A 110,328-nucleotide genomic window follows, 5' to 3' on the forward strand; every position below is an offset into this window, starting at 1 on the left:
TCGAGTTTTTCTCCGGCGCCGCTGTCGAGCAGCGCGTAGTCCTGATTGGGGCCGACCTCGAGGATCAGCGGCAGATGTTCGGCAGGCAGCGCGCCATCGCGGCGCGAGAGCAGGCGTGGCGCGGCTTTCGGCTCGGACCGGTCCTGCAGTTTAGGCTCCGAACCGGCGGTCAGGCCGGCGTCGCGCCGCCGCGGCTGCTCCGCCCCGCCCTTCGCGGACGGGCGGCTGTCGCGGCGTTTGTCGCGAAAAGGTTTCAAGAAGGCGCATCTCCGGAAGGCGGCTTGGCCGCTTCTGCCACAGCACATTGACCGGCGCAACAAAAGGGCTGCCGACGTGTGCAACCGCATCAGCCGCGCCTGATCGACAGCAGGCCGATTGCGAGCGCTATGAAACCAACGGCCTTGAAGCCGGTGACGACCATATGGCCGGTTTCCCAGCGGCTCCGGATAGTTTCGAAATTGTCCGGGATCGGTCCAGGCACCCAGGTGGCCAGGACATCGTTTGCCGGTTTGACCAGGGTAAACCACGCCACGAGGGCCATCAGATAAAGCACGGTGGCCGCCAAGACCCACCAGAATACCGGGCGATCGCTGCGCAGCATCCAGGCGAGGAGGCCCGGACAGACGATCGCCGCCACGTCCAGCGGCGCGCCGACAATCGCGAAGAATTGGAACTGAGCATTGAAGACAGTGGTTTCACGCCAGAGCGAAGGCGACCATCTGGTCAGCCGCGGCACCGATTCCAGCACGTGGGCGAAGGACGGCCCAAGGCTGAGCGCAGCGACGATGGCGCTCAAAACCGACCAGAACAACAGAAAACCGCGTACATCCATAATGGCCAGACAACGGCGTCAGACCGCAGACGTTCCGGTAGGCGATCATCTCGCTTGCCGCCGAAACCGCAGGCGCACTATCGTCCATTCAAATTGGGCATCCATCCAAACCGGGTTGCGATCCATGTCCCGCGCCGAACGCCTGCTCGACCTGATCCAGATCCTGCGCCGGCATCGCCGGCCGGTGAGCGGCCGCAGCCTTGCGGGCGAAATGGGTGTGTCGATCCGCACGCTCTATCGCGATATCGCCACGCTGCAGGGGCAGGGCGCGCCGATCGAGGGCGAGGCGGGGCTGGGCTACGTGCTCAGGCCAGGCTTCATGCTGCCGCCCTTGATGTTCACCGATGAGGAGATCGAGGCGATCGTGCTCGGTTCGCGCTGGGTGGCCAAGCAGCCGGACTGGCGGCTTGCGAACGCCGCCACCGACGCGCTGGCCAAGATCGCCTTGGTGCTGCCGGACGATTTGCGCGAAGAGCTCGATGCCTCGACGCTGCTGGTCGGGTCGCGCACCGAGGTCACAGAAGGCATCGATCTCGGCGTGGTGCGGCAGGCTATCCGGGAGGAGCGCAAGCTGAGCTTTGTCTATCGCGACGCCGGCGGCGCTGCCTCCGAGCGCACCGTCTGGCCGTTCGCACTCGGCTTCTTCGACAAGGTGCGGGTCGTCGCGGCCTGGTGCGAGATGCGCCAGGATTTCAGGCACTTTCGCGCCGATCGGATATCCGGCCTCAACGCCACCGAGATGCGCTATCCGCGCCGCCGTCAGGTGCTACTCAAAGAATGGCGGGCGACGCTCGACACGCCAAGCTAAGGCTGCTGCTCAGTTAAGACTGCTGCCAGAATCTGGCAGTGGCGTACGCTATGCTCCTCCAGTCGAAACCATCTGGAGAGCAATTCATGACACCGCCCAATTTCGTCATCCTCTATGTCGACAAGCCTGAGCAAAGCGGCGCCTTCTACAGCGCGCTGCTTGGGCGGCAGCCGGTCGAGACCTCGCCGACCTTCGTGCTGTTCGTGCTCGACAACGGCTTCAAGCTCGGCCTCTGGTCGCGTCACACCGTGGAGCCGGCCGCCGCGGCAGCAGGCGGCGGCGCCGAGATCGTCTTTGCGCTGGACACGCCGGATGCCGTCGACGCCACCCATGCCGAGTGGGCCGGCCGCGGGCTGAAAATTCTGCAGACGCCGACCGACGTGGATTTCGGGCGCACGTTTGTCGCGCTCGATCCGGACAACCACCGGCTGCGGGTCTATTGGCAAAGGGAGTAAGGGAGGAGGGCAGTAGGGGAGTAGGGAGTAGGGGAGTAGGGCAGTAAGGGAGTACGTGACAGGAAATATAGCTGGCGCGGCGCCGCACGATCAGTACGGTTTCCTACTCCCCTACTCCCCTACTCCCCTACTCCCCTACTCCCCTACTCCCCTACTCCCCTACTCCCCTACGCTTGCCCGATACACGGCAATGCCGGCGGCGAGGTCCTCGAGGGCTGCGCCGACCGACTTGAACAGCGTGATCTCGTCGTCGTTCTGCCGGCCTTTTTTCTGACCGCGTGCCAGTTCGTAGAGGTCGGCGACGATGGCTTCCGGCTTCAACACGCCGGAGGCCAGCGGCTGGACGATATCGCCTGCTTCCTTGGTGGCGCCGGCGCGGGTGTCGACATAGACGCCGGCGCGTGCAATCGCGTCGTCGTCGCTTTCGCGCATCGCCGGCGTGAAGCCGCCGACCAGATCGACATGGGTTCCGGGCTTCAAGAGTGCGCCCTTGATCAGTGGCGTGGTGGTGATGGTCGCCGACGATACGATGTCGGCCTGGCCGAGTTCGGCGTCGAGATCGCCTGCTGCTTCGGCAGCAAAACCCTCGGCACGCAATTTTGCCGCGACCTTTTCGGCATTGGCCGGCGTGCGGTTCCAGATGCGGATGTTCTTGATTGGCCGCACCGCCGAATGCGCCTTTGCAAGGAATGGCGACAGCGCGCCGGCGCCCACTACCAGCAGTCGCGATGCGTCCTCGCGGGCGAGATAGGAGGCGGCCAGCGCCGAGGCACAGGCCGTGCGCCACTGCGTCAGCCTCTGGCCATCGATCAAGGCCTGAGGCTCGCCGGTGGCGCCGTCGAGCAAGAGGTAAAGCCCCATCACCGCGGGCTTGCCGACGGCATTGTTGTCGGGCGACACGGTGACGATCTTGACGCCGATATGGCCGTCGGCCGAGGTGCCGGCTGCGTTGAAGTCGGTCCAGGCCGGCATCAAAAGCAGCGTCGAGGCGGCGCCATCGGGCCGCTCGACCGTGTGATGGTGCCTGACCGGCTGCACGGCGCCGTCGCGAAAAGCGGCGCGCAACGTCTCGACCAGCCCGGAAAAGGTCAGCGCGCGGTCGACCTCGGCGGCGGAAATGGTCAGCATGAAAGGCTCCGTGGAGAAATAGGCCAGCTGCGCTTCAGGCCCGAGCCGTGGCTCAGTTCGTCGGCTTCGGCAAGGCCTGGCCCTGCGACGCGGTGGGCGCGCGGCTGACCGCCTGGCGCAGGTTCTCGGCCTCGGCGCCGCGCTGGCGCGCCAGCTTGCGGTAGCGGCCCTGCTTGATCCAGGTCGCCAGGCTGCCGACGATCATGCCGATGGCCAGCGCCAGGAACAGGAAAATGAAGAGCGGCACGGTCAGTGTCAGCGCCGGATTGCCGGGATTGAACGGATCGAGCGTGAAGGCGACCGGTTCGCGGTTGGCGACGGCCAACGCAATCAGGATGACGGCCAGCGGCACGAAAACCACGATGAGGAGAAAGCGATTGAACATGTTTTTCCGTTCGGAAGAAAAGGCAGGAGCGGTGGCGGGTGCCGCGCCTATTTGCCTCCGTTCAGCCTTTCACGCAATTCCTTGCCGGTCTTGAAGAACGGTACCCATTTCTCCTCGACCTCTACGGATTCGCCGGTGCGCGGGTTGCGGCCGGTGCGGGCAGGGCGGTTTTTCACCGAAAACGCGCCGAAGCCGCGCAACTCGACCCGGTTGCCCTCGGCAAGCGCGTCGGTGATTTCATCGAAGATGGCGCTGACAATGTTTTCGACGTCGCGCAGGAAAAGATGCGGATTGCGCGTGGCGATGATCTGCACAAGTTCGGATTTGATCATGAAAAGGCTCCCCGTGAAAGCAGTGCCGCCGAAATTATCAGAATGATTTTATTTGCTTTTTCACTCGTCCCAAGCGGTTCCTCAAGGGTGCCAGACGGAAACGAGACCGTCAAGAAACAAGCGGTCCACTCCGATTTCGTGAAGGACGTCGCCGCCATGGCCGGGCAGGCCAAGCGCAGCGCCGACGGTCTGCGCCATCGCCTTGGAGAACAGAAAACCACCACGTTTTTCCGTGTCCTTCCATTCCACCACCTTGAGCTTGGCATCGACACCCTTGCCTGCAAGCCAGTCGATCGCTTCGGCCTCGCCGCCGACCGCGTCGATCAATTTGTTGGTGACCGCCTGCCGGCCGGTGAAGATCGACCCGTCTGCGAGCGCCAGCGCCTCCGGCTTGGTCATGTTGCGGCGCTCGGCGACGATGCCGACGAACCAGTCGTAGCTGTCGAGGATGAGCTTGCGGACCATGGCGCGCTCATCGTCATTGGTCGGCTTGAAGGGAGAAGGCGAGGCCTTCAAGGGCGAGGATTTCACCTCCTCCAGCTTGACGCCGAGCTTGTCCATGAGGCCGCTGACGTCCGGGTACTGGATCAGCACGCCGATCGACCCGACGATCGAGGATTTGCGTGCGACAATATGGTCGGCCGCAGTGGCGATCATGTAGCCCGCCGAAGCCGCGAGCGTGCCGACCTCGGCCACCACCGGCTTGTCGGCGGCGAGCTTGCGCACTGCCTCGTAGATCGACTCGCCACCGACGGTGGTGCCCCCGGGTGAATCGATCGACAGGATCACAGCCTTGACGCGCGGTGACTGACGGATGGCCTCCAGCCGCTTGATCAGTTCTTCGTCTTCGGTGATGGTACCTTCGATCTTGACCTTGGCGATGTGGTCGACAGCCGCGCCGGTGAAGTCGTCACCATAGATCCACGCCGAAAAGGCGATCAGCCCGGCTGCGGCGACAATAATCGCCGCAACACGCCAGAATGTCAGCTTGCGGCGCAAGCGGCGGCGGTCGATCAGGTCGTCGGCTCTCAATGCCATGGTCAGCCTCGTAGTCGGTGGGAGCAGATGCTTTTAAAGCAACCATTCGCGCCCGGCTACCGTTTCCTGACGGCCTTGCGCCAAAGGCCGTCAGACATTCGTGGCAAGCCTCAACCTGTCACGTTCCACAGGCTCTAACACTGTGCGCCCATATCTGGTATGAGGTACAGGCTGCGCTGGGGCCATTTTCATTGTACAGGGGCGGCTGTCACATTTTTGCGGTTTTCCTCGGCTTGTGCTTGCTTGAGGGCGCCGGCACCCCACCTATAGGGCGGCCTGGCGGGCAGGGGTTTAGAAGAAGCAGTCATGTTAGCGGGACCAATCGAACCGACCAACACCGAGACGGAGTTGGCTCCCAAGGCCGCAGGCCGGGCGCGGGTCGACGCGTTTGACATTGCGCAGCGTCATTCGCGCCGGGTCCGGATCCTCAAGCTGGCCGTGCCGCTGGTCGCTGCTGTGATCGCGGTCGCGTTTCCGGTCTATTCCTATCTCATGGCTCCCGCTGCAATCGAGGTGCAGGCCGACGGCGGCGCCTTTGCCGATGGCAAGCTGGTGATGGCCAACCCCAAGCTCAACGGCTTCACCAAGCAGAACCTGCCCTATTCGATGACAGCCCTGCGCGCCATACAGGATGTCAGCAAACAGGGCATCATCGATCTGGAAGGCATCAAGGCCAAGCTGCCGATTGCGGCCGACAACACGGCCGCCATCGATGCCACGCACGGCACCTACGATCGCGACGGCAACACGCTCAGCCTGACCAGCGACGTGACCGTGTCGACCACGGATGGTGTGGTGGCAAAATTCAAATCAGTCTATCTCGACATGGGCGAAGGCACTATGAAGACAAGCGAGCCCGTCGATGTCAGCCGCGGCGGGTCGCGGATCAGGGCGGATTCGATGTCGGTCCAGGACAATGGCAAGGTCCTGGTTTTCGAGAACAAGGTGCGCGTCGACATCGATCCCGCCAGTTTGAAGGCGGCAGAGGCAAAGAGCGGAGAGACCAATGCGGTTCAGTAGTTCGGCACGGCGCCTCGCCGCGATTTCGGCGTTGACGCTTGGGTTGCCCTTGGGGCTGACCTTCGGGACGGCGCCGTCGCTGGCGCAATCCAGTGCCACCAGCCAAATGTCCGGCCTCAGGCTGTCGGGCGACAAGCCTATCCAGATCGAAAGCGACAAGCTCGAGGTGCGCCAGGCAGAAAGCGTCGCCGTCTTCACCGGCAACGTCAACGTCGTCCAGGGTCCAACCGTGCTCAAGGCCGGCAAAATGACGGTCTATTACGTCAGGGATGCAGGCGCCGCCAAAGGCGCCCAGCCCGCAGGTGCCGCGGCAATGACCGGATCCGCCAACATCGACCATCTCGAGGTCGACGATAAGGTCTACATCAAATCGGACAATCAGGTTGCCACTGGCGACCGCGGCACCTTCGACATGAAGACCGAAGTGCTGGTGCTTTCGGGCAGCAAGGTCGTGCTCTCGCAAGGCGACAACGTGCTTGTCGGCTGCAAGCTTACCGTGCAGATGAAGAGCGGCCTTGCCCAGGTCGACGCTTGCGGCGGCCGCGTCATGATGTCGATCACGCCGCCGGCGAAGTCCGGAGCAGCGAAACCCTGATGACCGGCATATCGTCGCTGCTGGCGCGTCTTCCAGGGCGCGCCGCCAGCAAACTTGCGGCACCGGCCAGGGTCACCGTCGAAGCGGCAAAGTTCAAGGGAACCTTGATCGCCAAAGGGCTGACCAAAAGCTACAAGGGCCGCAAAGTCGTCAGCGGCGTGACGCTGGGCGTGCGCGCCGGCGAGGCGGTTGGGCTGCTCGGCCCCAACGGCGCCGGCAAGACGACCTGTTTCTACATGGTGACCGGCCTGGTGCCGGTCGATGAAGGCACGATCGAAATCGACGGTTTCGACGTCACGTCGATGCCGATGTATCGCCGCGCTCGTCTCGGCATCGGCTATCTGCCGCAGGAAGCGTCGATTTTTCGCGGCCTGAATGTCGAGCAAAACATCCGGGCCGTGCTCGAAGTGGTCGAAAAGAGCCGCAAGGAGCGTGAGCGCCTGCTCGACGAATTGCTCGAGGAATTCCATATCAGCCATCTGCGCAAGGCTCCGTCGTTGTCGCTCTCCGGCGGTGAGCGGCGACGCCTCGAAATTGCTCGTGCGTTGGCAACCCGCCCTGCCTACATGCTGCTCGACGAACCTTTCGCCGGCATCGATCCGATCGCCGTCGCCGACATCCAGCAGCTCGTGCGCCACTTGACGGCACGTGGCATCGGCGTGCTGATCACCGACCATAATGTGCGCGAGACACTTGGCCTGATCGACCGCGCCTACATCATCCATGCCGGCCAGGTGCTGACCCATGGCCGAGCCGACGAAGTGGTCGCAAATGCCGATGTGCGGCGGCTTTATCTCGGCGAGGGATTTACGCTCTAAGTGCGAAATTCCGGTTCGAGCGGGATTTCCGGCGTAGTCCAGCAGGTTTTTCTTCAATTTTCTGCCTGAAAAAGCGCCGGCAGGCGAGTTTTACCGCTCCTCGCCTTGACAAGCAAAAGCCGGGCCAGTTTGTATGCTGGCCTGGAAAATTCCTTCCAGCAGTGCGGGTGCGTAGACGGGGCGTTTGAAACCGAACCATGGCGTTGGCGGCAAAACTACAGCTACGACAGTCGCAGTCGCTGGTGATGACGCCGCAGCTGATGCAGTCGATCCGCCTGCTGCAGTTCACCCATCTCGAGCTGGAACGCTTCATCGACGACGAGATCGAACGCAATCCCCTGCTGGAACGCGCCGAACCGCAGGAGGACGCCGCCAGCGACCAGGCGCAGAAGGGCGACGCCGCATCGGAACCAGCCGCCGACGGCGACTGGTTCGAGGCGGAGACGGCGTGGAGCGCCGAGGCGATCTCGGAAAAGCTCGATACGTCGCTGGAAAACCTGTTTCCCGACGATCCTGGTACGAGCGAGCGGCTCGGGCCCGACCTGACGGCGCAATGGAAATCGGCGTCCGGCAACGGTTCCACCTCTTCCTCCGACGGCTTCGACGTCGCGGATATGGCGGCGGCTGCCATCACGCTGCGCGACCATGTCGGCGAGCAGGTGGCGCTCGCCTTTGCCGATCCGGCGGCGCGCCTGATCGCTAGCGAGCTTGCCGACGGCCTCGACGAGGCCGGCTACATGCGTGCCGACATGGCCGAGATCGCGGCCCGCCTCGGCGCGGACGCCACGGCGGTGGCAAAGGTCCTGGCGGTCTGCCAGACATTCGAGCCCGCCGGCATCTTCGCCCGCGACCTCGCCGAATGCCTGTTGCTGCAGCTTGCCGTGCGCGACCGGCTCGATCCGGCGATGAAGGCGCTGATCGCCAATCTCGAACTCCTGGCACGGCGCGATTTCCAGACGCTGAAGCGGATTTGCGGCGTCGACGAGGAGGATCTGCTCGATATGCTGGCCGAGATCCGGGCGCTCGACCCGCGGCCGGGAATGGCGTTTTCGCGCGGTGCCAGCGATGCGATCGTGGCCGACGTCGAGGTGCGCGCAGCCAATGACGGCAGCTGGACGGTCGAGCTCAATGCCGAGACGCTGCCGCGCGTGCTGGTCGATCACATCTATTTCGCCCAGGTCACGCCACATGCGAAAAACCAGGCGGAAAAGGATTTCCTCGCCGAATGCCTGCAGAACGCCAACTGGCTCACGCGCAGCCTCGACCAGCGGGCGAAGACCATTCTCAAGGTGGCCTCTGAGATCGTGCGCCAGCAGGACGCCTTTCTCGTCCACGGCGTGCGGCACCTGAAGCCGCTCAACCTGCGCACGGTGGCGGACGCCATCGGCATGCACGAATCAACGGTCAGCCGGGTCACGGCAAACAAATACATGCTGACGCCGCGCGGTGTGTTCGAGCTGCGCTATTTCTTCACCGCCTCGATCGCTTCGTCAGGTGGCGGCGATGCGCATTCGTCGGAAGCGGTGCGCGACCGCATAAAGCAGCTGATCGACGAGGAGAAAGCCGTCGATGTGCTTTCCGACGATGCCATCGTGGACATGCTGCGGGAAAGCGGCGTCGACATCGCCAGACGCACGGTGGCCAAATACCGGGAAGGCATGAACATACCCTCTTCGGTGCAGCGGCGGCGCGAAAAACGCGCTTTGGCCAGCGCCGGCCGTTGAGCTCCGGCGGAATTTCCACAGCTTTCGCTGTTCATTGACAAGCGGCGACGAAGTGGCTAGAAGCCCGCCCGCATGAGACGGGCTGGCGACTGGATTTGAGTTCGCCGATGCCCGCACGAGAGATGGTCCGTCACGACGTAGGCCACGGGACGGCCAAGAAGGCGGCTTGTGATCAACCGGAAAGTTCGGATTTAAAATCGGCGCAAGTGACGCCGCAAAAGCTTGTGCGCGCGGACCACGAGTATAAACTCGGGACAGTTTGAAGCCTGAGCAAGGAAGGTCAGTTTTCAGATGACACTGCGCATATCGGGAAAACACATGGATATCGGCGATGCGTTCCGTACGCGCATCAACGACCGTGTCGGGGAAGTGATCGGGAAATATTTCGATCGGGGCTTTTCAGGGCAAATCGTAGTCGTCAAATCGGGGTCGCGCTACACGGCCGATTGCATGATCCGGCTGGATTCCGGTGCTTCGCTGCAGGCGACCGGCGATGCCCAGGATCCAACGCTTGCCTTCGATACCGCGGCAGACCGTCTGGAAACACGCCTCAGGCGCTACAAGCGCCGGCTGAAGTCGCACAATTCAGGCAACAGCAACGGCGAGCTCACCGACGTCGCCTATACGGTGATGGCGCCGCTTGCCGACGACGAGGAGGACATACCGGAGAATTTCGCGCCGGCCATCGTCGCCGAATCGACCATGACGCTGCGGACCATGTCGGTGGCGTCAGCAGTGATCGAACTCGACACCAAGGACAGCCCGGTCCTGGTCTTCCGCAATGCCGGAAACGACCATCTCAACATCGTCTATCGCCGGCCGGACGGGAATATTGGCTGGATCGACCCGTCCACGGCCAAGGTCGCGCAGGGGTAAAAACCAGCCGCACGCGAGCGTGGGGACTGGCGACGGCAGGCGAACAAGGGATTTCAAGCATGGATCTGAGCGATCTCGTCAGCGTTCCGGCAATCATGCCGACGTTGAAGGCGAACTCCAAAAAGCAGCTGCTGCAACTGCTGTCCGAAAGGGCGGCGGCGATTTCCGGCATTCCGGAGCGAGAGGTGTTCGACACCATCCTGCAACGTGAGCGCCTCGGCTCGACCGGCGTCGGCAACGGCATCGCCATTCCGCATGGCAAGCTGGCCGGGGTGAAGCGGATCGCCGGCGTTTTTGCTCGGCTGGAGACACCGGTGGACTTCGAGGCCCTCGATGATCAGCCGGTCGACCTGGTGTTTCTGCTTTTGGCTCCCGAAGGTGCCGGCGCCGACCACCTCAAGGCGCTGTCGCGCATCGCGCGGGTGCTGCGCGATGCCGACACGGTTGCCAAGATCAGGGGCACGCGCGACGCCGTGGCCATCCATGCGCTGCTGTCGGACACGCAGGCCTCGCACGCCGCCTGAGGTTTTGATTAAATCCGTTGAAGGGCCGCCGTGAGCGGCCCTGTCCGTTCCAACCAGATCGCTGCGTTGTTAGTGGATAGCGACGGGGGTCAGATCGTTTTCCAGCGCGCCAGCCAGTGCCCGGTCGCGAGCGTCCGAAAGCAGGATCGGCTGGCCATTGGCGGCAAACAGGGCCCACAGTTCCAGACCCGGCGCGATTTCGCCGAGGCCCGGGAAACGGCCGCGCAGATCGTCGCTCGACACTTTCCTGAGATAGGCTACCGAACCTTCGCCGAGATGGGCGAATTCGCCGCTGGTCATAATGATATTTTCGTTAGTTCTGGTCATTTCAAGCCTCCTTGCCGCGAGACGCCGCTCAAGGCCATCCCGCATGAGAGCTATCGGCAAAAATCAGTCTTTCACCGATATGTTTATTTTTCGTACCAGCCGTTCGGATTCCGGCCGATCGAGATCGATCGACAGAAGGCCGTTCTTCAATTCCGCCGCAATCACCCGCATGCCGTCGGCCAGCACGAAACAGCGCTGGAACTGGCGCGCGGCGATACCGCGGTGGAGAAATTCGCGCTCGGTGTCGTCGTTCTGACGGCCGCGCACGACCAACTGGTTCTCCTCCGTTGTGACATCGAGATCGCTTTCCGCGAAACCGGCGACGGCGAGCGTGATACGCAGCCTTTCGGTTTTGCCGTCGGCACCGCTGAGGCGCTCGATGTTGTAGGGAGGATAGCTGTCACCGGACTTTGCCAACCGCTCCAGCGTCTTTTCCATGGAATCGAAACCGAGGAGAAGCGGGCTGGAAAAAGGCGTCATTCGGCTCATGTTACAGTGTCCTCTCAAGAGCGACATAAACTGGAAAAACCCGGATGGCATTTTTCCCGATGGTCTTGATATGGTCCGCCGCCCGGCAGACTTCAAGCCGTCACACGTCCCGCCCAAAAAGACTTGCCAAAACAAGGAATTGAAATGCCCCAATCCCGCAGGATCATCATCGACACTGACCCCGGCCAGGACGATGCCGTCGCCATATTGCTGGCGCTCGGCAGCGCCGAGCTGGAGATCGTCGGCATCACCGCGGTGGCCGGCAACGTGCCGTTGAAACTTACCGAAAAAAACGCCCGCAAGATCTGCGAGCTGGCCGGCCGGCCGGACGTCAAGGTCTATGCAGGCGCCATCCGGCCGCTGGCGCGCGAACTGGTCACCGCCGAGGAAGTGCATGGCAAGACCGGCCTCAACGGACCGCAACTGCCCGAACCAAAGATGAAGCTGCAGGACGAGTATGCGGTCGATTTCATCGTCGAGACGCTGATGAACGAGGAGAGCGGCACGATCACGCTGTGCGCGCTCGGGCCGCTCACCAATGTTGCGCTGGCGCTGATCCGCGAGCCGAAAATCGCGCCGCGCATCAAGGAGATCGTGCTGATGGGCGGCGGCTTCTTCGAGGGCGGCAATGTCACGCCGACCGCCGAATTCAACATCTATGTCGACCCGCATGCCGCCGATGTCGTGTTCAAATCGGGCATTCCAATCGTGATGATGCCGCTCGACGTCACCCACAAGGCGCTGACCACCGCCAAGCGCACGAAGGCCTTCCGCAAGCTCGGCACCAGGGTCGGCACGGCCACCGCGGACATGCTGGAATTCTTCGAACGTTTCGACGAGGAAAAATACGGCACCGATGGCGGCCCGCTGCACGATCCTTGCGTCATCGCCTATCTGTTGAAGCCGAAGCTGTTCAAGGGCCGCAACTGCAATGTCAGCGTGGAAACCGCCTCGGAGCTCACCATGGGCATGACGGTTATCGACTGGTGGGGAGTGACCAAGCGGCCGAAGAACGCGATGGTGATGCGTGACATCGACCATGATGCGTTTTTCGAGCTGTTGCTGGAAAGGCTGGGGCGGCTTTAGTCGTTGAGCAGGCGGTAGGTGGTGGTGCCGTCCTGGCGTTGCTGTTCTTCGACCGAGACTTCCGATCCGATCATGTGAGGTGTTTCCACCTCATCATCGACAAATATCCGAGCGTTGCCGTCATGGAGGCGGACTTCATATCTATAATAAAGTCCATGGCCGACGGAACCTTTCGGATTTAGAGGCATCGTCGCAACATCTTCGACGGTGCCTCCTACGAGTTGTGTGCCGGTGATCGGACTGTTCTGCCTTGTTACAATCGGCACAGCGATCGCGAGAGCGAGCGCGCACAAGATTGTGATGCCAACAACTCTGTCGCGAAACTCTTCCCGAAGCAGAAGAATGCGGGTTCTAAGAGAGAGATTTGTCGGCCCCATACCTTAGAGTTGAGTAGCGTAGGGGCTTTGTTCAAGAGCGATTGCCCGAAAAAGCCCTGTCACTCGCTTCACCTTCGAAAAGCAGCTTATTGGTTGGTCGCCGTTCAATTTGCAAACCGGTAGAAGACGAAGCCATAGTCGCGCGTGACGCGCTCGATGCCAACGCGCGAGCCGATCAGATGCGGGAGGTCGTCGTAAACCAGGACCGTCGAACCGTTCTCAAGGACCAGCAGATATTGGATATTCTGCCCTTTACCCTGTCCACTTTTGATCGTTGCATCGACCGGGTCGACCGACCGGATCGGACTTGCGTCATTCGCCCATTTGTTCAGAGCCGACGGAACCATCGCCGCGAACAAAGCAATGAACAGGATGACGCCAAACGTGTTCCTTTTCAAATCCGCGTAAGTCCACGGCATAGACATGAATCCCCCAACTCTTGACCCATGTGGTGGCCTGAAGGCCGACTTTCAATCGGCCTTCCTATTCCAGGATGTTGCTGTTGGCGTCGCCGGGCTCGCGGCTGTTACTTCGCCTTGGAAAACGCCAGCCACAGGCCGCCGCCCACGAGGAAGCTGCCGCTGATTCGGGACAGCAGCTTGACGCGGCCGGCCGACAGCAGGCGTCCGGCGCGGCCGGCGGCCAGCGCGTAGGTCGAATCCGAGACGGCGGCGAAGATCATGGCGGTGAGACCCATGACGCCGATCTGTAATGCGTAATTGCCTTCGGGGGCGATGAACTGCGGAAAGAAGGCGCCGAAGAACACCAGCGTCTTCGGATTGCTGATCGCCACCAGCAGCCCCTGCAAAAAGAAGCCGCCGCGCGGTCTTTTTGCCGATCCGTCGGCGTTCAGCTTACCTTTCGAGCGAAACATCTGCACGCCCATCCAGATCAGGTAGGCGGCGCCAATCAGCCGGACCCATTCGAACCAGTGGCCCATGCCGGCGATAAGCGATGTCAGCCCGATGCCGACGATGGCGATCATGATGGCCAGTCCGGCCTGGGTGCCGGCGACATTGGCGAGGCCGGCGCGCGAGCCGTGGCGGATGCTGTTGGCAATGATCAGCGTCACCGTCGGCCCCGGCACCAGGATGATGACGATGCAGGCGACGACATAGGTGGCGTAGAGTTCCAGCGACATTTTTTCCCTCCGCAGAATGCCGCTCGTGCGGCGCGCTGTCGCGATCAATGCATGGCGATGAGTTGCGTGCAAGTCGGCGAGGCGCCGACAATACGGAGCTGATGTCAGCAGGCGCCGGCCTGCCACGGCAGCGTTGCCTCATAGGCGGCAGCCGCCCTCAGCACGGAGAGGTCACCGCGCGGCCGCCCGATCAATTGCATGCCCATTGGCCTGCCCCTAGCGTCGAAGCCCGCCGGTACGTTGACCGCCGGGCAGCCGCCCAGCGTGGCGAGCGCTGAGACCTGCATCCAGCGATGATAGCTGTCCATGGCACGCCCGGCCACTTCCCTTGGCCAGTGGGTGACGACATCGAAAGGAAAGACCTGTGCGGCTGGCAGCGCAATCAGGTCGAAACGCTCGAAGAGCGATAGCAGCATTCGATGCCAGGACGAGCGCCTCACCGTTGCGGCATGGATCTGCGGCGCGGAGAGGCGCAGCGCATGTTCCACCTCCCACACGGCCTCCGGCTTCAGCAGACTGCGTTTCAAGGGATCGTCGTAATGCGCCTTGAGCGCACAACCGCTGCTCGCCTGCCGAAGCGTTACAAAGGCCTGCCACAGCGCTTCGAAGTCGAATTCCGGCATCAGCGGCTCGGCCTCGAAGGATACATCCGCGAACCGGCCGAGTGCTGCCTCGCAAAGCTGTAGAACGCCTGCTTCAACCGGCAGATGGCCGCCGAGATCGCCGAGCCAGGCGATGCGCCCGCCGGCCGCCGGTGCTTCCAGCCCTTCGAGAAACGAGCCTGGCTTATCATGCGACAGCGGCGCGCGAGGATGATAGCCGGCCTGCACGTCGAGCAGCAACGCCATGTCGCGCACGTTACGCCCCATCGGCCCTTCGACGCCCATCTGCGCATGAAACACATCAAGGTCGGGGCCGGCCGGCACCAATCCCTGCGACGGGCGGAAGCCGTAGACATTGTTGTAGGCAGCGGGATTGCGCAGCGAGCCGCCAAAATCGCTGCCATCGGCAACGGGAACCATGTCGAGCGCCAGCGCGACGGCCGCGCCGCCGCTCGAGCCGCCGGCGGTCAGCGCCGGGTCGAACGCATTGAGCGTCTGTCCGAACACGGTGTTGTAGGTGTTGGAGCCAAGCCCGAATTCGGGAACGTTGGTCTTGCCGATGATGATGGCGCCGGCTTTGCGGACGCGCTCGACGAAGAAGTCGTCTTCCTCAGGCACGAAATCGGAGAAGATCGGCGAGCCGAAGGTGGTTCTCAGGCCTTTTGTCAGCGCAAGATCCTTGATCGCGATCGGCAGGCCGAACAGCGATCCGGTATCTCCTCCTCGCGCCAGATGGGCGTCAGCGCTGTCGGCCTCGCGCAGGATGTCGGCATGCTCACGCAATGAAACGATAGCATTGACCAGCGGGTTCACCGCCTCGATCCTGTCGAGGAATGCCGCGATCACTTCGCGCACCGAAAGCTGCCGGCGCCTGATCTTCTCGGCAAGCTCCACCGCAGACAGGCGGCAGATGTCGCCGGCGGGCGGCACCGCATGCTTCGTGGTCGGGCGCATGGCTCTCATCCCGCTTTAGCCTGCAGATTTCTGCAGGGCAGCATCGACGTCCCTGGCCAGCGGGATGGCCGGCTGTGCACCGGCTTTCAGGCAGGCCAGCGAACCGGCTGCGGCAGCGCGGGCAAGCGCCTGGTCGAGCGGCAGGCCGGCTGCCAGCCCGGCTGCAAAATAGCCGCAGAACGTGTCGCCGGCGCCGACCGTGTCGAGCGGGGTGATCTTCAGCGCCGGAACCATCAGGAGATCGTCGGGCGTTGCCGCCAGAACGCCGTCCGGGCCAAGCGTGACGACGATGGTGCGGCCGGTTCTCGCGGCATAGTCGCGCATCCGTGCCGGGCGGTCGCGGCCATTCAACGACAGCGCCTCGCCATAGAGGTCGAACTCGGTTTCGTTGGCGACGAGATAGTCGGCCTTGCCGAGGAAACCGGCCGCGTCACCATGGAAAGGTGCGGTGTTGAGCACTGTGATCGCGCCGGCCGTCCTTGCCGCGTCGAGTGCTGCCTCGACGGTCTGCAGCGGGATCTCCAGTTGCAGCAGCACGACGTCGCCGTTTTTCAGGAAAGCCTTGGAAAGGTCACCCGGCACGACCGAATCATTGGCGCCCGGCACAACGGCGATCACGTTCTCGCCGTCGGCGCCGACCATGATCAGCGCAGTACCGGTCGAGGCAAAGGTCTCGCCGACGCCGGACAGGTCGATCTTGCCGTCGCGCAGCAGCGCCAGACCGTCGTTGGCGAAGCTGTCCTTGCCGACTGCGCCGACCATGCGCACCTTGGCGCCGGCGCGGGCGGCGGCCAGCGCCTGGTTGGCGCCTTTGCCGCCGGGGGCAGTGGCGAAACCGGAGCCGCGCACAGTCTCGCCGGGACCGGGCAAGCGGTCGACACTGGCGATGAGGTCGAGATTGATGGAGCCGATGACGACGATCAAGAAGTGCCTCCCACTAGCGCATATCACTCTAATTGCGCGGGAAGCTACTCCGTAAGATCGCTGCTTGTCACCCTAGCGGTCCTTGCATCGCTCCTGTCGTTCCATTCGTTGGCTATTCAAGAAGAGACCTGTCCCGCCTCCCAGCCGAGGATGGCGCGTTTGCGCGTCAGGCCCCAATGGTAGCCGGTGAGCGCGCCGGACTTGCCGAGAGCCCGGTGGCACGGCACGACGAAGGACATCGGATTGGCACCGACCGCGGCACCGACAGCCCGGCTGGCGCTCGGTGCGCCGATGCGCGCGGCGATCGAGGAATAGGTGCAGGCCTGGCCCATCGGAATACGCAGCAACGCCTCCCAGACACGGACCTGGAAGTCTGTGCCGATCATGACAACGCGCAGCGGCTGGTCGGCGCGCCACAGCGTCGGATCGAAGATGCGCGCGGCATAGGGCGCCGTTGCAGCCATGTCCTCGACATAGGTAGCGTTCGGCCAGCGGCTGGACATGTCGGCAAAGGCCGCACGCTCGCCGCCGGGGTCGTTGAAGGCGAGGCCGGCGAGGCCGCGGTCCGTCACCATGATCAGCGCGATGCCGAAAGGTGAGATATGATAGCCGTAGCGGATGGTGAGCCCGGCGCCGCGGGTCTTGTAGTCGCCCGGCGACATCGCTTCGTGAGTGACGAACAGATCGTGCAGCCGGCCTGGGCCGGACATGCCGAGTTCGAACGAAGTTTCCAGCAGCGGCATGCCGGAATCCAGCAGTTTGCGCGCATGATCGAGGGTGACGGCCTGCAGAAAAGCTTTGGGCGACAGGCCGGCCCAGCGGGTGAACAGCTTCTGCAGCCCGGTCGGCGTCTCGCCGACCTCCTCGGCCAGCACTTCCAACGAAGGCTGGTCGCGATAGTCGAGGCTGATCTTTTCGATGGCACGACGGACGATTTCGTAGTCGCCGCCTTCAGGCGTGATGTCTTTCTGAAGGATTGCTGTCGTTTTGAGAGGCATTTGGGCGTTCATGGCAGTTTCTCCTTGAGTGCGAATATCGTCTTTCGCGGCGCCGATCACCACCCGAAACTTGCTTTCCCGCGGCGTGTACCCAGATAGAGCTGGCTTTGAATGGGGAGGACAATCATGGCCGGCGAGAAGGTGCATCTGACCAAGGAAAAAGAAACGCTGCTGATCACCGTCTACGGCAAGGCGCTGGAAAGCCGGCTTCCCAACTCGCTGCTGAAAGACCGTTTCGCGGACGAGGCGGTTCGCCGCATCGACTACGACTTCTCGCGGCTCAAGGTCGACAACAATCTCGGCGTCGGTCTGGCGATCCGGGCCAAGACGCTGGACGACTGGGTTTCGGCTTTTCTGGCGAACAACCCGAACGCCATTGTCCTGCATCTCGGCTGCGGGCTGGACACGCGAATATTCCGCATCGATCCGCCGCCCGGCGTGGACTGGTTCGACGTCGACTATGCCGAAGTCATCGAGCTCAGGCGCAAGCTCTATCCGATGCGCGAGCATTATCACCTGATCGGATCATCCGTCACCGAGCCTGGCTGGCTGGACGAAGTGCCCGGCGATCGCCCGGCGATGGTCGTGGCGGAGGGCCTGACACCCTACCTTGCCGCTGACGAGGGCCCAAGGCTGGTTTCGCGGCTTGTGTCGCATCTGGCCAGCGGCGAACTTGTCTGCGATGCCTACAGCGACATGGGTCTAAAGCTCGTGCGCCTCAACCCGTCGTTCCGCGCCACTGGAGCCGAACTCCACTGGGCGATCAACGATCCGCGCGACTTGGAACGGTCAGTGCCCGGCCTGCGGTTGGTCGAGGAAACCATGGCTTACAAACCCGAACATGCCGCCCGTGTGAGCTGGTTCGCCGGACTGGTCTTTCGCCTCTGGAGCCACATTCCGGCTCTTCGGAGGGTCGGCAGGCTATTGAGATTTCGGTTCTGATCGTCAGCGCGTCTTGGCGGTCGCCAGAGCGCGCGAAAATGCGGTGGCAAAACTCTCGCGGTCGTCGGGGTTGAGAAAGCCGCCGATCGAGACGGTTTTTCCTTGCGCCTCGACCGCCATTCTGGTGATGCCGATCTCGGCGTGGCGGGCGATCGAAAAGCGTGCCCAGAATGGATTGAAGCGGTGTGCTTCCGATTTGCCTGACGGGGCAGTCTTGCGGATGTCGAGGCTGGTGCGCGACACCGATACCTCCTCGCGAGCCCGGGCCGCACGATAATTGGCGCGGAAGGCGATGTAGACGGCGATCACGTCGAGGCCGAAGAAGCCGAACACCGGCCAGGCGCCGCGCGACAGAAAAAACGCTCCGCTCACCAGCCACCCGAACAGCAGTGCGCCCATCAGAATGGCAAAGCCGGTTTTGCCCAGCGACCGGTGCGGTGTCAGCAGCGCCTGGAAGAATGGCTCGTCGGCCTGAAATGAGGCGTTTGTGTCGCTCATTGCAGAATATTATAGGAAGGCAATGACAAGCCCCAAGCCCAAAAACTCTTCGGCGCTAAAAAAAGACCTGTTGCCCGGCCGCCGCGACGGCTCGAACGCCAAGCCGCGTCCGCGGCCGGCGAGGTCGCGGGCGCTTTACAGCCCGGCCGAGGTGCATGAGATTTTCCGGCGCTTTTCCGTTCAGCGGCCGGAGCCGAAAGGCGAGCTCGAACATATCAACGCCTTCACGCTGTTGGTGGCGGTGGTGCTTTCAGCGCAGGCGACGGATGCCGGCGTCAACAAGGCGACGCGGGCGCTGTTCAAAATTGCCGACACGCCGCAAAAGATGCTGGCGCTGGGCGAGGCCAAGCTCGGCGACCATATCCGCACCATCGGGCTGTGGCGCAACAAGGCCAAGAACGTCATCGCGCTGTCGGAGGGGCTGATCCGTGACCATGGCGGCGAGGTGCCTGAGGATCGCGATCAACTGGTCGAGCTGCCGGGTGTCGGCCGCAAGACCGCCAATGTCGTGCTGAACGTGGCCTTCGGGCAGCATACGATGGCGGTCGACACGCACATCTTTCGCATCGGAAACAGGCTCGGGCTGGCGCCGGGCAAGACGCCGGAACAGGTGGAGCAAGGGTTCCTGAAGATCATTCCGGACGAATATATGCGGCATGCCCATCATTGGCTGATCCTGCACGGCCGCTATGTCTGCAAGGCGCGCAAGCCGGATTGCCCGGCCTGCGTCATCGCCGATATCTGCAAGGCCAAGGAAAAGACCACCAGCGTGCCTGCACCGCTGGTCGAGATCGCGCCGCTCGGGTCAGTAGAAGCGGCTGCTGAATCGGTGCCAGCTAAGTGACTCTGAAGTTCCTCCCATGTGGCGCCGTCCACGTTCAGGAGCTCTCCTCGACAAACACCTCCTCGCGCTTCTTCCTGACCGCGGGGAGAAACACGATGACGAGCACGGCAAGCGCGATGACGAGCAGGCTGGCGCTGATCGGCCGCGTCACGAAGGTGCTCGGGTCGCCGCGCGAGAGAATCATGGCGCGGCGCAGGTTTTCCTCGAGCAGCGGGCCGAGCACGAAGCCGAGCAGCAGCGGCGCGGGTTCGCAGCGCAGCTTGGTCAGGAGGTAGCCGAGGAAGCCGAAGAAGGCGACGGCGTAGAGGTCGTAGACGTTGGTGTTAACGCTGTAAACGCCGATCGAGCAGAACGCCATGATGATCGGGAAGAGCACGTAATAGGGGATCGTCAGGAGTTTCACCCAAAGCCCGACCAGCGGCAGGTTCAAGATGATCAGCATCAGGTTGCCGATCCACATCGAGGCGATAATACCCCAAAACAGCGCCGGCTGTTCGATCGCGACATTGGGGCCGGGCACGATGCCCTGGATGATCATCGCGCCGATCATCAGCGCCATGACCGGGTTGGCCGGAATGCCGAGCGTCAGCATCGGGATGAAGGAGGTCTGCGCGCCGGCATTGTTGGCCGATTCCGGTCCGGCGACGCCTTCGATGGCGCCCTTGCCGAATTCTCCGGGGTTCTTCGATACGCGCTTTTCGACCGTGTAAGAGGCAAAGGCGGCAAGGATCGCGCCGCCTCCCGGCAGAATGCCGAGCGCCGAACCGATGATCGTTCCGCGCACGATGGGAGCCGCCATGCGCCGAAAATCGTCGCGGGTCGGCATAAGGCCTGAGATCTTTCGGATCAGCACGGAACGCTCATGCTCGTTTTCGAGGTTGCGCAGTATCTCGGCGACGCCGAAGACGCCGACCGCCACTGCGACGAAATTCAGCCCGTCGGCATATTCGCGGATGCCGAGCGTGAAGCGGGGCGTACCGGTGTAAATATCCGTGCCGACAAGTCCCAGCAGCAGGCCGAGCACGACCATGGCCAGCGCCTTGACGATCGAGCCGTGGGCGAGCGCGACGGACGAGACCAGGCCGACGATCATCAGCGAAAAATATTCGGCCGCGCCGAATCTCAGCGCTATCGCCGTCAGCGGTGGGGCAAAGATGGCGACGAGGAAGGTCGACACCGTGCCGGCAAAGAACGAGCCTATCGCCGCGGTCGCCAGAGCTGCTCCGGCGCGGCCGTTCCTGGCCATCTGGTAGCCGTCGATCGCGGTGACGGCCGACGAGGATTCGCCGGGCATGTTGATGAGAATGGCGGTGGTCGAGCCGCCATACTGCGCGCCGTAATAGATGCCGGCGAGCATGATGAGAGAGGAAACCGGGTCGCCGATCTGGAAGGTGATCGGCAACAGCATGGCGATGGTAGCGGTGGCGCCGATGCCGGGCAGGACGCCAATCAGCGTGCCGAGAAGGACGCCGATCAGGCAGAAACCGAGGTTTGCCAAAGATGTGGCTGTCGAAAAGCCGAGTGCGAGGTTGTTGAGGAGTTCCATTTCATCTCCTCACAACGATAGTGGCAGCCATGGGCCGAAACGCCGGAACGGCAGGCCGAGTGCGTAGCTGAAGACGACGAATGCGAACAGCGTCAGGCCGGCTGACAGGACGAATGCGGTCAGCGGCTTCATACGGCCGCTGCCGAACGATGCGATCAGCGCCGTCAGGAAGATCGACGGGATGAAGCCGAGGCCGCGCACCGTCAGGCCGAAGAAGATCGGAGCAGGCAGGATGAACAACATGCCGCGCCACGCAATGTAACCGATCGGCTCGCTCTCGAAACGCACCGCTTGGACGAGGATGGCAGCGCCAAGAAGGATCAGCACGATCGCCAGCACCAGCGGGAAATAGCCCGGCCCCATGCGAAAGGCGGTGCCGATTTCGAGGCCCAGCGACTGCAGCGCGAAAAAGGCGCCAATAAAGATCAACAGCGCGGCGCATATGCCGTTGGTTCTGTCGATTGCGAAAGGTTTCATGGCGTCCTCCCGGCATGCCTCACGGGCGTGCCGATGCCGATGTAAAAACGGGGCGCTGGCGGCGCCCCGTTAAAATCTTTAGTCGGCGTACTGGCCGGCCGCTTCGATGATCGGCTTCCAGCGCATGATCTCACTTTCCAGCTTGGCCTTGAGCGCGCCGGGCGTGGCATCGGCCTCGGGCGACGGCTTGGTGCCGAGTTCGGCAAATCGGGCGACGACGTTCTGGTCCTTCAGCGCCACCTGCAGAGATTTCGACAGGCGTTCGGTGATCTCGGCCGGCGTGCCCTTGGGCGCATAGATGCCGTGCCAGATGCCGACCTGCACCTGGGGAAGGCCGGCTTCTATCGTCGTCGGCACGTCCGGCAGCACGTCTAGGCGTTGCGGCGAGGTTACGGCATAGGCATTGATCGTGCCGCCCTGGATCTGCTTGGTGGTATTGGTCGTCTGGTCGCACATGATATCGACCTGGCCGCCGAGAAGATCGGTCATGGCCGGGCCGGTGCCCTTGTAAGGCACGGTGACCAGCGGCGTGCCGATGGCGCTCATGAACAGCATGCCGCACAGATGCGAGGCCGCGCCGATCCCGGCATTGGCGACGGTGACGGTGTCCTTGTTGGCCTTGGCGTAGTCGACCAGTCCCTTCAGATCGGTCGGCTCGAGGTCCTTGCGGGCGACAATGGTCATCGGCACCTCGGTGACGAGGCCGACATATTCGAACGCGTTCAGCGTGTCGTAGGCGAGATTCCTATATAGCGTCGCACTGGTCGCCATGCCGATGTGATGGAGGAGCAGCGTGTAGCCGTCAGGCTCGGCATTCGCGACGCGGCCGGCGCCCAGTGTGCCGCCGGCGCCGCCGACATTCTCGACGATAACCTGCTGGCCGAGGTCCTTCGACATGGCTTCCGCGACAAGACGCGTGACGGTGTCGCTCGGGCCGCCGGCCGAAAACGGCACGACAATGGTGATGGTGCGTTCGGGGTAGGTCTGCGCGCCAGCGGCCGACGGATAAAGCATGGCGGCCGCAGCGACAGCCAGCGCGGCGATGAATTTTCGCATCGTGTTTCCTCCCAGGATATGATTGCCAACCGCTGCGCGGGTTCCTCTAAAACCGACTGTAGATGGAGCAATAACTAGCGCAACCCGACAAATGGCAATCGGGCTCAAACGGCAAACTGCACGTTTGTCCGCGCAAATGAGTGGGAAGGTTGGGCCATGCGATGCCCTTCCTCCAACCTATTCTAGTAGCCGTAGCCGCGCGCCATCGCCGCCGCGAACACCGGGATCAATAGGAAGATCAAGGCCTCGGTGCGGACATAGGTGCGAACGGACGCTAGCTCCGCCCCAGGCACCTGGAAGCCCGGATTGGCGACTACCTGCCTATTCCAGGACAGGAAACGGATGGTCGGGACAATCGACAACAGGCCGACAATGGCGAAAGCGGCCATCTTTGCCCAGAACATCCAATTGTAGACGTAGAATTCCCAGCCCTTGAGACCATAGATGACGCGGCCGATGCCGACGATGATGATCAGCATGGCAATGATGCCGTAGTGGCGGTCGATGCCGACAAGCCGCTTCAGCGTCGCGGCGGACAAGTCGCTGCGGATCAGGACGAATTCGGCGCCGATGATGCCTGCTAGCGAAAACACCAGCAGATGATGGAAGATGGCAAGCACAAGGTCGGTGGTGTCCATGCTGTTTTCCCTCTGTCGGACGGCAGCGCCGAAACCGAACGCGCTTGAACCAGATACTGGTGAAAAACTAACACCGCTTGGCAGGATTCACATCAGCTGGAAGATGATCTACACAGCCTTGGCTCTTGTTTTGCGCAACGGATTTGGATTTCCCGTGCATGTCGCTGTCCCCACTTTTGGAAGACCTGCATTAGGCACCGGCAACACAACCGAGACATGACCATGGCCAGTCCGCAGACAATTGTCGCTCCAGTGATTGAGACCTCGCGCACGGTCCTGCGGCCGCACCGGCTTGACGATTTCGACGCCTATGTCGCCATGTGGGCCGATCCCGTCGTCACTCGTTTTATCGGCGGCAAGCCGCGCACGCGGGAGGAAAGCTGGATGCGTTTCCTGCGCCATGCCGGCCTGTGGTCGCTTCTGGGCTACGGCTTCTGGGCGGTCGAGGAAAAGGCGACCGGCCGCTTCATCGGCGAGGCCGGCTTTCACGATCTGAAACGCGACATGACGCCGTCGATCGAGGGCATTCCTGAGGCCGGATGGGCTCTGGTTGCGGGTGTGCATGGCCAGGGGTTGGCCAGCGAAGTCGTCGCACGGGTGCTTGCCTGGGGCGACGAGACGTTCGGCGCCGCGAAAACCGTCTGCATCATCGATCCGGAAAACACCGGCTCGCTGAACGTCGCGGCAAAATGCGGTTATGGCGAAGTGCTGCGAACCGTCTACCAGGGCAAGCCGACGATCCTGCTCGAGCGGCAACCCTGACGGATGCTGTTTGGCACTGCCTGCCACGTCGTCGTCACGGCGGCGAGTTCGCCAGCCTGAAAATCGCACAGGCCAATTGTGCCGCATGCAGCGTGTTCTGTCTTTGACAGGAGGACGCAAACTCTGCATGAATTTTATCGAGCGGGTCTGAAGTCAGGCCACGTTTCTGGCAGGCACCGGAGGAGGTGTCGCGATTTGGAGGAATCCCATGCTGAACAGACGCCGATTCTTGATGAGCACCGCGGCAGCAGGTGCTGCCGGACTCGCGGTATCGCATTTTGTCCCCGCCTTCGCGCAGGACGCGCCCCAGCTGCAGATTTTCGTGCCGGCGGCGCCGGGCGGCGGCTGGGACCAGACGGCGCGTGCCATGGACCAGGTGCTGCGCAGCGAAAAACTGATTTCCGGCTCGCAGATCACCAATGTCGGCGGCGCCGGCGGTACTGTCGGCCTGCCGCAATTCGTCAACCAGTGGAAGGGCAAGGGCAATGCGCTGATGGTGGCCGGCATGGTCATGGTCGGCGCCATTATCGCCAACAAGGCGGCTAACAACCTTACCGAGGTCACGCCGATCGCCCGCCTCACCGGCGAGTTCGAGGCGCTTGTCGTGCCGGCCGCCTCGCCGTTCAAGACGGCCGCGGACTTCGTCGCTGCTCTCAAGGCTGACCCGACGCAGGTTCCGGTCGCTGGCGGTTCGGCCGGCGGCTCGGACCACATCTTGTTCGGCCTCATCGCCAAGACCGTCGGTGTTCCGGCCACCAATCTCTCCTATGTGCCGTTTGCCGGCGGCGGCGAGGCGCTGTCGGCGCTGCTCGGCAACCAGGTCGCGGCCGGCATCTCCGGCTATGGCGAGTTTGCCGAACAGGTCAAGGCGGGTGCGCTGCGGCTGCTGGCGATCTCCGCCGACAAACGCCAGGAGGGGATCGATGCCCCGACGATGAAGGAAGCCGGCATCGACGTCGAGCTGTTCAACTGGCGCGGCGTCTTCGCACCGCCCGGCGTCTCGGACGACGACAAGGCAGCAATGATCAAGCTGATCGAGATCATGGCCAAGAGCGACGCCTGGGCCACCGAATGCAAGAACCGCAACTGGACGCAGATCCTGCTCACCGGTGACGACTATGCGAAATTCGTCGCCGAAGACACGGCCCGCATCGGGACGATCCTCAAGGACCTCGGCCTGGCGTGATGCTCTTGGCAAGGGGCGGCCTGCGCCGGCCCTTGCCGACTTTCGCCAGCCGCATAGACATACGCGGCGCCGGAGGTGAAACTACGCCGAGATCGGCCGAGTGAGACCGGTCCAAGGAGAACCGGCCCCAAGGGACCGACATTGGGAGGACGATCATGAGCACCAGCGACCAGCAGGCGCCGCCGCGCCTTGCAGTGCCCGAACTGCTGATCGGCGTCGGGCTCCTCGCCTGTGCGGGTGCGGTTGCCTGGCAGACGCTGGCAATCCCGGTGTCGCCGCTCTATTCCAAGGTCGGCCCGACCGTCTTTCCCTACATCACCATGGCCGGGATGATGATCCTGTCGCTGCTGCTCATCATTGCCGCCTTGCGGGGCGGATGGCAGCCGGAGGACGAAAAGGAGACGCCGACCGACTGGAAGGCGATGGGCATCGTCGCCCTCGGACTGATCGCCAACCTCGTGCTGATCCAGCCGCTCGGCTTTACCGCCGCATCTATCATCATGTTCGTTCTCATCTGCCACGGTTTCGGCAGCCGGCGTCCGCTGCGTGACGTGCTGCTCGGTCTGATCCTGGCGCTGGCCGCCTATTTCGGCTTTGCCAGGGCACTCGGCGTCAATATCGGCGCCGGCTTCATCGAAAACCAGCTGAACGCGATCGTCGATTCGGTCGTTGCCATGCTGAGGGGCTGACGCCATGGAAACGCTCGGCCATCTCGCGCACGGATTTTCGGTCGCCTTCTCGCCGATCAATCTCATATGGTGCCTGGTCGGCACCACGCTGGGGACTGCGATCGGCGTGCTGCCCGGCCTCGGACCGGCACTGACCATCGCGCTGCTGTTGCCGATAACCTATCAGGTGGCGCCGGAGGCGTCGTTCATCCTGTTTGCCGGCATCTATTACGGCGCCATGTATGGCGGCTCGACGACATCGATCCTGCTCAACACGCCTGGCGAAAGCGCCACTATCGTCACCGCGCTGGAAGGCAACCGAATGGCCCGCTCCGGCCGCGGCGGTGCGGCCTTGGCAACCTCGGCGATCGGCTCCTTCGTCGCTGGCACGCTGGGCACTATCGGCGTTGCCTTCCTGGCGCCGATCGTCGTCAAATTCGCGCTGGCTTTCGGTCCGGCCGAATATTTCTCGCTGATGGTGCTGGCCTTCATCACGGTTTCGGCGGTGCTCGGCTCGTCGTCGGTGCGCGGCCTGACCAGCCTGTTCGTCGGCTTCGTCGTCGGCATGATAGGCGTCGATCTGCAGACGGGGCAGCCGCGCTTCACCTTCGGCATGAGCGAGTTGTTGGACGGCGTCGACGTCATCGTCGTCGCGGTTGGCCTGTTCGCCGTTGGCGAGACGCTTTACATGGCCTCGCGCCGCTACGCCGGCAAGGACGACATCGTGCCGTTGAAAGGGTCGCTCTACATGACCGCGGCCGAATGGTCGCGCTCGTGGAGGCCATGGCTGCGCGGCGCCCTGATCGGCTTCCCGATCGGCGCCATGCCGGCCGGCGGCGCCGAAATCCCGACCTTCCTCTCCTATGCCATCGAGAAGAAACTCTCCAGACACAAGGAGGAGTTCGGCACGGTCGGCGCCATCGAGGGCGTTGCCGGGCCGGAAGCGGCCAACAATGCATCCGCGGCCGGCGTGCTGGTGCCGATGCTGACGCTCGGGCTGCCGACCTCGGCGACGGCCGCGATCATGCTGTCGGCATTTCAGAGCTACGGCATCAATCCGGGGCCGCTGCTTTTGACGACGCAGGCCGACCTGGTGTGGGGGCTGATCGCCAGCCTGTTCATCGCCAATGTCATCCTCGTCGTCCTCAACCTGCCGCTGATCGGGCTCTGGGTGCGATTGCTGAAGATCCCGGCGCCGCAGCTCTATGCCGGCATTCTGGTGTTCGCCACGGTCGGCACCTACGGCATCTCACAATCGCCGATCGACCTCGTCATCCTCTATCTGCTCGGTGCCGCCGGTTTCCTGATGCGGCGTTTCGATTTCCCGACCGCGCCGGTCATCATCGGCATGATTCTCGGGCCGCTTGCCGAAACGCAGTTCCGCCGCGCGATGACCATCTCGAACGGCGATTGGACAGTGTTCTACAAGCATCCGCTGTCGCTGACGCTGCTGACGCTGGCCTTCATCGGGCTGGTCGGACCGCATATCTGGGCCTACATCGAGCACAGGCGCATGCGCGGACCGGAACACGTGCCGGGCGATGCCTGAGCTGTTCGTGACGTCATGACAGACCTGCTTTCCGGCATCCGCATCCTTGACCTGACCAATGTGCTGGCCGGCCCCTATTGCGCCTACCAGCTGGCGTTGCTCGGCGCCGACGTCATCAAGGTCGAAACGCCTCAAGGCGGCGACCTGGCGCGCCAGCTCGGTGCCTCTCCGGAGCTCAACCGGGCGGGCATGGGCGCTTCGTTCCTGGCGCAGAATGCCGGCAAACGCTCGGTGGCGCTCGATCTCAAGCAGGAGGCCGACCGCGAACGCTTCCTCGATCTGGTCGCTTCGGCCGACGCGCTGGTCGAGAATTTCCGGCCCGGCGTAATGGACCGGCTGGGGCTTGGCCATGCCAGGCTGAAAGAGGTCCGGCCAAGCCTTGTCTATTGTGCGATATCGGGCTTCGGCCAGACCGGGCCGATGCGCGACAATCCAGCCTACGACCAGATCATCCAGGGTCTTTCCGGCATTATGAGCATCACCGGTACACCGGAAACGGCGCCGCTGCGTGTCGGCTATCCCGTCGCCGATACGCTTGGCGGGCTGGCCGGGGCGTTCGCGATTACCGCCGCATTGGTCAAGCAGAAGACGACAGGCGAGGGCGCGTTCCTCGACGTTTCGATGCTCGAATGCACGCTTTCTGCGCTCGGCTGGCCGGTGTCGAACTATCTGACAGCGGACGTCGAGCCGCAGCCGATGGGCAATGAAAACATGACGGCCGCACCGTCTGGCGCGCTTCGCACCGGCGACGGCTTGCTCAACATCGCCGCCAACAAGCAGGAGCAGTTCGTCACACTGTGCCGGTTGATCGGCCGGCCGGAGCTGGCGTCGGATGTCCGCTTTGCCGAGCGCGAAACGCGCAAGCAGAACCGCATCGCATTGAAGGCGCTGATCGAGGACGCCTTGGCGAGCGGCTCTGCCGCCGCCTGGGAGGAGACGTTCAATCGCGCCGGCGTGCCGGCAGGCCGGGTGCTGACGATCCCGCAGGTACTGCAGGAGCGACAGGTGATCGAGCGCGGCATGACGGCGCGCTTCCAGGCTGTGCCCGGGATGGACAGACCGCTCACCGTGGTGCGCGGCGGCTTCATGGTCGATGGCGAGGCACCTTTGCCGAGCAGGCCGCCGCCGGGGCTGGGCGAGCATATGGACGAGGTCTTTGCCGGCCTGCCGCCACGCGCCAAGAAAAGAGCGAAGGCATGAGCGGCACGGAAAAGAAGGCATGAGCGACACGGAAAACAAGACTGGCCGCGCGCGCGGCGAGGAATGGTGGCAGACCGGCATCATCGAGATGCGGCCCGGTGTCATCCGGCTGCGCGGCTATGAGATCCAGAATCTGATCGGCCGAGTCAGCTTTCCCGCAATGATCTGGCTGATGCTGCGCGGCGAACTGCCAAGCGAGGAGCAGGCGGCGCTGCTTGGCATCGCGCTGGGTGCCGCCGTCGACCATGGGCCGCAGGCGCCGTCGATCGCCATCGCCCGCATGGCGATCACCTGCGGCGTCGGCATCAACAGCGCCATGGCGTCGGCCGTCAACGTGCTTGGCGACGTACATGGCGGCGCCGGCGAACAGGCACTTTCCGTCTACGGAGACATCGCCGCCGAACTGGACGCCGGCGTGCCGCTTGCCGAGGCCGTGTCGGCGCGGCTTGATCGTTTCCTTGTTGGTGAAAACGGCTATGTGCCGGGACTCGGCCATCGCTTCCACCCGGTCGACCCGCGGGCGCCGCGCCTCATCGAACTGACCCGTGACTTTGCTGCGCGCGGCGTCGTCAGCGGGCGCTTCGCCGACATCGCCGAGATGGTCGAGGCCGAGGTTGCGCGGCGCAAGGGCAAAAAAATCCCGCTCAATATCGACGGCGCTACAGCCGTCATCTACGGCGAGCTCGGCTTCCCGCCGCCGCTGACGCGCGGCCTTTTCGTGCTGTCGCGCTCGGTCGGCATCCTGGCCCATGCATGGGAACAGTCGCAGGAAAGCGACCGCAACAAGGGGCCACTGCCGCGCGAATGGCTGTGGGCCTATACCGGCACACCGGTGCGGCCTCTGCCCGAGGATGACGATGGCAGTCAGTGAGGCATCGGTTCAAGAGACGGCGGCGGGCGCTGGGACCAATTCCATCCCGACACAGCCGGGGTAGGCCGCCATCTTTTATTGAGCGTGATCTTTTCCGAACGCCGGATTCTGCTTTTTAGCATTGTGCTCCAGCTCGGGAATCCTGATGTTCCTCACCAGCGTCGAAAGATCCGGCTCGTCGATCAGCAATGCCGCGTCGGTCGGCGCCAGCCATGCCCGCTGCCGTCTCTCGGCTTCCTGCCAATTGGCAAGTTCCTCGGTTACTTCCAGCAAATAGACGACGACATCGACGCGAACGAAGCGGTTCGCCAGCCGCTTCCAGTAGTGATAGGTACCGGCCGGCTGTTTCAGTGTCTTGCCGAGAACACCGGCTTCTTCCTGTGCTTCGATGGTGGCTGCCTTGCGGCCGCTCTTGCCCTTCATCGGCCAGCCCTTCGGCACGATGAAGCGCCTCGTCGTTCGCGATGTGACCAGCATCACCTCGACATCGCCATGCCCGTTCAGCCGAAAGGGAATCGCCGCGACCTGGCGAATCCGGTCGCCCTTCCTTGCCTTGCGTACGACCTTCTTTCTGCTGGCTGCCATTCAAAAATCCAGTCGAAGCGGCCCGAAGCAAGAAGGGCAGCAATTGCTAAGTCCAAACCACCCTTTCGATGTCCTCTCAGGTGCGGCGGCATCCAAGCATAATAAGTCGGCTAAATAACTGAAACGTTAGCGGCAGGTGCTGACAAAGCCGCCGCTCCCCGACGGCAGCAACTGGCAAGTTGGCCTCATCTGGGGCACCTCCTGCCGTTGCGGTATTGGGATTTGGCGATCCTGGGCACGGTACTGCTGTTGTTCCTGCTGATATTGCTGCCGCCGCAACCTGTTCTCCAACATCTGCAACTGGTTTTGCTGAATTAACACGTTGCGGTCGGCGGGGCTGACGACCTGTGCCGATGAAGCAGGATTTACGCCCCACAGCATCGCTGCAGTCAGCATTGCCGACCCAAAAAACTGCAATAGGAGAAGCCGTGGCATCCGTTCATTCCCGCACAAAACCGTTCGTCCTTAATATAGGGCTTTTGTCCGACGACGCCATGGCCGCCGCTGATTTGAAGCGGATTGGAAGAGGCATTTCGGCTTCGGACGCTCGTCGCGTCAATCGACTTCGCGCAGCCGGTATCCGACGCCGGTCTCGGTGGTGATATAGCGGGGCTGGTCGGGCGTTTTTTCGATCTTTTGCCTGATCTGCCGGACGTAGACTCTGAGATATTGAACGTCGGTGGAATCGCCCCAGACCTGCTTCAGCAGGAACTGGTGGGTGAGAACCTTGCCGGCGTGCTGCACCAAGGTGCGAAGAATGTCGTATTCCTTCGGCGAGAGCTTTATCTCCCTGTCCTCGACCTTGACGATGCGCTTCACCAGATCGACGGAGAGGTCGCCGGTTTGGAACACCGGTCTCTCACCCTGCTTCTGGAACTTGTGGCGAAGCGCTACGCGGATGCGTGCGACAAGCTCGTTCATACCGAACGGCTTGGTGACATAATCGTCGGCGCCGAGTTCGAGGGCCGAGACGATTCCGGCCTCGTCGGTGCGGCTGGAGAGGATGACCACGGGAATATCGAGGCCGTCGTCGCGCCATTTGCGCAGCAAATCATGACCGCTCATGCCGGGCAGGCCGAGATCGAGCAGGATCAGGTCCGGTTTTTCCGCCTCCATGAGTTCGATCGCCACGTTGGCGTTCGGCGCCTCGCTGATCGCATAGCCCTGGCTGCCGAGCCCGACGCGAAGCAGTTTTCGGATCGGCGGTTCGTCGTCGACCACCAATATCCTGACGTCCAGGCTCGTCATGCCAGATCGTCCATATTCTGACGGCCTGCATCGGGTTCGCCGAGGTTGGGCAACTCTGCCGGCACCACCTGCATCCTGATGGTGAAAACCGCACCAGAGCGGTCGGTCCTGTTTGCAGCCGATATAGTCCCGCCCATCGCCTCGATGAAGCCGCGGCAGATCGACAATCCGAGCCCGGTGCCGGCACGCACCTGGTCGCCCTTGCGCACACGGTAGAATGTATCGAAAACGCGCTCCAGATCGGCTGGCGGAATGCCTGGTCCCTCATCCATGATCTGCAGGATGACGAAGCCATGGTCGGCCCAGGCTTGCAGGCGGATCGTCGAACCTGGCGGCGCGTATTTTGCAGCGTTGTCGAGGAGGTTGAACAGCACCTGTTCGAACAGAACGGGGTCGAGCCGCAACATCGGCAGATCCGATGGAATATCGATGTCGGTCTTGTGCTCGCCGACGATTTTGCGGGCCCGATGCAGGGCTGAGCCGACGATGTCGCCGACATAGTGGAACGCATAATTCGGCTGCATCGTGCCGGATTCTATCTTGGTCATGTCGAGCAGATTGGCGATGAAGCGGTTCAGCCTTTCCGATTCATCAAGCACGGTCGACAGCAGTTCCGCCCGGTCCTGCTCGGGAAGTGCGGCCTCGAATTCCCTGAGTGTTCCGGCCGCGCCCATGATGGCGGCAAGCGGCGTCTTCAAATCATGGGAAATGGAGGTGAGCAAGGCCGAGCGCAGGCGGTCTGCCTCGGCCGCAAGCTTGGCCCGGTCAACATCGGCGACGAGCTGGATACGCTCGATGGCGACCGCCGCCTGGTCGGCGAGCGCATCGAGCAGACGCTGTTGCTCGGGTGTTAGCAGCGGACCTTGCTTGTCGTTGTCGAGGCCGACAACGCCCACCGCCGTGCGTCCGGTCCGCAGGGGCAGATAGAGGCGTTTTGCTCCGGGCAGAGTGTCGGCGCCGCGCCCGGCGGCGCGGTTATGCTCCCACGCCCAGCGGGCTGCTGCGATGTCGGCCTCGGCCAGCGTGTCGTCGGGTGGGTAGCCGGCTTTGACCGCGATTGTGCCGTCCTCGGGCAAAAGCAGCACCACGCGCAGCTTCAGCATCAAGGCGATCTGGAAGGCAGTGGCCCATAGCACGTCGTCCAGGGTACCGGCGCCGGCGAGCTTCTTTGAAAACTGATAGATGTCTTCCGTGGCGCGCGCCCTTGAGCTGGCGGCGATCGCCTGACGCTGCACCCGCGCCGTCAGATTGCTGGCGATAACGGCGACAACAAGGAAGACGGCAAGCGCAACGATGCTCTCCGGATCCCTGATCGTCAGTGTGTAGCGCGGCTCTAGGAAAAAGTAGTTGAATGCAAGGGCGCTGACGACACAGGCGTACAACGCTGGCCAAAGCCCGCCCGTTACAGCCGATGTGAGCACCGCCAGCAGAAAGACAATGGCCAGATTGCGAACGTCGAGAAACTGGTCGAGAACAGTGCTAAAGGCGAGGGAGCCCATGACATAGGCTGTGGCTAGCAGGTAGGGCCTAACCTGAAACTGCTTCTGCTCGGTTGCCGCGCTGACATTTTTCGAGGGTGCGTCGGTGCCCTGGTCGGTTCCCGAAATTACATGGACGCTGATGTTGCCGGCGTCGCGGATGAGCTCATAGGTGAGCGAGCCTTCGATCAATTCGCGCCAGCGCGATCGGGTCGGCCTGCCGATCACGATATGGGTGAAGTTGTTCGCCGTCGCATGGCGAACGATGTCTTGCGCGACATTCTGACCCGGAATGGTCGTCACCTCGGCACCGAGCTGCTCGGCAAGGCGCAGCTGCGTCGCCAGCCGATCCTTGTCCTCCTCGGACATGGCGGCTGAGCGAGGGGTGTCCACATGAAGCGCCGTCCAGGGGGCGCGAAGCCGGTCGGCCAGCCTGCGTGCATAGCGGATGCGAGCCGCTCCGCCCGGACGTGCGTCGACGCAGACCAGAACCCTTTCTCCGGCCGCCCACGGTCCCGGGATCGCGTGGGCCTGCATATGGTTGAGCAACTGCTCGTCGACACGCTGGGCGGTGCGGCGGAGTGCCAACTCCCTGAGGGCCGTCAGATTGCCCGGCGAGAAGTAGTTCTCGATGGCGCGCTGGGCGGTGTTGGGGAAGTAGACCTTGCCTTCCTCCAGCCGCTTGATCAGGTCGTCGGGGGTGAGGTCGATGATCTCGATGTCGTCGGCTTGGTCGATGATCGAGTCTGGAACCGTCTCGCGCACCCTGACGCGCGTGATCTGCGCCACGACGTCGTTCAGACTTTCGACGTGCTGGATGTTCAGTGTCGTGTAGACATCGATGCCGTGCGTCAGGATTTCCTGGACGTCGAGATAGCGCTTGGGGTGACGGCTGCCGGCGACGTTGGTGTGGGCGAGTTCGTCGACCAGAACCAGCGCCGGGTGCCGGGCGAGGATGGCGTCGAGATCCATCTCCTCGAGGATCCGCCCCTTATAATCGATCTCAAGGCGAGGAATGACCTCGTAGCCTTCGACCAGCGTCTGGGTTTCCTTGCGGCCGTGCGTCTCGACGATGCCGATCACCACGTCGACCCCGTCGGCCAGCCTGGCGCGGCCCGACATGAGCATCTCGTAGGTCTTGCCGACACCGGGGGCGGCGCCGAGAAATATCCTCAGGCGACCGCGCTCCTCCCGCTCGGCATGCGCGAGCAGCGCGTCGGGAGACGGCCTGGTTTCGGCGGTGCGGCTGTCGTCTGGCATAAGGGTCAATCATGAACGGCGCCGGCTTCGGTGTCGATCCCGGCGCCACCCTTCATTGTTTCATCGCATCGTCCAGCGCAAGGTTGAGGGCCAGCACATTGACGACCGGCTCGCCGATGAAGCCCAACTCGCGATCCTCGACTTGGCTGTCGACAAGCGATTTGATCCTGGATTCATCGACGCCCCTCGCCTTGGCCACCCTGGCAACCTGAAAATAGGCCGCATCGGGGCTGATATGCGGATCGAGCCCGCTGCCGGACGTGGTGACCAGATCCATCGGCACCGGCTGGTTCGGGTTTTCTGCTCTCAATTTTTCGGCGTCGCTCTTGATACGGTCGATGAGCTTCGGGTTGGTCGGGCCGAGATTCGAGCCGCCCGAGGCGGCGGCATTGTAGCCGTCGCCGGCAGCCGACGGACGGCCATGGAAATAGCGGTCGCTGGTGAAGGCCTGGCCGATCAGCTTGGAACCGACGAGCTTGCCGTCCTTCTCGATCAGGCTGCCATCGGCCTGGCGCGGAAACAGCGCCTGGGCAATGCCGGTCATCCCGAGCGGATAGATGAGCCCGGTCAGCACCGTGAAGAAGACGATCATGACGATCGCGGGCCTGATTTGATTGAGCATCGACGTGTTCCTCATGCGAGACCGAGAGCAGTGATGGCCATGTCGATCACCTTGATGCCGACGAAGGGGACGACGACGCCGCCGAGGCCATAGACAATGAGATTGCGGCTGAGCAGCGCACCGGCGCCGACCGCGCGGTATTTGACGCCCCTCAGCGACAGCGGGATCAGCGCGATGATGATCAGCGCGTTGAAGATGATGGCCGAGAGGATAGCGCTCTGCGGCGTCGCCAGATGCATGACGTTGAGCGCTTGCAGTGGCCCTGCAGTCTGGCCCGGGGCGATGTAGAAGACGGCGAATATTGCCGGGATAATGGCAAAATACTTGGCCACGTCGTTGGCGATGGAGAAGGTGGTCAGCGACCCACGCGTCATCAGCAGCGCCTTGCCGATTTCGACGATCTCGATCAGCTTGGTCGGATCGCTGTCGAGATCGACCATATTGCCGGCCTCGCGCGCCGCGACCGTGCCGGTGTTCATGGCAACGCCGACATCGGCCTGCGCAAGGGCCGGCGCATCGTTTGTGCCATCGCCGCACATCGCAACCAGCTTACCTTTGGCCTGCTCGTCGCGGATCAGCTTCAACTTGTCCTCGGGCGTCGCCTGGGCAAGGAAGTCGTCGACGCCGGCTTCCGCCGCGATCGCCGCCGCGGTCATCGGATTATCGCCGGTGATCATCACCGTGCGGATGCCCATGCGGCGCAATTCGGCAAAGCGCTCTGCGATGCCGCCCTTGACGATGTCCTTCAGATGGACGACGCCGAGCAGGCGCCCGTCGCGCTCGACCGCCAGTGGGGTGCCACCCGATTTGGCAATCTCGTCGGCGATCCCCTGGAGGTCGCGGACGGTGTCGCTGCCGGGGCGCGTACTGCCTGTGGCAACGGTCGAGAGGTTGACGTGGGCAAGCACCGCATCGACTGCGCCCTTGCGGACCGAGGAGCCTTCCAGATCGACGCCGCTCATGCGGGTTTGCGCGGTGAAGGGCACGAAAGTCGCGTGCAGGCTTGCCATGTCGCGGGCGCGGATGGCGTATTTGTCCTTCGCCAGGACGACGATCGAGCGGCCCTCCGGCGTTTCGTCGGCAAGCGAGGCAAGCTGGGCCGCGTCGGCCAGTTCCTGTTCAGTGACGCCCTTGACCGGACGAAATGCCGTCGCCTGACGGTTGCCCAGCGTGATGGTTCCGGTCTTGTCGAGCAGCAGCGTGTCGACATCGCCGGCCGCCTCGACGGCGCGGCCCGACATGGCGAGCACGTTGAAGCGCACCAGGCGGTCCATGCCGGCAATGCCGATGGCCGACAGCAGGGCGCCAATTGTGGTCGGGATCAGGGTAACGAACAGGGCGACCAGCACGGTCACCGAGATATAGCCGCCCGAATACGAGGCGAAGCTCGGGATCGTCGCCGTCGCCAGCACGAAGATCAGCGTCATGCCGACGAGCAGGATGTTGAGCGCGATCTCGTTGGGTGTCTTCTGGCGCTCGGCGCCCTCGACCAGTGAGATCATGCGGTCGAGGAACGTGTGGCCAGCAGCCGCAGTGATGCGCACGCGGATCCAGTCGGACAAGACCTGCGTGCCGCCGGTCACCGCCGAACGATCGCCTCCGGATTCGCGAATGACCGGTGCGGATTCGCCGGTGATGGCCGCCTCGTTGACCGAAGCCACGCCTTCGACCACCTCGCCGTCCGAGGGGATGATGTCGCCGGCTTCGACAAGCACGATGTCGCCGACCTTCAGGCTGGTGCCGGGCACCAGTTTGAACTTGCTGCGGTCGCTGCCGTTCAACAGCTTGGCCTGCGTCTCGGTTCGCGCCCGGCGCAGCGAGTCTGCCTGCGCCTTGCCGCGGCCTTCGGCCACCGCTTCGGCGAAATTGGCGAAGAGCACGGTGAACCACAGCCAGATGATGATCTGCAGCGTGAAGCCAAGATCGCCGCCGCCGGTAACGAGATCCTTGACGAACAGCATGGTGGTGAGCGCCGAGACGACGGCGACGACGAACATCACCGGGTTCCGCATCAAGGTGCGCGGGTTCAGTTTTCTGAAGGAACCGCCGATAGCGGGCCACAGAATGCGGGTATCCATGATGCTCACGGATTTCGACGGGCTCATTTGGTGGCTCCAGTGTCGATGTTGTTGACCGGTCGATCGTGTGCCGAACGAAGGTGCGGCGGCCCGTAAGCCAGCAGCCAGATCATGATCAAGGCTGCCGCAATAGCGAGGAATGTGGACAGGGTCGGGAAAGGAGGGGGCGTTTTCTCCCCCTCCGGCTCGGGGCGATGCCGGACCTTTCGAGGTATGATCTTGAACCAGGGCATGGCCGTTTCAGAATGTCTGACCGTGAATCATCGCCAGGTGCTCGACGATCGGTCCGACCGCCAGGGCTGGAAAGAAGGTCAGGCCACCGACGATCAGGATGACACCGGCCAGCAGTCCGACGAACAGCGGACCGTCCGTCGGGAAGGTGCCGGCGGAGGCAGGGACGGTCTTCTTCGCAACCAGCGAGCCAGCAATCGCCAACGGCGGAATGATGATCAGGAAGCGGCCCATCAGCATGCCGATGCCGAGCGTTATGTTGTACCAGGGCGTGTTGCCGCTGAGACCGCCAAAGGCGGAGCCATTGTTCGCCGCGGCCGAGGTATAGGCATAGAGAACCTCGGAGAAGCCGTGTGGACCGGCATTGGCGATGGAAGCAACGCCGGTCGGCAGCACCACCGCGATAGCGGTGAAGATCAGCATTGCCAGCGGCAGGCAGAGCACGGCCAGCATAGCCATCTTGACCTCCTTGGCCTCGATCTTCTTGCCGAGATATTCGGGCGTGCGCCCGACCATCAGCCCGGCGACGAAGACGGCGACCACGATGAACATCAGGATACCGTAGAAACCGGCGCCGACGCCGCCGACAATGACCTCGCCGAGCTGCATGTTGATGATGGGGACCATTCCGCCGAGTGCGGTGAAGCTGTCATGCATGGCATTGACCGCGCCGCAGGACGCGGCGGTGGTGATGACGGCAAACAGTGCCGACAGGGCGATGCCGAAGCGGCTCTCCTTGCCCTCCATGTTGCCGCCGTCGATGCCCAGCGAATGAACGAGCGGATTGCCGGCGGCCTCAGCCCAGTAGCAGACGGCAACGCCGGCGATGAACAGCACGCCCATCGCCGACAGAATTGCCCAGCCTTGGCGCTGGTTGCCGACCATGCGGCCGAAGACATTGGTCAGCGCCGCGCCGAGGGCAAAAATCGTCACCATCTGGATCAGGTTTGAGATCGCGTCGGGATTTTCGAACGGGTGCGCGGCATTGGCGTTGAAGAAACCGCCGCCGTTGGTGCCGAGCATCTTGATGGCAACCTGGGAAGCGACCGGCCCGACCGCGATGGTCTGCTGCGCGCCTTCGAGCGTGGTCGCGTTGACGTAGGCAGCGAGCGTCTGCGGCATGCCGAGATAGACATAGACGAGCGTCAGGACGATGCAGAACGGCAAAAGCAAATAGAGCGTGCAGCGGGTCATATCGACCCAGAAATTGCCGATGGATTTGCCTGAGGCCCTGGCAAAGCCGCGGATCAGTGCGACCGCAATGGCGATGCCGGTCGCCGCCGACAGAAAATTCTGCACGGTCAAGCCGGCCATCTGCACCAGATAGGACATCGTGCTTTCGCCGCCGTAGTTCTGCCAGTTGGTGTTGGTCATGAAGCTGGCGGCGGTGTTGAAGGCCAGCCCAGGTTCGACGGCGGTCATGCCGGCCGGATTGTAGGGCAGGCCGCCTTGCAGCCGTTGCAGGAAATAGAGCACCAGGAAGCCGGCCAGGTTAAAGAACAGCAGGGCCGCCGCATAGGAGGTCCAGTGCTGCTCCTCGCGCTCGCCGGTCCCTGATATGCGGTAGAGCCCGCGCTCGAGCGGGGCCAGAATTGACGACAGGAATGTGCGCTCGCCGCTGAAAACGCGATGCATGTAGCCGCCGAGCGGCTTCGCCAGCAAAACGACGATCCCGCAATAGACGAGGATCTGCAGCCATCCGTTGATTGTCATGGGGTTGGCTCCTTGCCAGCGGAGATCAGAAGCGTTCCGGGCGAACCAGGGCGTATGTCAGGTAAGCGAGAAGAAACAAGGTCACGGCGCCGCCGAGGATATAGTCGAAAAGCATGTTACGATCCCTAAACTTACAGCTTGTCGCAGGCTTTGATGTAGCCAAAGCATAGAGCAAAGAACGCGATTCCAATCCCGACAACAACGATGTCCATCGTGCATTTTCCTTATAATGGTGTTTGTTCTTTTCAACTTGGACAAAACTATCCGAGCCTGTCGCCGCATCACATCGGCGGCCGGATACATCGCTTCGGCGAATATGGATCAAAGTGCCATAAAGGTTCGAGACGGGACGCGGAGCAAAGAAATCAAAATCCCATAAGGATTTCGCCGCCTCGGCACTGGCCACAGCTTCAGGAGGGAGGTGCGCACCGGCGCGCGAAGCTGCCGGGGATCAGTCCGCGCGGGTGTAGATCACCGCGTAATCGTCCGCATAGGCCCGCTTCCAGCCCAGTTCGTCGAAAAACGGAATGCGGCTGTCGTCCGCCGTCAAGAGTGCCCACTCTACTGAATATTTCTCTAGTAGGGCTTTCAGGATCGGCTTGCCCCGGCTGTGCCCAGTCTGCTCGTCCGTTTCCGTAAAGCCATTCAGGAAGAGCTGATCCGCCCGGCCGTCGATAAACGTCTTGATGCCATGGAAAATCAGCGTGCCGCCGAAATTGTAGGAGTTCAGCAGATTGCCCGACAGATTGTTGGTTTGGGCGAAGGCCAGCGCATCCCTCGCCGAGGTCTTCTGGCTCGGCGCGACCGGATAGGTCGTGAAGGCGGCAGCCGCCAAAACCACCAAAACGGCAATTCCAGCGCAAATCCTGGAAAATTGCCGTGCGAAAAATTGTTCAAGTTCGTCGCGCCTTTCAGCCGCCCATTTCTCGGCTGAAAGCGCTGGATATTGTTGCGCGACCTCAACGGCAAGGACGACCGGGACAAGAAGAAAGAACAGGTACATGAACCGTATGTGGGTGAGGTAGACGTGCAGCGTGAAGACAAGGAACAGCGCCTTGGCCCAGCCAATGCGCAATCTCGACACGAGCAGCCCAAAAAACGCCACCAACAGGGCCACCTCCTGGAGGGTATGCCGCGAGGCGTCGAACGGTTGCCACTCGGCAATATAAGGCACCGCCTCATTGCCATAGGCCACGGTGAATGTGGCGAGTATGGCCTTGAAGCCATAGGGATTGAGCAGGCTGACCAGAGGGCAAAGCAGCCCGAAAGCGACCCACTTGGCCAGCAGCCGGGGGTTTGACAAGCGCGTGCGCATGACGAGATCGAGGCCGGCGAGGGCGGCGATGACGAAACCGAAGGTGAAGGTGGCATGGAGATTGGCCCACAGGCAAAGCAGCGCCAGCAGCCATAAGGGCGGCGCTTTCTCGTTGCGTGCGGCCTGAAAAAGACCGGCGGTCCAGACGACGATGATGGGCAAGGTAAAGATGTGGGGTCGGGCGACATAGATTGGCCCGATCAACAGCGCGAGAACCAGCGTCAGTCCTATCGCCAACGTCGGCTTCAACGACGCGCTGAGATACCACGACGTCATGAAGACCGTCAGCGCGATTACTGCAGTCGCCAAGAGCACCACGCCGTTCCAGCCGCCGGCTCCAAAGGCAATTGCAAGGAGAACCTGGCTAAGCCATTCCTTGGCGATCCATGGCTGGCCGGCAAAAGTGTAGGAATAGATGTCGACGGTGGGGAATGTGCGGCTTGCCAGCATATCCATGCCGACCTTGACGTGCCACCAGCTATCGGGATCCTGCAGGAGGGAGGTGGCAAAGGCGAGGAGCGCCGCCGCCATCACGACCGCCGCCAGCAGGCAAAACACCAGCCTCACATGCCGTATGTCGTCTATCGACGGCCTGGCCTCACCAGATATCCCGTGCATATGGCATCCCTGAGCCGCGATAGCGGAAGGGATAGGCCGAATTTGTTAGAAAACCGATAAGCTGCAGGATTGCGGCCACAAACCCTGTGCCGCGCGTCCAACCGGCTTGGCGCGTTCAGCCCTCGGCCTTGAAGTTCTTGGCTTCCTTCTCGACCTTCGGGCTGTCCTTGCCGTGCTTGCGCATCAAATCCTTCGCCTGCTTCGGCGAAACGTCGGTGGTTTCGGCCAGACGCAGAGCCTCCTTTTCGTCCGCATCACGCGTCTTGCGGTCGGCCGTTGCGGTTTTCTTGTCAGCCATTACGACGCTCTTATGCTCTCGGCGATTTCGTTCAGCACCCTGCGGTCGGTGCCGTGGCGCTTGATCAGCGTGCGTGCCTGATCCGGGGTGATGCCCGCTTCCTCGGCGAAGTGACGTACCTCGTAGTCTTCGCCGCCCGCCACTCGTGAGCGGTCGCGACTGTCGGTCTTGGTCTTGTCGTCGGCCATGGCAGCTCTCCTCATCTCAACGAGAGCATAACGGGCAAGATTTCAGCGAGTTCCTTCGAGCGTGTCGCCCGATTACCGCCCTCGGGCATGACCCGGCATGAGCAGCGGTTTTGCTCAAAGCAAGGGCTTGGTGCCAGGCCGACCTTCACGCACAAACAGGCTGGCTTCTTTGGCGGCGCTGCCAACCGCCCGCCACTGCTCCTGGGCGCAGCCTGATATTAGTTCCGGATTGCTAATGGGAGCGATGGTCGAACACGACGCCCATGGTCCTACCAACGGCCGTCATGACGATAAGCTCGACCAGATCGTCGTCACTGTTGCCGCAGGCCGGGGCCGTCCTGCGAACGATGTCCAGCATCGCCCTCGTCGATATGGTGTCGCCGGCACCGAACCGTGAAAGCGCAGATGAAACAAGCTCTTGGGCCGTCAAGTCGGCGACAGTCACCCTCTGCACCACGTTCATTGGCTTCCTCCCACCATGAACCCTCTCCCGCGAGAATAATACGCCGAACGTCGGGTTTCGCCAGCAAAATGGTGGTCCTACCAGCGCGTGGTCAGCGACCGAAATCGTCGGTTTTGCGTGAGGCAATCCGGGCGCGAGGCGGCAGCGCTTTTGTGCCATGCGACTTCGCCATAGACCCAATCCCAGCGGCTGGGATCGGTCTCAATTTTATTTACTTGGCAGTCTGATGCTAGGCAGTCTGGCCTCCTCGGTTGCGGCCGAAGCCAGCGCAGCAAGGACCACGGTGCGGGCAGGACCGGGACGGTTCGTCGTTCCACGGAAACGCCGAACCGGTCTGTCTTTTTTGTCTACGCAATTCCGGACGGAAAGCCGTCGCACATTTCCCGGAATTGCTCGTCTTGTGACTCTAGGCGGCCAGGTCGCTCGGAAGCTTGCCGCCATTCTCGGCCAGCTTTTTCATCAGTGCGTCGTGCAACCACAGATTCATCGTTACGGTGTCGTTCATGTCGCCGGTGTAGTTCAGCTCGTGCGCAAGCTCCTTGCGGGCGCCGAGGCTGCTGTCGATATTCAGAGCCTTCATCAGATCGACAATCGAATTCTTCCATTTGAGCTTTTGCCCCTTCGCGGCCACCGCCTTGTCGAGAATGGCAGCGATGTCCGGGGCAGAGGACGGCGCGGATGGCGCGGCCGGAGCCGGGGTTGCAGCCGGGCCGGGTCGGGTAGGCGCCGTCGGCTGGGTGGCCGTGTTCGAAGCAGGCGCGGGAGACGGTTGCGCCGGCGGAGCTTCGGCCGCAACCGCGTTTCCGAAAATCGCACCTTTGATACTGTCGAAAATGCCCATTGCTATCTCCTGTGTGCCTTGACGGTGTGTTGCCTTGACGGTCGGTAAGGCGACCGTTGCCGAATGCCGCATTGAGCGCCCTGGTTGTACCGGACCACGAACGCAACGCGGCGGCAACTCCAAACTGGCTGAAAGGTAAAGGCTTGGTTGCGTTAGAAAATCGACCGAGACGGCAGCAGTTCGGGCTAGATACAGCTTGAGAGACCGTCAAGTGCAATGGATGGCGGCCTAATTGAAGGCTCTCAGCATGCATCCAGCTAAATTAGAAGTTGCAAATAAATCTGCGGATGCCGAGCGGTTCCGTACGAGTAAAATCAGTGTCAATGGCCAATGGAGGCATTGGAGCGGTACCTGGAGGGAGACGCTCTTGATGATGAAAGCAGAAAGTTCGTCTAGGTTTCGTATTCGCATCGTTGAGGGGAGCGAACCATGATCCCGGTTGTCGGAGCTGAGATGAGCGTGCGCGCGGCAGGCAAGCGGTTCGGCGTCGTTACGCGCTCGCGTCATGGGCGGACCGGCTGATGGCGCCCGTCAAGGTCGACCCCGCCAAGGTGCGCGAGTTCAGGGACGCCGAAAGCTTCCATGCCTGGCTTGGCGAGCATCACGACAGCGAGGACGAAGTCTGGATCAAGATCCATAAGCTCGATTCGGGGCTGCCGTCGATCACGCCGAAGCAAGCCATCGACGTGGCGTTGTGCTGGGGCTGGATCGATGCGGTGCGAAAGGCGTTGGACGGCAAAAGCTACCTGCAGCGCTACACCCCGCGCGGCAAGAAGAGCACCTGGAGCCAGATCAATGTCGACAATGTCGCCCGGCTGATTGAGGAGGGCCGGATGACCGAGCACGGGCTGAAGCAAGTCGAGGCAGCCAAGGCCGATGGCCGCTGGGCGCGCGCTTACAAGAGCGGTAAGGAGATGAAGATCCCCGACGATTTTCAGGCGGCAATAGACGCCGAGCCCAGGGCGAAAGAGATGCTGGCAAAGCTCAGCGGGCAAAACCGCTTCGCGCTCGCCTTCCGCACCCGCAACATGAAGACCGAAGCGGGACGCAAGAAGAAGATCGCGGCTTTCGTGGAGATGCTGAAGCGCGGCGAGACCATCTATCCGCAGGGCAGAAAGTGACATCTGACGAGGCGTGCCGGCGCTGCGTCTTGTGCTTGTCCCTGTCGGCGAGCCCCGAATGCGGCCGGATCGCTGCTCAGGCGCACCTTCGATCCTGGCAATGTCGCCGACGACTTGTTTTCGACGAGCGTCGCCCGGCACTTCGACACCAGCTCTCATTCGTTTGGTTGATGCAGGAAAAAAGTCCCGTCCTCACAGTCGGCATAGTATATTAGCAGGCGCTGTTATGAGGTTTTTGCCCGTTCAAGAGCCGACTGGCACGTGGGCCGTGTTTGATGCGACCGTGGACGTGCCTGCGGATTTCGCTGGCAGTTGCCTTATCGGCTTGCCGCGGGAGCGGGCGGAGTGGCTCGCAGCAAGAGCCAATCGAGATGCTGCAAAAGGCACTTCGATTTGCCGGTTGTCAGCTGCAGGACCGGCACAAGCCGCGGTTCTTAGACTTAGACCGATAGGAGAGATTTCGATGATGCACGAACAGGTAATGGAAGCCGCGTTGGCAGCCAGAAATCAGGAAGTGGATATTTGTGGTGTCTTCGACATCACCAACAAAACCGATGCGCCAATTGGCTCTCGCCGATTGGGCGAGGCTATCCACTTTGTCGCCAATGCACCTATCGTTGGCTATGATGTTCACGCCGCCGTTATCCGATATGGCCCCCTCGGAACCCCCAGCCTCAGAGCAACAGATTGCGCACAGCTGTGGGAGAAGTTTGGCGAGGCCTTGCTGCAACACTGACGGGCAGACCTTTGGCGCGTATGGCACCACCATCGTGCAGGACACTTCCGTTGTGAGAACGACATGGAAGCCTGGCGGGTGATATTGCAATCAAATTAGCGTGAGCGCATATTTTTTGCCGGCTGGCCTCGCAAACCGGCCAGACCCGGTGGCCGGCCGCCAACGGGCCGTCAGGCTGCCAACAAATGGTTCGGCAGGCCCGACGGTCCCCTTGGCAAGGTCGCCGGAAACAAAGCATGATGCGGCGGCAAAACGGGTTTGGGAGAATGACATGCCTAAGGTTTCGGAACTCTTTTTCAAGACAGCCATCGTCTTTCTAATTCTGGGAATTGCAGCTGGCCTGCAGATGGCAATTTCAGGCGATCACGGCGCGTTTCCGGCTCACGCGCACATCAACCTGCTGGGTTGGGTCACCAGTGCAATATTCGGCGGCTATTATGCGCTGAACCCGGCGAAGGCTGCCCGCAGGAGCGCGATGATCCACTACGGTGTCTATAATCTCGGCCTGGTCGTGATGCTGCCGGCTCTTTACCTGATGCTGCAGGGAAATCCGGCGCTCGAGCCGATCGTCGCCACCGGCTCAATGATTGTCGCCGCCGCCGTGCTGATCTTTGCCTTCGTGGTTTTCTCCAGCGAAACAGAGCGCTCGGTCGCGGGAATACAAGCGGTTCCGCGGTAGACGGGGCGGCGATGGCGGCGAGTCGACCAAGCCCGTGCTTCTGGTGAAGCGCGGGCCGAATGGTTATGAGCTGATCTGAGGCAAGGGTGCGGCGAGATGAAAGCCGCTCAGTAGCCTTCGCGCGCCCCTCTGCCTGCCATGCTGCTTGTCGCGGCCTTCATTCTGGCGTTGTGCCTGCGTCCCTAGGAAGGTGAAAATATCGACACTTCTTGGATCTTCGCCGAAACGACTGCCTTGTGCTTTTGGGGCGCGACGCCCAGCGAGCGCAGGTGCGACGTTGATGCAGCCTTGTTGTTGGCGACGCAGCATGACGGGGTCATCGTCAAACGACGGTAGAGCGCGCGTTACCTACTGTTGCGCGAGCCGGTCCCCGAGCGTGTTTGCTTCGGCCAATCTCGCCAGCGATTGTTCGACTTTCTGCGCCAAGGCGTCTGTGCGCTTGATGTGCCGTATCATTTGCTGCCTCAGCAGCGCGAGCCTTGCGACGCGATATTCGTCGCCGTATCTCGCAGTTTCAAGGTGGAGGGTCGCGAGCATCATGGGTCAATTCTTCCGATCGATCTTCGTCATGCGTTCCCGGGCCTCAATGACGCGTTTTTGCTCAGACCGTATGCGGTCGCACGACGCGAGATTGACGGCGACACAGCCATCGTTCAACAACAGTTCATTCGCACGCTTCAGCGAGCGCTCGGCCCGTTTAACGCGCAGCCTGGCATTGGCCAGTTCGAAGCTAAAAATATCAATCATCATCATACCGCTTCGTTTGCGGTCCCTTCGATTGTTAACCGGCGTCGATCCCATTTGTTCCGACTGCACGCGGCGCAGCGCCAGGAAGGAGCTTGTCTTTCGCCCGTGCTGGGCCGTTCGCGATGGCGGGGCATGCTAGGTGGGCGGGCTGGTGCAAGGCGAAGGTGTGAAGGCCTGGCCCGTAATCACGTTCTGTTCACTCTGGCTAATGTAAGCTGGCCGCCTAGAATTCGCCGCGAAGGTGTTTGACGCGGAGCTTCACACCAGGCTTGACCCACTGCGCCGCGAGCACAGCCATGTGGTCACCGTGGCTCGAGTGTCAGCAGATGTGGTAAGGGTGAGTGTCGGCGAGTAGCAGAGGTCCAGCAACAATGACTTTGAGGCGAACCAGAGCTTACGGCACATCCGGCTTGGTTCTAGCGGTTTGCACTGTGTTTGCTTGGCAGAACGCCGCTGCCGCTCAAAATTGCGACGCAGCCGCGACGCCTGGCGTCAATTGGCAAGAGTGTGACAAGAAGCTTCTCATCCTAGATGGACAGGACCTGAGCGGGGCGAACCTGTTCGGTGTTGATTTCACTTCGACCGACCTCAGGAACACCAATCTCCGTGCGGCAAATCTTGAGAAGGCAACTCTTGTGCGTGCTTCCCTGGCCGACTCGACCGCCAAAGGCGCCCGGTTCGACAGAATCGAGGGCTACAGGACCGACTTCAGCCGTATGGACGCGCAGGGCGCTGTGTTTGCGAGCGCGGAAATGCAGCGCTCGAATTTCCAGGACGCCAATCTGATCAATGTTGATTTCACAAAGGCAGAACTGGGGCGTGCGCAGTTCCATGACGCCGATATCAGCGGCAGCCGCTTCTCGTTTGCCAATCTCGCACGGGCGGACTTCCGAGGAGCGAGGTTCACCGCGCCGATAGACTTTGACCGCGCCTTTTTCTTTCTGACCCGTATCGAGGGCATCGACCTTTCCAATTCGGCGGGTCTGTCCCAGTGGCAGCTCAACATGGCTTGCGGAGACGCCCGGACCGAGTTGCCTTCTGGCTTGACGAGGCCTGAAGATTGGCCCTGTCAATTCCAGCAGGAATAGTTGTCGGCAAGCGAACTGCGGTAATGCTGCCCCCGACAGGATTCGAGCCTGTAACTTTGTGCCGCGGGCATGCCCATTAAGGTCGAAGCCACCACCCGAGACGGCGAACTCCGGATATCCCTGTCTAATGCCGGAGAGCCCATTCCGCACGAGACAATGCAGGGGATCAGCATTAAGGAATATAATCCTCCCGTTGCGGCGAGCCCCTTCAACGGAGAATCGCCATGACTCGAAAGACCCTCGCCGACACTCTGTCCGCCCGCGAAACCATCTATGTCAATTGTGCGCACCCGATGTGCTGCAAATCGACGAAACTTGACATCCAGGCGCTGATTGACAGGCTCGGCCATGACCACGGCTCGATGCATGACGACTTGGTCGGGCTCTTTGTCTGCTCAAATTGCAAGGCTGCCGGCCGTGACCGACCTTCTTCGCATGCATTCCTGACTACGAAGGCCATCAGCGGGCGCGCAATCGCGACTGGAAGCCAACTTTCGAACGAAGGGGCTGAAAGTGGCCGGCGCCGCTTGGGGGGCGTTGGGGTAGATTGCCTGTAGGCGCCGGCGGGGCGGATTGGGGTCCGCAGACGCGAATCCTGGGGGCTGCCCTGCGGTTTTTTCCGGACACTCCGATTCCCAAGCAAAGTCAACAAAGGGGCGACGGCATGGTGGCCGAGCTTCATCGTTTGCGGACGTTAGGAACGGAAAGGCCGCAACTCACAAAGCGAAACAATAACAGACGCTTAAGTGGGTATCTGGCGGAGAGAGCGGGATTCGAACCCGCGTTACGGTTTCCCGTAAACACACTTTCCAGGCGTGCGCCTTCAACCACTCGGCCACCTCTCCGTCTTTAGCATTTTCGACGCGGCCGGTTTCGCCGCGCGGGTTGGGGAGATGCATCTCCTTTGGGATTCCGGACCGGAATTCCGGCCGTGGGCGCCGTCAACCAGCGGATACCCTTTCCCCGCACCTGAGGCGTCAAAGCAACAGGCGCGGGGCTCATCTAGTCGATCCGGTGGCGAATGCCAAGACACTCTATTCGCTTTGCCGGATAGGGATGCTCAGCCCATGCCGCCGGGGCACCTTGGGGAGTTGTCGAAACGATCGGCGGAGGGCGCCTGCCGTCCGGCGCGCCACCGGTCCCGGCGACCCGGCTGCCGCGGATTCAACTTCGCGTGTCGCGATTGCAGGCGAAGCAAGTAGATCCTATCTAACAGTCCGATACGACATTCTGATAAACTCCTGGGGAGGAAGGGTCCGGATGTTCCGCTTCGTCTTTCGTCTCGCTGCAATGGTCGCGCTTTCGGTTTCGGTCATCATGGCCGTGCTCGACGCGACCCGCTCGGTGGCGGCTTCGGCGCTGGTGATGACCCCGCTCAACACTAGCTGGCTCGCGGTCTCGCCGGATACGCGCAGCGCCTTCGAAAGCTTCGTCCGCGACAAGGTCAATCCGCTGCTGTGGGACGGTGCCATCGCCTGGGTGCTCAGCCAGCCCGGCTTTGCCGTGTTCGCGGTGCTGGCGTTCATTCTTTATGCCATCGGTTACAGGCGGCAGCGCCCCAGCGGGCGGTTCGCCGCAACCTGAAATTTCCAGCCTGACCCGGTGTTCCCGTACCGGGGGAAGCTCAACCAAGAAGAAAAGGAAACCGCGCTATGTTTCTCAGCGACATGCTGAACAAGAAGCTCAACCTGCCGAAGCCCTCCGAGGCGTTGCCAGGCCGCGACCGGCCGATCCCGACGGCGTCGAAGCACTTTGTCTCGAACAGGGCGCTCAAGGGTCCCTATCCCGAAGGACTTGAGACGGCGATGTTCGGGCTGGGCTGCTTCTGGGGCGCCGAGCGCCTGTTCTGGCAGGTCGAGGGCGTCTGGGTCACGGCGGCCGGCTATGCCGGCGGCGTCACGCCCAATCCGACCTATCAGGAAACCTGCACCGGGCTCACCGGCCATGCCGAAGTCGTGCTCGTCGTCTACGATCCGAAGATCGTGTCCTATGCCGAGCTTTTGAAGCTGTTCTGGGAAAATCACGACCCGACGCAAGGCATGCGTCAGGGCAATGATGTCGGCACCACCTACCGCTCGGCGATCTACACGTTCAACGACGCGCAACACCAGGCGGCGATCGCCTCGCGCGATGCCTACGAGGCTTCGCTGCGCGGTGCCGGACGCGGCAAGATCACCACCGAGATCGCGCCGGCGCCGGAATTCTACTTCGCCGAGGAAGACCACCAGCAATATCTGGCGAAGAACCCCTACGGCTATTGCGGCCTGCAGGGAACCGGCGTCTCCTGCGCCATTCCGGCTGCCGTCTCCGCCTGATTTTGCGCCCTTGACGCAAGGAATGTGCTGTGGCGCAGCGATGCGGCGCCACGCTTTTCCAAAGGGTCAAAATTCCACGTGAATTTTGTTTCGGGCCGTGCCAGATTGGCCCGAAGCGGGAGGAAGACACTCCTGCCTGACGCCGCGTGCCTGCCGGAGAACCGGGCCGGCATGCGGTGCATAATGGACAAATAACCGACAGGGGTGTGGATCACATGAAACGTATCGTTCTCGGCCTTATGGCCGCAGCTGCAATGGTTCTTCCGGCCTTCGCCGCGGACATTCAACCCGCGATCCTCTACGATCTCGGCGGCAAGTTCGACAAGTCGTTCAACGAGGCGTCCTTCCACGGCGCTGAAAAGTTCAAGACCGAGACCGGCATCCCCTATGTGGAATTCGAGGTCAGCAACGCCACCCAGCGCGAGCAGGCGCTGCGCCGTTTCGCCGAGGACGGCCGCAACCCGATCGTCATGGCGGGCTTCTCGTGGGCAGATGCGCTTGACAAGATCGCCACCGAGTTCCCCGACACCAAATTCGCTATCATCGACATGGTCGTGGACAAGCCCAATGTCCGCTCCCTGGTCTATAAGGAGCAGGAAGGCTCGTACCTCGTCGGCGTGATGGCGGCGATGGCTTCCAAGACCAAGAAGGTCGGCTTCGTCGGCGGCATGGACATTCCGCTGATCCGCAGGTTTGGCTGCGGCTATGTCGGCGGCGCCAAGGCGGCCGGCGCCACCGACGTTATCCAGAACATGACCGGCGATACGCCGGCAGCCTGGAACGATCCGGCCAAGGGCGGCGAGATCGCCAAAACGCAGATCGACCAGGGCGCCGACGTGGTCTACGCGGCGGCAGGCGGCACCGGTGTCGGCGTGCTGCAGGCAGCGGCCGACGCCGGCAAACTCGGCATCGGCGTCGATTCCAACCAGAACGGCCTGCAGCCCGGCAAGGTGCTGACCTCGATGGTCAAGCGCGTCGATGTTGCCGTCTACAACACCTTCATGGATGCCAAGGACGGCAAGTTCACGGCCGGCGTCAACGATCTCGGCCTCAAGGAAGGCGGCGTCGACTACGCGATGGACGACAACAACAAGGCGCTTGTCGACGACGCGATGAAGGCAGCGGTCGAAAAGGCCAAGGCCGACATCATCGCCGGCACCATCAAGGTGCATGACTACATGTCGGACAATGCCTGCCCGTATTGATCGATTGCCCTTATTGATCGACTGGCACTGCTGAACTGACGAGCCGCCGGGTGAAAGCCCGGCGGTTTTGCATTGTCAGCCGCTCACCAGTGCGGCGGCTTGGTCACCGGCACGTCGGGTGCGGCCTGTTCCTCCAGCGCCAGGAAGCGCTCGGCCAGCGCGTCGAGCTTGCGCTGCATGCGCTCGATCACCTTCCACTGCTCGGCGATCTGGCCGGACAGTTCCTCGATGGTCTTCTCCTGCTCGGCGGCGCGGATTTCCAGCGTCGTCAGCCGGTCGTCGGGCATGGTCATTTGAAATCCTCGATCAGGCGATTGTGCAGGCTGCGGCCACGTTGGAAATTGACAAGCATGGCGGGATTTGTCGAGAGTGAACCCTGCTCCGGCCAATTGGCACAGACCCGATTGGCACAGACTGGGCGTCATGCTAGGCGTTTGACCAAGCGGTAAAAAAATAACAGTGGGAACAGGCTGCATGGCGCAAGCCGCAATCGAGCTGATCGGCATCGACAAGAGCTTTGGCGCCGTGCGCGCCAACCGCGACATCAATCTGGAGATTATGCGCGGCACCATCCACGGCATCGTCGGGGAAAACGGCGCCGGCAAGTCGACGCTGATGTCGATTCTCTATGGTTTCTACCAGGCCGATTCCGGCGAAATCCGTGTCGGCGGCCAGCCGGCATCGATCAAGACACCGAATGATGCGATCGCGCTCGGCATCGGCATGGTGCATCAGCACTTCATGCTGGTCGACAATTTCTCGGTGCTGGAAAACGTCATCCTCGGCGCCGAAAGCGACGCGCTGCTGAAGAAGAGCATCGCCAAGGCGCGTTCCGAGCTGGAGCGGCTCGAGCGCGAATACGGGCTCGAAGTCGATCCGGACGCGATCATCGAGGAGTTGCCGGTCGGCCTGCAGCAACGCGTCGAAATCCTCAAGGCGCTCTATCGCGGCGCCGAGATCCTGATCCTCGACGAGCCAACGGGCGTGCTGACGCCGGCCGAGGCCGACCACCTGTTCCGCATCCTCAAGCAGTTGAAGGAGCAGGGCAAGACGATCGTGCTGATCACCCACAAGCTGCGCGAGATCATGGCGATCACCGACACGGTCTCGGTGATGCGCCAGGGCACGATGGTGGCGACACGCGAAACCAGGAGGACCACGGTCGAGGAACTGGCCGAGCTGATGGTCGGCCGGCGTGTGCTGCTGCGCGTCGAGAAGGGCGAGGCGAAGGCCGGCGGCGTCAAGCTAGCGGTCAAAAACCTGACGGTGAAGGATTCCCGCGGCGTCACCATGGTCGACGACGTCTCCTTCGACGTCCATGCCGGCGAGATCGTCGGCATTGCCGGCGTCGCCGGCAACGGCCAGTCTGAACTGCTCGAGGCGATTTCCGGCATCAGGCACGCCGTTTCGGGCTCCGTCATGCTCGACGGCAAGCCGATCGATCTCACCGGCGCCGCCGATCCCGGCGAGCTGCGCGAGCGCGGCCTTGCCCATGTGCCGGAGGACCGCCACCATGTCGGGCTGGTGTTGGCCTTCGAGGAGAACGAGAATTCGATCCTCGGCTACCAGGACGACGAGCGCTATCTGAAGGGGCCGTTCCTCGACATCGACGCCATCCGTAACGATGCCAGGGACAAGATCGTCAAATACGACATCCGCCCGGCCGACTGCCGCCTCAGGACCGCCAATTTCTCCGGCGGCAACCAGCAGAAGATCGTGCTCGCGCGGGAAATGGAACAAGATCCCGGCGTGTTGATCGTCGGCCAGCCGACGCGCGGCGTCGATGTCGGCGCCATCGAATTCATCCACAAGCGCCTCATAGCCATGCGCGACCAGGGCAAGGCGGTGCTGGTGGTTTCGGTCGAGCTCGACGAGATCCGCTCGCTTTCCGATCGCATCCTGGTGATGTTTGCCGGCCGCATCGTCGGCGAACGCGGTCCCGACGCGACCGAGGGCGAGCTCGGCCTGCTGATGGCCGGCGTCGAGCACCGGGAGGCCGCCGAGTGAGCACCCCATACGCCAAGCTGCCGGCCTGGGCCGATTACGTGCTGATCCCGCTGATCAATCTGTTCGTCGCCTTCGTCGTTGCCGGCTTTGTCGTCATATTGGTTGGCGAGAACCCGCTGCGCGCAGCCGTCGTCCTGGTCGAGGGTGCCTTCGGTCGCGGCCAAGGCATCGCGTTCACGCTTTTCTATGCCACCACCTTCATCTTCAGCGGGCTTTCGGTGGCGGTTGCGGCGCATTGCGGCCTGTTCAACATCGGTGGCGAGGGCCAGGGCTATATCGCCGGTCTCGGCATCGGCATCGTCTGCCTGGCCTTCGACAGCGTGCTGCCGTGGTGGCTGACCTTCCCGATTGCCATTGTCGCCGCCGCAGCGATGGGCGCGCTGTGGGCGCTGATCCCGGCCTATCTGCAGGCCAAGCGCGGCTCGCACATCGTCATCACCACGATCATGTTCAATTTCATCGCCGCCAGCGTCATGGTCTATGCGCTGGTGGGCATGCTGAAGCCGCCCGGCTCGATGGCGCCGCAGACGCGCACCTTCCTCGAAGGCGCACAATTGCCGAAGCTCAACTGGATCATCGAATTGTTCGGCGCCAAAATCCGTTCGGCGCCGTTCAACGTTAGCTCGCTGCTGGCGCTGGCCATGGCCTTTCTCGTGTGGGTGCTGATCTGGCGCACCAAGCTGGGCTACGAGATGCGCACCTATGGCCATAGCCCGAAAGCGGCGCGCTATGCCGGCATTTCGGAGATCCGCATCATCATCATCGCGATGATGATCTCGGGCGCACTGGCCGGCATGATGGCGCTCAATCCGACGATGGGCGACCAGCACAATGTCGCGCTCGAATTCGTTTCGGGCGCCGGTTTCGTCGGCATCGCAGTGGCGTTGATGGGCCGCCTGCACCCGGTCGGCATCGTGCTTGCCGCAATACTGTTCGGCATGCTCTACCAGGGCGGCGCCGAGCTCGCCTTCGAGATGCCGGCGATCAGCCGCGACATGATCGTCATCATCCAGGGCCTCGTCATCCTGTTCGCCGGCGCGCTCGAGCATATGTTCCGGCCCTATGTCCAGGCGCTGTTCGCCTCGCTCAGCCCGAGATCGGTCGGCATGGAAGCGGTCAAGGGGAAGGGCGCCTGAGATGGATTTCTTCAACGCCATCGTGCAGGTCCTGGACTCGACCATCCGCCTGTCGGTCCCCTTGCTGCTCGCCTGCCTCGCCGGCCTCTATTCGGAGCGCGCCGGCGTCTTCGACATCGGGCTCGAGGGCAAGATGCTGGTCGGCGCCTTCGCCGGTGCGGCCGCCGCCTCGGTCTTCCACTCGGCCTATCTCGGCCTCGGCATGGCCATCCTTATCTCGGTTGCCTTCGCGCTGATCCACGGCTTTGCCTCGATCACCCATCGCGGCAACCAGATCGTTTCCGGCGTCGCGATCAATTTCATTGCCGCCGGATCGACGATCATGCTCGGCCAGGCTTGGTTCCAGCAAGGCGGGCGCACGCCGGCGCTGGCCGCCGGCGAGCGCTTCGAGGCAATCACCTGGCCGGGCGCGGATGCGCTCAGGAGCGTGCCGATCCTCGGTCCGATCTATTCGGAACTCATCTCCGGCCACTCCGTGCTGGTCTATCTCGCCTTCCTGGCCGTGCCGTTCACCTGGTGGGTGCTGTTTCGCACCCGCTTCGGCTTGCGCCTGCGCGCCGTCGGCGAGAACCCGGCCGCGGTCGACACCGCCGGCATATCAGTCGCCTGGCTGCGCTACCGGGCGCTGATCTGCACCGGCGTGCTCACCGGCATTGCCGGCGCCTATCTGTCGATGGTGCAGAATGGCGGCTTCGTGAAGGACATGACCGCCGGCAAGGGCTACATCGCGCTGGCCGCGCTGATCTTCGCCAAATGGAAACCGGTCAACGCCATGTTCGCCTGCCTGCTGTTCGGCTTCCTCGACGCGGCGTCGATCCGCCTGCAAGGCACGCCGCTGCCGCTGATCGGCAAGGTGCCGGTGCAATTCATGCAGGCGCTGCCCTATGTGCTGACCGTCATCCTGCTTGCCGGCTTCATCGGCAAGGCAATCCCGCCGCGCGCCGGCGGCGTGCCTTATGTCAAGGAACGCTGATTTATCATGGCTCATGATCTGTTCGAAGCGGCGAAAGCCGCCATGGCCAAGGCCTATGCGCCCTATTCGAAATTTCCGGTCGGCGCGGCGTTGCGCACCGAGGACGGCCGTGTCTTCACCGGCGCCAATGTCGAGATCGCGTCCTATCCGGAGGGCTGGTGCGCCGAAACCACCGCGCTTGCCAACTACATCATGGGCGGCGGCGGCAAGATCACGGAAGTCGCCGTGATCGCAGAACGCGTGGCAAAATGCTCGCCCTGCGGCGGCTGCCGGCAGCGGCTGGCCGAATTCTGCCGGCCGGAAACGAAGTTCTATCTCTGCGATGACAGTGGCGTGGTCGAGACCGTGACCATGGGCGAGTTGCTGCCATACGGATTCCAGGGCGATGTGTTGAAATGAAGGAAGCACTCGATCACCTCGTCGAAAGGCTGGACGGGCTGGCGCCGACCACTGCGCTTGTGCTGGGATCGGGGCTTGGCGGGCTTGTCGACAAGGTCGAGGATGCGGTGCGCATTTCCTATGCCGACTTGCAGGGCTTCCCCAGAAGCGGCGTCAGCGGCCATGCCGGCGAGGTGGTGGCGGGGCTCTTTGCCGGCACGCCGGTGCTGATGCTGTCCGGCCGCGCGCACTATTACGAGCACGGCAACGCGGCGGCGATGCGGCCGGCACTCGAGGTGCTCGCCGGCCTCGGTATCTCCAGGCTGATCCTTACCAACGCCGCCGGTTCGGTCGATCCAGGGATGGGCCCGGGCTCGGTGATGCTGATCACCGACCACATCAATTTCTCTGGCTCCAACCCGCTGATCGGCGAACCGAGCGACCGCCGTTTCGTCGGCCTGACCGAAGCCTACGACGCCGGTCTCCGCTTCGCGATCGAGCAGGCGGCGAAGGCCACCGGTACCAGGCTGCACAAGGGCGTCTATATGTGGTTCTCCGGCCCATGCTTCGAGACGCCCGCCGAGATCCGCATGGCGCGCGTCATGGGCGCCAACGCGGTCGGCATGTCGACGGTGCCGGAGGTCATTCTCGCCCGCTTCCTCGGGCTGCGCGTCGCCGCCTGTTCGGTCGTGACCAACCTTGCCGCTGGCATGACCGGAGCCGAGCTGTCGCACCAGGAGACCAAGGACATGGCGCCGGTCGGCGGGGCGCGGCTGGCGACCATCCTGCAGCGTGTTTTTCAGGACGGGCTTCCGGAGCACAGGATCGACGCCTGATGCTTCCCCAGGAAATCATCCGCCGCAAGCGCGATGGCCAGAAGCTCTCGGCTGAGGAGATCGCGTTCTTCATCGAGGGCCTGACCGCCGGCACCGTCACCGACGCGCAGGTCGGCGCCTTCGCCATGGCGGTATTCTTCAACGGCATGAGCCGCGACGAGGCGGTGGCGCTGACAATGGCGATGCGCGATTCCGGCGATGTGCTCGACTGGTCGGATCTGCCCGGCCCGGTCACCGACAAGCATTCGACGGGCGGCGTCGGCGACAATGTCTCCTTGATGCTGGCGCCGATCGTCGCTGCCTGCGGCGCCTATGTGCCGATGATTTCCGGCAGGGGTCTGGGCCATACCGGCGGCACGCTGGACAAGATGGATGCCATCCCCGGTTATATCAGCCAGCCGGACGTTGCACGCTTCCGCAAGACGGTGCTCGAAACCGGCTGCGCCATCATCGGCCAGACCGCCGATCTCTCACCCGCCGACGCCAGGCTCTACGCCATCCGCGATGTGACGGGAACAGTGGAATCGGTGCCGCTGATCACCGCCTCGATCCTATCGAAGAAGCTGGCCGCCGGCCTCAATTCGCTAGTGCTGGACGTCAAGGTCGGCAACGGCGCCTTCATGGAGAAATCGCGCGATGCAACCGCGCTGGCCAACAGCCTGGTCGACGTCGCCAATGGCGCCGGCCTTAAGGCCTCGGCGCTGGTCACCGGCATGAACGAGCCGCTGGCATCCGCCGCCGGCAATGCGGTCGAGGTGCGCAACGCCGTCGATTTTCTCACCGGCCGCTTTCGCGACCGGCGGCTGGAGGACGTGACGCTGGCGCTGGCTGCCGAGATGCTGCAATCGGCAGACCTCGTGTCGTCCAACCAGGACGGCCTGCGCCGCGCCGCCGAGACGCTAGCCGGCGGTCGCGCCGCTGCCATCTTCGCGCGCATGGTGGCGGCACTTGGCGGTCCCGCCGATTTCATCGAGAATCCGGAAAAATATCTGCCGAAAGCGGCAACGGAATTCGCCGTCAAGGCGAGCGCGAACGGCTTTGTCACCGGCATCGCGACCCGCGAGATCGGGCTTGCGGTGGTCGGGCTTGGCGGCGGGCGGACGCGGCCGGACGACAGGATCGATCACGCCGTCGGCATCACCAGGCTGTTGCCAGTCGGCGCTGAAGTGCGGACCGGCGAAGCGCTGGCGCTGGTCCATGCCCGCAATACCGGGGATGCCGAAGCGGCCGCCGCCGCCGTGCTTTCGGCCTATACGATCGGCACTTCCAAACCGGCCACGGAGAAAACCGTCATCCGGCGGATCCTGCCGCGCGGGTGATCATTGAACCAGCAGCAGCGTGCCGTCTTCGACCTGGTATTTTTCAAGCCGCTGCAGAAAGCTCATGCCGATCAGATTGGTGTGCAGCGCCCTGTCGTCGAGCACGACGGCCTCGACGCCCTCGACGGTGATCCTGCCGATCTGCAGGCGGTCGATCGTCACCACGGCGGCCTTGATCGCACCGTTGGCGGTGTTGACCTGATGGCTGAAGTCCGCCGAATTGAGCGAGATGCCGATCCTGCGTGCGGTCGAGCTGTTGATGGCGACGAGCGTCGCGCCGGTATCGATCATGCCGTCGATCTGGCGGCCGTTCAACTTGAAGGCCGACATGAAATGCCCGCGCGCGTCCGCGGTGACGACGACCTTGCGGCCGAGCGGCTGCGGCGTCGCAGGCCTGTCCGGAACGGCGGCAAGGTTCAGGTCGGTTTGTGTGTCGGCCGGCTTGGCTCCGATGGCTGATTTCAACAGCCGCTCGATTACCTGTGGATTCGACTGATAGACGATCGGCAGCGATGCCGACGTTCCGGCAAACACGCCAAGGATGAGAAGCTTGCGCAGCATGGACCGGCCTTTGTGGTTGCCGATCCTTAGTCCGACATGGTGTTTGCCGCTTTAACGAATGCGGAAACCAGCCGTTTGGGTAAACAATCGGTAAACGGATCTATTTGGTGCCGTACATGCGGTCGCCGGCATCGCCGAGACCGGGCATGATGTAGCCCTTCTCGTTGAGTTGGCGGTCGATGGAAGCGGTGAAGACCGGAACATCGGGATGCGCCTGGGTAAACCGCTCGAGGCCCTCTGGTGCCGCCAACAGGCAGAGGAAGCGGATGTTGGTGGCGCCGCGGCCTTTCAGCTTGTCGATCGCCGCGATCGCCGAATTGGCGGTCGCCAGCATCGGGTCGACGACGATCACCAGCCGGTCGGCGAGGTCGCCCGGCGCCTTGAAGAAATATTCGACAGCCTCCAGCGTCTCATGGTCGCGGTAGAGGCCGATATGGGCGACACGCGCCGCCGGCACCAGATCGAGCAGGCCTTCGAGCAAGCCGTTGCCGGCGCGCAGCACCGAGGCGAAGACCAGTTTCTTGCCCTCCAGCGTCGGCGCCTCCATCGTCTCGATCGGCGTCTCGATCGTCGTCGTCGTCAGTTCGAGGTTGCGGGTGACCTCGTAGCCGAGCAATAGCGAGATCTCGCGCAGCAGCCGCCGGAAACCGGCCGTCGAGGTTTCCTTCTTGCGCATGATGGTCAGCTTGTGCTGGACAAGCGGATGGTCGACGACGGTGACGCCCTTCATGGTGTTCTCCGAACTGCGCAGGTGAATAGTGGATGGTGAATGGTGAATAGTGAATAGTGAACTGGTTTGCGAGTCCTTGGTTGCGCGGAAAAACTCGCGATTGATGGACCGAAGCGCCGGGTGAACCATTCACTATTCACCATTCACCTGCCCTTGGCGCCGAGCCTGCCCAGCAGCGCCGCCCTGGTCTTCCTGTCGACGAAGGCTGCCTCGATGGCCGTCCTGGTGACGGCGGTGAGCGCCTTGTCATCCATGGCAAAATGCTCGGCGGCGATGTCGTATTCGCGTTTCAGCGAGGTCCAGAAATAGGGCGGGTCATCGGAGTTGAGCGTCACCTTGCAGCCCGCCGCGCGCAAGGCGGGAAAGGGATGGTCGGCGAAGCTGTCGAAGATTTTCAGGGCGATGTTGGAGCCGGGGCAGCATTCGAGCACGACGCCTTCGTCGGCGATGCGCCGCACAAGCTCGGGGTTCTCGATGGCGCGCACGCCATGGCCGATGCGAGACGGGCGGATGTGGTCGAGTGCCGCCTCGACGCTTTCCCAGCCCAACAATTCGCCGGCATGAACGGTGATGCCGAGGCCGGCCTCGCGGGCGATCTCGAAGGCCCTGACATAATCTTCCAGGTCGCCGATCCGCTCGTCGCCGGCGACACCGAAGCCGGTGACCAGCGGATGCCCGCTGCGGGCCGCGAAACGCGCCGCCCGCTCGATCGATTCGACACCGAAATTGCGCACGGCAGTGACGATCATGCGGCCTTCGATGCCGGTCTTCGCCTTGGCGCGGGCCATGCCTTCGCCGAGCGCGTCGGTATAGGCCTTCGGCGACATGCCGGCCTTGCTGGCGTGGTCGGGCGAGGTGAAAACCTCGGAATAGATGGCGCCGTCGCGGGCGAGGCTGGTCAGGTAGTGATCGGCCAGTCGCGCATAGTCTTCTTCGGTGCGGAACAGGTCGGAGGAGAAGTCGTAGGCGGCGAGGAAAGAGGTGAAGTCGTGCCAGACGAAGGAGCCGTCCTGGATATAGGGCGAGGCATCCTTGCCGTATTTCTCAGCCTGGCGGAGGACGAGTTCAGGCGCCGCTGCCCCTTCGATGTGGCAGTGCAGTTCTGCTTTCAAAGGCATTCGATTATCCCGTCAGGCTTTCTCATATGACGCAGGTTCTTGCCGGAAAACCGTGTGACACTTTTCCGGAACCTGCTTCGAAGCGCGGCCGAACACCGCGCCTTAAACAATAGCGCCCGCACCATCGATCGGCTATGGTCCCGCCGATTTTATGGCGGATCAAAACGATGTCGGTTGAAAGAACCACTGCTGCGGGCGGTATGGAAACCTCCTATGGTTTCAAGCGGGTAGGACCAGGCGACAAGCAGTCCCTGGTCAATGATGTTTTCCACAAGGTGGCGAACCGCTACGATCTGATGAACGACCTGATGTCGGCCGGGTTGCATCGGTTGTGGAAGGACGCCATGGTCGCCTGGCTCAATCCACCGAAGCGGCCGGGCTGGAGCGTTCTCGACGTTGCAGGCGGCACCGGCGATGTCGCCTTCCGCATAGTCGAGGCGAGCGGCAGGCACGCTCATGCAACGGTTCTCGATATCAATGGCTCGATGCTCGCCGTCGGCCGCGACCGGGCCGAGAAAAAGGGCCTGTCGGCAAATACCGATTTCGTCGAAGCCAATGCCGAGGAACTGCCTTTTGCCGACGCTGCTTTCGATGCCTACACCATCGCTTTCGGCATCCGCAACGTGCCGCGCATCGATGTGGCGCTTGCCGAAGCCTATCGCGTGCTGAAGCCTGGCGGGCGCTTTCTCTGCCTTGAATTTTCCGAGGTCGAGATGCCGCTGCTCGACAAGGTCTATGAAGCATGGTCGTTCAACGCCATCCCGCGGATCGGCAAGGTGGTGACAGGCGATGGCGAGCCCTATTCCTATCTGGTCGAATCGATCCGCAAATTTCCCAATCAGCAGAATTTCGCGGCGATGGTCTCGCGCGCGGGCTTTGACCGCGCCTCGTTCCGCAATTATTCCGGCGGCATCGCCGCGCTTCATTCGGGCTGGAAGCTTTGAGGCTGGCCCGCATGTTCATAGCCCGACGTGCCTTTCGCCAGTTCAGGAAACCGGCAGGGCAAAGCCAGCCATGAGCAGCATCGGCGCTGGTTTCAGGCTCGTGCGGGCCGGCTGGGTGCTTGTGCGCGAGGGCGTCATAGCGGCTTTGCCCGGTGACGAGCTCTTCGGCTTGCCGAAATTCGGCTGGCGCATGGCCCGGTTGTTCACCCGCCGGCGCGCGCTTGCCTATGAGCGCGGCGACAGGCTGGCCAAGGCGGTCGTGCGGCTCGGCCCGTCCTACGTCAAGCTCGGCCAGTTCCTGGCGACACGGCCAGACGTCGTCGGCAACGATATCGCGCTTGATCTCGCCATGCTGCAGGACAAGATGCAGACCTTTCCCAAGGCCGAGGCCATAGCGGCGATAGAAGCATCGCTCGGACGCAAGGTCGGTGAGCTCTATGCCAGTTTTGGCGAGGCCGTCGCCGCCGCCTCGATCGCGCAGGTCCATACCGCCGAAACGCTGCAGGACGGCGTCGTTAGGCGAGTGGCGGTGAAGGTCATCCGGCCGGGCGTGCGCCGCCGCTTCTTTCGCGATCTAGAAAGCTATTTCCTCGCCGCCCGGCTGCAGGAAAAGTACATCCCGTCGTCGCGCCGGCTGCGGCCGGTCGAGGTGACGGAGACGCTGGCCCAGACCACCAAGATCGAAATGGATTTGAGGCTGGAGGCGGCGGCTTTTTCGGAGCTCGGCGAGAACACCAAGGATGATCCCGGCTTTCGCGTGCCGTCGGTCGACTGGGAGCGCACCGGTCGTGACGTGCTGACCATGGAATGGGTCGACGGCATCAAGTTGAACGATATTGCCGGCCTCGCCGCCGCCGGCCACGACCTGAAGGCGATTGCCGCCAACCTGGTCCAGTCGTTCCTGCGCCATACGCTGCGTGACGGTTTCTTCCATGCCGACATGCATCCGGGCAACCTGTTCGTCGAGGCCGATGGCACCATCGTCGCCGTCGATCTCGGCATTGCCGGCCGGCTCGGCAGGAAGGAGCGCCGCTTCCTCGCCGAAATCCTCTATGGCTTCATCACGCGCGATTACCAGCGCGTCGCCGAGGTGCATTTCGAGGCCGGCTACGTGCCGCGCCAGCACAATGTCGCAGCTTTCGCCCAGGCGATCCGGGCGATCGGCGAACCGATCCACGGCCAGCCGGCCGAGACCATCTCGATGGCCAAGCTGCTGACGCTGCTGTTCGAGGTGACCGACCTCTTCGACATGGCGACGCGATCCGAGCTGGTGCTGCTGCAGAAGACCATGGTCGTTGTCGAGGGCGTCGCCCGCACCCTCGATCCGGCCTTCAACATGTGGAAGACGTCGGAACCTGTGGTCAGCGGCTGGATTGCGCGCAATCTCGGCCCGCGCGCTTTGCTGGCCGATGCGCGCGACGGCGCCAACGCGCTGCTGGCGCTGGCCCGCCAGGCGCCGGACCTCGCCGCCCGCACCGAGCGGCTGTCGCGTGAGATCGACCTGATGGCCGAACACGGCCTGCGCTTCGACGAAAGGACCGCGCACGCGATCGGCAAGGCCGAGGCGCGCTACACCCGCTCAGGCCGGCTGGCGCTGTGGGTAATCGCATTGACGCTGGTGTACATCGCCTGGAAGCTGCTCTAACGCCTTGTTGTCGATTGATTGCATTGCTATCATTGCCTTCGGCGATTTTGGATAAAGTGCAATCACATGGCCAGCATCACGATCCGCAACCTTGATGACGAGGTCAAGGATATGCTGCGCCGATCGGCTGCGGAGAATGGCCGGTCAATGGAAGACCAGGCGCGGGTCATGATCCGCGCAGCGGTCGAAGGTCAACTCGGTTCGTCCGGCCGCATCGACCAGATCGAGAAAACGTTGCGCGAACTGACAAGCTTGCAGAATCCTGCAGCTCCGGTCGCGGTCCCCAGCCAGGTCGTGCGAGGTGTCCTCTCCAGCAAGCGCATCCTGCTGATCATCGGCGGAGGCATCGCTGCCTACAAGGCGCTCGACCTGATCCGCCGGCTGCGCGAGCGCGGTGCTTCGGTGCCCGTGGTGATGACAGCCGCGGCGCAGGAATTCGTCACCACGCTGTCGGCCGGAGCACTGTCCGCCGACCACGTCTTCACCGAGCTGTTCGACCGGCAGGACGAGCACGACATCGGCCATATCCGGCTGTCGCGCGAGGCCGACCTTGTGGTCGTGGCGCCGGCCACCGCCGACCTGATGGCAAAGCTCGCCAACGGCCACGCCAACGACCTTGCCTCGACGGTGCTCATCGCCACCGACAAGCAGGTGTTGATGGCGCCGGCGATGAATCCGAAAATGTGGACACACCCGGCGGTCCGGCGCAACCGCTCGATGCTGGGTAAGGACGGCGTCGCATTCGTCGGCCCGGCGAAAGGCGAGATGGCCGAAAGCAATGAGTCGGGCGAGGGCCGCATGGCCGAGCCGCTGGAGATTGTCGCCGCGATCGAGGCGCTGCTGGACAGCCGGCCAAAGCCGCTGGCGGGAAGAAAGATCATCGTCACTTCCGGACCGACGCATGAACCGATCGATCCGGTGCGCTACATCGCCAACCGCTCGTCGGGCAAGCAGGGTCACGCCATCGCGGCGGCGCTGGCCAGGCTCGGCGCCGACGTGCGTCTCGTCTCCGGTCCGGTCGGCATTGCCGATCCGGCCGGCGTCGCCACGCTGCACGTCGAAACCGCCGTCGAGATGAAGGACGCGGTCGAGCAGCTGCTGCCGGCCGACGCGGCAGTGTTCGTCGCGGCTGTTGCCGACTGGCGCACTCGAAGTTCGGCCGGGGAAAAGATCAAAAAGGTGGCGGGCGAGGGGCCGCCGGCGCTGCAAATGGTGGAAAATCCCGATATTCTTGCCGGTGTCGGGCATCACAAAAAGCGGCCGATGCTGGTGGTCGGGTTCGCCGCGGAGACGCAGGACCTGGTCAGGAACGCCCAGGCCAAGCTTGCGAAAAAGGGTGCCGATCTTATCGTTGCCAATGACGTCTCGCATGAAGGCGGTTCTCCGGGCGTGATGGGCGGCGACCGCAACAAGGTGCGGATCGTCTCGAAGGCCGGCGTCGAGGAATGGCCGGAGATGAGCAAGGACGAGGTGGCGACGCGGCTCGCCGCACTGATCGCCGGCCGGCTGAAGACGGTGGTGGTTTAGTCAATCTCCCCCACGGAGATTGGCAGCTTCGCCGGCTTCGTGTCGCTCGCCCCCGAAATCCGCAAGGCGGCGAGGCATCCCAGGATGCCGAGTGGCACGAACGCGAGGAACAGCCAGGTAGCAACATTTGCCGCGGCCTCGCGGTTCAGGCCTTCGGAAAAGCCGCTGGCGTTGGCGACGATGCCCGTCAGTGCCGCACCCACGGCATAACCGATGCGCTGCATGGTCGGCACAGCGGCCGAGGCGATCGTCTGCTCGCCTTCCCGCGCCGATGCCACGACGACACGCGTAACGAACGGCCAGGCAATGCCGAAACCGCCGCCTTGCAGCAAAGCGCAAAGCAGGATCAACGGGATCGAGCCCGCCGGCACCGTATAGGCGAAACCGGCGACACCCGTGGCGATCATCAGCGCGCCGCCGACGATAATCAGCCGTTCGCGCTCCGGCGGCGCATTGGCGACGAGGATCGACAGGATCGACCAGGCGATCGATTCGGCGGCGATGATGTAGCCGGTGGTGAGGATCGGGATACCGTGCAGGCTGGTCAGGAGCAGCGGTCCGTAGACCGCGAACGAACAGGTCGCCATCGAGAACGCCGCAACCATGGTCATGCCCGCGCCGACCGGCGAGCGCCATGAGAACAGCCGCGACGGGAACAGGCGCGAGCGCGGCTTCAACGCGTCGATATGGATAAACAGCGCCAGGCCGATCAGGCCGAGGGTGAGCAGCAGCGACGAGCGCAGCAGGGCGATGTCGACGCCGGCGGTGGCGATCAGCACGACGCTGACGGCAAGGCAGGCAAGTGCTGCAAACGGGAAAGGCGGTGCTGAGCCGCCGGTCGCCTGCGGCCTTGTTGCTTCAGGCGTATCGAGCACGATGAAGCTTGCCAGGGCCATGGCCGTGCCGCCGAGGGTGAAGACGCCGAAGGCCCAGCGCCAGGACAGCAATTCGGTCATGACCGCGCCGAGCACCGGCCCGCTGAAGGCGGCGACACCCCAGATCGCCGACATGACGCCGAAAAGCTGCGGCCAGGTCGCGCGGGCAAACAGCCGCTCGACCGAGACGAAGGCCAGCGACACCAGCGCGCCGCCGCCGAGCCCCTCGATCAGGCGGCCGCTGAGGAACAGCGGCATCGAAGGCGCGGTGGCGCAGACCAGCGCGCCGCCGGCATAGAGCATTGCGGCGACCATCATATTGGTACGCAGCGCGACATAGCTCACCAGCCGTCCGGCGGCCGCACCGGCAACGATGGCGCCGAGCTCGTAGATCGCCAGCGACCAGCCGACCAGTTGCACGCCGGCGAGTTCGCCGACCATGGCCGGCATGACCGTCGCCACCATCGTTTCGTTGGTGGCGTGCAGCAGGATGCCGAGGCTGATGAAGCAGAAGCGCGCCAGATCGCCGCTCGCCCACAGCGCGCGCCAGTCGACCCTGTTTGTACTTGTTTTGGTCATCCAGTCCCCCGAGCTTCCTTAGACGCCGGTCTAAAATATTGGAGCGTTCTTCACGTACAAATGAGCGCATGCCGCAGTATGGGGAGGGCTTCTAGGACCTCAACCGCAGTTGAGATCAAGCGGTTTTGAGCGCCGTTGACGTGGCAGATGTCAAAATTGTGCGATGGGGGACGATCACTATGCGTTGAGATTCTGGTCGGACCGAAGACAAGCAATATTGGATCGCCGCAATCTTCGGTCCACGGTAAACGGCATGAACACAGTTGCCATGCCGTGATCTTCGAGCGCTGCAACTTTGAACATCAGGGCGGCCCATCCTCTGCGGAGTGGGCCTGCCGGAATCCATGAGCTTTCGGCAGCTATTGGCAGGCCGACACCTACGCTCCCCGCCGCTCGGGGAGCCATGATACGCCGTTATTTGAACGAGTGGATCAGGTCCAGCGACGTGACGGCGACCGCCAGGTTGACGCCGGTCTGTGCCTGGACGCTGAGCGGCTGCAGCGAAAAGGCGCTGTCGAGGCCGCCGACGAGGAGATTGGCGCCGCCACCGGTGACCACGCTGGCCTCGGCATTCACGCCATAATAGCTGCCGGCAAGGTCGCCTTCATCGTGGTTGCGGGTCGCCGCCAGAACCGCCCATACCAGCTGACCCTGATGCGTCCGGCCAACATTGACGCCGAGCTTGGAAATCACCCCGGTATAGACTTCGGAGGGACCGCCACGATGCGGACGAAAGACACAGGAAACACCCTTGTTGGAGGTGACGAGATAGGCCGTGCCGCCGTCGATGGTGCAGTCGAGCACGCCGAGCTGGAGCTTGCTGGCGCTGGCGGGAGCGACAACGACGGTCGTCGCCAGAGCGGCGGCACAGGCGAGTTTCTTGATCATGGCAGGGTCCTTTCCAATGGCTTTGTACAAACGGCTGAGCACGCCGAGCGTTCCGCCGAAAACTTGGCGCCAGCAAGGCAAGGGTAAACGCAGGGTTGTCGGGGTGCGGAAAGGGCCGCCCGATAAACCGGCCCGCTCAGCCGGCGCTGGTGCGAGCCAGGCCGTCCTTGGCCGGCTGGTAGGTCGGATTGAGGTGCACGGCCTCGCGGTAGGATTTCGCGGCCCTGACCTTGTCGCCGCGCCGTTCGTAGATCAGCGCCTGGTTGGACCAGGCCTCGGCGTTCTTGCCGTCGAGCTTTATGGCCATGTTGAAGTCGGCGAAGGCGTTGTCCTCGTCGTTCATGGCAAGGTAGGAGAGGCCGCGTCCGTTGTAAGGCTCGGAAGCATCCGGCGCTAGCGAAATGGCGGTCGAGAAATCCTCGATGGCAAAGGCGTGCTGGCCCTGGCTCTGGTAGATCAGGCCGCGATTGTGATAGGCGCGCGCGTCGGTCGTGTCGAGCTGGATGGCCTTCTGGAAATCGTTGAAGGCTTCCTGGATCCGGCCGGCCCTGCGGTAGAGATTGCCGCGGCCGATATAGGCGGCGTCATAATTGGAATTGATCTGGATCGAGCGGTTGTAGTCGGCCAGCGCGCTTGCCTGGTCACCGAGGAAGCGCTGGATGAGCGCCCGGTTCGAATAGGCCTGGTAGAAATTCGGATTGAGCTGGATGGCGGTGTCGAAGTCCTTCAGCGCCGCCTGGTACTGGCCGCCGCGGCCATAGGCCGAGCCGCGCACATTGTAGGCTTCCGGATCCTGGGGGTTGCGCTGGATCACCGCCGACAGCGAGGAGATGTTCTCGCTCGAGGCTTGCGCCTTGTCGATGTTGTTGAACTCGCCGGTCGGAACGCTCTGGCAGCTGGCAAGCGCCATCCCGGAAAGCAGGGCTGCCGTCAGGGCGAGGCCGCGCCACGCGGTTCTACGCTCTACGGTGATTGCGTCCATGTCTGCCCTGTCCTTACTGCGCCGTCTGGTCCGTTCCCCCTCCGAACCGGCATCTCTCCCAACCGGTCCTCTCGGACCGGGTCGAACTCACAACAAAAAGGTGGCGGCGATTCCGCATCGCGCCACCTTGGATATCCTTGGAAAAGGACGAAAAATTGACGTCAGAACCGCGGCGGACGCGGAGCACCGGCACCGGCAGCACCGGCCGCGACCGGACGTGGCGTCATCGGCAGCAGGCCTTCGCGCTGGGCGCGCTTGCGGGCCAGCTTGCGGGCGCGGCGCACGGCTTCCGCCTTTTCACGGGCGCGCTTCTCGGAGGGCTTCTCGTAATGCCCGCGCATCTTCATTTCGCGGAAGATGCCTTCGCGCTGCATCTTTTTCTTGAGCGCGCGAAGCGCCTGATCAACATTGTTGTCGCGGACGAGTACCTGCACGTGCAATCCTGTCTTTCGGGTTTGAAATCAACAGGCAAGCGGCCATAGCCACAAGCCTCCGCGGCGCGTTACACCACGAATTGGGGCGGCTGATAGCAGAATCAAGGGGCGCTGTCCACAGCCGATTGAGAAGCGGTGCCGACCCCGAAACGAAAAACCCGCCTCAGCGGCAGGTCGTTGGTGTAAATCAGAGCCATATTGAAATTAGTAGCATAGCTGCCGGCACAAAGCAAGAACAAAATTCGCCTTGGGCCAGATAGGCGCCGCTACGCCGTGGCCAGGTGGAGCTGCTCGAAACCCTCGAAGAACTCGCCGTAGTCGCAGGTTATCTCCTCGCCGGCGGCGATGTCGCGGGTCGCGGTGGCCCCGCCATATTGCGAAAAGTCGGTGTTCGGCTTGTCGGCGTGGTTCATGAAGCGGCCATTGTCGACCTCATAGACCATGAAGCCCGGCCGGTCCGGACTGGGATAGGCATATCTGTCGAGCAATTCCTTGAGGTGCGGCGGCGCCGTCTCGTATCTTTCCACCGGGATCAGCCGGTCAAAGTCCGGATCGAGACGCCAGATCTGCGCGCCTTTGCGGACCGGCTCGGCGGCGAACACGCCGACGCCTTCGATTGCGCTTGCAGCGATGTAGGTTCTGATCAGCAGCATGTTTCCAATCCGTCTTCGAGGAGAAGACGGAATCGTCAAATCGCCGGAAAAAGCAAGACCGGTTTTTTCCGACATTGGCTTGCGCGCCGATGCGCCGACCGCGAAACGCTTCACGTCCGGGTGATCGAGACGCCGCCGTCGGCGAACAGTGCCGTGCCAGTGGTGAAGCTCGATGCATCGGAAGCCAGGTAAAGCGCCGAGCGGGCGATCTCCTCGGGCTCGGCGACGCGCTTCAAGGCATGCAGGTTTTCGACGAAGGCTCGCGATTCAGGTGTCTTGAACGTTGCCGAGGGCGTGTCGGTGCCGCCCGGCAGCAGCGCGTTGACTCGAATGCCCTTGGCGCCAAATTCGGCCGCCAGCACCTGCGTCAATCCGATCAGTCCGGCCTTGCTCGCGGCATAGCTGGTCATGCCGGGCATGCCGACCGTGTAGCCGACGAAGGTGGAGGTGAAGATAAGCGAGCCGCCGCCGCGATCGATCATCGCCGGAACCTGGTATTTCGCGCCGAGAAAGGCGCTGGTCAGATTGGTATCGAGCGTCTCGCGCCAGCCCTCCAGCGACAGCTCCGAGACCGGCCCTATCTTGCCGACCGAACCGGCATTGTTGAAGGCGATGTCGAGCCCGCCGAATTTCTCGACCGCCAGGCCGACGAGGACTTTCGCGTAGGCTTCGTCACGGACATCGCCGGCAAGGGCAATGGCCGTGCCCTCGGCGTCTTCGATTTCGGCAACCAGCGCATCGAGCTCCGCCTGGCGACGGGCTGCGACGACCACCTTGGCGCCTTGCTCGGCAAACAGCTTTGCCGTGGCGCGACCGATGCCGGAACTGGCGCCGGTGACGATGGCGACTTTGTCGGTAAGTGCGAACATTTTCTGCATCCTTTTTCGCGCCGGCCCTTGCCGGCAATCGGGATGCTTGGTCGCAAATCGGGGCGGTGCGAACCACCCGATACCTGCGACGTGCTTCGGATGTGGTTTGATCGCCCATCACGTCGCATGCCTCTTTTTCACCACGGCGCAAAACGGCAAGCGCCGTCGCAAACAGTGCAAGGCTGGCAGCACGGTTTCGCTAGTGATACAGCTCGCGCGCCGGGGTTGGCTGATCTGCCCGGCCGCCATTTGCGAGGCCTGCAACGTTGAAGAAATACTCGGTATTCGCCATCGCCCGCGAGGCCATGCGCGGTCATAGAGGCTGGGAGGAACAGTGGTCCTCGCCGGAGCCGAAAAAGGAGTATGACGTCGTCATCGTCGGCGCCGGCGGCCACGGCCTGGCCACAGCCTATTACCTCGCCACCGTGCACGGCATCACCAACGTCGCGGTATTGGAAAAAGGCTGGCTCGGCGGCGGCAACACCGGCCGCAACACCACCATCATCCGCTCGAACTATCTCTATGACGAGAGCGCCGGCATCTACGACCATGCGCTGAAGCTGTGGGACGGGCTCAGCCAGGAGCTCAACTACAACGTCATGTATTCGCCGCGCGGCGTCATGATGCTCGCCCACAACATCCACGACATCCAGGTCTTGAAGCGCCACGTCCATGCCAACCGGCTGAACGGCATCGACAATGAATGGCTGACGCCGGAGCAGGCAAAGGAATTCTGCCCGCCGCTCAACATTTCGCGCGACGCGCGCTACCCGGTGATGGGTGCCGCCCTGCAGCGCCGCGGCGGCACGGCGCGCCACGATGCGGTCGCCTGGGGCTATGCGCGCGGTGCCTCGGCGCGCGGCGTCCACATCATCCAGAATTGCGAGGTCACCGGCGTCAAGCGGGCGCCGAACGGCGCGGTCACCGGTGTCGAGACGACGCGCGGCTTCATCGGCGCCAGGAAGGTCGGCGTGGTCGCCGCCGGGCACTCATCGGTGATCATGAACATGGCCGGCGTGCGCATGCCGCTGGAAAGCTATCCACTGCAGGCGCTGGTATCGGAGCCGGTCAAGCCGGTGGTGCCTTGCGTGGTGATGTCGAACACGGTGCATGCCTATATCTCGCAGTCCGACAAGGGCGAGCTGGTCATCGGCGCCGGCACCGACCAATATGTCTCCTATTCGCAGACCGGCGGCCTGCACATCCTGCAGCATACGCTCGACGCGATCTGCGAGATGTTCCCGATCTTCACCCGCATGAAGATGCTGCGCTCATGGGGCGGCATCGTCGACGTGACGCCGGACCGTTCGCCGATCCTGGCCAAGACGCCGGTGCCCGGCCTCTATGTCAATTGCGGCTGGGGCACGGGCGGCTTCAAGGCGACGCCGGGTTCGGGCCATGTCTTTGCCCATACGATCGCCAGGGACGATCCGCACCCGATCAACGCGCCCTTCACCATAGAGCGCTTCCGCACCGGCCGGCTGATCGACGAGGCGGCGGCGGCAGCGGTGGCGCACTGATGATGACCGAGATGGCTGTCGCCATGCCGCTGATGCTCGCCGGCGAGCAAGGCCTGTTTCATATCCCGACGCCAGAGGAGGTGCGCCTGCAGCCCATCAGCCGCGCCGGCAATGAAGCGGATTGGCCGTTTTCCGTCGACGAGGGTGTACTCGCCTGCGCCTGGAGCGCCGGTCAGAGAGTGGTCACCTTTATGGAGAACCGGCCAGCCGATCTGGAGGAAGGCGAAAAATTCGAGCGGCGCTACGTCATCGTGACGACCGAACCGATGACGCTTTCGGTCGGCAATATGGCGTATCGCGACCTTTTCCGCCCGGTAGCCAGCATCGAGGAGCGCATCCGGCTGGTCGCGCCCTTCGTGACGATGGGCCAGAGGCTTTGCGACCAACCTGCCGGCGCTCGCGTCGGCCACGGCGAACTGTAGGACCAACCATGCTTCTCATCCGCTGCCCCTATTGCGAGGAAGAGCGTCCGGAGCTCGAATTCCGCAACGCCGGCGAGGCGCATATTGCGCGTTCCCCAAACATCGCCGGTGAGAGCGACGACGATTTCGAAAGGTTCTTCTTCATCCGCTCCAATCCCAAGGGGATCATCTATGAGCGCTGGCGGCACATGCATGGCTGCGCGCGGTTCTTCAATGCCGTGCGCGACACCGTCAGCGACAGGTTCCTGATGACTTACAAGGCCGGCGAACCGAAGCCCACGAAGCTGCCGGGAGCCGCCAAATGACCGCCACGTTCCGCATTGCCGGCGCCGGGCGGCTCAAACAGGCAAAGATAGCCGGCTTCAGCTTCGACGGCCGCCCCTATACCGGCATCGAGGGCGACACGTTGGCCTCGGCGCTGCTTGCCAATGGCGTCCATCTCGTCGGCCGCTCGTTCAAGTACCACCGGCCGCGCGGCTTCCTGTCGGCCGGCGCCGAAGAGCCGAACGCGCTGGTCGAGATCAAGCGCGACGCGGCACGCAAGACGCCGAACGTCCGCGCCACGGTGCAGGAACTCTATGACGGGCTAACCGCACAGTCGCAGAACCGCTGGCCGTCGCTCGCTTTCGACATCGGTGCGGTCAGCAGCATCGCCTCGCCGATGCTTTCGGCCGGCTTCTACTACAAGACCTTCATGTGGCCGAAGGCTGCGTGGAAAAACCTCTACGAGCCCAAGATCCGGGCCGCCGCCGGTCTCGGCGTCGCCCCCGACCGGCCGGATCCCGACCACTATTCGGCGCGCTTCGCCCATTGCGAGGTGCTGGTGCTTGGCGGCGGTGCCGCGGGCATCGCCGCGGCATTGGCCGCGGCCGAGACCGGCGCGCGCGTCATCCTTGCCGACGAGCAGGCGGACTTCGGCGGCAGCCTGCGCTTCGAGAGCGGCGCGAAGATTGAAGGCCAGGACGGCTTTTCCTGGGCGCAATCCGCCGTCGCCAAGTTGAGCGCGATGGACAATGTCCGCGTGCTGCCGCGCACCACGGCCTTCGGCTATTACGCGCAGAATTTCGTCGGGCTGGTCGAGCGCGTCAGCGACCATCTGCAGAGCCCCGGCCGCGACCTGCCGCGCGAGCGGCTGTGGCAGGTTCGCGCCAAACGCGTGGTGCTGGCGACCGGCGCCATCGAGCGCCACATGGTGTTTGCCGATAACGACCGGCCGGGCATCATGCTGGCCTCGGCGGCGCGCACCTATCTCAACCATTACGGCGTCGCCGTCGGCAGGAATGTCGGAGTCTATACGGCAAACGATTCCGCCTATGCGGCGGCGATCGACCTGAAAAGGGCCGGCATCAACGTGGCGGCGATCGTCGACCTGCGCGACAACCCGGCCGGACCGGTGATCGACGAGGCGAGGGCGCTCGGCATCGAGGTCAATTTCGGCCGCGCCGTGATCCGCGCCGGCGGCAAGCTGCGGGTGTCGTCGATGACCGTGCAGCCGAAGAATGGCGGCGGCGAGCGCACCATCCCGGTCGACGCGATCCTGATGTCGGCCGGCTGGACGCCGTCGGTGCATCTGTTCTCGCAATCGCGCGGCAAGGTTGCCTTCAACGATGAGACCAAGCGGTTCGTGCCCGGAAATTATGCGCAGGATTGCGTCTCGGTCGGCGCCTGCAACGGCACGGACGGGCTGTCGGCGACGATCGACGAGGCTTATGCAGCGGGCGCCAAGGCGGCCAAGGACGCCGGCAGCAAGCCAGCCAAGGGCATGAAGCCGAAGGTCGATGCCAGCGAGAGCTGGTCGCGCGGCATGCTAGGTGCAGCACCCGGCGCCGGGGCGGACACGACGGTAAAGGCGTTCGTCGATTTCCAGAACGACGTCACCGCCAAGGACATCCGCCAGGCGGTGCATGAAGGCATGCGCTCGATCGAGCACGTCAAGCGCTTCACCACCAACGGCATGGCGACCGACCAGGGCAAGACCTCCAACATGCACGGCCTGGCGATTGCCGCCGAGACGTTGGGCAAGCCGATCCCGCAGGTCGGGCTGACGACGTTCCGTGCGCCCTATACGCCGGTGACATTCGGCTCGATCGTCGGGCACGCGCGGGGTCCCCTGTTCGACCCGACCCGCAAGACGGCTATCCATCCCTGGGCAGAGCGTCAAGGCGCGACGTTCGAGGATGTCGGCCAGTGGAAGCGCGCCTGGTACTTCCCGAAGCCGGGCGAGGACATACATGCGGCCGTCGACCGCGAATGCGTCACGGTGCGCAAGACGGCCGGCCTGTTCGACGCCTCGACGCTGGGCAAGATCGAGGTGGTCGGGCCGGATGCGGCCAAATTCATGGAACTGCTCTACACCAATCCATGGGAGAAACTGGAGCCCGGTCGCTGCCGCTACGGCATCATGCTGCGCGAGGACGGTTTCATCTATGACGACGGCGTGGTGGGAAGACTGGCTGCCGACCGTTTCCACGTGACGACGACGACCGGCGGCGCGCCGCGCGTCATGAACCATATGGAGGATTATCTCCAGACCGAGTTCCCGCATCTCAACGTCTGGCTGACCTCGATCACCGAGCAGTGGGCGGTGATCGCCGTGCAGGGACCGAAGTCTCGCGACATCATCGCGCCGCTGGTCGAGGGCATCGACATGTCGGATGAAGCGCTGCCGCATATGTCGGTGCGCGAAGGCCGGATCTGCGGCGTCCCGACAAGGCTGTTTCGCATGTCGTTCAGCGGTGAGCGCGGCTTCGAGGTCAACGTGCCGGCCGATTACGGCGAGGCGGTCTGGGAAGCGCTATGGGCCGAGAGCCAGAAGCATGGCGCCTGTGCTTACGGCACCGAGTCGATGCATGTGCTGCGCGCCGAAAAGGGCTACATCATCGTCGGCCAGGATACCGACGGCACGGTGACGCCGAACGACGCCGGGCTCGACTGGGCGGTCGGCAAGAAGAAGACCGACTTCGTCGGCATTCGCGGCATGGCGCGGCCGGACCTGGTCGCCAAGGGCCGCAAGCAGCTTGTCGGCCTGAAGACCAGGGATCCCAAGGTGGTGCTGGAGGAGGGCGCGCAGGTCGTCGCGGACCCGAAGCAGGCAATCCCGATGAAGATGATCGGCCATGTCACCTCGAGCTATTGGTCGCAAAATTGCGGCCGCTCGATCGCGCTGGGGCTGGTCGCCGGCGGCCGCGATCGCATGGGCGAGACGCTCTACGTGCCGATGCCGGACGGGGTGGTCGAGGTGGAGGTCACCGGCATGGTGTTCTTTGACGAGAAGGGAGAGCGCCTCAATGGCTAAGGCCGCTTTGAAAACTGCCGCCGCCGGACCCTCGGTCGAACGCCGTCCGGCGCTCGCCGGCCAGTCGCTTTCCGGCGCCGGCGTCACACTTGCCGTGCTGCCGCCGGCCGAGCGCATATCGCTGCGCGCGCCGGACACCTCGATCGCGGCACTTTCGAAAGCGCTCGGCGTCGTCCTGCCGCAGAGACCGAAAACCTCGGCGGCAAAGGCCGGACGCACGGCCTTGTGGCTCGGGCCGGACGAGTGGCTGGTCATCGACGAGAGCGGCAAAGACCCGCTCGCCGACTGCGCCAGCATTTCCGCGCTGCATTCGGCGGTCGGCATCTCGCACCGCAACGTCGCCATATCGGCCACCGGTCCGGCTGCCGCGGCGACGATCAATGCCGGCTGCCCGCAGGATTTGTCGCTCGACGCCTTTCCGGTCGGGGCGGCGTCGCGTACCATTCTCGGCAAGGTCGAAATCGTGCTGTTGCGCACCGCGGCCGACGCGTTCCGCGTCGAATGCTGGCGTTCGTTCTCCGATTATGTCTTTACTTTTCTGTCGGAGGCAGCGCGCGACGCGGCAGCATAGGCATGTTCGCCGTGCCCGACCGTTCTGCGACAGCGAGCCGAGGGAGAATGCAAATGCCGTCGAACTCCGCGCCGAAGTCGCCGGCCAAGACGCCGGCCGTGCGCTCTTTCGAAGGCGAGCAGCGCACTGGGACGGATATTGAAGAGGAACTCGAGGAAGGCCTCGAGGATACATTCCCGGCCAGCGATCCGGTGTCGATCACCGGAACGGCCATTCCCGGCGCACCCGCAAGACCCGGCAAGCCCAAAAGCGTGGCGGGACAGAAGCGCAAGAGATAATTTCTATCGGCCCGGCGGAGCCGGCCTCGACCAGCAGGGCAATCGCTGCAGGTTTGCGCGGTTCCATGTGGATATGCGTTCCAGCGTCGATGATTGGCGAAAGCCCGAACGAGGGCGATCTCCCACGCAAGGGCAGGCCTATCGCAGGTGGAAAGCCGAGGCTTTCACATCTACGATGTACCCCCACCCCTAACCCCTCCCCCACAAGGGGGACACAAGGGGGAGGGAGACTTCTGTTGGCGCTAACCTCGGGCAAATGGCCTGCCTTTCGGCGCCAAAGAGGAAGGAAAGGCGCGCGGCAGCGTTCCCTCCCCCTTGTGGGGAGGGTTAGGGTGGGGTCCATCTTCGCAAGAATCCAAATGCGATTGCCCAGCCTGCAAGTGGGGAGATCGGCAGCTTCGCCGATGGCGCCCATTTCGGTGCCGGCGACCAGCCACGAGGACGGGCAATCAGGATATCCTGCCGCTCCTCATCTTCATGCCGCTCGAAGTCCTCAGAAGCTGCTTGGCACGATCCACGGGTCAATGCCGATGCCGAGCCTCGGGCCCTTGCTGTCGGCCTTGTAGGTCGCGGCATCCACCTTTTCAAGCGATCCGGTCGGCGCGCAATCGAGCTTCACATCGGTCTTGGTGCCGATGCAGGTCGCTTCCTGCTTGGCTGGCTGACTGCCGCCGGCAAATGCGGCGCCAGAGAGCGCCAGCAGGGCGGCGAGCGTGAGGATTGCCTTCTTCATGGTCTGTCTCCGGTTCCAGTTATTGGATTCGTACATGTACGGCATTGCGTACAGATACGCCCAGGACTTAGGGAGTTCAAGCAAAATCGTACATGTACGGAGAAGTTGAGCGCAGGAATTGCCGAACGCTCGGCGCCGGAGCGCGGATCGTTCGGAGAAGATCCTACAGATCGGGAGAAGCGCCGCTCTTCAGCAGTTGACCGGCGGCGTGAGCGGCGCGATCTCGTGCGCGGCGATGGCTTCGAGCATGATGTCGCCGATCCGTGTGATGAACGTCTTTTGGTCGCCGAACGGGTAGAACGGGAAGGTGATCAGCAGCGAGATGGCGCCGTGGCCGACTGCCCACAACATGGTGGCGATGGCGCGCGGATCGCCTTTGAGTCTGCCGGCGGCAACGCAGGCTTCGACCCTCTCGATCAGCACTTTCATCGCCGGGTTGCCGCTCTCCATTTCGGCGAAGGTCTTGCCGGCTGGCGGCCTGACTTTTTCGGTCATGAAAACGGTGCGGTATTCGTTGGGATTTTCTAGCCCGAAGGCAGCGTATTCGACAAGCACCGCCTTGAGCGCCTCGATCGGGTCGTCGGCCGTGTGACGTTCGATGCGCCTGGCCAAGGTCTCGAACGCGTCCTCGGCCAAGGCGAACAGGATATCCTGCTTGTCGGCGAAATAGGAATAGACCGACATCGGCGCATAGCCGACGCGCTTGGCAAGCTTGCGGATGGTGAGGCCGTCATAGCCTTCTTCCTGGACAAGCTTATGCGCGGCATCGACAAGTTCGGAACGCAGTTCGGCCTTTTGTTTTTCGCGGCGCTCCTGGACGCTTAGCTGCAACTTTCTACTGCCTTATGACTGATGGCTGGATGCAGCATATATACGCTGTACGGCATCGGGCAAGGGTGGCACGAAGCAGAAGCTTGACTGTCACAAAACGATGTAACCCGGCAACATTGCGCTGCAGGTCAGCCGTCACATGAAGTACGTCGCGGCCGAAGCCAAATAGATTTGGCACAGATAGATTTGGGCCAGATAGATTCTGGGCTAGTCGGCCTGACGAGAGTCAAACCGCTTCCGGCTGGCGTTCGATCAGCGTCAGCGTCAGCCAGCGCGCAGTCAGCGCCGGTTTTTTCGAGCCCTCGATCTCGATCGTCACGTCGTGGGCAGTCTGCACCCAGCCCGACGGCCTGACCTTGACGTCGGCCAGCACGAAGCGGGTGCGGATGCGCGAGCCGGTCTTCACCGGCGCCAGGAAGCGCAGCGAATCGAAGCCGTGATTGACGCCCATCTTGCTGTTTTCCAGCGGCGGCATGGTTTCGAAGGTCATCGCCGACAACAGCGAAAGCGACAGGAAGCCGTGCGCGATGGTGCCGCCGAACGGCGTCTCGCGGCTGGCGCGTTCCGGATCGCAATGGATGAACTGATGGTCGTCGGTGGCATCGGCGAACTGGTCGATCATGCGCTGAGTGACCACCCGCCATGGCGACACGCCGACTTCCTTGCCGACGTTGGCCAGAAGCACATCGAGACTGATCGGTTCCACGCTGATGTCCTCCATCTTCACCCCCGGCATTTCACTCGCCGGATGGCGTGCGTCTCATTCCTTGAACAATGTCAGCCCGTGTTGCACCGACTGCCCGCCATCGATCGGCAGGATGGCGCCGGTGACATAGCTGCCGGCACGGCTGCACAAATAGAGCGTTGCGCCGGCAATGTCATCCGGTGCGCCGATGCGGCCGATCGGAACATGGCTGCCGACATGTCTTGCCTGGTCTTCGTTGCCGGTGGCGAAGGCCGTCATCCGGCTCTGGAAAGGGCCAGGCGCAAAGGCGTTGACGGTGATGCGGCTGGCGGCGAATTCGATCGCCAGGATGCGCGTCAGGTGGTGAACCGCAGCCTTCGAGGCCGAGTAGGAGTAGGCGTCTTCCGCCAAAGGCTGCGTGCCCATCACCGATCCGAGATTGATCACCCGGGCCGGGTCGGCATCGCTGGCGGCGGCTTCGAGCAGAGGCAGCAATTCGCGAGTCAGGTGGAAGACCGCGGTGACGTTGATGCCGAACACCTTGGCCCAGGCATGGTAGGGAAAACTTTCCAGCGGCGCGCCCCAGGAGATGCCGGCATTGTTGACCAGGATATGCAGCCGCTCGGTCCGCGCCCTGACCTCGGCGACAAGCGCTGCAATGCCGGCCTCGCTGGAGACGTCGCCGGCAAAACCTTCCGCCCGGCCGGACGCGCCAAAGCTATTCAACTCGCCGGCAACCCTGACGCAATCTTCACCCTTGCGCGAGGCGATCATCACGACGGCGCCCGCTCTGACCAGAGCGGTCGCCGCCATGCGGCCGATGCCGGTGGCGGCGCCGGTGACCAGCGCCGTCTTGCCGGCGACTGAGAACAGCTCGTCCAGATAGCTCATGGAATTCCTCCGCGCAGTTCACCGCTGTTCGACAGGTGGTTCAAGGAGCGGCTTCGCATCGACAAGGCTAGCCGAACTTCGATCATCCTCGCCACGGATAAAGTACCTGGACCGGGGCGATGGCACGCTTTGCGGCTGAATTGGTTAAGCCCCAGCGGCAAGGCGGTCATTCGGCCGTGACATGGGTCGGATGAATGATGCGGCCATCCCCGTTAGCGAGCACCTTGGTAAGCTGTTCATTTCGCGCGTGAACCAGTCGTCATTACTCCTCCGCCCAAGCCGCAGGCGGGTCTTGAGGAGTCGGGAGGGTGGCCGAGCAGTGGGGCGAGACTGACGTTCGTATTCGTGGACGGGGACTATGCTTTCAAGGCGAAAGCTATGGGTAAGAAACAACGCACCGTCCTGCTGGCAGCGGTCTTTGCGTCTGTCTTTGGCGTTTTTTTGCTGATCCTGATCCTGCAGATGGTCAGCCTTTTGGTTGACTAGGCCCAGCCAGCAGCGTGCCTTTCCGAAGGTGCTGCGCTACCGCAGGTTTTCCAGCTCGCGGATGCGTTTGGCGCCGTCGGCCTCGAGCTGCCTTGTGACGGCGCCGATCAGCGTCTCGGCAACGACGAAAAGTGCGGCGGATGAGTCCCAGGCCGAAGGCACGGCGGTGCGCCCGGCAATGACGTGGCGGGCGAAGCGGGCGATCGGCGACAGCCACTGGTCGGTAAACAGCACGATCTGCACGCCGCGCTGGTTGGCGGTCTCGGCGAAACGGACCAGGCTGTCCTGGTAGCGCCTGATGTCGAAGATCACCAGCACGTCGCGCTTGCCCATGTCGATCAGCCGGTCGCGCCAGACGCTTTCCTGGCCGGCGAGATGGAAGACGTTGGGTTGGATGATAGCGAGGTGGGCGGCCATGTAGCGCGCCAGCGGGTCGGTGAAGCGGCCACCGATCAGGAATGTCTTGCCGCGCCGGTCGGCAAGCTTGGCGACGATGTCGGCAAGCTGCTTGTCCGAAAGGTGCCGGAAGGTCTCACGCATATTATCCAGCGTCGCCTCCAGCATCGGCGACACGGCGCTGCTGCCCTGCGATGGCGGATTGAGCGTGCGCGAGGCCGGCGACTGCAATTGCGCCGCCAGCTCATCTTGCAGCGCCGACTGGAATTCCGGATAGTTCTGGAAGCCGAGCCGGGCGACGAAACGCAGGATCGTCGGCGACGATACGCCGGCCGTGGTCGAGAATTCGGCGACCGTCTTCAGCCCGATCAGCGGATAGCTGGCGATCAGCGTTTGCGCTGCGCGCCGCTCGCCGGCCGGCATGGTGCCGATGCGGTCGGAGATCAGTTCGGCAATGCTCGAAACCATGTTTTTCCCCACCCTGGCCGGGCCGTTACCGCGTTATCGAAATCGCGTTTGACAAAGCCGGCCAAACTGTATGAAATCATCCGCAGGGACGCAATGAGGCAAAATACGTAACATACGGTACAGCGTTCCCCGGGGACAGCAGACAATGGAGACAGCACGGCCCGCCAGCCTTGCATCGCCTGAAACCGTAAGGGTGACGAACCCCGGCGGATCAAGCCCTTTCGTGCTGACCTGCGACCACGCCTCCAACTTCCTGCCGCCGGAATTCGGAACGCTCGGCCTTGCCGCCGAGGAGCTTTCCCGCCACATCGCCTGGGATCCCGGCGCCTTGCCGGTGGCGCGCCGCATGGCCGAGGTGCTCGATGCGACGCTGGTCGAGACCTGCATTTCGCGGCTCGTCATCGACTGCAACCGACCGCTCGATGCGCCGGACCTGATAGTGACGGTCAGCGCCAGCGAAAAAACCGTTGTCCCGGCCAACCAGGGGCTTTCCGCCGACGAGCGGGAGGCGCGCATCGCGCTGGCTTGGCGGCCGTTCCACGACCGGATCGCGACGATCATCGACGAGCGCCTGGCGGCCGGGCGGGAGACGCGGCTGGTGTCCATCCATTCCTTCACGCCGGTGTACAATGGCAAGAGCCGGCCCTGGCACATCGGCATCATCCATGACGAGGACCGCCGGCTGGCGGCGCCACTGATCTCGGCGCTGCAGCAGCTTGCCGGTGTCACCGTCGGCGTCAATGAACCCTATTCGCCGGCCGACCGCGTCTATTTCACGCTGGAACGTCATGCCCGCTCGCGCGGGCTGCCCTGCGCGATGATCGAAATCCGCAACGACGAGATTTCCGGCGCAGCCGGGCAACGGAAATGGGCGGATCTGCTCACGGGTATTTTTCTCAATCTGGAGCCCGAAGCGGCCAAGGCCTCCAGACCAAGCGCAGTCGGAAAGTCAGTTCAATCGGCCAGCTAAGAAACCAAAAGGGGACTTCAAAATGGTAGCACCGGGTTACAGCGAAGTTGACAAGAAGGAGGACCTGAAAGTTCTCCACGGAATGGGCTATGCTCAGGAACTGTCGCGAAGCATGAGCCGCTTCTCGAATTTCGCGATCTCGTTCTCGATCATCTGCATCCTCTCAGGCGGCATCAATTCCTTCGCGCAGGCGACGTCGTCCATCGGTGGCGCCGGCGCCGGTATCGGCTGGATCGTCGGGTGCATGGTTTCGGGATTTTTCGCGCTCGCCATGGCCCAGATCGCCTCGGCATTTCCGACCGCAGGCGGCCTCTATCACTGGGCGTCGATCCTCGGCAATCGTTTCACCGGCTGGCTGACCGCCTGGCTCAACCTGCTCGGCCTGATCACCGTGCTCGGCGCGATCAACATCGGTACTGCTTTCTTCTTCGTCGGCACGTTCGGCGGAGCCTTCGGCATGACCGGTACGCCTGGCGAGATCGTCGGATTTGTCGCCTTCATCACCGTGCTGCAGGCGCTGCTCAACCATTTCGGCATCAAGTTGACGGCGATGCTGACGGACGCCTCCGGCTTCCTGATCCTGGCAACGACGGCGGTGCTGATCGTCGCTTGCCTGATGTTTGCTCCAGCGATCGACATCAGCCGGCTGTGGACGTTCACGAACTATTCGGGCGATGCGGGCGGCGGCGTTTTCCCGCAGTCCGATTCCATGACTTATCTCTTCCTGCTCTGCCTGCTGCTGCCGGTTTACACCATCACCGGCTATGACGCCTCGGCGCATACTTCGGAAGAAACGTTGAGGGCGGCGCACTCGGTTCCGCGGGCGATCGTTTCGTCGGTGCTCTGGTCGTCGCTGATCGGCTGGGTGATGCTGTGCGCGATCGTACTGGCGATCCCGGATCTGGCGGCCGGCGCCAAGCAAGGCTGGAGCGTGTTCTTCGCGACGATGGACGCCATCTTGCCGGCATGGCTGAAGACACTGCTCTATCTTGGCATCCTGATCGCTCAATTCCTTTGCGGCCTTGCAACGGTCACATCCGCCTCGCGCATGCTGTTCGCCTTCTCGCGTGACGGCGGCATGCCGGTCGGCTCGGCCTCGCTCGCCAAGGTCAGCCCGGCCTGGCGCACGCCGGTCAATGCGATTTGGACGGCTGCGGTCCTCGAGGTCATCTATGTCTTTCTTGCCCAGTTCATCTCGGTCGGCGGCACGAACATCTATACCATCGTCGTCAATTCGACATTGGTGTTCCTGTTTCTGTCCTTTATCATTCCGATCGTGCTCGGCATGATGGCTTTCGGAACGGAGAAATGGCCGCATCCCGGCCCGTGGAATCTCGGCGCCGGCCTGTTCAAGCTGTTTTGCATCCTGTCGGTCATCGGCATGGCGATCATCTTCTACATCGCCATCCAGCCGCCGAACGATAAAGTGCTCTATATCACGCTGGGCTTCATTGTACTGACCGCGGTGCTTTGGTTCGGTTTCGAAGCCCGCCGCTTCCAGGGTCCGCCTATTGGCGACCAGATCGCAAAGCGCCAGGCGGCGATCAAGGCAGCCGAGATAGCCGTCGGCGAAGCTGGCGCCTGACGCTCCCTCACGACCATGGCCGGCATCGCGCCGGCCATGGTTTTCGTTCCCTTTTCAAAACGACAAGCGCTGGAGTGCCAAAGGAATGGCCGGAAATTTCTCGTTCGATCAGTTGAAGCAAGCGGTCTCCAGCGGCGAGGTCGACACGGTGCTGGCCTGCATCGTCGATATGCAGGGGCGGCTTGCGGGAAAGCGGTTCCTGGCCCGCTATTTCGTCGATTCCGCGCATGACGAGACGCATGGCTGCAACTACCTCTTGGCCGCCGACATCGATATGGAACCGGTGCCCGGCTACAAGGCGGCGAGCTGGTCGAAGGGTTATGGCGATTTCGTCATGAAGCCGGACCTTGCGACGCTGCGGCGCGTCCCGTGGCTGGAGAAGACGGCGCTGGTGATCTGCGATGTGCTCGACCACCATACCCATGACGATCTGGCGCACTCGCCGCGCGCCATGCTGAAGAAGCAGGTCAAGCGGCTGCAGGAACGCGGCTATATCGGCTATTTCGCGTCCGAGCTCGAATTCTATCTGTTCAGTGAGACCTACGATTCGGCCCGCAAGAAGCACTGGCAGGGCCTCGACACGGCATCGCCCTACATCGGCGACTACCAGATCGGCATCACTACCAAGGAAGAAGGCGTCATGCGCCGGCTGCGCAATGAGATGGAGGCGGCGGGCATTCCGATCGAGAATTCGAAGGGCGAATGGGGTCCCGGCCAGGAGGAGATCAATGTCCGCTATGCCGAGGCGCTCGACATGGCCGACCGCCACGTCATCCTGAAGAACGGCGCCAAGGAAATCGCCGAGTCCGAAGGCAAGGCGATCTCGTTCATGGCCAAGTACAATTACGGGCTCGCCGGCAATTCCAGCCACATCCATAATTCGCTGTGGAGCGCCGACGGCAAGACGCCGTTGTTCTACGACAAAAATGCCGAGTGGACGTTGTCGACGCTCGGCCAGCAATGGGCGGCGGGCCAGCTCAAATATGCCAAGGAATTCACCTGGTTCCTGGCGCCCTACATCAACTCCTACAAGCGCTTCCAGGCCGGCACCTTTGCGCCGACCAAGATCATGTGGAGCGAGGACAACCGCACCGCGGGTTTCCGTCTTTGCGGCGAGGGCACCAAGGGCATCCGCATGGAATGCCGCATCGGCGGCGCCGATTTGAACCCCTATCTGGCTTTCGCCGCGCTGATCGCGGCCGGGCTTGCCGGCATCGATGAAAAGCTTGAGCTGCAGAAGCCCTTCGTCGGCGACGCCTACCAGGCCTCGCAGCTGCCCGAAATTCCAAAGACATTGCGCGACGCCACCGCGACGCTGGCGGAATCGAAAATGCTGAGGCAGGCGCTCGGCGACGATGTGCTGGAACATTACGTCCACACGGCACACTGGGAACAGTTCGAATACGACCGCCGGATTACAGACTGGGAACTGCACAGGGGGTTCGAGCGGTATTGAATGGCCTGGCAATGTCGGCGCCGCCCGCCCCTCACCTTTACCCTCTCGTGAACAAACGGGGAGAGGGGGTCGCCAGCGCTGGAGCTTGTCCCTTCTCCGTCACTATAGGCGGAAAGGTGCCGGCAGGCGGATGAGGGCGGCGTGACCAACGATAATTATTGTAGAATGCGAGGACCCAAGGCATGACCGAAACGGTCAAGATAAAATCCCCCGTCGACGGTTCGATCTATGCCGAACGGCCTCTGGCGACGGACCAGGCGATCGGTGCCGCAGTTGAGCGCGCCAAGGCGGCGCAGGAGAAGTGGGCGCAGACGCCAGTCGTCGAGCGCGGCAAATACATGCTTGCCATGCTGGAAGCGCTGGTCGCCGGGACCGACGAGATCGTGCCGGAGATCGCCTGGCAGATGGGCCGGCCGGTGCGCTATGGCGGCGAGTTCGGCGGCGTCAGGGAACGCGTCAGCTACATGGTCGAGATCGCCGAGGCGGCCCTAAAGCCGGTCATGGCCTCCAACCCGAAGGACGGCTTTCGCCGTTATGTGAAGAAGGTGCCACTCGGCGTGGTCATGGTGATCGCACCGTGGAACTATCCCTATCTCACCGCCGTCAACACCATCGTGCCGGCGCTGATGGCGGGCAGCGCCGTCATCCTCAAGCACGCGGCACAGACATTGTTGGTCGGCGAACGTTTTCAGCAGGCGTTCGACAGAGCCGGCCTGCCCAAGGGCCTGTTCCAGAACCTCGTCCTGAACCATGCGCAGACCGAAAGGCTGCTCGGCTCCGGCAAGATCGACCACGTCAACTTTACCGGCTCGGTCGCCGGCGGCCGCGCCATCGAAAAGACGGCGGCGGGCACCTTCATGACGCTCGGCCTCGAGCTTGGCGGCAAGGATCCGGCCTATGTGCTGCCGGATGCCAAGATGGACCATGCCGTTGCCAATCTGGTCGACGGCGCCTTCTTCAATTCCGGCCAGTGCTGCTGCGGCATCGAGCGCGTCTATGTCCACGAGAAGGTCTACGACGAATTCGTCGAAGGCTTCATCGCCGAGACGAAGAACTACGTCGTCGGCAATCCACTCGACCAGGCGACCACCATGGGGCCGATGGCGCAGGCGCGCTTCGCCGACCTGATCCGCGAGCAGAAGGCCGAGGCGCTGCGCAAGGGCGCCAGGGCGCATATCGATATGAAGGTGGCCAACGACAAGGAGGGTTCGCCCTATCTGGCGCCGGAAGTGCTGACCCAGGTCGACCACCAGATGAGCGTCATGCGCGAGGAAAGTTTTGGCCCGATCGTCGGCATCATGAAGGTGCGCAATGACGAGGAAGCGATCGCGCTGATGAACGACAGCCCTTATGGGCTGACGGCCTCGATCTGGACGCGCGACACCGACCATGCGGCGGCGATCGGCGATCGCGTCGAGACCGGCACCGTGTTCATGAACCGCTGCGACTATCTCGACCCGGCGCTGGTCTGGACCGGCGTCAAGGACACCGGCAAGGGCGCGGCACTGTCGGCCATCGGCTACGATAATCTGACCAGGCCGAAATCATACCATCTGCGCGAAACCATCTGATTTTCTGAAAGACAAAAATGACAAAACTCGTTTCCAAATGGAATTACCCGACGACCGTCCGCTTCGGCGCCGGGCGCATCAAGGAGCTGCCGGAGGTGCTGGCGGCGACCGGCATCAAGCGGCCGCTGTTCGTCACCGACCCGGGACTGGCCAAGCTGCCGGTGGTGGCCTCGACGCTGAAGATCCTCGACGACGCCAAAGTGCCGTATGGCGTGTTTTCGGAGGTCAAGCCGAACCCGGTGGATTCCAACCTGACCGCCGGCATTGCCGTGTTCAAGAAGGGCAAGCATGACGGCGTCATCGCCTTTGGCGGCGGCTCGGCGCTCGACCTCGGCAAGCTGATCGCCTTCCAGGCCGGGCAGACACGTCCGGTCTGGGATTTCGAGGATGTCGGCGACTGGTGGACACGCGCCGATGCCGATGCGATCGCGCCGATCATCGCCGTGCCGACCACGGCCGGCACCGGCTCGGAAGTCGGCCGCGCCGGCGTCATCACCAATGAAGCGACCCATACCAAGAAGGTCATCTTCCATCCGAAACTTTTGCCGGCGATCGTCATTGCCGATCCGGAACTGTCGGTCGGCATGCCCGGCTTCATCACCGCCGGCACCGGCATGGATGCGCTTGCCCATTGTCTCGAAGCCTATTGCGCGCCGGGCTATCACCCGATGGCAGACGGCATCGCGGTGGAAGGCATCAGGCTGGTCTTCGAAAACCTGCCGAAAGCCTATGCCAACGGCAAGGATCTGGTCGCCCGCGCCAACATGATGAGCGCCGCCGCCATGGGAGCCGCCGCCTTCCAGAAAGGGCTTGGCGCGATTCATTCGCTGTCGCATCCGATCGGCGCGCTCTACGACACCCACCACGGCATGACCAACGCGGTGTTCATGCCCTATGTGCTGGCCTTCAACCGTGAGGCGATCGAGCCGCGCATCGCCCGGCTCGCCGCCTATTGCGGCATCAAGGGCGGCTTCGACGGCTTTGCCAAGGCGATCATCAAGCTGCGCAAGGAGCTCAAGGTGCCGCACGCACTACCCGGCCTGATCAAGGGGCTCGACATGGACAAGAAGCGCAAGGGCCTGATCGCCGACATGGCGGTGGTCGACCCGACCGCCGGCGGCAACCCGGTCAAGCTGACCAAGAAGGCGGCGCTGACGTTGCTTGAAAACGCCATCGCCGGCGCCGTCTGAGACAAGCTCAGCATTGAAAATTCACTTGGGAAAAGAGGCGAAGAAAAGGGGGAAAGGATGAAAGGCAAGGCCGAAACTAGTTAGCCGGAAAAATAACGGCGTGGCGATTGCTACAGCCGGTTAAAAAGAGTTTACTTTTTCATACTGCGGGGCGCCGGTTTCACAAAGCTTTCATCTGGCTGTCACACGAAAACGATACCGCATCGCAGGCGTCCAACGGCGTCAGTTCAACGGAGAGAACACATGTTCAAATTCACGGGAAAACTGCTTTCCCTTTCGGCCGTCGCCCTGATGGCGACCTCTGCCATCTCGTCGGCCCAGTCCATGGATGAACTGGTCGCCGCAGCCAAGGCTGAAGGCCAGCTCACCACGATCGCGCTGCCGCATGACTGGTGCGGCTACGGCGCGGTCATCGACGGCTTCAAGGCAAAATATCCGGGGATCACCGTCAATGAGCTCAACCCCGATGCCGGTTCCGGTGACGAGGTCGAGGCGATCAAGGCCAATAAGGACAACAAGGGTCCGCAGGCGCCCGACGTCATCGACGTCGGCCTGAGCTTCGGCCCGACCGCAAAGAAGGATGGCCTGATCCAGGCTTATAAAGTATCAACCTGGGACTCGATCCCGGACAGCGCCAAGGATGCCCAAGGCTTTTGGACCGGCGACTATTACGGCGTGCTTTCGTTCCTGGTGAACAAGGACCTGGTCAAGGAAGCGCCGGCCGACTGGGCCGACTTGCTGAAGCCGGAGTTCGCCAATACCGTGGCGCTCGCCGGTGACCCGCGCGCTTCGAACCAGGCCATCCAGGCCGTCTATGCCGCCGGCCTTTCCGGCGGTGCGGCTGCCGGCGAAGCTGCCGGCACGGCTGGTCTCGACTTCTTCAAGAAGCTCAACGCCGCCGGCAATTTCGTGCCGGTCATCGGCAAGCCCGCGACGCTTGCGCAAGGCCAGACGCCAATCCTGGTGACCTGGGATTATAACGCGCTTGCCGGCCGCGATACGCTGAAGGGCAATCCGCCGGTCGACGTCGTCGTGCCGAAGACCGGCGTTGTCGCCGGCGTCTACGTTCAGGCGATCAGTGCCTACGCGCCGCACCCGAATGCTGCCAAGCTATGGCTGGAATATCTCTATTCCGACGAAGGCCAGATCGGCTGGCTGAAGGGTTATTGCCACCCGATCCGCTTCAACGACCTTGCCAAGAACGGCAAGCTCCCGGCTGACGTGATGGCCAAGCTGCCGCCGGCCGAGTCCTATGCAGCCGCGGTGTTCCCGACGCTCGACGAGCAGGGCAAGGCCAAGGAAGCCATCACCAAGAACTGGGACGCCGTCGTCGGCGCCAACGTCAAGTAAGACTTGAGATCGGCCGGGCGGCTTCAATCGCCGCCCGGCATACCTCCAGGACGGTAGCCGGCGCATGACCGATATCTCGTTGTCCGATCACGCTGTTGCCGGGAAGACCGCGCCTCCTGCCGACGCCCGCAGCATGAGGCTGCCGACGCAATGGCTTGGCGTTGCGCCTTTCTTCATCTTCGCCGTCATGTTCCTGATCCTGCCGACACTCTATCTGATGCTGGGCGCATTCCGGAACGATGCCGGTGAATTCACGTTCGAAAACATAGCGGCCTTGGCGCAGCCGTCGATCGTTGCCGCCTACTGGATCTCAATCAAGGTCAGCCTCGCGTCGTCGCTGATCGGTGCTTTCGCGGGGCTTGCCATTGCCATCGCCATCGTGCGCGGCGGGCTGCCAGAGTGGATACGCTCGGCGACACTGACCTTCTCCGGCGTGGCCTCCAATTTTGCCGGCGTGCCGCTGGCCTTCGCCTTTCTCGCGACGCTTGGCCGGCTCGGGCTCGCCACGGTGCTGCTCAACGTCTTGGTCGGCTTCAACATTTATGCCCATGGTTTCAACATCCTGTCGTTCTGGGGCCTGACGCTGACCTATGTCTATTTCCAGATCCCACTGATGGTGGTGATCATCGTGCCGGCGATCGATGGGCTGAAGAAGGAATGGGGCGAAGCGGCGGCAACGCTTGGCGCGACCCAGGCGCAGTTCTGGCGCATGGTCGTCATTCCGGTGATCTGGCCAAGCTTCCTCGGCACCGTCATCCTCTTGTTCGCCAACGCCTTCGGTGCCATCGCCACCGCTTACGCTCTGACCGGCTCCTCGCTTAACATCGTCCCTATCCTGCTCTACGCGCAGATCCGCGGTGACGTGCTGCACAATGCCCATCTCGGCTACGCCATCGCCTTCGGCATGATCGTCATCACCGGGCTGGCCAATGTCTTCTACATCTGGTTCCGGACGCGCTCTGAGAGGTGGCTCAAATGAAGTCCGGCAGATTCTGGGCCTGGGTCGTCTTCGCGCTCGGCGCGGCCTATTTCTTCATTCCACTTATCGCGACCGTGGAATTCTCCATGCGCATGCGGCGCGGCGCCTATTCCTTCGATGCCTATCAGGTCGTGCTCGGCGATCCCCGCTTTCAGGCGACCTTCATCTATTCGGTGGTCGCCGCCATCTTCACCATCGTCCTTGGCGTGCTGGTGGTGGTGCCGGCGGCGTACTGGATTCGCCTGCGGCTGCCGCAGCTAAGGCCTGTGGTCGAGTTCATCACGCTGTTGCCGCTGGTCATTCCCGCCATCGTCATCGTCTTCGGCTACATCAGAATGTACGGGTCTAACTCACCGCTGCCGTTCCTGGCCAGCGAGACAGGAGCCAACGCCTTGCTGGTCATCGGTTATGCGACACTGGCGCTGCCCTATATGTATCGCGCCGTCGACACCGGGCTTCGCACTATCGACGTGCGGACACTAACCGAGGCGGCGCAGATCCTCGGCGCCGGTTGGGGCACGATCATCACCCGGGTCATCCTGCCCAACGTACTGATCGCGGTGCTGTCCGGCGCCTTCCTGACCTTTGCCATCGTCATCGGTGAATTCACCATGGCCAGCCTGCTCAACCGGCCTGCCTTCGGACCCTATCTGCAGAACGTCGGCGCCAACCGCGCCTATGAGCCGGCGGCGCTTGCCATCATCGCCTTCGCCATCACCTGGGGCTGCATGTCGCTGATCCAGATCCTGTCGCGTTTCGCGCCGCGATCGGCGAACCGTCCGAACTGACCCGAAGGAAAAAGCCATGACCGAGCCATTCCTCTCAATCCAGCATGTGCGAAAATCCTTCGGCCCCATCACCGTGGTGCAGGATTTCAACCTCGACGTCGAGCCAGGCGAATTCGTCTCTTTCCTTGGGCCATCGGGCTGCGGCAAGACGACGGTGCTGCGGATGGTCGCCGGTTTCGAGGAGCCGTCCGCCGGCAAGATCGTCGTGGCCGGCAAGGACATCACCCGGCTCAAGCCCAATCAGCGCAATGTCGGCATGGTGTTCCAGGCCTATGCGCTGTTTCCGAACCTCACCGTGGCGCAGAACATCGCCTTCGGGCTGAAAGTCGCCGGTATGCCAAAAGCCGATGCCGACAGGCGCGTCGCCGAGATGCTCGACATCATCAAGCTGCCGCAGATGGGCGACCGCTACCCCTACCAGCTCTCCGGCGGCCAGCAGCAGCGCATCGCACTGGCGCGGGCGATTGCGCCGAAGCCGAAATTGCTTTTGCTCGACGAGCCGCTGTCGGCGCTCGACGCCAAGGTACGCGTATCACTGCGCGAGGAAATCCGCTCGATCCAGAAGAAGCTCGGCATTACCACCATCTTCGTCACCCATGACCAGGAAGAGGCGCTGTCGATCTCCGACCGCATTGCTGTCATGCATGGCGGCAAGGCCGAGCAAGTCGGCACGCCGTTCGAGATCTACAACCGGCCGGCATCCAAATTCGTCGCCAATTTCGTCGGCACGCTGAACGTGCTTGAAGGCACGGTCACCGACGCGGCTTCGGGCAAGGTGCGCGTCAACTCGCAAGAGGTCTCGCTCAAGGGCAAGCTCAACGGCTCGAAGTCCGGCGACACGCTGTCGCTGGCGCTGCGGCCCGAGGCGATCTCGCTCGGCCGCCACCCCGGCCGCGACTCCAGCCTTTCGGGCGAAATCGCCGAGGTGCATTTCCTCGGCTCGGTCATCCGGGTGCGCGTCGGCATCGGCGGCAGCACGGTCTCGCTCGACACGTTCAACAGTCCGGCCACACCGCCGCCGGCCGTCGGCGAAAAGGCCGAGATTTCGTTCTCGTCGGGCGACATGCTCGTGCTGCATTAGGGAAGAGTGAATGGTGAATATTGAATGGTGAATAGTGAGAATGCACTTTACGCGCCGAAATTTCTCTGTTGCGCAACCATTCACCATTCACCATTCACCATTCACCATTCACCAGCAGCCAAGGCCGTGGCCGTTTTTGCAGTGCCAATCGCCCGGCTTCACCGCTACGATAGGGCATGGCGCTTTTTGAACTCACCCTTGTTCTGCTTCTCATCGCGGTCGCCCTGACCGCGCTGTCGCGGCGTCTGCAGGTTCCCTATCCATCATTGCTGGCGCTGGCCGGCGCCGGCATCGCCTTCCTGCCGTTTGCACCGACCATCGAGATTGACCCGGAGCTGGCGCTCGCTCTGTTCATCGCGCCGGTTCTGCTCGACGCGGCCTATGACACGTCGCTGCGCGATCTCAACCGCTACAAGGTTTCGCTCATCCTGCTGGCGCTTGGCGCCGTCATCTTCACCACGGTGACGGTCGCGCTGGTCGGCTGGACGATGGCAGGCCTGCCCATCGCCGCCGCTATAGCGCTTGGCGCGATCGTGGCGCCGCCCGATGCCGTGGCAGCCGCTGCCGTGCTCGGACAGTTCAAGGTGCCGCACCGCATCACCGCCATCCTGGAAGGCGAGAGCCTGCTCAACGACGCCACCGCGCTGTTGATCTACAGGATGTCGGTTTCCGCTGCCGCCGGCTCCATCCTGTTGAGCAGTGCCGTTCCAATGATCCTGCTGTCGACGGTCGGCAGCCTTGCCGCAGGCTATGTGCTCGGCCGGTTGTCTCTCGCAATACTCGGCCGCATCGACGACCCGGCGAGCGGCACCGTGGTGCAATTCGCCTCAACGTTCGGCGTCTGGATCCTGGCCGACAGGATTGGGCTTTCCGCCATCATCACGATCGTCGTCTATGCCATGACGATCGCACGTACATCGCCGCGCCGCATGCCGGCAAGGAATCGTGTCAGCTCCTACTCGGTCTGGGAGACGGCGGTGTTCGTGCTCAATGTTCTGGCCTTTGTCCTGATGGGCCTGCAAGCGCGGTCGATCGTCGGCCGGCTTGCCGAGCAAGGGCAAAGCCAGGCGTTCGTCTTTGCCCTGGCTGTGCTGGCCGTCGTCATCGTATCGCGGCTTGTCTGGGTGCTGGGCTGCGGTGCGATCCTCAGAGCGGTGGCCCGTCTGGGCGACGAGGACAGGCGGAAGGACGCACCGACACTCCGCGGCGGCGTGCTTATCGGCTGGTGCGGCATGCGCGGCCTGGTGACGCTTGCTGCAGCCTTCGCCTTGCCGGCCGCCTTTCCGGGCCGCGATCCGATCGTGCTCGCCGCTTTCACGGTCGTGCTCGGCACATTGGTGCTGCAAGGCGTCAGCCTGAAACCGTTGCTGCTTCTGCTCAATCTCGACCTCGACCGGACGGTCGACCGGGAGGTGGCGCAGGCGCGCGTCGCCATCATGCAGGCGGCGCTGGACGTGCTCAGCGGCAAGACATCGAGCGCGGCAGGGGCGGTGCGCGAGCAATATGCCGCCCAGCGCGCCATCGCCGAAAACCCGGAGGATGCCCAGGCGGCGACCGAGTATGACAGATTGCGTCTTTATGCCATCAAGAGCCAGCGCGATGCGCTGGAGCGCCTGCGCATCGACGGAACAATCGGCGACGAGGCCTACCACCGCCTCGAGGAAGAGATCGACTGGTCGGAACTGGCCGCTTCCCCGCCCGGTCGGTTCCAGCCGCTGACCACTTAAAGCGCGTCGCGCTTGAACAGCCTCTTGCGACGCGCTTTAAGTTTTTGTCTTTACGCATGTCGTTATCCCAAAACCGCTGCGCACTTTTGGGCGACAAGCATTAGCATCTGGCCCAAGCTCCCTCCGTCCGGCTGCACATTGCAAGGCTGTCAGCGAACCGCTACTGCCACCAGGAAAGTGAGCCGGATAAGCAATGAAGCTGGTCAGCTACAACATCCAGTACGGCTTCGGCGGCGATGGCCGCTACGATCTGGCGCGCTGTGTCGAAGTTGTCGCCGAAGCCGACATCATCGCCTTGCAGGAAGTCGAACGGCACTGGCGGCGCAGCAACGAGGACGACCAGCCGGAACTTCTTTCGCAATTGCTGCCCGACTATCATTGGGTCTACGGGCCGGCCTTCGACATGGATGCCAGCCACCGGCGTGAAGGCCGCATCGTCAACCGGCGGCGGCAATTCGGCACCATGGTGCTGTCGAAGCTGCCGATCGTCTGGTCACGGCTGCATACGCTGCCGCTCAGGCGCGCGCTTCGTCCGCTCAACACCCGCAACGCGGCACTCGAATGCATGATCCGCACCCCCGCCGGCCCGGTGCGGGTGCTGTCGTTGCATCTGGCGCATATCGCGGCCGAGGAGCGGCTGGAGCAGATCGACTATTTGCTCGCCGAGCATCGCCGCGCCCCCTCCGAAGGCGGCCCGTGGAGCGGCGCCGACGATGAGCCGGCGCGCAACTGGAGCAATGGCGAACAGGAGCCCGAAAACCCCTTGGCGGCGATCTGGATGGGCGACTTCAACATGGAGCCGGGCAGCGCCGAGTACCGGCGCATCGTCGGCAGCACGCCCTATCATCGCGGTGCCGCCTATCTCGACGGTTTTGTCGATGCCGCCGCCGTCGCCATAGAAACGACAACGGATTTCCACACCCATGTGAAGACCATCGACGGCAGGCTGGCAAACCGCCGGCTCGACCATTGCTTCGTCGGCGGCATGTTTGCGGGGCGCGTGCGCTCGGTCAGTGCCGAAATCGGCCAAATCGCTTCCGACCATTTTCCGCTCTGGGTCGATATCGACCTGGAGACGCCGATCGTCATCGGGACGGGCGGCGGATGAACCGCCGATGAGCCTGTTTGTCTTTTTCGCGGTGCTCGCCGCCGCTTCCATGCATGCGATCTGGAACGCGCTGGTCAAGGTCCATCTCGACCGTTTCCTGTCGATCACGCTGATGACGCTCGGCATGGGTGCCGCGGCGCTGGTGACGTTGCCCTTTGTCGAGGTGCCGAAGCCGGAAGTGTGGCCGTACATCCTCGCCTCGGTTGTTTTCCACATGGGCTACAGGACGTTCCTGATCGGCGCCTACAAGGCCGGCGATTTCGCCCAGACCTATCCTCTGGCGCGCGGCACCGCGCCGTTGCTGGCCGCTTTGGGGGGCATTGTCGTCGTTGCCGAGATGCCGGCGCCGCTCGCCATCGTCGGCATCCTCTTGTTGTCGGCGGGCACGCTGGTGCTGTCGTTTCGCGGCGGCGCGCATCTGGAGAAATTGAACCTGCGCGCCGTCGGCTTCGCGCTGGGCACATCGATCTTCATCGCCAGCTATACGCTGTCCGACGGTAGCGGCGCGCGGCTGGCCGCCACCGCGTCGAGTTATGCGGCGTGGCTGTTCGTCTGCGATGCGCTGTGGGCGCTGGTGCTGTGCGTCGTCTTTCGCGGCCCACAGGCGCTGCCGGTGCTGGCGCGCGACTGGAAGGCGGGAATCTATACCGGCGTGCTCAGCGGTGGCGCCTACTGGATCGTGATGTGGGCGATGACCAAGGCGCCGATCGCCTCGGTGGCGTCGCTGCGCGAAACATCGATCCTGTTCGCCATGATGATCTCAGTGTTCGCGCTCGGCGAGAAGATGACGGCATGGCGAGGTGCCGCGGTGCTTAGCATCGTAGCCGGCGTCGTTGCGCTGAGAATGGGATAGTCACGCGATCTCGAGGTCGAAAACCATCAGCCCGTCGGTGCCGCGTTCGAGCGCCGCGACAAGTCTTGCGCCGGCTCGCTGATGCGCTTCATGCTCCAGATAGGCATCGCGTGCCGCGGCATCGCGAAAGTCGATGGTGAAGCCGTGTGTGAAGCCGCGAGCGAAGGGTTCCGGGCTGGTATTGGCGCTGAATTCGACCTTGCCCATGCCGTCGATCACCGGCCGCAACGCTTCGAGATCGGCATGGATTGCCGCCCGCTCGGCGTCGGCGACATCGTTGTGAAATCTGACGAAGACACAGTGCCTGATCATTCTTTGTCCCTCATGCCGCTCGGTTGGTGGAAAACACTGCTGGCGGCAGCGGCTCGCGGCCAAGGATCAGATCGGCGCCCTTTTCGCCAACCATGATCGTCGGGGCATTGGTGTTGGAGGAGGGGATGCGCGGCATCACCGAGGCGTCGCAGACGCGCAGGCCCTCGATACCGCGCAGCCTGAGATCGGGCGTCACCACGCTCATCGCATCGTGGCCCATGCGGCAGGTGCCGACCGGGTGGTGGTCGGTCTTGGAACTGCGGCAGGCGTAGTCGAACAACTCGTCGCCGCTCTGCAGGTCGGGTCCCGGCAGTACCTCGCGCAGGACATAGGGCTGCAGCGCCTTCTGCCGTATGATCTCGCGCGCCAGCCTCAGCCCCTTGATCGACATGTCGCGGTCATACGGATCGGCCCAATAGTTCGGATCGATCAGCGGGCGGTCGGCCGGGTCGGCACTGTTCAGCCGCACCGTGCCGCGCGAGCGCGGGCGCAGGAAGGCCGAGTTCAATGTCACGCCCGGATTGTTCAGCTTCTCGACGCCGGCCTCGATGCCGGAGCCGAGGCCGAGATGCAGCTGGATATCGGGAGAGGCGGCGGTCGGATCGGCGTACCAGAAGCCGCCGGTCTCGAACAGGCTGGAGGCAACCGGGCCTTTCTTCAGGAGCAGATATTGCAGGCCGGCCCACGCCGTCCAATGCAGCTTGGCGTAGTTGTCGTAGGTGTGGTCGCCGGTGCATTCGGCGATGACGAACAGATCGAGGTGATCCTGCAGGTTGGAGCCGACGCCAGGCAAATCATGCACCGGTGTCACGCCGATCGCCTTCAAATGGTCGGCCGGGCCGATGCCCGACTGCATCAGAAGCTTCGGCGAGCCGATGGCGCCGGACGAGACGATCACCTCGCGTTCGGCGCGCAGGATCGTTGGCTGGCCGCCCGGCCTGTCGACGATCTCGACCCCTGCGGCGCGGCCCTTGTCGACGACGATGCGTGTCACCAGTACGCCGGTCCTGACGGTGAGATTCTTGCGCTCGCGGATCGGCCGGAGATAGGCGACCGAGGCGGAGGAGCGCTTGGCGTCCTTCTGCGTCAATTGGTAATAGCCGACGCCCTCCTGGCTGGTGCCGTTGAAGTCGGGATTGAAGGGAATGCCCATCTCTTGTCCGGCACGGAAATAGGCCTCGCAGATCGGCAGCGGCGCGATCGGGTTCGACACGCCGAGCGGGCCCTGGTCGCCGTGAAAATCGTTGGCGTAGCGCTGGTTGTTCTCGGCGCGTTTGAAATAGGGCAGCACGTCGCGATAGCCCCAGCCGGCAAGGCCTTCCTCCTTCTCCCAGGCGTCGTAGTCGCGGGCATTGCCGCGCGTGTAGATCTGGGCGTTGATCGAGGAGCCGCCGCCGATCACCTTGGCCTGCGTGTACCGGAAGACGCGGTCCTGCATGTGCTTTTGCGGCACTGTCGACCAGCCCCAGGCGGCGATGCCCTTGGTCATCTTGGCAAAACCCGCCGGCATGTGGATCAGCGGATGCCAGTCCTTGCCGCCGGCTTCGAGCAGCAGCACCTGATGCGATGGATCTTCGCTCAGCCGGTTGGCGAGTACGCAGCCGGCCGGGCCGGCGCCGACGATTATGTAGTCGGTCATGGGATGTAGTCGATCATGGCGTCACCTGTTCATAGCCTCGGCACCGACAGCGCGCCGTCGACATTGATGACCGAGCCGGTCGAAAAGCCGAGCTTGCCGCCGGCGAGTGCTGCCACGGCGGCACCGATATCTTCGCTCTCGCCCCAGCGCATTGCCGGCACCAGCCCGCCGTCGATCAGCCCGTCATATTTGGCGGTGACACCGGCTGTCATGTCGGTGCGGATGATGCCCGGGCGCACCTCGAACACGGCTATGTTTTCGCTGGCAAGCCGCAGCGCCAGGTTCTTCACCCACATCGAAAGCCCGGCCTTGGAAATGCAGTAATCGGCACGTTCCGGCGAGGCCATGGCGGCGCTGACCGAGGTGATCGTGATGATCGATCTCGCACCATCGCTCGGCAGGCCGAGCATCGCTTTGGCAACGGCCTGGCTGAGGAATACGGTGCCGCGCAGATTGATGCCGAGCACCCGGTCGAAATTTTCCGGCTTGAGTTCAAGCAGGTCGCCGCGCAGGACGGTGCCGATGCCGGCATTGTTGACCAGGCAGTCGATGCGGCCGAAGGCGCTTGTCGCGGCATCGATCAGTCCTGCATGGCCGTCGAGGTCGGCGATGTCGCAGCGATGGTATGCGAATGAGGCGCCGCGCGCTGTAATGTCGGAGGCAAGTCCATCGGCGGGCTTCTCGGCAAGGTCTGCGACGAGGAGGTCGAAGCCTGCATCGGCCAGCGCCTCGGCGCAGGCAAGGCCGATGCCGCGCGCGCCGCCGGTGACGATGACTGCCGGGCGGCTCATGTTGCGAGCTCCGTCTTGCGGATATGATCCGCGACGCGCAGCGCCTGTGCGGCGATCGATAGCGCCGGATTGACGGCGGCCGAATTCGGCAGGAAGCCGGCGTCGACGACGAACAAATTGCTGTGGTCGAAGGAGCGGCAGAACGGATCCAGCGGCGAGGTCGCTGGATCGCTGCCCATCTTCACCGTGCCGCACTGATGCGAGGGCGTGCGCTTGTCAAACGGCCGCGACAGCACGATCGGATAGCCGCAGGCGCGGAAATTCTCGCGCATCACCTTGGTCAGTCGGTCGAGCGACTGCATGTTGGAGCGCCGCCACTGCATGACGATGTCCTTGCCGTCGACCACGATGCGGCTCTCGGGATCGGGCAGGTCTTCGCACATCAGATACCAGTCGACGGCGTGGCCGGCCATGAAATCGAGCGCGAATTTGGGCGCGCGCCTGACATTGGCCTTGAGGATGTTGCCGTCGATCTTGCCGAGGAGCTGGACGTTGCCGAGCGGCTTGCCGCCCTTGCCGTCGGATAGATAATAGTCGTTCAGCATCAGCGTCTTCTGATAGACGGATTTGTTCCGGCGGCGCGGATCGATCGCCAGCATAGCGCTCGAATTGTGGTTCATGAAGTTGCGGCCGACCTGGTCGGAGCGGTTGGCCAAGCCTTTCCCGCTGGCGGAAGGCGAGCGCAGCAGGATGGCGGCGGAATTGACCGCGCCGGCCGATAGGATGACCAGCTTCGGCGCGACTTTCTTCAGCGTACCGTTCTGTCGATAATGGACGGCGGCGATTGTCCTCGCATCCGGCGATGCCTCGAGATGTTCGACGTGGGCTCCGGTCTCGAGCTTGATGTTCTGATCGGCAAGGGCCGACGCCAGCGGTCCCGTTTGGGCGTCGACCTTGCCGGCACCGGTGTTGGGAAACGCGTCCCACGGCGTGCTGCCGTCTTTCAGCCAGGCTTCGATGTCGACGCCGAGCGGCAGCGATGCCGGGTGCAGACCGAGGCTCTTGAGTTCGGCGCGGGCGCGCGCGATCGGCGGCTCGTCGGGTACCGGCCCGAAAGGGTAGGGCATCGAGTGGAATGGCTCGGTCGGGTCTTCACCCAGCGCACCGCGCACGCGGAAAAGCTGCTCGGCCCTGGAATACCAGGGTTCGAATTCCTCATAGGAAAACGGCCAGGCCGGCGAGATGCCGCCATAGTGCTCCATCTCCGAAAAGTCTTGCCCGCGGTAGCGGATCAGCACGGCGCCGTAGAATTTCGAATTGCCGCCGACATAGTAGTAATTGCCCGGGTTGAAAGGCGCTCCGCCGGCCTCGAGCCACATCTCCTTCGGCCGATAGTGACCATCGACGAAGATAGCTCGCGTGTCGCGTGTGTGCGGCGTTGCCGGCAGTGGTTCGCCGCGCTCTAGCATCAGGATCGAGGCGCCGCTGCCGGCAAGGCCGGAGGCGATCGTGGCGCCGCCTATGCCGGAGCCGATGATGACAATGTCGGGATTTGTCATGGCTGTCAGACGATGCGTTTCTCGGTCGCCGGATCGAAGAACACCGCCTTGGTCAGGTTGAAGGCGAGCGGCGTGACCGTGCCGGGCTGGATGTTGGCATCGGCGCGCAGCCGCGCCACCACCGCCTTGCCGCCGAGATTGGTGACCGCGAACGTATCCGAGCCGGCCGGCTCGATGACCTCGATGTGACAGTCGGCGCGGGCAATGCTCGAGGCGTTGCGTTCGGCCCCTTCGGGATCGGTCAGTGCTTCCGGGCGGACGCCGAAGATGATCGGCTTGCCCTGGAATGCCGAAAGACCGGCCGGCGCGTTGGCCAGCGGCAGCGAGATCGGCTGGCGCGTCTCGCGCTCCATGACGACGGAGAAGCCGCTGCCGTTGCTGCCGATCGTCGCCGGGATCAGGTTCATCGCCGGCGAGCCCATGAAGTCGGCAACAAACAGGTTGGTCGGATTGTTATAGATTTCGGCCGGCGTGCCGAACTGCTGCACCTCGCCGTCGCGCATCACCGCGATCTTGGTGGCCAGCGTCATCGCCTCGATCTGGTCGTGCGTGACGTAGACGATGGTGGTGCCGGTGGTGGCGTGCAGGCGCTTGATCTCGATGCGCATGTCGACGCGCAGCTTGGCGTCGAGATTGGACAAAGGCTCGTCGAACAGGAACAGCTTTGGATCGCGCACCAGCGCCCGGCCCATGGCGACCCGCTGGCGCTGGCCGCCGGAAAGCTGGCTTGGCTTGCGCTTAAGCAAATGGCCGATCTGCAGGACTTTCGCCACCTTGTCGATCGCCTTCTGGCGCTCATCGGCCGGCACGCCGCGCATCTCCATGCCGAAGGCGATATTGCCGGCAACCGTCATGTTCGGATAGAGCGCGTAGCTCTGGAAGACCATGGCGATGTCGCGCTTGGAGGGGTGGAGATCGTTGATCGTGCGTCCGTCGACGCGGATTTCGCCTTCGGTGATGGTCTCCAGGCCGGCAATGGTGTTGAGCAGCGTGGACTTGCCGCAACCGGAAGGCCCGACCAGCACGAGGAAGCCGCCCTTTTCGAGGTCGAGGTCGATGCCTTTCAGGATCTCGACCGCTCCGAAACGCTTCTTCAACCCGTCAATTTCCAGAAAAGCCATGCGATTATCCTTTGACGGCGCCGGCCATCAGGCCGCGCACGAAATAGCGGCCGGCGAGCACGTAGACGAGGAGCGTCGGCAGCGCGGCGATCATCGCCGCCGCCATGTTGACGTTGTATTCGACGACGCCGGTCGAGGTGTTGACGACATTGTTCAGGGCCACCGTCATTGGCATGACGTCGCCTGAGCCGGCATAGGCGGAGGCAAACAGGAAGTCGTTCCAGATGTTGGTGAACTGGTAGATCACCGTCACCACGATGATCGGCAGCGAGTTGGGCAGCATGATGCGCCGGAAGATCTGGAAGAAGCTGGCGCCGTCGATCTGCGCCGCCTTCACCAGCTCGTTCGGAAACGCTTCGTAATAATTGCGGAAGAACAGGGTGGTGAAGCCGATGCCGTAGACGACGTGGACAAACACCAGGTTCACCGTCGGATTGCCGAAGCCGAAGGTGAGGCCGGTCGCGTTCTGCAGCTTGACGCCGAACCGGCCGAGGCTGCCGAGGATCGTTGCCATCGGCAAGAGGACCGACTGGAACGGGATGAAGCAGGCAAACAGCATCAGCCCGAACACCAGCGTCGCGCCGCGAAAGCGCCACTTCGTCAGCACATAGCCGTTGAGCGCGCCGAGCAGGGTCGAGATGATGACGGCCGGAACCACCATCTTGATCGAGTTCCAGAAATAGCCCTTCATGCCGACGCAGGTGAGACCCGAGCAGACTTCGCTCCATGCCCTTATCCAGGGTGCGAAGGTTGGCGCCTGCGGCAGCGCCAGCATGTTGCCGTTCTGGATTTCGTCCATGGTCTTGAACGAGGTCACCAGCATGACGAATAGCGGCATCAGGTAGAACAGCGCGAACAGCGCCAGCAGCCCGTAAATGACGATACGGTTGACCGTCCTGGCGCTGATGCCGCCAGTGCTCTGGCGGGCAGGAGTGGCTATGGCGTTCATCGCGGCTTCTCCCGAAGCTCGGAATAGAGATAGGGAACGATGATCGCGGTGATGGTCATCAGCATGATCACGGCGCTGGCCGAGCCGACGGCCATCTCGTTGCGCTTGAAGGTGTACTCATACATGAAATTGGACGGCAGCCAGGCCGAACCGCCCGGCCCGCCGCTGGTCAGCGCGACGACCAGATCGTAGGACTTGATGGCGAGATGCGCGAGCACGATCAAGGCCGAGAGAAAGATCGGCCGCAGCAGCGGGATAACGATGCGGCGGTAGAGCTGGAAGGTGGTGGCGCCGTCGATCTGCGCCGCCTTCAGGATCTCGCCGTCAATGCCGCGCAGGCCGGCCAGGAACATCGCCATGATGAAGCCCGACGCCTGCCAGACGCCGGCGATGACCACCGTGTAGATGACAAAATCCTTGTTCTTGATCCAGTCGAAATGGAAGCTCGTCCAGCCCCATTGGTGCAGCGTCTGCTCGAGGCCGAGGCCGGGGTCGAGAAACCATTTCCAGGCAACGCCGGTGACGATGAACGACAGTGCCATCGGGTAGAGATAGATCGGCCGCAGCACACCTTCGCCGCGGATCTTCTGGTCGAGCAGGATCGCCAGGAACAGGCCGAGCGCCAGACAGATGGAAATGTAGAGGAAGCCGAAAATCCCCATATTGGTGATCGACGTGTACCAGGAGGACGGCGGATCGCTTTCGAAGGTCCAGCGCCAGAGCCGCTGATAGGCGCGTGGCCCGGTGATCGCATAGGACGGGAAGGTCTTGGAATTGGTGAAGGACAGATAGATCGTCCACAGGATGAAGCCGTAGACGAAGACGATAGTGGTGGCGAAGCTCGGCGCCAGCACGAGCTTCGGCAGCGCCTCCTGAAGGCGCGAGCGCACCGTGGCGCCCGGACGGGCATCGTGCTCCGGCGTCAGCGTGATACTGGTTTCAGCAACTGTGCTCATCTGTCCATTCCGTATAGCGGGTCCGGAATTCTGTCGTCGCGGGCTCTCCGGCACGAAAGCGTCCCGGTCGGCGCAACCGCAAACCTCGCCGCAGGGGATCTCCCCGGCTTGCGCCGGGGAGATCATTCACATGGGCGGTGCCTTACTTGGCGTCTTCGATCGCGCTGACCAGTTGGGTCACGGCCTCGTCCGAGGTCTTGATCTGGCCGTGGACGAACTTCGAGACGACATCCTTGTAGGCGTTGGCAACCGCCGGCGGCGCGCCATAGCCCTGTGCCAGCGAACCGAACAGCGTGCCGCCTTCATTGGCGGCCTTCAGGTCGGCCATGCCCTTCTTGCCGCAAGCGTCGAAATCGGTATCCGGCACGTCGGTGCGGGCCGGAACAGAGCCCTTGACGACGTTGAAGGCCGACTGGAAGCTCTTCGACAGCGTGGCGGTGGCCAGGGCGATCTGGGCGGCCTTGCGGTCCTCCGGAACGTTGAACATGCCGAACATGTCGGAGTTGTAGACGACGCTGCCGTCGGTGCCGGGGAAGCGGTAGCACAGGAAGTCGGTGCCCGGGACCTTCTTGGCGGCGTTGAATTCGCCCTTGGCCCAGTCACCCATCACCTGCACCAGCGCATCGCCCTTGATGACCATGGCGGTGGCGAGGTTCCAGTCCCGGCCCGAGAAGTTCGGGTCGACATAGGTGACGAGCTTGGCGAGGTTGTCGAATGACTTCTTCATCGTGTCGGACTTCAGTGACTCCTCGTCGAGGTCGTTGAAGGCCTTCTTGTAGAACTCAGGCCCGCCCGTCGACAGCACGACCGAGTCGAACATGGTCGCTTCCTGCCAGTTCTGGCCGCCCAGAGCGAGCGGGATGACGCCGGCTGCCTTGGCCTTGTCGAGCAACGCGATGAAGTCGTCGAAGGTCTTGGGCTCGGTGCCGCCGATCTTGTCCATCACCGCCTTGTTGATCCACAGCCAGTTGACCGAGTGGACGTTGACCGGAGCCGCGACCCACTTGCCGTCATAGACGGAGAATTTCTGCAGGGCCGCGGGAACGGACTTGTCCCAGCCTTCCTTTATCGCCGTCTCGGTCAGGTCGCCCATGACACCGGCCGCGGCGTAGTCGAGCACGGTATAGCCGAGCATCTGCGAGGCGGTCGGGTAGTTGCCGGCCGCCACCATCGCCTTCAGCGCGGTCATGGCGGCGTCGCCGCCGCCGCCGGCCACCGGCACGTCCTTCCAGGCAAAGCCTTCCTTGGCCAGATCCTGCTTGAGCACGTTCAGCGCGGCAGCTTCGCCGCCCGACGTCCACCAATGCAGCATCTGGACTTCCTTGACGTCCTCGGCATGGGCCGCGAACGCAACGCCCGATGCGAGAGCCGTCCCGATAAGCAGTTTGCGCAACATGTACTTCCTCCCTTGTTGAACTTACATGACCGGCGGATGCCCACCGGGTTCTTCCCAACTCAGCCGACCCACCATCCGGTGCGCTGGCCGCGATGAAACTGGATTGTCTTTTCCTCGGTATAATCCTCGACGGCGCGCTTGCCGAGTTCGCGTCCAAGACCGGACTGCTTGTAGCCGCCGAAAGGCAGCTCGGGATAACCCTCCATGAACGTGTTCACCCAAACGGTTCCCGAACGCACATTCCGCGCCACCGACATGCAGGTATCGATGCTGGCGCTCCACACGCCCGCCGACAGACCATAGGGCGTGTTGTTGGCGATGTGCAACGCCCTTCCAATCGATTCAAAAGTCAGCACCGAGAGCACCGGGCCGAACACTTCCTCGCGCGCAATGGCCATGTCTTCGGTGACGTCGCCAACGATGGTCGGATCAAGATACTGGCCGGCGCTCGAAGCAAGCTGCTTGCCGCCGCCATAGATCCGGCCGCCGCCGTTTTCCGCTGCCGTCACGTAGCCGGTGACCTTGGCCACATGGTCGGCGGAGATCATCGCGCCGACCTTGGTGCGGTCGTCGAGCGGGTCGCCGACAGTCACCTTGGCGGTGAGTGCTTTGACGGCGCCGAGGAACTCGTCGGCGATCGCCTCATGGACGATTAGCCGGCTGCCGGCATTGCAGCACTCGCCGGCGTTGAAGAAGCCGCCGAAAACCGCCGCGTCGGCGGCGGCCTCGAGGTCGGCGTCGGGAAAGACGATCTGGCCGTTCTTGCCGCCGAGCTCCATCGCGACTTTTTTCAGCGAGTTGGCGGCAGACGCCATGGTCATCCTGCCGACGCGGGTGGAGCCGGTGAACGACACCATCTCGACCAGCGGATGGCTGACCATCGGTGCGCCGACATCGGCGCCCAGCCCGGCAAGGATGTTGACGACGCCGTCCGGCAGGCCGGCCTGCATCAGGATATCGCCGAGCACAAACGTCGAGGCAGAGGTCATCTCGCTCGGCTTGACCACCGCCGTGCAGCCGGCGGCGAGCGCGAAGGGCAGCTTCTGGCTGACGATCAGGAAGGGAAAATTCCACGGCGTGATGATCGACACGACGCCGATCGGTTCGCGCAGCACAACACCGAGCATGGCGTCGCCGAGATTGGCGTAGCTTTCGCCGTGAAGCGTCCGCGCAAGTGCGGCGGCATAGCGCCAGATGTCGACGGCGCCGCCGATCTCGCCGCGCGCCTGGGCAATCGGCTTGCCGGATTCCAGTGCGTCGAGCCGGGCAATCTCGTCCAGCCGCGCCTCGATCAGGTCAGCCGCCTTGAGCAGGATCGTGGCGCGTTCGGCTGCCTTCATGCGCGGCCACGGGCCGGTCTCGAAGGCCTTGTGCGCGGCCTGTACTGCCGCCTCTACATCCGCCGCGCCGGCCTGTGCATAGCGCGAGACGGTGAAGCCGTGGCCGGGGCTGCTGCGCTCCAGTGTGCGGCCGTCCTGGGCATCGACGAACTTGCCGGCGATCAGCAGCCGATAGCTTTTCGGCGCTGCGGCTGCCTCGGCGGGCATGGCGATGTTGAGAGGCGCGTTCATGTGATTTCCAGGTTCCTAAGATCTTGAGAACGCCGGTTTCTGCTTGGCTTTGAAAGCCTCGACGCCGGCCCTGAGATCGCTCGTCAGCGCAACGAAGCCGCTGGCCAGCGCTTCGGTCGCGGCAGCACTCTCTTCGCCTTCGGCGATGGCAATCATCAGCTTGGCGGCCTCGGTCGCCAGCGGTCCGCGCTCGGCGATCTTGCCGGCCCAGGCCTTGGCTTCGGCGAAAGCCTTGCCGGTCTCGACCACCCGGTCGACAATCCCCAGAGCAAGAGCCTCGGTCGCCAGAAACACCTCGCCGCCGAGCGCCATCCGCCGCACCGCCTGCGCACCGAAGCGGCGCACGGCGCGCTGTGTGCCGGACCAGCCAGGAACGACACCGATCGAGGTCTCGGGGAACCCCAGCTTCACCTGTGTTTCTGCGACGCGGAGGTCGCATGCAGCCGCCAGTTCCAGCCCACCGCCCAGCGCATGGCCGGCAAGAATGGCGATCGTCGGCTGCCGCAGTCGCGCCAGCCGGTCAAAGACGCGATGGCCGTAGCGCACCCATTGCACCTGGAAATCGGCGGCGCTCATTTCTGCCCACGCCTCGACGTCGCCGCCGGCGCAAAAGCCCTTGCCTTCGCCGCAGACCAGCACGACGCGGACGCCGTCCGCCGCCTCGGCTTCGTCGAGTGCTGCTTCCAGCGCCCGCAGAATCGGGATGTCGAGGGCGTTGAATTTCTCCGGCCGGCGCAGCGTGACAATGCCGATGGCGCCGTCGGTTTCAAAGGTGACGAGGCGCTCAGCCATGGGCGCCTCCAAGCGAGGCGCCGCCATTGAGCGACAGGCCGATCGGCCGGTCCCTGTAGAGCGCATCCGGCGTCACTTTGAGATCGTTGGCTACGGCGAGCGGGATCTCGGCCTGCGCCAGCACATCGCGCTCCAGGTCGATGCCCGGCGCCAGCTCGGTCACCGTCAGCCCTGCCGGCGTCAGCTTCATCACGCAGCGCTCGGTGACATAAGTGATGTCCTGTCCCTGCGCGACGGCACGCTTGCCCGAGAAGGAGATGTGCTCGACCTCACCGACGACTTTCTTGACCTTGCCCTCCTGGTCGATGCGGATGCCGCCACCGGCCAGCGACAGCTTGGCGCCGGCATTGAAGAAACCGGAAAAGACGATCCTCTTCGCCCGCGCGGTGATGTCGACGAAGCCGCCGGCGCCGGCGGTGACGTGGGGCCGCGCCGAAAGCTTCGACACGTTGACAGAACCATGGCGGTCGATCTGCAGGAAGGACAGCAGCGAGGCGTCGAAGCCGCCGGCCTGGAAATAGATGAACTGGTGCGGCGAGGGCATGAAGGCGTCGGCGTTCGACGAGCAGCCGAACTTGAAGTCGAGCAGCGGCACGCCGCCGACCGCGCCCTGTTCGATGACCCAGGTGACCTTGCCGTGCTGGCCTTCCTCGAGCAGGATCCGCGGCACATTGGCCGAGATGCCGAAGCCGATATTGACCGCCATGTCGTCGGCAAGCTCCATGGCGACGCGGCGCGCAATGACCTTCTGGACGTTCATCTCGGCGTTGCGGAAGCTCGACAACGGCCGGAAGATCTCGCCGGAGATGGCCGGATCGTAGGGCGTCAGCGTCGTCTGCAACTGGTCGGGCGCCACCACGATATGGTCGACCAGCACGCCGGGCACGCGCACATCGTGCGGTTTCAGCGTGCCGTTCTCGACGACGCGCTTGACCTGCGCGATGACGATGCCGCCATTGTTGCGGGCGGCGAGCGCCTGTTCGAGGCCGCCGAGATAGGCACCCTCATGCTCATAGGTGAGGTTGCCGCGCTCGTCGGCGGTGGTGGCGCGGATGATCGCCACCTGCGGCACGATCGCGCGGAAATAGAGCCACTCCTCGCCGTCGAACTGCTGCACCGAAACGATCGGCTCGCTGGCGGCAGCATTCATGGCGCAGCCCTGGTGGCGCGGGTCGGCAAAGGTATCGAGCCCGACCTTGGTCAGCACGCCGGGGCGTTTGGCGGCGGCTTCGCGATGCATGTCGAACAGGATGCCGGACGGCACGTTGTAAGCGGCGACCGTATTGTCGCCGATCATCTTCCAGATCTGCGGCGGTTCCGACGATGACGGCCCGGACGGATAGGAGCCGCACAAAGTGCGCTTCAACAGGCCGGGCTTGGCTAGATGGTCGATGCCCTTGATGCCGTACATGTCACCAGCGGCGATCGGGTGCAGCGTCGTTATGTCCTTGGGATGACCTTCGGCGTCGAAGCGCTCGCCGATGGCGGCCAGCACCGCGTCCGGACAGCCGAGGCCGCTCGACGACGACACGGAAACGACCATGCCGTCCCTGATCAGGCCGGCGGCCTCAGCTGCGGAGACGAGCTTGCTCACGTGGCGCTCCCGAGCTTCGGGTCGATGGCAATGGCCTTGCCGGAGCTGGCCGATTGCAATGCCGCCTCGGCTGATGTCAGCGACCAGACGCCGTCTTCGCCGGTGGCGGAAGGCTGGCCCTCGCCGCGGATCGCGGCATGGAATTGGCGCAGCGAACGGGCATAGAGGTCTTCGCGGTCGAAGCTCAATTCCTCCTCGCCCTGTGCCGTGCGCAGCAACACCGAGCCGACCGGCTTCTGCGTCATCACATCCTTGGCGATCAGCGAGCCTTCGCTGCCATGCGCCTCGAAGCCGGTGCCGGCGAATTTTGTCGTGAAGCCCTCATGCGATTGGGCAATGACCCCCGATCCGAAGCGCCAGAGGCACATGGCGCCGTCTTCCAGTCCGCCGGCGGCCATGCCGGCCGATTGCGTGAAGGCCGAGATCTCGACCGGATCGTCGCCGAGCACGAACCGCAGCGTATCGGCATCGTGGACGGTGATGTCGAGCACCACGCCGCCGCCGGCGTCCGGCCTGGTGATCCGCCAGCCCTGCAGGTTTTCCGGCAGATAGACAGAGTGGAAGACGCGCGCGGCGATCGGCCTGCCGATGCGGCCGGCAGCGATCGCTTCGCGCATCGCCCGATGCGAGCCGGCGTTGCGCAGATGGTGATTGGTGCCGAGCACGACGCCGGCGGCCCTGGCGGCGGCGACCATCTTGCGCGCGTCGGCGCTAGTCAGCGCCAGTGGTTTTTCGCAAAGCACATGCTTTCCCGCCTCGATGGCGGCGAGTGCCTGTTCGAGATGCAATTCGTTGGTGGTCGAGATGTAAACGGCGTCGATGTCGGAGCCGAGCAATTCATCAAGCGTCGAGACCGCCGCCGGAATGCGGTTTTCGCTGGCATAGGTGGCGGCGCGCCCCGGGCTGGAGCTCATCACCGCGGCGATCTCGCCGTCCGGCTGCGCGCGGATGGCGCCGATCATGAACTGTCTTGCGATCGTGCTGGCGCCGATCAGCCCCCAACTGACGGTCATGCCGCGTCTCCCATTCCTGCGCAGCCACGCTCCTTGCGATCGGGGCCGCAGCTTTCCCTGACCACGAGGTTGACGGCGCCGATATGATCCTCGGCGCGCGTGGTGCGCGATTGGATCATCTTCAGCACGACATGGGCGGCGCGCTCGCCGAGGCCGGCGGTGTTCACCGACACGCTGGTCAGCGCCGGCATGTAGTGCTCGGCCTCGGCCACGTCGTCGAAGCCGACGACGGCAAAATCCAAACCGGGTTCCAGGCCGCGCTTGCGCAGCGCCAGCAAGACGCCGAAGGCCACCGCATCGTTAAAGCAAAGGGCCGCGGTCGGCGGCGCGGCCATGGCGAGCGCGGTTTCCAGGCAGGCAATGCCGCCCTTGCGGCTGGTTTCGCCCTCGAACACCAGCCTGTCGGCCGGTGCGATGCCGAGCGCTTCACAGGCCTCGCGAAAGCCGCCCAGCCGCTCGTGATAGACGACAAGGTCGGATGAGCCGCCGAAGAAGGCCAGCCGGCGATGGCCCTTGCCGATCAGATGGGCGGTGGCAAGATAGGCGCCGCGATGATTGTCGGGCGTGATCACCGGGATGCGGCTTTCGGGAAGCCGGCGCATGACGAAGACGACCGGAACGCCTGCGGTCTCAAGGCGACGGAACGCGCCAGGCGTGGTGCCGCGCGCCGGCGACACGACGAGCCCGGCGACACCCTGCTCCATCAGCGATTTCAGAACCTCTTCCTGGCGCACCGGGTTTTCAGCCGTATTGGCGATGAAAGGCACGACGCCGGCCGACTGGAAGACGCGCTCCATGCCGACCGCCAGTTCGGCGAAAAACGGATTGGTGAGATCGTTGATGACCATGCCGATGACGTTGGAATGGGCCTTGCGCAGATTGGCGGCGCCGCGGTTATAGACATAGCCGACATCTTCGATCGCCTTGCGCACCTTGAGCGCGGTTTCGGGCCGGATCAGCCCGCTGCCTTGCAGCACCAGCGATACCGTCGATTTGGAGACGCCCGCCTCACGGGCAATGTCGAGTATCGTTGCCTTGGCCCGGCTGGCCATCCAGATCTGTCCTCCCGGTGGTTTCTTATGCGATTTATTGGAACGATCTAATCCTTGCGGCGCATTTGAGTCAATCGCGTTTTTGCGAACCCGGGAAAAATGCGGCTCAGTGGGCGCAATCCTCCAGCAAGTACGGCTTCCACCTGCTGCGATGCAGCAATTTGACCTGCGTGAGGCAGAGCGGCAAAGCATCTTGATTTATTGGAACGTTCCATTTAATAGGCGCTGGGAAGGGAAAGAGCCATGGACATCACCTTGCCCGGGGAAGGCGGCAGCCGCATCCTCTACCGGCTTGTCGCCCAGCCGGTGCAGCCTGTGGCCGGCGCGCGGTTTTCGCGCATCGCCTACGCCGCCGCCCATGTCGTCGCTGATCCCTTCGCCATGACCAATCCGTGGTCGAGGCCCGTGGTCGACTGGGACAAGACGATGGCGTTTCGCCATCACCTTTGGCGGCTCGGCTTTCGCGTCGCCGAAGCGATGGATACCTCGCAGCGCGGCATGGGTTTCGACTGGGCAAATGCCAGGGAATTGATCCGCCGCTCCATTATCGAGGCGCGCAGCGTCGAGGGGGCCGATCTCGCGTCAGGCGCCGGCACCGACCATCTGGCGCCGGGGGCCGCCAGCACGCTCGACGATGTCATCGCGGCCTATGAAGAGCAGCTCGGCTTCATCGAAGGGCTTGGCGGCAAGGCGATCATCATGGCCAGCCGCGCGCTGGCGGCGACCGCCAAAGGCCCCGACGACTATATCGGCGTCTACGACCGCATCCTGTCCCAGGCCTCCGGCAAGGTCATCCTGCACTGGCTGGGCGACATGTTCGACCCGGCGCTGAAAGGCTACTGGGGCAGCAGCGATTTCGAAACCGCGCTGGAGACGGTGGTCGCGATCATCGAACGCCATGCCGGCAAGGTCGAGGGCATAAAGATATCGTTGCTCGATGCCGGCAGGGAGATTGCCCTCAGAGACCGGCTGCCCGAGGGCGTGGTCATGTTCACCGGCGACGACTTCAATTACCCCGAGCTGATCGCCGGCGACGGCGACAGACATTCGCACGCGCTGCTCGGCATTTTCGATGCCATTGCGCCGGTCGCCAATGCGGCACTGGCAAAGCTGGCCGACGGCGACCGCGCCGGCTATGACACGCTGATGGCCCCGACAGTGCCGCTGTCGCGCAAGATCTTCGAGGCGCCGACCGAGTACTACAAGGCCGGCATCGTCTTCATGGCATGGCTGAACGGCCATCAGGAGCATTTTTCGATGATCGGCGGCATGCAATCGGCGCGCGGCATCCGTCATTACGCCGATGTCTTTCGCCTTGCCGACCAGGCAGGATTGCTGGCCGACCCCGAGCTCGCGATTGCCAGAATGACAAGCCTCTGCGCCGTAGCGGGCGTTTGATCGCAAGACGCTACAGCGTCCGGTCCAAAGCTTGGTCCGGGTGGCTTTGCGATTTGCC

General features: G+C 63.2%; 112 protein-coding genes, 1 tRNA gene and 1 pseudogene (1 of these 114 running past the window's edge). 53 read left to right on the plus strand and 61 right to left on the minus strand.

The annotated features are described in order from the left end of the window. Positions 1 to 257: pseudogene (locus RQ479_RS28285) on the minus strand (class I SAM-dependent methyltransferase) (it extends 804 nt beyond the left edge of the window). Positions 258 to 346: 89 nt separating this feature from the next. Beyond that, entirely contained in the window at positions 347 to 832 is a 486-nt protein-coding gene (locus RQ479_RS28290; RefSeq protein ID WP_376703195.1) for a DUF1772 domain-containing protein, read from the minus strand. A 124-nt stretch (positions 833 to 956) separates the two neighbouring features. On the opposite strand from RQ479_RS28290, the gene RQ479_RS28295 reads away from it, so the two are divergent. Then, complete coding sequence (locus RQ479_RS28295) at positions 957 to 1,640, plus strand: helix-turn-helix transcriptional regulator (RefSeq protein ID WP_376703196.1); 684 nt, start codon at positions 957 to 959, stop codon at positions 1,638 to 1,640. An 86-nt stretch (positions 1,641 to 1,726) separates the two neighbouring features. Then, entirely contained in the window at positions 1,727 to 2,095 is a 369-nt protein-coding gene (locus RQ479_RS28300) for a VOC family protein (protein ID WP_376703197.1), read from the plus strand. A 159-nt stretch (positions 2,096 to 2,254) separates the two neighbouring features. On the opposite strand, the gene RQ479_RS28305 is transcribed toward RQ479_RS28300, so the two are convergent. The 4 genes from RQ479_RS28305 to sppA form a co-directional block, all read right to left on the minus strand. Beyond that, positions 2,255 to 3,223 (minus strand): ornithine cyclodeaminase family protein, encoded by a 969-nt coding sequence (locus tag RQ479_RS28305; protein WP_376703198.1) that lies wholly within the window; start codon positions 3,221 to 3,223, stop codon positions 2,255 to 2,257. 52 nt (positions 3,224 to 3,275) lie between these two features. Continuing rightward, complete coding sequence (locus tag RQ479_RS28310; RefSeq protein ID WP_292664966.1) at positions 3,276 to 3,608, minus strand: DUF1049 domain-containing protein; 333 nt, start codon at positions 3,606 to 3,608, stop codon at positions 3,276 to 3,278. A gap of 47 nt (positions 3,609 to 3,655) precedes the next feature. Continuing rightward, entirely contained in the window at positions 3,656 to 3,940 is a 285-nt protein-coding gene (locus tag RQ479_RS28315; protein ID WP_023675261.1) for an integration host factor subunit beta, read from the minus strand. Positions 3,941 to 4,021: 81 nt separating this feature from the next. After that, positions 4,022 to 4,978, minus strand: a complete 957-nt coding sequence (gene sppA / locus RQ479_RS28320; protein ID WP_292664965.1) for a signal peptide peptidase SppA — start codon at positions 4,976 to 4,978, stop codon at positions 4,022 to 4,024. Positions 4,979 to 5,284: 306 nt separating this feature from the next. Here sppA and lptC point away from each other — a divergent pair, with 306 nt between their 5' ends. The 6 genes from lptC (at position 5,285) to ptsN (ending at position 10,535) form a co-directional block, all read left to right on the plus strand. Further along, positions 5,285 to 5,998: an LPS export ABC transporter periplasmic protein LptC gene (gene lptC / locus RQ479_RS28325; protein ID WP_376703199.1), complete on the plus strand. Its 714-nt coding sequence runs from the start codon at positions 5,285 to 5,287 to the stop codon at positions 5,996 to 5,998. Continuing rightward, positions 5,985 to 6,593, plus strand: coding sequence for an LptA/OstA family protein (locus tag RQ479_RS28330; protein ID WP_292664963.1), 609 nt, complete (start codon positions 5,985 to 5,987; stop codon positions 6,591 to 6,593). The genes lptC and RQ479_RS28330 overlap by 14 nt, the downstream gene beginning before the upstream one ends. Further along, entirely contained in the window at positions 6,593 to 7,411 is an 819-nt protein-coding gene (gene lptB, locus RQ479_RS28335; RefSeq protein WP_292664962.1) for an LPS export ABC transporter ATP-binding protein, read from the plus strand. The genes RQ479_RS28330 and lptB overlap by 1 nt, the downstream gene beginning before the upstream one ends. Before the next feature lie 197 nt (positions 7,412 to 7,608). Beyond that, complete coding sequence (gene rpoN, locus RQ479_RS28340) at positions 7,609 to 9,135, plus strand: RNA polymerase factor sigma-54 (protein WP_376703200.1); 1,527 nt, start codon at positions 7,609 to 7,611, stop codon at positions 9,133 to 9,135. 291 nt (positions 9,136 to 9,426) lie between these two features. After that, a complete protein-coding gene (gene hpf, locus RQ479_RS28345) occupies positions 9,427 to 10,011 on the plus strand; it encodes a ribosome hibernation-promoting factor, HPF/YfiA family (RefSeq protein WP_023675267.1) in 585 nt (194 codons plus the stop codon). Between the two features lie 59 nt (positions 10,012 to 10,070). Continuing rightward, positions 10,071 to 10,535, plus strand: a complete 465-nt coding sequence (ptsN, locus tag RQ479_RS28350) for a PTS IIA-like nitrogen regulatory protein PtsN (protein ID WP_292663270.1) — start codon at positions 10,071 to 10,073, stop codon at positions 10,533 to 10,535. A gap of 69 nt (positions 10,536 to 10,604) precedes the next feature. Here ptsN and RQ479_RS28355 read toward each other — a convergent pair whose 3' ends face one another. Then, a complete protein-coding gene (locus RQ479_RS28355) occupies positions 10,605 to 10,862 on the minus strand; it encodes a DUF1150 family protein (RefSeq protein WP_023675269.1) in 258 nt (85 codons plus the stop codon). A 63-nt stretch (positions 10,863 to 10,925) separates the two neighbouring features. Next, entirely contained in the window at positions 10,926 to 11,351 is a 426-nt protein-coding gene (locus RQ479_RS28360) for an Hsp20 family protein (RefSeq protein WP_023675270.1), read from the minus strand. 144 nt (positions 11,352 to 11,495) lie between these two features. On the opposite strand from RQ479_RS28360, the gene RQ479_RS28365 reads away from it, so the two are divergent. Continuing rightward, a complete protein-coding gene (locus tag RQ479_RS28365) occupies positions 11,496 to 12,437 on the plus strand; it encodes a nucleoside hydrolase (RefSeq protein ID WP_376703201.1) in 942 nt (313 codons plus the stop codon). A gap of 481 nt (positions 12,438 to 12,918) precedes the next feature. Here RQ479_RS28365 and RQ479_RS28370 read toward each other — a convergent pair whose 3' ends face one another. The 5 genes from RQ479_RS28370 to RQ479_RS28390 all read right to left on the minus strand — a co-directional run bounded on the left by RQ479_RS28370 (position 12,919) and on the right by RQ479_RS28390 (position 17,445). After that, a complete protein-coding gene (locus RQ479_RS28370; protein ID WP_376703202.1) occupies positions 12,919 to 13,212 on the minus strand; it encodes a hypothetical protein in 294 nt (97 codons plus the stop codon). Between the two features lie 128 nt (positions 13,213 to 13,340). Further along, entirely contained in the window at positions 13,341 to 13,955 is a 615-nt protein-coding gene (locus RQ479_RS28375; RefSeq protein WP_352465943.1) for a LysE family translocator, read from the minus strand. A 104-nt stretch (positions 13,956 to 14,059) separates the two neighbouring features. Beyond that, positions 14,060 to 15,520 (minus strand): amidase, encoded by a 1,461-nt coding sequence (locus RQ479_RS28380; protein ID WP_376703203.1) that lies wholly within the window; start codon positions 15,518 to 15,520, stop codon positions 14,060 to 14,062. A gap of 6 nt (positions 15,521 to 15,526) precedes the next feature. After that, a complete protein-coding gene (locus RQ479_RS28385; protein ID WP_352516881.1) occupies positions 15,527 to 16,435 on the minus strand; it encodes a ribokinase in 909 nt (302 codons plus the stop codon). A gap of 116 nt (positions 16,436 to 16,551) precedes the next feature. Further along, positions 16,552 to 17,445: a methylated-DNA--[protein]-cysteine S-methyltransferase gene (locus RQ479_RS28390; RefSeq protein WP_352465940.1), complete on the minus strand. Its 894-nt coding sequence runs from the start codon at positions 17,443 to 17,445 to the stop codon at positions 16,552 to 16,554. A gap of 114 nt (positions 17,446 to 17,559) precedes the next feature. Here RQ479_RS28390 and RQ479_RS28395 point away from each other — a divergent pair, with 114 nt between their 5' ends. Next, on the plus strand, positions 17,560 to 18,375 hold the full coding sequence (locus RQ479_RS28395) for a class I SAM-dependent methyltransferase (protein WP_352465939.1): 816 nt from the start codon (positions 17,560 to 17,562) through the stop codon (positions 18,373 to 18,375). A 3-nt stretch (positions 18,376 to 18,378) separates the two neighbouring features. Here RQ479_RS28395 and RQ479_RS28400 read toward each other — a convergent pair whose 3' ends face one another. Next, complete coding sequence (locus tag RQ479_RS28400) at positions 18,379 to 18,873, minus strand: DUF2244 domain-containing protein (RefSeq protein ID WP_376703204.1); 495 nt, start codon at positions 18,871 to 18,873, stop codon at positions 18,379 to 18,381. A gap of 22 nt (positions 18,874 to 18,895) precedes the next feature. On the opposite strand from RQ479_RS28400, the gene nth reads away from it, so the two are divergent. Beyond that, entirely contained in the window at positions 18,896 to 19,717 is an 822-nt protein-coding gene (gene nth / locus RQ479_RS28405; protein ID WP_376703205.1) for an endonuclease III, read from the plus strand. Positions 19,718 to 19,751: 34 nt separating this feature from the next. Here the strand turns inward: nth and RQ479_RS28410 are convergent, their stop codons facing one another. The 4 genes from RQ479_RS28410 to RQ479_RS28425 all read right to left on the minus strand — a co-directional run bounded on the left by RQ479_RS28410 (position 19,752) and on the right by RQ479_RS28425 (position 23,434). Then, positions 19,752 to 21,263, minus strand: coding sequence for a tripartite tricarboxylate transporter permease (locus tag RQ479_RS28410; protein ID WP_376703206.1), 1,512 nt, complete (start codon positions 21,261 to 21,263; stop codon positions 19,752 to 19,754). A 9-nt stretch (positions 21,264 to 21,272) separates the two neighbouring features. Further along, positions 21,273 to 21,740: a tripartite tricarboxylate transporter TctB family protein gene (locus tag RQ479_RS28415; RefSeq protein ID WP_376703207.1), complete on the minus strand. Its 468-nt coding sequence runs from the start codon at positions 21,738 to 21,740 to the stop codon at positions 21,273 to 21,275. Between the two features lie 78 nt (positions 21,741 to 21,818). After that, positions 21,819 to 22,796 (minus strand): tripartite tricarboxylate transporter substrate-binding protein, encoded by a 978-nt coding sequence (locus tag RQ479_RS28420; protein ID WP_376703208.1) that lies wholly within the window; start codon positions 22,794 to 22,796, stop codon positions 21,819 to 21,821. A 182-nt stretch (positions 22,797 to 22,978) separates the two neighbouring features. Beyond that, complete coding sequence (locus RQ479_RS28425; RefSeq protein ID WP_352465934.1) at positions 22,979 to 23,434, minus strand: DUF2214 family protein; 456 nt, start codon at positions 23,432 to 23,434, stop codon at positions 22,979 to 22,981. 222 nt (positions 23,435 to 23,656) lie between these two features. Between RQ479_RS28425 and RQ479_RS28430 the strand changes: the two genes are divergently transcribed. From RQ479_RS28430 to RQ479_RS28455, 6 genes are all read left to right on the plus strand, one after another. Next, complete coding sequence (locus RQ479_RS28430) at positions 23,657 to 24,196, plus strand: GNAT family N-acetyltransferase (protein ID WP_376703209.1); 540 nt, start codon at positions 23,657 to 23,659, stop codon at positions 24,194 to 24,196. Positions 24,197 to 24,404: 208 nt separating this feature from the next. Continuing rightward, the gene (locus tag RQ479_RS28435) at positions 24,405 to 25,382 is read left to right on the plus strand and encodes a Bug family tripartite tricarboxylate transporter substrate binding protein (RefSeq protein ID WP_376703210.1); all 978 of its coding nucleotides are present in this window, start codon (positions 24,405 to 24,407) and stop codon (positions 25,380 to 25,382) included. A gap of 155 nt (positions 25,383 to 25,537) precedes the next feature. Continuing rightward, complete coding sequence (locus RQ479_RS28440) at positions 25,538 to 26,071, plus strand: tripartite tricarboxylate transporter TctB family protein (RefSeq protein WP_376703211.1); 534 nt, start codon at positions 25,538 to 25,540, stop codon at positions 26,069 to 26,071. A 4-nt stretch (positions 26,072 to 26,075) separates the two neighbouring features. After that, complete coding sequence (locus RQ479_RS28445; RefSeq protein ID WP_023675290.1) at positions 26,076 to 27,599, plus strand: tripartite tricarboxylate transporter permease; 1,524 nt, start codon at positions 26,076 to 26,078, stop codon at positions 27,597 to 27,599. Between the two features lie 15 nt (positions 27,600 to 27,614). Further along, positions 27,615 to 28,799, plus strand: a complete 1,185-nt coding sequence (locus RQ479_RS28450) for a CaiB/BaiF CoA transferase family protein (RefSeq protein ID WP_376703212.1) — start codon at positions 27,615 to 27,617, stop codon at positions 28,797 to 28,799. A 19-nt stretch (positions 28,800 to 28,818) separates the two neighbouring features. Further along, a complete protein-coding gene (locus RQ479_RS28455; RefSeq protein WP_376703213.1) occupies positions 28,819 to 29,670 on the plus strand; it encodes a citryl-CoA lyase in 852 nt (283 codons plus the stop codon). A 75-nt stretch (positions 29,671 to 29,745) separates the two neighbouring features. Here the strand turns inward: RQ479_RS28455 and RQ479_RS28460 are convergent, their stop codons facing one another. The 13 genes from RQ479_RS28460 to RQ479_RS28520 all read right to left on the minus strand — a co-directional run bounded on the left by RQ479_RS28460 (position 29,746) and on the right by RQ479_RS28520 (position 42,608). Beyond that, the gene (locus tag RQ479_RS28460; RefSeq protein ID WP_292657398.1) at positions 29,746 to 30,255 is read right to left on the minus strand and encodes an NUDIX hydrolase; all 510 of its coding nucleotides are present in this window, start codon (positions 30,253 to 30,255) and stop codon (positions 29,746 to 29,748) included. 126 nt (positions 30,256 to 30,381) lie between these two features. Continuing rightward, positions 30,382 to 30,690: a hypothetical protein gene (locus tag RQ479_RS28465; RefSeq protein ID WP_292657396.1), complete on the minus strand. Its 309-nt coding sequence runs from the start codon at positions 30,688 to 30,690 to the stop codon at positions 30,382 to 30,384. A 120-nt stretch (positions 30,691 to 30,810) separates the two neighbouring features. Then, positions 30,811 to 31,503 carry a response regulator transcription factor gene (locus tag RQ479_RS28470; protein WP_376703214.1) on the minus strand — a complete coding sequence of 231 codons (693 nt, stop codon included), beginning with the start codon at positions 31,501 to 31,503 and terminating at the stop codon, positions 30,811 to 30,813. Next, on the minus strand, positions 31,500 to 34,241 hold the full coding sequence (locus RQ479_RS28475) for a DUF4118 domain-containing protein (protein ID WP_376703215.1): 2,742 nt from the start codon (positions 34,239 to 34,241) through the stop codon (positions 31,500 to 31,502). The genes RQ479_RS28470 and RQ479_RS28475 overlap by 4 nt, the downstream gene beginning before the upstream one ends. A 52-nt stretch (positions 34,242 to 34,293) precedes the next feature. Continuing rightward, entirely contained in the window at positions 34,294 to 34,863 is a 570-nt protein-coding gene (gene kdpC, locus RQ479_RS28480) for a potassium-transporting ATPase subunit KdpC (RefSeq protein ID WP_376703216.1), read from the minus strand. 11 nt (positions 34,864 to 34,874) lie between these two features. Then, positions 34,875 to 36,968, minus strand: a complete 2,094-nt coding sequence (gene kdpB / locus RQ479_RS28485) for a potassium-transporting ATPase subunit KdpB (protein WP_376703217.1) — start codon at positions 36,966 to 36,968, stop codon at positions 34,875 to 34,877. 213 nt (positions 36,969 to 37,181) lie between these two features. Beyond that, positions 37,182 to 38,885: a potassium-transporting ATPase subunit KdpA gene (gene kdpA / locus RQ479_RS28490; RefSeq protein ID WP_376703218.1), complete on the minus strand. Its 1,704-nt coding sequence runs from the start codon at positions 38,883 to 38,885 to the stop codon at positions 37,182 to 37,184. Between the two features lie 25 nt (positions 38,886 to 38,910). After that, positions 38,911 to 39,291, minus strand: coding sequence for a K(+)-transporting ATPase subunit F (kdpF, locus tag RQ479_RS28495; RefSeq protein ID WP_352516892.1), 381 nt, complete (start codon positions 39,289 to 39,291; stop codon positions 38,911 to 38,913). A gap of 45 nt (positions 39,292 to 39,336) precedes the next feature. Further along, positions 39,337 to 40,818: a hypothetical protein gene (locus tag RQ479_RS28500; protein ID WP_376703219.1), complete on the minus strand. Its 1,482-nt coding sequence runs from the start codon at positions 40,816 to 40,818 to the stop codon at positions 39,337 to 39,339. 115 nt (positions 40,819 to 40,933) lie between these two features. Next, a complete protein-coding gene (locus RQ479_RS28505) occupies positions 40,934 to 41,116 on the minus strand; it encodes a hypothetical protein (protein WP_352516894.1) in 183 nt (60 codons plus the stop codon). After that, positions 41,116 to 41,304: a DUF3606 domain-containing protein gene (locus RQ479_RS28510; protein WP_352516895.1), complete on the minus strand. Its 189-nt coding sequence runs from the start codon at positions 41,302 to 41,304 to the stop codon at positions 41,116 to 41,118. Before RQ479_RS28510 ends, RQ479_RS28505 begins: the two co-directional genes overlap by 1 nt. Before the next feature lie 232 nt (positions 41,305 to 41,536). Continuing rightward, the gene (locus RQ479_RS28515; protein WP_023675303.1) at positions 41,537 to 41,767 is read right to left on the minus strand and encodes a hypothetical protein; all 231 of its coding nucleotides are present in this window, start codon (positions 41,765 to 41,767) and stop codon (positions 41,537 to 41,539) included. A gap of 406 nt (positions 41,768 to 42,173) precedes the next feature. Further along, on the minus strand, positions 42,174 to 42,608 hold the full coding sequence (locus tag RQ479_RS28520) for a DUF3597 domain-containing protein (protein ID WP_376703220.1): 435 nt from the start codon (positions 42,606 to 42,608) through the stop codon (positions 42,174 to 42,176). A 521-nt stretch (positions 42,609 to 43,129) separates the two neighbouring features. On the opposite strand from RQ479_RS28520, the gene RQ479_RS28525 reads away from it, so the two are divergent. From RQ479_RS28525 to RQ479_RS28535, 3 genes are all read left to right on the plus strand, one after another. Further along, complete coding sequence (locus RQ479_RS28525; RefSeq protein WP_376703221.1) at positions 43,130 to 43,729, plus strand: YdeI family protein; 600 nt, start codon at positions 43,130 to 43,132, stop codon at positions 43,727 to 43,729. Between the two features lie 463 nt (positions 43,730 to 44,192). After that, positions 44,193 to 44,465: a hypothetical protein gene (locus tag RQ479_RS28530; RefSeq protein ID WP_292657364.1), complete on the plus strand. Its 273-nt coding sequence runs from the start codon at positions 44,193 to 44,195 to the stop codon at positions 44,463 to 44,465. 271 nt (positions 44,466 to 44,736) lie between these two features. Beyond that, positions 44,737 to 45,144 carry a hypothetical protein gene (locus RQ479_RS28535; RefSeq protein WP_376703222.1) on the plus strand — a complete coding sequence of 136 codons (408 nt, stop codon included), beginning with the start codon at positions 44,737 to 44,739 and terminating at the stop codon, positions 45,142 to 45,144. Positions 45,145 to 45,687: 543 nt separating this feature from the next. Here RQ479_RS28535 and RQ479_RS28540 read toward each other — a convergent pair. Then, positions 45,688 to 45,897, minus strand: a complete 210-nt coding sequence (locus RQ479_RS28540) for a hypothetical protein (protein ID WP_376703223.1) — start codon at positions 45,895 to 45,897, stop codon at positions 45,688 to 45,690. 365 nt (positions 45,898 to 46,262) lie between these two features. On the opposite strand from RQ479_RS28540, the gene RQ479_RS28545 reads away from it, so the two are divergent. Together RQ479_RS28545 and RQ479_RS28550 are read left to right on the plus strand one after the other, a co-directional pair. Continuing rightward, positions 46,263 to 46,979: a pentapeptide repeat-containing protein gene (locus tag RQ479_RS28545; protein ID WP_376703224.1), complete on the plus strand. Its 717-nt coding sequence runs from the start codon at positions 46,263 to 46,265 to the stop codon at positions 46,977 to 46,979. A gap of 224 nt (positions 46,980 to 47,203) precedes the next feature. Further along, on the plus strand, positions 47,204 to 47,536 hold the full coding sequence (locus RQ479_RS28550; RefSeq protein WP_352869965.1) for a hypothetical protein: 333 nt from the start codon (positions 47,204 to 47,206) through the stop codon (positions 47,534 to 47,536). Positions 47,537 to 47,734: 198 nt separating this feature from the next. Here RQ479_RS28550 and RQ479_RS28555 read toward each other — a convergent pair. Further along, a tRNA-Ser gene (locus tag RQ479_RS28555) sits at positions 47,735 to 47,824 on the minus strand. Positions 47,825 to 48,239: 415 nt separating this feature from the next. Here RQ479_RS28555 and RQ479_RS28560 point away from each other — a divergent pair. The 3 genes from RQ479_RS28560 to RQ479_RS28570 all read left to right on the plus strand — a co-directional run bounded on the left by RQ479_RS28560 (position 48,240) and on the right by RQ479_RS28570 (position 50,499). Continuing rightward, a complete protein-coding gene (locus tag RQ479_RS28560) occupies positions 48,240 to 48,563 on the plus strand; it encodes a hypothetical protein (RefSeq protein ID WP_352539399.1) in 324 nt (107 codons plus the stop codon). A gap of 68 nt (positions 48,564 to 48,631) precedes the next feature. Then, a complete protein-coding gene (msrA, locus tag RQ479_RS28565; protein ID WP_376703225.1) occupies positions 48,632 to 49,294 on the plus strand; it encodes a peptide-methionine (S)-S-oxide reductase MsrA in 663 nt (220 codons plus the stop codon). A 215-nt stretch (positions 49,295 to 49,509) separates the two neighbouring features. Beyond that, a complete protein-coding gene (locus RQ479_RS28570; protein ID WP_292657345.1) occupies positions 49,510 to 50,499 on the plus strand; it encodes a BMP family protein in 990 nt (329 codons plus the stop codon). A gap of 83 nt (positions 50,500 to 50,582) precedes the next feature. On the opposite strand, the gene RQ479_RS28575 is transcribed toward RQ479_RS28570, so the two are convergent. After that, positions 50,583 to 50,792, minus strand: coding sequence for a SlyX family protein (locus RQ479_RS28575; protein ID WP_031194007.1), 210 nt, complete (start codon positions 50,790 to 50,792; stop codon positions 50,583 to 50,585). 181 nt (positions 50,793 to 50,973) lie between these two features. Between RQ479_RS28575 and RQ479_RS28580 the strand changes: the two genes are divergently transcribed. Genes RQ479_RS28580 through deoA form a run of 6 tightly spaced genes read left to right on the plus strand, consistent with a single transcriptional unit; the run spans position 50,974 to position 57,148 of the window. Beyond that, positions 50,974 to 52,506, plus strand: coding sequence for an ABC transporter ATP-binding protein (locus RQ479_RS28580; protein WP_376703226.1), 1,533 nt, complete (start codon positions 50,974 to 50,976; stop codon positions 52,504 to 52,506). Continuing rightward, positions 52,503 to 53,642, plus strand: a complete 1,140-nt coding sequence (locus RQ479_RS28585; protein ID WP_352465913.1) for an ABC transporter permease — start codon at positions 52,503 to 52,505, stop codon at positions 53,640 to 53,642. The genes RQ479_RS28580 and RQ479_RS28585 overlap by 4 nt, the downstream gene beginning before the upstream one ends. A 1-nt stretch (position 53,643) precedes the next feature. Then, the gene (locus tag RQ479_RS28590) at positions 53,644 to 54,615 is read left to right on the plus strand and encodes an ABC transporter permease (RefSeq protein WP_292657334.1); all 972 of its coding nucleotides are present in this window, start codon (positions 53,644 to 53,646) and stop codon (positions 54,613 to 54,615) included. 6 nt (positions 54,616 to 54,621) lie between these two features. After that, entirely contained in the window at positions 54,622 to 55,014 is a 393-nt protein-coding gene (gene cdd, locus RQ479_RS28595; RefSeq protein WP_352713673.1) for a cytidine deaminase, read from the plus strand. Continuing rightward, complete coding sequence (locus tag RQ479_RS28600) at positions 55,011 to 55,829, plus strand: purine-nucleoside phosphorylase (RefSeq protein WP_376703227.1); 819 nt, start codon at positions 55,011 to 55,013, stop codon at positions 55,827 to 55,829. The genes cdd and RQ479_RS28600 overlap by 4 nt, the downstream gene beginning before the upstream one ends. After that, positions 55,829 to 57,148 (plus strand): thymidine phosphorylase, encoded by a 1,320-nt coding sequence (gene deoA / locus RQ479_RS28605; protein ID WP_376703228.1) that lies wholly within the window; start codon positions 55,829 to 55,831, stop codon positions 57,146 to 57,148. The genes RQ479_RS28600 and deoA overlap by 1 nt, the downstream gene beginning before the upstream one ends. Here the strand turns inward: deoA and RQ479_RS28610 are convergent, their stop codons facing one another. The 3 genes from RQ479_RS28610 to RQ479_RS28620 form a co-directional block, all read right to left on the minus strand. Continuing rightward, entirely contained in the window at positions 57,149 to 57,709 is a 561-nt protein-coding gene (locus tag RQ479_RS28610) for a TIGR02281 family clan AA aspartic protease (RefSeq protein ID WP_352665590.1), read from the minus strand. A 100-nt stretch (positions 57,710 to 57,809) separates the two neighbouring features. After that, a complete protein-coding gene (gene upp, locus RQ479_RS28615; RefSeq protein WP_023675320.1) occupies positions 57,810 to 58,439 on the minus strand; it encodes a uracil phosphoribosyltransferase in 630 nt (209 codons plus the stop codon). Positions 58,440 to 58,582: 143 nt separating this feature from the next. Then, positions 58,583 to 59,557, minus strand: coding sequence for an adenosine deaminase (locus RQ479_RS28620; RefSeq protein ID WP_376703229.1), 975 nt, complete (start codon positions 59,555 to 59,557; stop codon positions 58,583 to 58,585). A 167-nt stretch (positions 59,558 to 59,724) separates the two neighbouring features. Here RQ479_RS28620 and ubiE point away from each other — a divergent pair, with 167 nt between their 5' ends. The 3 genes from ubiE (at position 59,725) to coaBC (ending at position 63,673) form a co-directional block, all read left to right on the plus strand. Beyond that, on the plus strand, positions 59,725 to 60,501 hold the full coding sequence (gene ubiE / locus RQ479_RS28625; protein ID WP_376703230.1) for a bifunctional demethylmenaquinone methyltransferase/2-methoxy-6-polyprenyl-1,4-benzoquinol methylase UbiE: 777 nt from the start codon (positions 59,725 to 59,727) through the stop codon (positions 60,499 to 60,501). 70 nt (positions 60,502 to 60,571) lie between these two features. Next, on the plus strand, positions 60,572 to 62,146 hold the full coding sequence (ubiB, locus tag RQ479_RS28630) for a 2-polyprenylphenol 6-hydroxylase (RefSeq protein ID WP_376703231.1): 1,575 nt from the start codon (positions 60,572 to 60,574) through the stop codon (positions 62,144 to 62,146). Positions 62,147 to 62,212: 66 nt separating this feature from the next. Further along, positions 62,213 to 63,673 (plus strand): bifunctional phosphopantothenoylcysteine decarboxylase/phosphopantothenate--cysteine ligase CoaBC, encoded by a 1,461-nt coding sequence (gene coaBC, locus RQ479_RS28635; RefSeq protein WP_376703232.1) that lies wholly within the window; start codon positions 62,213 to 62,215, stop codon positions 63,671 to 63,673. Here coaBC and RQ479_RS28640 read toward each other — a convergent pair. The 6 genes from RQ479_RS28640 to RQ479_RS28665 form a co-directional block, all read right to left on the minus strand. Continuing rightward, a complete protein-coding gene (locus RQ479_RS28640; protein ID WP_376703233.1) occupies positions 63,670 to 65,127 on the minus strand; it encodes an MFS transporter in 1,458 nt (485 codons plus the stop codon). The two genes, coaBC and RQ479_RS28640, sit on opposite strands and share 4 nt — an antisense overlap. Before the next feature lie 414 nt (positions 65,128 to 65,541). Further along, a complete protein-coding gene (locus RQ479_RS28645; RefSeq protein WP_376703234.1) occupies positions 65,542 to 66,015 on the minus strand; it encodes a DUF992 domain-containing protein in 474 nt (157 codons plus the stop codon). Positions 66,016 to 66,151: 136 nt separating this feature from the next. Continuing rightward, a complete protein-coding gene (locus tag RQ479_RS28650; protein WP_292657303.1) occupies positions 66,152 to 66,997 on the minus strand; it encodes a tetratricopeptide repeat protein in 846 nt (281 codons plus the stop codon). A 161-nt stretch (positions 66,998 to 67,158) separates the two neighbouring features. Next, positions 67,159 to 67,431: a 30S ribosomal protein S21 gene (rpsU, locus tag RQ479_RS28655; RefSeq protein ID WP_023675331.1), complete on the minus strand. Its 273-nt coding sequence runs from the start codon at positions 67,429 to 67,431 to the stop codon at positions 67,159 to 67,161. A 266-nt stretch (positions 67,432 to 67,697) separates the two neighbouring features. Beyond that, the gene (locus tag RQ479_RS28660) at positions 67,698 to 68,084 is read right to left on the minus strand and encodes an SET domain-containing protein (RefSeq protein WP_292657301.1); all 387 of its coding nucleotides are present in this window, start codon (positions 68,082 to 68,084) and stop codon (positions 67,698 to 67,700) included. A gap of 110 nt (positions 68,085 to 68,194) precedes the next feature. Further along, positions 68,195 to 68,953, minus strand: a complete 759-nt coding sequence (locus tag RQ479_RS28665; protein ID WP_376703235.1) for an SDR family oxidoreductase — start codon at positions 68,951 to 68,953, stop codon at positions 68,195 to 68,197. A gap of 266 nt (positions 68,954 to 69,219) precedes the next feature. On the opposite strand from RQ479_RS28665, the gene RQ479_RS28670 reads away from it, so the two are divergent. From RQ479_RS28670 to RQ479_RS28695, 6 genes are read left to right on the plus strand one after another with little or no spacing between them, the layout of a single operon-like run. Then, complete coding sequence (locus RQ479_RS28670) at positions 69,220 to 70,473, plus strand: sarcosine oxidase subunit beta (protein ID WP_352709259.1); 1,254 nt, start codon at positions 69,220 to 69,222, stop codon at positions 70,471 to 70,473. Continuing rightward, entirely contained in the window at positions 70,473 to 70,895 is a 423-nt protein-coding gene (locus RQ479_RS28675) for a hypothetical protein (protein WP_023675337.1), read from the plus strand. Before RQ479_RS28670 ends, RQ479_RS28675 begins: the two co-directional genes overlap by 1 nt. Before the next feature lie 8 nt (positions 70,896 to 70,903). After that, positions 70,904 to 71,200 (plus strand): sarcosine oxidase subunit delta, encoded by a 297-nt coding sequence (locus RQ479_RS28680; RefSeq protein ID WP_352713637.1) that lies wholly within the window; start codon positions 70,904 to 70,906, stop codon positions 71,198 to 71,200. Next, positions 71,197 to 74,190 carry a sarcosine oxidase subunit alpha gene (locus tag RQ479_RS28685; protein ID WP_376703236.1) on the plus strand — a complete coding sequence of 998 codons (2,994 nt, stop codon included), beginning with the start codon at positions 71,197 to 71,199 and terminating at the stop codon, positions 74,188 to 74,190. The genes RQ479_RS28680 and RQ479_RS28685 overlap by 4 nt, the downstream gene beginning before the upstream one ends. After that, positions 74,183 to 74,761 (plus strand): sarcosine oxidase subunit gamma, encoded by a 579-nt coding sequence (locus RQ479_RS28690; RefSeq protein WP_376703237.1) that lies wholly within the window; start codon positions 74,183 to 74,185, stop codon positions 74,759 to 74,761. The genes RQ479_RS28685 and RQ479_RS28690 overlap by 8 nt, the downstream gene beginning before the upstream one ends. A 53-nt stretch (positions 74,762 to 74,814) precedes the next feature. Then, positions 74,815 to 75,039, plus strand: a complete 225-nt coding sequence (locus RQ479_RS28695) for a hypothetical protein (protein WP_352713630.1) — start codon at positions 74,815 to 74,817, stop codon at positions 75,037 to 75,039. Positions 75,040 to 75,532: 493 nt separating this feature from the next. Here the strand turns inward: RQ479_RS28695 and RQ479_RS28700 are convergent, their stop codons facing one another. The 5 genes from RQ479_RS28700 to RQ479_RS28720 form a co-directional block, all read right to left on the minus strand. Further along, positions 75,533 to 75,772 (minus strand): DUF680 domain-containing protein, encoded by a 240-nt coding sequence (locus RQ479_RS28700; RefSeq protein ID WP_376703238.1) that lies wholly within the window; start codon positions 75,770 to 75,772, stop codon positions 75,533 to 75,535. A gap of 189 nt (positions 75,773 to 75,961) precedes the next feature. Next, positions 75,962 to 76,603, minus strand: coding sequence for a TetR/AcrR family transcriptional regulator (locus tag RQ479_RS28705; RefSeq protein ID WP_376703239.1), 642 nt, complete (start codon positions 76,601 to 76,603; stop codon positions 75,962 to 75,964). A 226-nt stretch (positions 76,604 to 76,829) separates the two neighbouring features. Further along, complete coding sequence (locus RQ479_RS28710; protein ID WP_031211357.1) at positions 76,830 to 77,324, minus strand: MaoC family dehydratase; 495 nt, start codon at positions 77,322 to 77,324, stop codon at positions 76,830 to 76,832. A gap of 39 nt (positions 77,325 to 77,363) precedes the next feature. Next, positions 77,364 to 78,179 carry an SDR family oxidoreductase gene (locus RQ479_RS28715; protein WP_352465890.1) on the minus strand — a complete coding sequence of 272 codons (816 nt, stop codon included), beginning with the start codon at positions 78,177 to 78,179 and terminating at the stop codon, positions 77,364 to 77,366. 522 nt (positions 78,180 to 78,701) lie between these two features. After that, positions 78,702 to 79,529, minus strand: coding sequence for a MurR/RpiR family transcriptional regulator (locus RQ479_RS28720; protein ID WP_352465889.1), 828 nt, complete (start codon positions 79,527 to 79,529; stop codon positions 78,702 to 78,704). A gap of 145 nt (positions 79,530 to 79,674) precedes the next feature. Here RQ479_RS28720 and RQ479_RS28725 point away from each other — a divergent pair, with 145 nt between their 5' ends. The 12 genes from RQ479_RS28725 (at position 79,675) to RQ479_RS28780 (ending at position 94,187) form a co-directional block, all read left to right on the plus strand. After that, positions 79,675 to 80,499 carry an N-formylglutamate amidohydrolase gene (locus tag RQ479_RS28725; protein ID WP_376703240.1) on the plus strand — a complete coding sequence of 275 codons (825 nt, stop codon included), beginning with the start codon at positions 79,675 to 79,677 and terminating at the stop codon, positions 80,497 to 80,499. A gap of 22 nt (positions 80,500 to 80,521) precedes the next feature. Continuing rightward, complete coding sequence (locus tag RQ479_RS28730) at positions 80,522 to 82,084, plus strand: amino acid permease (RefSeq protein WP_376703241.1); 1,563 nt, start codon at positions 80,522 to 80,524, stop codon at positions 82,082 to 82,084. A gap of 85 nt (positions 82,085 to 82,169) precedes the next feature. After that, positions 82,170 to 83,540, plus strand: a complete 1,371-nt coding sequence (locus tag RQ479_RS28735; RefSeq protein WP_376703242.1) for a glutamine synthetase family protein — start codon at positions 82,170 to 82,172, stop codon at positions 83,538 to 83,540. Between the two features lie 182 nt (positions 83,541 to 83,722). Further along, a complete protein-coding gene (locus RQ479_RS28740; protein ID WP_376703243.1) occupies positions 83,723 to 85,111 on the plus strand; it encodes an aldehyde dehydrogenase family protein in 1,389 nt (462 codons plus the stop codon). 17 nt (positions 85,112 to 85,128) lie between these two features. After that, complete coding sequence (locus RQ479_RS28745; RefSeq protein WP_376703244.1) at positions 85,129 to 86,301, plus strand: iron-containing alcohol dehydrogenase; 1,173 nt, start codon at positions 85,129 to 85,131, stop codon at positions 86,299 to 86,301. Between the two features lie 243 nt (positions 86,302 to 86,544). Continuing rightward, positions 86,545 to 87,651 carry an ABC transporter substrate-binding protein gene (locus tag RQ479_RS28750; protein WP_376703245.1) on the plus strand — a complete coding sequence of 369 codons (1,107 nt, stop codon included), beginning with the start codon at positions 86,545 to 86,547 and terminating at the stop codon, positions 87,649 to 87,651. A 64-nt stretch (positions 87,652 to 87,715) separates the two neighbouring features. After that, positions 87,716 to 88,630: an ABC transporter permease gene (locus RQ479_RS28755; protein ID WP_376703246.1), complete on the plus strand. Its 915-nt coding sequence runs from the start codon at positions 87,716 to 87,718 to the stop codon at positions 88,628 to 88,630. Further along, positions 88,627 to 89,418, plus strand: coding sequence for an ABC transporter permease (locus RQ479_RS28760; RefSeq protein WP_352867206.1), 792 nt, complete (start codon positions 88,627 to 88,629; stop codon positions 89,416 to 89,418). The genes RQ479_RS28755 and RQ479_RS28760 overlap by 4 nt, the downstream gene beginning before the upstream one ends. A gap of 16 nt (positions 89,419 to 89,434) precedes the next feature. Continuing rightward, entirely contained in the window at positions 89,435 to 90,499 is a 1,065-nt protein-coding gene (locus RQ479_RS28765) for an ABC transporter ATP-binding protein (RefSeq protein ID WP_376703247.1), read from the plus strand. Positions 90,500 to 90,675: 176 nt separating this feature from the next. After that, positions 90,676 to 92,226 (plus strand): cation:proton antiporter, encoded by a 1,551-nt coding sequence (locus tag RQ479_RS28770; RefSeq protein WP_376703248.1) that lies wholly within the window; start codon positions 90,676 to 90,678, stop codon positions 92,224 to 92,226. Positions 92,227 to 92,419: 193 nt separating this feature from the next. Then, positions 92,420 to 93,334 carry an endonuclease/exonuclease/phosphatase family protein gene (locus RQ479_RS28775; RefSeq protein ID WP_376703249.1) on the plus strand — a complete coding sequence of 305 codons (915 nt, stop codon included), beginning with the start codon at positions 92,420 to 92,422 and terminating at the stop codon, positions 93,332 to 93,334. Positions 93,335 to 93,341: 7 nt separating this feature from the next. Then, positions 93,342 to 94,187 carry an EamA family transporter gene (locus RQ479_RS28780; protein WP_352465875.1) on the plus strand — a complete coding sequence of 282 codons (846 nt, stop codon included), beginning with the start codon at positions 93,342 to 93,344 and terminating at the stop codon, positions 94,185 to 94,187. Here RQ479_RS28780 and RQ479_RS28785 read toward each other — a convergent pair whose 3' ends face one another. From RQ479_RS28785 to RQ479_RS28845, 13 genes are all read right to left on the minus strand, one after another. Then, positions 94,188 to 94,499, minus strand: coding sequence for a Dabb family protein (locus RQ479_RS28785; RefSeq protein ID WP_376703250.1), 312 nt, complete (start codon positions 94,497 to 94,499; stop codon positions 94,188 to 94,190). 10 nt (positions 94,500 to 94,509) lie between these two features. Next, positions 94,510 to 96,138, minus strand: coding sequence for a GMC family oxidoreductase (locus RQ479_RS28790; RefSeq protein WP_376703251.1), 1,629 nt, complete (start codon positions 96,136 to 96,138; stop codon positions 94,510 to 94,512). Positions 96,139 to 96,167: 29 nt separating this feature from the next. After that, on the minus strand, positions 96,168 to 96,929 hold the full coding sequence (locus RQ479_RS28795) for a 3-ketoacyl-ACP reductase (RefSeq protein ID WP_376703252.1): 762 nt from the start codon (positions 96,927 to 96,929) through the stop codon (positions 96,168 to 96,170). Next, complete coding sequence (locus RQ479_RS28800) at positions 96,926 to 98,428, minus strand: GMC oxidoreductase (protein WP_376703253.1); 1,503 nt, start codon at positions 98,426 to 98,428, stop codon at positions 96,926 to 96,928. Before RQ479_RS28800 ends, RQ479_RS28795 begins: the two co-directional genes overlap by 4 nt. 5 nt (positions 98,429 to 98,433) lie before the next feature. After that, on the minus strand, positions 98,434 to 99,549 hold the full coding sequence (locus RQ479_RS28805; RefSeq protein ID WP_376703254.1) for an ABC transporter ATP-binding protein: 1,116 nt from the start codon (positions 99,547 to 99,549) through the stop codon (positions 98,434 to 98,436). 4 nt (positions 99,550 to 99,553) lie between these two features. Beyond that, positions 99,554 to 100,498 carry a carbohydrate ABC transporter permease gene (locus RQ479_RS28810; RefSeq protein ID WP_376703255.1) on the minus strand — a complete coding sequence of 315 codons (945 nt, stop codon included), beginning with the start codon at positions 100,496 to 100,498 and terminating at the stop codon, positions 99,554 to 99,556. Then, positions 100,495 to 101,454 (minus strand): carbohydrate ABC transporter permease, encoded by a 960-nt coding sequence (locus RQ479_RS28815; RefSeq protein ID WP_376703256.1) that lies wholly within the window; start codon positions 101,452 to 101,454, stop codon positions 100,495 to 100,497. The genes RQ479_RS28810 and RQ479_RS28815 overlap by 4 nt, the downstream gene beginning before the upstream one ends. A 142-nt stretch (positions 101,455 to 101,596) precedes the next feature. Next, positions 101,597 to 102,850 carry an ABC transporter substrate-binding protein gene (locus RQ479_RS28820; protein ID WP_031194023.1) on the minus strand — a complete coding sequence of 418 codons (1,254 nt, stop codon included), beginning with the start codon at positions 102,848 to 102,850 and terminating at the stop codon, positions 101,597 to 101,599. Between the two features lie 59 nt (positions 102,851 to 102,909). Then, positions 102,910 to 104,421 carry an aldehyde dehydrogenase family protein gene (locus RQ479_RS28825; protein WP_376703257.1) on the minus strand — a complete coding sequence of 504 codons (1,512 nt, stop codon included), beginning with the start codon at positions 104,419 to 104,421 and terminating at the stop codon, positions 102,910 to 102,912. A gap of 15 nt (positions 104,422 to 104,436) precedes the next feature. Continuing rightward, on the minus strand, positions 104,437 to 105,213 hold the full coding sequence (locus RQ479_RS28830; protein WP_376703258.1) for an enoyl-CoA hydratase/isomerase family protein: 777 nt from the start codon (positions 105,211 to 105,213) through the stop codon (positions 104,437 to 104,439). After that, positions 105,206 to 106,756 carry an acyl CoA:acetate/3-ketoacid CoA transferase gene (locus RQ479_RS28835; protein WP_376706032.1) on the minus strand — a complete coding sequence of 517 codons (1,551 nt, stop codon included), beginning with the start codon at positions 106,754 to 106,756 and terminating at the stop codon, positions 105,206 to 105,208. Before RQ479_RS28835 ends, RQ479_RS28830 begins: the two co-directional genes overlap by 8 nt. A gap of 47 nt (positions 106,757 to 106,803) precedes the next feature. Further along, positions 106,804 to 107,820: a Gfo/Idh/MocA family protein gene (locus RQ479_RS28840; RefSeq protein WP_376703259.1), complete on the minus strand. Its 1,017-nt coding sequence runs from the start codon at positions 107,818 to 107,820 to the stop codon at positions 106,804 to 106,806. Next, positions 107,817 to 108,872 carry a LacI family DNA-binding transcriptional regulator gene (locus tag RQ479_RS28845; RefSeq protein WP_376703260.1) on the minus strand — a complete coding sequence of 352 codons (1,056 nt, stop codon included), beginning with the start codon at positions 108,870 to 108,872 and terminating at the stop codon, positions 107,817 to 107,819. The genes RQ479_RS28840 and RQ479_RS28845 overlap by 4 nt, the downstream gene beginning before the upstream one ends. 243 nt (positions 108,873 to 109,115) lie before the next feature. On the opposite strand from RQ479_RS28845, the gene RQ479_RS28850 reads away from it, so the two are divergent. Beyond that, positions 109,116 to 110,270 (plus strand): dihydrodipicolinate synthase family protein, encoded by a 1,155-nt coding sequence (locus tag RQ479_RS28850; RefSeq protein WP_376703261.1) that lies wholly within the window; start codon positions 109,116 to 109,118, stop codon positions 110,268 to 110,270. Positions 110,271 to 110,328 lie beyond the last annotated feature (58 nt).

This window comes from Mesorhizobium sp. ISC25 (genome assembly GCF_042295465.1).
Taxonomy (GTDB): domain Bacteria; phylum Pseudomonadota; class Alphaproteobacteria; order Rhizobiales; family Rhizobiaceae; genus Mesorhizobium.

What these genes read in the sequence shown, in the direction of transcription:
- nth (WP_376703205.1), top strand. Translation starts at nt 18,896, where the DNA reads ATGACAAGCCCCAAGCCCAAAAACTCTTCGGCGCTAAAAAAAGACCTG.
- RQ479_RS28470 (WP_376703214.1), bottom strand. Translation starts at nt 31,503, where the DNA reads ATGACGAGCCTGGACGTCAGGATATTGGTGGTCGACGACGAACCGCCG.
- RQ479_RS28745 (WP_376703244.1), top strand. Translation starts at nt 85,129, where the DNA reads ATGACAAAACTCGTTTCCAAATGGAATTACCCGACGACCGTCCGCTTC.
- RQ479_RS28560 (WP_352539399.1), top strand. Translation starts at nt 48,240, where the DNA reads ATGTTCCGCTTCGTCTTTCGTCTCGCTGCAATGGTCGCGCTTTCGGTT.
- RQ479_RS28675 (WP_023675337.1), top strand. Translation starts at nt 70,473, where the DNA reads ATGATGACCGAGATGGCTGTCGCCATGCCGCTGATGCTCGCCGGCGAG.
- RQ479_RS28830 (WP_376703258.1), bottom strand. Translation starts at nt 105,213, where the DNA reads ATGGCTGAGCGCCTCGTCACCTTTGAAACCGACGGCGCCATCGGCATT.
- RQ479_RS28430 (WP_376703209.1), top strand. Translation starts at nt 23,657, where the DNA reads ATGGCCAGTCCGCAGACAATTGTCGCTCCAGTGATTGAGACCTCGCGC.
- RQ479_RS28520 (WP_376703220.1), bottom strand. Translation starts at nt 42,608, where the DNA reads ATGGGCATTTTCGACAGTATCAAAGGTGCGATTTTCGGAAACGCGGTT.
- RQ479_RS28580 (WP_376703226.1), top strand. Translation starts at nt 50,974, where the DNA reads ATGGCGCAAGCCGCAATCGAGCTGATCGGCATCGACAAGAGCTTTGGC.
- sppA (WP_292664965.1), bottom strand. Translation starts at nt 4,978, where the DNA reads ATGGCATTGAGAGCCGACGACCTGATCGACCGCCGCCGCTTGCGCCGC.
- RQ479_RS28660 (WP_292657301.1), bottom strand. Translation starts at nt 68,084, where the DNA reads ATGCTGCTGATCAGAACCTACATCGCTGCAAGCGCAATCGAAGGCGTC.
- RQ479_RS28810 (WP_376703255.1), bottom strand. Translation starts at nt 100,498, where the DNA reads ATGAACGCCATAGCCACTCCTGCCCGCCAGAGCACTGGCGGCATCAGC.
- RQ479_RS28465 (WP_292657396.1), bottom strand. Translation starts at nt 30,690, where the DNA reads ATGCCACGGCTTCTCCTATTGCAGTTTTTTGGGTCGGCAATGCTGACT.
- cdd (WP_352713673.1), top strand. Translation starts at nt 54,622, where the DNA reads ATGGCTCATGATCTGTTCGAAGCGGCGAAAGCCGCCATGGCCAAGGCC.
- RQ479_RS28690 (WP_376703237.1), top strand. Translation starts at nt 74,183, where the DNA reads ATGGCTAAGGCCGCTTTGAAAACTGCCGCCGCCGGACCCTCGGTCGAA.
- RQ479_RS28515 (WP_023675303.1), bottom strand. Translation starts at nt 41,767, where the DNA reads ATGAACGTGGTGCAGAGGGTGACTGTCGCCGACTTGACGGCCCAAGAG.
- RQ479_RS28620 (WP_376703229.1), bottom strand. Translation starts at nt 59,557, where the DNA reads ATGCCTTTGAAAGCAGAACTGCACTGCCACATCGAAGGGGCAGCGGCG.
- ubiE (WP_376703230.1), top strand. Translation starts at nt 59,725, where the DNA reads ATGTCGGTTGAAAGAACCACTGCTGCGGGCGGTATGGAAACCTCCTAT.
- RQ479_RS28550 (WP_352869965.1), top strand. Translation starts at nt 47,204, where the DNA reads ATGACTCGAAAGACCCTCGCCGACACTCTGTCCGCCCGCGAAACCATC.
- RQ479_RS28295 (WP_376703196.1), top strand. Translation starts at nt 957, where the DNA reads ATGTCCCGCGCCGAACGCCTGCTCGACCTGATCCAGATCCTGCGCCGG.
- RQ479_RS28410 (WP_376703206.1), bottom strand. Translation starts at nt 21,263, where the DNA reads ATGGAACTCCTCAACAACCTCGCACTCGGCTTTTCGACAGCCACATCT.
- RQ479_RS28815 (WP_376703256.1), bottom strand. Translation starts at nt 101,454, where the DNA reads ATGAGCACAGTTGCTGAAACCAGTATCACGCTGACGCCGGAGCACGAT.
- RQ479_RS28610 (WP_352665590.1), bottom strand. Translation starts at nt 57,709, where the DNA reads ATGCTGCGCAAGCTTCTCATCCTTGGCGTGTTTGCCGGAACGTCGGCA.
- RQ479_RS28795 (WP_376703252.1), bottom strand. Translation starts at nt 96,929, where the DNA reads ATGAGCCGCCCGGCAGTCATCGTCACCGGCGGCGCGCGCGGCATCGGC.
- RQ479_RS28415 (WP_376703207.1), bottom strand. Translation starts at nt 21,740, where the DNA reads ATGAAACCTTTCGCAATCGACAGAACCAACGGCATATGCGCCGCGCTG.
- RQ479_RS28300 (WP_376703197.1), top strand. Translation starts at nt 1,727, where the DNA reads ATGACACCGCCCAATTTCGTCATCCTCTATGTCGACAAGCCTGAGCAA.
- RQ479_RS28770 (WP_376703248.1), top strand. Translation starts at nt 90,676, where the DNA reads ATGGCGCTTTTTGAACTCACCCTTGTTCTGCTTCTCATCGCGGTCGCC.
- RQ479_RS28315 (WP_023675261.1), bottom strand. Translation starts at nt 3,940, where the DNA reads ATGATCAAATCCGAACTTGTGCAGATCATCGCCACGCGCAATCCGCAT.
- RQ479_RS28590 (WP_292657334.1), top strand. Translation starts at nt 53,644, where the DNA reads ATGGATTTCTTCAACGCCATCGTGCAGGTCCTGGACTCGACCATCCGC.
- RQ479_RS28845 (WP_376703260.1), bottom strand. Translation starts at nt 108,872, where the DNA reads ATGGCCAGCCGGGCCAAGGCAACGATACTCGACATTGCCCGTGAGGCG.
- hpf (WP_023675267.1), top strand. Translation starts at nt 9,427, where the DNA reads ATGACACTGCGCATATCGGGAAAACACATGGATATCGGCGATGCGTTC.
- RQ479_RS28450 (WP_376703212.1), top strand. Translation starts at nt 27,615, where the DNA reads ATGACAGACCTGCTTTCCGGCATCCGCATCCTTGACCTGACCAATGTG.
- deoA (WP_376703228.1), top strand. Translation starts at nt 55,829, where the DNA reads ATGCTTCCCCAGGAAATCATCCGCCGCAAGCGCGATGGCCAGAAGCTC.
- RQ479_RS28445 (WP_023675290.1), top strand. Translation starts at nt 26,076, where the DNA reads ATGGAAACGCTCGGCCATCTCGCGCACGGATTTTCGGTCGCCTTCTCG.
- RQ479_RS28650 (WP_292657303.1), bottom strand. Translation starts at nt 66,997, where the DNA reads ATGGACGCAATCACCGTAGAGCGTAGAACCGCGTGGCGCGGCCTCGCC.
- RQ479_RS28375 (WP_352465943.1), bottom strand. Translation starts at nt 13,955, where the DNA reads ATGTCGCTGGAACTCTACGCCACCTATGTCGTCGCCTGCATCGTCATC.
- RQ479_RS28460 (WP_292657398.1), bottom strand. Translation starts at nt 30,255, where the DNA reads ATGGCAGCCAGCAGAAAGAAGGTCGTACGCAAGGCAAGGAAGGGCGAC.
- RQ479_RS28395 (WP_352465939.1), top strand. Translation starts at nt 17,560, where the DNA reads ATGGCCGGCGAGAAGGTGCATCTGACCAAGGAAAAAGAAACGCTGCTG.
- RQ479_RS28790 (WP_376703251.1), bottom strand. Translation starts at nt 96,138, where the DNA reads ATGACCGACTACATAATCGTCGGCGCCGGCCCGGCCGGCTGCGTACTC.
- RQ479_RS28570 (WP_292657345.1), top strand. Translation starts at nt 49,510, where the DNA reads ATGAAACGTATCGTTCTCGGCCTTATGGCCGCAGCTGCAATGGTTCTT.
- RQ479_RS28695 (WP_352713630.1), top strand. Translation starts at nt 74,815, where the DNA reads ATGCCGTCGAACTCCGCGCCGAAGTCGCCGGCCAAGACGCCGGCCGTG.
- RQ479_RS28805 (WP_376703254.1), bottom strand. Translation starts at nt 99,549, where the DNA reads ATGGCTTTTCTGGAAATTGACGGGTTGAAGAAGCGTTTCGGAGCGGTC.
- RQ479_RS28575 (WP_031194007.1), bottom strand. Translation starts at nt 50,792, where the DNA reads ATGACCATGCCCGACGACCGGCTGACGACGCTGGAAATCCGCGCCGCC.
- RQ479_RS28785 (WP_376703250.1), bottom strand. Translation starts at nt 94,499, where the DNA reads ATGATCAGGCACTGTGTCTTCGTCAGATTTCACAACGATGTCGCCGAC.
- RQ479_RS28735 (WP_376703242.1), top strand. Translation starts at nt 82,170, where the DNA reads ATGGCCGGAAATTTCTCGTTCGATCAGTTGAAGCAAGCGGTCTCCAGC.
- RQ479_RS28800 (WP_376703253.1), bottom strand. Translation starts at nt 98,428, where the DNA reads ATGACAAATCCCGACATTGTCATCATCGGCTCCGGCATAGGCGGCGCC.
- RQ479_RS28825 (WP_376703257.1), bottom strand. Translation starts at nt 104,421, where the DNA reads ATGAACGCGCCTCTCAACATCGCCATGCCCGCCGAGGCAGCCGCAGCG.
- RQ479_RS28310 (WP_292664966.1), bottom strand. Translation starts at nt 3,608, where the DNA reads ATGTTCAATCGCTTTCTCCTCATCGTGGTTTTCGTGCCGCTGGCCGTC.
- RQ479_RS28500 (WP_376703219.1), bottom strand. Translation starts at nt 40,818, where the DNA reads ATGCACGGGATATCTGGTGAGGCCAGGCCGTCGATAGACGACATACGG.
- RQ479_RS28645 (WP_376703234.1), bottom strand. Translation starts at nt 66,015, where the DNA reads ATGATCAAGAAACTCGCCTGTGCCGCCGCTCTGGCGACGACCGTCGTT.
- RQ479_RS28330 (WP_292664963.1), top strand. Translation starts at nt 5,985, where the DNA reads ATGCGGTTCAGTAGTTCGGCACGGCGCCTCGCCGCGATTTCGGCGTTG.
- RQ479_RS28715 (WP_352465890.1), bottom strand. Translation starts at nt 78,179, where the DNA reads ATGAGCTATCTGGACGAGCTGTTCTCAGTCGCCGGCAAGACGGCGCTG.
- RQ479_RS28390 (WP_352465940.1), bottom strand. Translation starts at nt 17,445, where the DNA reads ATGAACGCCCAAATGCCTCTCAAAACGACAGCAATCCTTCAGAAAGAC.
- RQ479_RS28380 (WP_376703203.1), bottom strand. Translation starts at nt 15,520, where the DNA reads ATGAGAGCCATGCGCCCGACCACGAAGCATGCGGTGCCGCCCGCCGGC.
- kdpA (WP_376703218.1), bottom strand. Translation starts at nt 38,885, where the DNA reads ATGACAATCAACGGATGGCTGCAGATCCTCGTCTATTGCGGGATCGTC.
- RQ479_RS28525 (WP_376703221.1), top strand. Translation starts at nt 43,130, where the DNA reads ATGGCGCCCGTCAAGGTCGACCCCGCCAAGGTGCGCGAGTTCAGGGAC.
- RQ479_RS28365 (WP_376703201.1), top strand. Translation starts at nt 11,496, where the DNA reads ATGCCCCAATCCCGCAGGATCATCATCGACACTGACCCCGGCCAGGAC.
- RQ479_RS28755 (WP_376703246.1), top strand. Translation starts at nt 87,716, where the DNA reads ATGACCGATATCTCGTTGTCCGATCACGCTGTTGCCGGGAAGACCGCG.
- lptB (WP_292664962.1), top strand. Translation starts at nt 6,593, where the DNA reads ATGACCGGCATATCGTCGCTGCTGGCGCGTCTTCCAGGGCGCGCCGCC.
- RQ479_RS28850 (WP_376703261.1), top strand. Translation starts at nt 109,116, where the DNA reads ATGGACATCACCTTGCCCGGGGAAGGCGGCAGCCGCATCCTCTACCGG.
- RQ479_RS28440 (WP_376703211.1), top strand. Translation starts at nt 25,538, where the DNA reads ATGAGCACCAGCGACCAGCAGGCGCCGCCGCGCCTTGCAGTGCCCGAA.
- rpoN (WP_376703200.1), top strand. Translation starts at nt 7,609, where the DNA reads ATGGCGTTGGCGGCAAAACTACAGCTACGACAGTCGCAGTCGCTGGTG.
- RQ479_RS28780 (WP_352465875.1), top strand. Translation starts at nt 93,342, where the DNA reads ATGAGCCTGTTTGTCTTTTTCGCGGTGCTCGCCGCCGCTTCCATGCAT.
- RQ479_RS28680 (WP_352713637.1), top strand. Translation starts at nt 70,904, where the DNA reads ATGCTTCTCATCCGCTGCCCCTATTGCGAGGAAGAGCGTCCGGAGCTC.
- coaBC (WP_376703232.1), top strand. Translation starts at nt 62,213, where the DNA reads ATGGCCAGCATCACGATCCGCAACCTTGATGACGAGGTCAAGGATATG.
- RQ479_RS28720 (WP_352465889.1), bottom strand. Translation starts at nt 79,529, where the DNA reads ATGGTTTCGAGCATTGCCGAACTGATCTCCGACCGCATCGGCACCATG.
- RQ479_RS28505 (WP_352516894.1), bottom strand. Translation starts at nt 41,116, where the DNA reads ATGGCTGACAAGAAAACCGCAACGGCCGACCGCAAGACGCGTGATGCG.
- ubiB (WP_376703231.1), top strand. Translation starts at nt 60,572, where the DNA reads ATGAGCAGCATCGGCGCTGGTTTCAGGCTCGTGCGGGCCGGCTGGGTG.
- RQ479_RS28820 (WP_031194023.1), bottom strand. Translation starts at nt 102,850, where the DNA reads ATGTTGCGCAAACTGCTTATCGGGACGGCTCTCGCATCGGGCGTTGCG.
- RQ479_RS28530 (WP_292657364.1), top strand. Translation starts at nt 44,193, where the DNA reads ATGATGCACGAACAGGTAATGGAAGCCGCGTTGGCAGCCAGAAATCAG.
- RQ479_RS28685 (WP_376703236.1), top strand. Translation starts at nt 71,197, where the DNA reads ATGACCGCCACGTTCCGCATTGCCGGCGCCGGGCGGCTCAAACAGGCA.
- RQ479_RS28640 (WP_376703233.1), bottom strand. Translation starts at nt 65,127, where the DNA reads ATGACCAAAACAAGTACAAACAGGGTCGACTGGCGCGCGCTGTGGGCG.
- RQ479_RS28355 (WP_023675269.1), bottom strand. Translation starts at nt 10,862, where the DNA reads ATGACCAGAACTAACGAAAATATCATTATGACCAGCGGCGAATTCGCC.
- RQ479_RS28840 (WP_376703259.1), bottom strand. Translation starts at nt 107,820, where the DNA reads ATGACCGTCAGTTGGGGGCTGATCGGCGCCAGCACGATCGCAAGACAG.
- RQ479_RS28835 (WP_376706032.1), bottom strand. Translation starts at nt 106,756, where the DNA reads ATGGTCGTTTCCGTGTCGTCGTCGAGCGGCCTCGGCTGTCCGGACGCG.
- kdpB (WP_376703217.1), bottom strand. Translation starts at nt 36,968, where the DNA reads ATGAGCCCGTCGAAATCCGTGAGCATCATGGATACCCGCATTCTGTGG.
- RQ479_RS28400 (WP_376703204.1), bottom strand. Translation starts at nt 18,873, where the DNA reads ATGAGCGACACAAACGCCTCATTTCAGGCCGACGAGCCATTCTTCCAG.
- RQ479_RS28360 (WP_023675270.1), bottom strand. Translation starts at nt 11,351, where the DNA reads ATGAGCCGAATGACGCCTTTTTCCAGCCCGCTTCTCCTCGGTTTCGAT.
- RQ479_RS28535 (WP_376703222.1), top strand. Translation starts at nt 44,737, where the DNA reads ATGCCTAAGGTTTCGGAACTCTTTTTCAAGACAGCCATCGTCTTTCTA.
- RQ479_RS28775 (WP_376703249.1), top strand. Translation starts at nt 92,420, where the DNA reads ATGAAGCTGGTCAGCTACAACATCCAGTACGGCTTCGGCGGCGATGGC.
- RQ479_RS28290 (WP_376703195.1), bottom strand. Translation starts at nt 832, where the DNA reads ATGGATGTACGCGGTTTTCTGTTGTTCTGGTCGGTTTTGAGCGCCATC.
- RQ479_RS28750 (WP_376703245.1), top strand. Translation starts at nt 86,545, where the DNA reads ATGTTCAAATTCACGGGAAAACTGCTTTCCCTTTCGGCCGTCGCCCTG.
- RQ479_RS28545 (WP_376703224.1), top strand. Translation starts at nt 46,263, where the DNA reads ATGACTTTGAGGCGAACCAGAGCTTACGGCACATCCGGCTTGGTTCTA.
- msrA (WP_376703225.1), top strand. Translation starts at nt 48,632, where the DNA reads ATGTTTCTCAGCGACATGCTGAACAAGAAGCTCAACCTGCCGAAGCCC.
- kdpC (WP_376703216.1), bottom strand. Translation starts at nt 34,863, where the DNA reads ATGCTCAATCAAATCAGGCCCGCGATCGTCATGATCGTCTTCTTCACG.
- RQ479_RS28710 (WP_031211357.1), bottom strand. Translation starts at nt 77,324, where the DNA reads ATGGAGGACATCAGCGTGGAACCGATCAGTCTCGATGTGCTTCTGGCC.
- RQ479_RS28760 (WP_352867206.1), top strand. Translation starts at nt 88,627, where the DNA reads ATGAAGTCCGGCAGATTCTGGGCCTGGGTCGTCTTCGCGCTCGGCGCG.
- RQ479_RS28765 (WP_376703247.1), top strand. Translation starts at nt 89,435, where the DNA reads ATGACCGAGCCATTCCTCTCAATCCAGCATGTGCGAAAATCCTTCGGC.
- RQ479_RS28740 (WP_376703243.1), top strand. Translation starts at nt 83,723, where the DNA reads ATGACCGAAACGGTCAAGATAAAATCCCCCGTCGACGGTTCGATCTAT.
- RQ479_RS28475 (WP_376703215.1), bottom strand. Translation starts at nt 34,241, where the DNA reads ATGCCAGACGACAGCCGCACCGCCGAAACCAGGCCGTCTCCCGACGCG.
- RQ479_RS28420 (WP_376703208.1), bottom strand. Translation starts at nt 22,796, where the DNA reads ATGCGAAAATTCATCGCCGCGCTGGCTGTCGCTGCGGCCGCCATGCTT.
- RQ479_RS28540 (WP_376703223.1), bottom strand. Translation starts at nt 45,897, where the DNA reads ATGATGATGATTGATATTTTTAGCTTCGAACTGGCCAATGCCAGGCTG.
- RQ479_RS28665 (WP_376703235.1), bottom strand. Translation starts at nt 68,953, where the DNA reads ATGTTCGCACTTACCGACAAAGTCGCCATCGTCACCGGCGCCAGTTCC.
- RQ479_RS28305 (WP_376703198.1), bottom strand. Translation starts at nt 3,223, where the DNA reads ATGCTGACCATTTCCGCCGCCGAGGTCGACCGCGCGCTGACCTTTTCC.
- ptsN (WP_292663270.1), top strand. Translation starts at nt 10,071, where the DNA reads ATGGATCTGAGCGATCTCGTCAGCGTTCCGGCAATCATGCCGACGTTG.
- upp (WP_023675320.1), bottom strand. Translation starts at nt 58,439, where the DNA reads ATGAAGGGCGTCACCGTCGTCGACCATCCGCTTGTCCAGCACAAGCTG.
- RQ479_RS28510 (WP_352516895.1), bottom strand. Translation starts at nt 41,304, where the DNA reads ATGGCCGACGACAAGACCAAGACCGACAGTCGCGACCGCTCACGAGTG.
- RQ479_RS28700 (WP_376703238.1), bottom strand. Translation starts at nt 75,772, where the DNA reads ATGAAGAAGGCAATCCTCACGCTCGCCGCCCTGCTGGCGCTCTCTGGC.
- RQ479_RS28600 (WP_376703227.1), top strand. Translation starts at nt 55,011, where the DNA reads ATGAAGGAAGCACTCGATCACCTCGTCGAAAGGCTGGACGGGCTGGCG.
- RQ479_RS28435 (WP_376703210.1), top strand. Translation starts at nt 24,405, where the DNA reads ATGCTGAACAGACGCCGATTCTTGATGAGCACCGCGGCAGCAGGTGCT.
- lptC (WP_376703199.1), top strand. Translation starts at nt 5,285, where the DNA reads ATGTTAGCGGGACCAATCGAACCGACCAACACCGAGACGGAGTTGGCT.
- RQ479_RS28455 (WP_376703213.1), top strand. Translation starts at nt 28,819, where the DNA reads ATGAGCGACACGGAAAACAAGACTGGCCGCGCGCGCGGCGAGGAATGG.
- RQ479_RS28725 (WP_376703240.1), top strand. Translation starts at nt 79,675, where the DNA reads ATGGAGACAGCACGGCCCGCCAGCCTTGCATCGCCTGAAACCGTAAGG.
- RQ479_RS28730 (WP_376703241.1), top strand. Translation starts at nt 80,522, where the DNA reads ATGGTAGCACCGGGTTACAGCGAAGTTGACAAGAAGGAGGACCTGAAA.
- RQ479_RS28425 (WP_352465934.1), bottom strand. Translation starts at nt 23,434, where the DNA reads ATGGACACCACCGACCTTGTGCTTGCCATCTTCCATCATCTGCTGGTG.